Source organism: Streptomyces sp. NPDC048481 (genome assembly GCF_043200075.1).
GTDB lineage: Bacteria > Actinomycetota > Actinomycetes > Streptomycetales > Streptomycetaceae > Streptomyces.
This window is the reverse complement of the sequence record NZ_JBICXC010000001.1, coordinates 689336-802616: the sequence shown is the minus strand read 5'-3', so window position 1 is coordinate 802616 and position 113281 is coordinate 689336. Positions and strand designations below refer to the sequence as shown.

At 72.4% G+C, this 113281-nt stretch carries 100 protein-coding genes, 1 tRNA gene and 1 pseudogene (2 of these 102 cut by a window edge); 56 read left to right on the top strand and 46 right to left on the bottom strand.

Translation table 11 applies throughout. The annotated features are described in order from the left end of the window. The 3 genes from ACGFSH_RS03360 to ACGFSH_RS03350 form a co-directional block, all read right to left on the bottom strand. Positions 1 to 1914: the beginning of an FG-GAP-like repeat-containing protein gene (locus tag ACGFSH_RS03360; RefSeq protein WP_393344476.1), read on the bottom strand. The gene continues 2442 nt to the left of window position 1, outside the view; only the first 1914 of its 4356 coding nucleotides appear in the window; the start codon lies at positions 1912 to 1914; its stop codon lies beyond the left edge, outside the window. A 486-nt stretch (positions 1915 to 2400) separates the two neighbouring features. Continuing rightward, on the bottom strand, positions 2401 to 2817 hold the full coding sequence (locus ACGFSH_RS03355; protein WP_393344474.1) for a hypothetical protein: 417 nt from the start codon (positions 2815 to 2817) through the stop codon (positions 2401 to 2403). Between the two features lie 10 nt (positions 2818 to 2827). Continuing rightward, positions 2828 to 5005, bottom strand: coding sequence for a bifunctional glycosyltransferase 87/phosphatase PAP2 family protein (locus ACGFSH_RS03350; RefSeq protein WP_393344472.1), 2178 nt, complete (start codon positions 5003 to 5005; stop codon positions 2828 to 2830). Positions 5006 to 5473: 468 nt separating this feature from the next. Between ACGFSH_RS03350 and ACGFSH_RS03345 the strand changes: the two genes are divergently transcribed. Next, positions 5474 to 6145, top strand: coding sequence for an O-methyltransferase (locus tag ACGFSH_RS03345; RefSeq protein WP_393344470.1), 672 nt, complete (start codon positions 5474 to 5476; stop codon positions 6143 to 6145). Positions 6146 to 6205: 60 nt separating this feature from the next. Here ACGFSH_RS03345 and ACGFSH_RS03340 read toward each other — a convergent pair whose 3' ends face one another. Continuing rightward, the gene (locus tag ACGFSH_RS03340; protein WP_109001377.1) at positions 6206 to 6592 is read right to left on the bottom strand and encodes a hypothetical protein; all 387 of its coding nucleotides are present in this window, start codon (positions 6590 to 6592) and stop codon (positions 6206 to 6208) included. A 117-nt stretch (positions 6593 to 6709) separates the two neighbouring features. Between ACGFSH_RS03340 and ACGFSH_RS03335 the strand changes: the two genes are divergently transcribed. Next, on the top strand, positions 6710 to 7132 hold the full coding sequence (locus tag ACGFSH_RS03335) for a DUF1992 domain-containing protein (protein WP_393344468.1): 423 nt from the start codon (positions 6710 to 6712) through the stop codon (positions 7130 to 7132). Positions 7133 to 7172: 40 nt separating this feature from the next. Here the strand turns inward: ACGFSH_RS03335 and ACGFSH_RS03330 are convergent, their stop codons facing one another. Together ACGFSH_RS03330 and ACGFSH_RS03325 are read right to left on the bottom strand one after the other, a co-directional pair. Then, on the bottom strand, positions 7173 to 8009 hold the full coding sequence (locus tag ACGFSH_RS03330; RefSeq protein WP_393344467.1) for a hypothetical protein: 837 nt from the start codon (positions 8007 to 8009) through the stop codon (positions 7173 to 7175). Positions 8010 to 8014: 5 nt separating this feature from the next. Then, positions 8015 to 8665, bottom strand: a complete 651-nt coding sequence (locus tag ACGFSH_RS03325; protein WP_393344465.1) for a hypothetical protein — start codon at positions 8663 to 8665, stop codon at positions 8015 to 8017. 192 nt (positions 8666 to 8857) lie between these two features. On the opposite strand from ACGFSH_RS03325, the gene ACGFSH_RS03320 reads away from it, so the two are divergent. Beyond that, positions 8858 to 9367 carry a GNAT family N-acetyltransferase gene (locus tag ACGFSH_RS03320; protein WP_393344463.1) on the top strand — a complete coding sequence of 170 codons (510 nt, stop codon included), beginning with the start codon at positions 8858 to 8860 and terminating at the stop codon, positions 9365 to 9367. On the opposite strand, the gene ACGFSH_RS03315 is transcribed toward ACGFSH_RS03320, so the two are convergent. Further along, positions 9360 to 11399 carry an MDR family MFS transporter gene (locus ACGFSH_RS03315; protein WP_393344461.1) on the bottom strand — a complete coding sequence of 680 codons (2040 nt, stop codon included), beginning with the start codon at positions 11397 to 11399 and terminating at the stop codon, positions 9360 to 9362. The genes ACGFSH_RS03320 and ACGFSH_RS03315 overlap by 8 nt on opposite strands. Positions 11400 to 11571: 172 nt before the next feature. Here ACGFSH_RS03315 and ACGFSH_RS03310 point away from each other — a divergent pair, with 172 nt between their 5' ends. Further along, positions 11572 to 12918 (top strand): peptidoglycan-binding protein, encoded by a 1347-nt coding sequence (locus tag ACGFSH_RS03310; RefSeq protein WP_393344459.1) that lies wholly within the window; start codon positions 11572 to 11574, stop codon positions 12916 to 12918. 105 nt (positions 12919 to 13023) lie between these two features. Here ACGFSH_RS03310 and ACGFSH_RS03305 read toward each other — a convergent pair whose 3' ends face one another. Continuing rightward, positions 13024 to 13677 carry an HAD-IA family hydrolase gene (locus tag ACGFSH_RS03305; protein WP_393345462.1) on the bottom strand — a complete coding sequence of 218 codons (654 nt, stop codon included), beginning with the start codon at positions 13675 to 13677 and terminating at the stop codon, positions 13024 to 13026. A 257-nt stretch (positions 13678 to 13934) separates the two neighbouring features. Further along, positions 13935 to 14516 (bottom strand): TMEM165/GDT1 family protein, encoded by a 582-nt coding sequence (locus tag ACGFSH_RS03300; protein WP_393344457.1) that lies wholly within the window; start codon positions 14514 to 14516, stop codon positions 13935 to 13937. Between the two features lie 412 nt (positions 14517 to 14928). Here ACGFSH_RS03300 and ACGFSH_RS03295 point away from each other — a divergent pair, with 412 nt between their 5' ends. The 4 genes from ACGFSH_RS03295 (at position 14929) to ACGFSH_RS03280 (ending at position 19023) form a co-directional block, all read left to right on the top strand. Next, positions 14929 to 15573 (top strand): HNH endonuclease family protein, encoded by a 645-nt coding sequence (locus tag ACGFSH_RS03295; RefSeq protein WP_393344455.1) that lies wholly within the window; start codon positions 14929 to 14931, stop codon positions 15571 to 15573. Between the two features lie 88 nt (positions 15574 to 15661). Then, positions 15662 to 17293: an alkaline phosphatase D family protein gene (locus tag ACGFSH_RS03290; RefSeq protein ID WP_393344453.1), complete on the top strand. Its 1632-nt coding sequence runs from the start codon at positions 15662 to 15664 to the stop codon at positions 17291 to 17293. 458 nt (positions 17294 to 17751) lie between these two features. Next, positions 17752 to 18207: a DoxX family protein gene (locus ACGFSH_RS03285; RefSeq protein ID WP_393344451.1), complete on the top strand. Its 456-nt coding sequence runs from the start codon at positions 17752 to 17754 to the stop codon at positions 18205 to 18207. Between the two features lie 204 nt (positions 18208 to 18411). Next, positions 18412 to 19023, top strand: a complete 612-nt coding sequence (locus ACGFSH_RS03280; protein ID WP_393344449.1) for a DedA family protein — start codon at positions 18412 to 18414, stop codon at positions 19021 to 19023. 79 nt (positions 19024 to 19102) lie between these two features. Here the strand turns inward: ACGFSH_RS03280 and ACGFSH_RS03275 are convergent, their stop codons facing one another. Both ACGFSH_RS03275 and ACGFSH_RS03270 read right to left on the bottom strand, forming a co-directional pair. Beyond that, entirely contained in the window at positions 19103 to 19333 is a 231-nt protein-coding gene (locus ACGFSH_RS03275; RefSeq protein ID WP_393344446.1) for a DUF2277 domain-containing protein, read from the bottom strand. Positions 19334 to 19454: 121 nt separating this feature from the next. Then, positions 19455 to 20051: a GNAT family N-acetyltransferase gene (locus ACGFSH_RS03270; protein ID WP_393344444.1), complete on the bottom strand. Its 597-nt coding sequence runs from the start codon at positions 20049 to 20051 to the stop codon at positions 19455 to 19457. 120 nt (positions 20052 to 20171) lie between these two features. On the opposite strand from ACGFSH_RS03270, the gene ACGFSH_RS03265 reads away from it, so the two are divergent. The 3 genes from ACGFSH_RS03265 to ACGFSH_RS03255 all read left to right on the top strand — a co-directional run bounded on the left by ACGFSH_RS03265 (position 20172) and on the right by ACGFSH_RS03255 (position 21936). Continuing rightward, the gene (locus ACGFSH_RS03265) at positions 20172 to 20588 is read left to right on the top strand and encodes a thiol-disulfide oxidoreductase DCC family protein (RefSeq protein WP_393344442.1); all 417 of its coding nucleotides are present in this window, start codon (positions 20172 to 20174) and stop codon (positions 20586 to 20588) included. Further along, positions 20558 to 21466, top strand: a complete 909-nt coding sequence (locus ACGFSH_RS03260) for a serine hydrolase domain-containing protein (protein WP_393344441.1) — start codon at positions 20558 to 20560, stop codon at positions 21464 to 21466. Before ACGFSH_RS03265 ends, ACGFSH_RS03260 begins: the two co-directional genes overlap by 31 nt. Before the next feature lie 125 nt (positions 21467 to 21591). Continuing rightward, positions 21592 to 21936: a hypothetical protein gene (locus ACGFSH_RS03255; protein WP_393344439.1), complete on the top strand. Its 345-nt coding sequence runs from the start codon at positions 21592 to 21594 to the stop codon at positions 21934 to 21936. 133 nt (positions 21937 to 22069) lie between these two features. Here ACGFSH_RS03255 and ACGFSH_RS03250 read toward each other — a convergent pair. Further along, positions 22070 to 22141: transfer RNA gene (locus ACGFSH_RS03250), tRNA-Val, on the bottom strand. 166 nt (positions 22142 to 22307) lie between these two features. Here ACGFSH_RS03250 and ACGFSH_RS03245 point away from each other — a divergent pair. From ACGFSH_RS03245 to ACGFSH_RS03235, 3 genes are all read left to right on the top strand, one after another. After that, complete coding sequence (locus tag ACGFSH_RS03245) at positions 22308 to 23081, top strand: DUF4097 family beta strand repeat-containing protein (RefSeq protein WP_393344437.1); 774 nt, start codon at positions 22308 to 22310, stop codon at positions 23079 to 23081. A gap of 73 nt (positions 23082 to 23154) precedes the next feature. Continuing rightward, the gene (locus tag ACGFSH_RS03240) at positions 23155 to 24528 is read left to right on the top strand and encodes a hypothetical protein (protein ID WP_393344435.1); all 1374 of its coding nucleotides are present in this window, start codon (positions 23155 to 23157) and stop codon (positions 24526 to 24528) included. A 142-nt stretch (positions 24529 to 24670) separates the two neighbouring features. Continuing rightward, a complete protein-coding gene (locus ACGFSH_RS03235) occupies positions 24671 to 25252 on the top strand; it encodes a DUF4383 domain-containing protein (RefSeq protein ID WP_393344433.1) in 582 nt (193 codons plus the stop codon). Here the strand turns inward: ACGFSH_RS03235 and ACGFSH_RS03230 are convergent. The 3 genes from ACGFSH_RS03230 to ACGFSH_RS03220 form a co-directional block, all read right to left on the bottom strand. After that, positions 25240 to 26409 (bottom strand): amidase domain-containing protein, encoded by a 1170-nt coding sequence (locus ACGFSH_RS03230; RefSeq protein ID WP_393344431.1) that lies wholly within the window; start codon positions 26407 to 26409, stop codon positions 25240 to 25242. The genes ACGFSH_RS03235 and ACGFSH_RS03230 overlap by 13 nt on opposite strands. Before the next feature lie 123 nt (positions 26410 to 26532). Continuing rightward, the gene (locus ACGFSH_RS03225; protein WP_393344429.1) at positions 26533 to 27816 is read right to left on the bottom strand and encodes a hypothetical protein; all 1284 of its coding nucleotides are present in this window, start codon (positions 27814 to 27816) and stop codon (positions 26533 to 26535) included. A 49-nt stretch (positions 27817 to 27865) separates the two neighbouring features. Then, the gene (locus ACGFSH_RS03220) at positions 27866 to 30070 is read right to left on the bottom strand and encodes a transglycosylase domain-containing protein (protein ID WP_393344427.1); all 2205 of its coding nucleotides are present in this window, start codon (positions 30068 to 30070) and stop codon (positions 27866 to 27868) included. 285 nt (positions 30071 to 30355) lie between these two features. Here ACGFSH_RS03220 and ACGFSH_RS03215 point away from each other — a divergent pair, with 285 nt between their 5' ends. Beyond that, positions 30356 to 30595, top strand: a complete 240-nt coding sequence (locus tag ACGFSH_RS03215) for a zinc ribbon domain-containing protein (protein WP_393344425.1) — start codon at positions 30356 to 30358, stop codon at positions 30593 to 30595. A 238-nt stretch (positions 30596 to 30833) separates the two neighbouring features. Here ACGFSH_RS03215 and ACGFSH_RS03210 read toward each other — a convergent pair whose 3' ends face one another. Genes ACGFSH_RS03210 through ACGFSH_RS03200 form a run of 3 tightly spaced genes read right to left on the bottom strand, consistent with a single transcriptional unit; the run spans position 30834 to position 35352 of the window. Then, on the bottom strand, positions 30834 to 31643 hold the full coding sequence (locus tag ACGFSH_RS03210; RefSeq protein WP_393344423.1) for an HAD family hydrolase: 810 nt from the start codon (positions 31641 to 31643) through the stop codon (positions 30834 to 30836). Then, a complete protein-coding gene (locus ACGFSH_RS03205; protein ID WP_393344421.1) occupies positions 31643 to 34162 on the bottom strand; it encodes a phosphoribosyltransferase in 2520 nt (839 codons plus the stop codon). Before ACGFSH_RS03205 ends, ACGFSH_RS03210 begins: the two co-directional genes overlap by 1 nt. Positions 34163 to 34188: 26 nt before the next feature. Then, entirely contained in the window at positions 34189 to 35352 is a 1164-nt protein-coding gene (locus tag ACGFSH_RS03200) for an HpcH/HpaI aldolase/citrate lyase family protein (RefSeq protein WP_393344419.1), read from the bottom strand. 209 nt (positions 35353 to 35561) lie between these two features. Here ACGFSH_RS03200 and ACGFSH_RS03195 point away from each other — a divergent pair, with 209 nt between their 5' ends. Further along, positions 35562 to 36320, top strand: coding sequence for a TerD family protein (locus ACGFSH_RS03195; protein WP_393344417.1), 759 nt, complete (start codon positions 35562 to 35564; stop codon positions 36318 to 36320). Between the two features lie 64 nt (positions 36321 to 36384). On the opposite strand, the gene ACGFSH_RS03190 is transcribed toward ACGFSH_RS03195, so the two are convergent. The 6 genes from ACGFSH_RS03190 to ACGFSH_RS03165 all read right to left on the bottom strand — a co-directional run bounded on the left by ACGFSH_RS03190 (position 36385) and on the right by ACGFSH_RS03165 (position 41072). Then, positions 36385 to 37122, bottom strand: a complete 738-nt coding sequence (locus tag ACGFSH_RS03190; RefSeq protein ID WP_393345460.1) for a Tellurium resistance — start codon at positions 37120 to 37122, stop codon at positions 36385 to 36387. Positions 37123 to 37240: 118 nt separating this feature from the next. Continuing rightward, positions 37241 to 38389: a DUF475 domain-containing protein gene (locus ACGFSH_RS03185; RefSeq protein WP_393344415.1), complete on the bottom strand. Its 1149-nt coding sequence runs from the start codon at positions 38387 to 38389 to the stop codon at positions 37241 to 37243. 201 nt (positions 38390 to 38590) lie between these two features. After that, positions 38591 to 39166 carry a TerD family protein gene (locus ACGFSH_RS03180; RefSeq protein WP_329409429.1) on the bottom strand — a complete coding sequence of 192 codons (576 nt, stop codon included), beginning with the start codon at positions 39164 to 39166 and terminating at the stop codon, positions 38591 to 38593. A 127-nt stretch (positions 39167 to 39293) separates the two neighbouring features. After that, complete coding sequence (locus tag ACGFSH_RS03175; protein WP_393344413.1) at positions 39294 to 39869, bottom strand: calcium homeostasis/redox stress adaptation protein; 576 nt, start codon at positions 39867 to 39869, stop codon at positions 39294 to 39296. A gap of 171 nt (positions 39870 to 40040) precedes the next feature. Further along, a complete protein-coding gene (locus ACGFSH_RS03170; protein ID WP_393344411.1) occupies positions 40041 to 40499 on the bottom strand; it encodes a peroxiredoxin in 459 nt (152 codons plus the stop codon). Between the two features lie 135 nt (positions 40500 to 40634). Next, a complete protein-coding gene (locus tag ACGFSH_RS03165) occupies positions 40635 to 41072 on the bottom strand; it encodes a DUF3052 domain-containing protein (RefSeq protein WP_057583034.1) in 438 nt (145 codons plus the stop codon). A gap of 417 nt (positions 41073 to 41489) precedes the next feature. Between ACGFSH_RS03165 and aceE the strand changes: the two genes are divergently transcribed. Then, on the top strand, positions 41490 to 44237 hold the full coding sequence (aceE, locus tag ACGFSH_RS03160) for a pyruvate dehydrogenase (acetyl-transferring), homodimeric type (protein ID WP_393344409.1): 2748 nt from the start codon (positions 41490 to 41492) through the stop codon (positions 44235 to 44237). Positions 44238 to 44318: 81 nt separating this feature from the next. Beyond that, a complete protein-coding gene (locus tag ACGFSH_RS03155) occupies positions 44319 to 45104 on the top strand; it encodes a potassium channel family protein (protein WP_393344407.1) in 786 nt (261 codons plus the stop codon). 148 nt (positions 45105 to 45252) lie between these two features. Here the strand turns inward: ACGFSH_RS03155 and ACGFSH_RS03150 are convergent, their stop codons facing one another. After that, positions 45253 to 45558 carry a small hydrophobic protein gene (locus tag ACGFSH_RS03150; protein WP_393344405.1) on the bottom strand — a complete coding sequence of 102 codons (306 nt, stop codon included), beginning with the start codon at positions 45556 to 45558 and terminating at the stop codon, positions 45253 to 45255. Positions 45559 to 45826: 268 nt separating this feature from the next. Then, positions 45827 to 47446 (bottom strand): DHA2 family efflux MFS transporter permease subunit, encoded by a 1620-nt coding sequence (locus ACGFSH_RS03145; RefSeq protein WP_393344403.1) that lies wholly within the window; start codon positions 47444 to 47446, stop codon positions 45827 to 45829. A gap of 66 nt (positions 47447 to 47512) precedes the next feature. On the opposite strand from ACGFSH_RS03145, the gene ACGFSH_RS03140 reads away from it, so the two are divergent. From ACGFSH_RS03140 to ACGFSH_RS03130, 3 genes are all read left to right on the top strand, one after another. Beyond that, a complete protein-coding gene (locus ACGFSH_RS03140; protein WP_393344401.1) occupies positions 47513 to 48187 on the top strand; it encodes a TetR family transcriptional regulator in 675 nt (224 codons plus the stop codon). A gap of 92 nt (positions 48188 to 48279) precedes the next feature. Then, positions 48280 to 49497, top strand: a complete 1218-nt coding sequence (locus ACGFSH_RS03135; RefSeq protein WP_393344398.1) for an alpha/beta hydrolase — start codon at positions 48280 to 48282, stop codon at positions 49495 to 49497. Positions 49498 to 49565: 68 nt separating this feature from the next. After that, a complete protein-coding gene (locus ACGFSH_RS03130) occupies positions 49566 to 50411 on the top strand; it encodes a DUF4429 domain-containing protein (protein ID WP_393344396.1) in 846 nt (281 codons plus the stop codon). A 39-nt stretch (positions 50412 to 50450) separates the two neighbouring features. On the opposite strand, the gene ACGFSH_RS03125 is transcribed toward ACGFSH_RS03130, so the two are convergent. Both ACGFSH_RS03125 and ACGFSH_RS03120 read right to left on the bottom strand, forming a co-directional pair. Continuing rightward, positions 50451 to 51467, bottom strand: coding sequence for an aldo/keto reductase (locus ACGFSH_RS03125; protein WP_393344394.1), 1017 nt, complete (start codon positions 51465 to 51467; stop codon positions 50451 to 50453). After that, positions 51464 to 52003: a MerR family transcriptional regulator gene (locus ACGFSH_RS03120; protein ID WP_393344392.1), complete on the bottom strand. Its 540-nt coding sequence runs from the start codon at positions 52001 to 52003 to the stop codon at positions 51464 to 51466. The genes ACGFSH_RS03125 and ACGFSH_RS03120 overlap by 4 nt, the downstream gene beginning before the upstream one ends. A 96-nt stretch (positions 52004 to 52099) precedes the next feature. On the opposite strand from ACGFSH_RS03120, the gene ACGFSH_RS03115 reads away from it, so the two are divergent. Both ACGFSH_RS03115 and ACGFSH_RS03110 read left to right on the top strand, forming a co-directional pair. Continuing rightward, complete coding sequence (locus ACGFSH_RS03115) at positions 52100 to 52582, top strand: GNAT family N-acetyltransferase (protein WP_393344390.1); 483 nt, start codon at positions 52100 to 52102, stop codon at positions 52580 to 52582. Between the two features lie 19 nt (positions 52583 to 52601). Continuing rightward, a complete protein-coding gene (locus ACGFSH_RS03110) occupies positions 52602 to 53420 on the top strand; it encodes a serine hydrolase domain-containing protein (protein WP_393344388.1) in 819 nt (272 codons plus the stop codon). Here ACGFSH_RS03110 and ACGFSH_RS03105 read toward each other — a convergent pair. Then, the gene (locus ACGFSH_RS03105) at positions 53417 to 54085 is read right to left on the bottom strand and encodes a pirin family protein (RefSeq protein ID WP_393345458.1); all 669 of its coding nucleotides are present in this window, start codon (positions 54083 to 54085) and stop codon (positions 53417 to 53419) included. The genes ACGFSH_RS03110 and ACGFSH_RS03105 overlap by 4 nt on opposite strands. A 149-nt stretch (positions 54086 to 54234) precedes the next feature. Here ACGFSH_RS03105 and fasR point away from each other — a divergent pair, with 149 nt between their 5' ends. The 5 genes from fasR (at position 54235) to ACGFSH_RS03080 (ending at position 59141) form a co-directional block, all read left to right on the top strand. After that, positions 54235 to 55437 carry a fatty acid biosynthesis transcriptional regulator FasR gene (gene fasR / locus ACGFSH_RS03100; RefSeq protein WP_109001419.1) on the top strand — a complete coding sequence of 401 codons (1203 nt, stop codon included), beginning with the start codon at positions 54235 to 54237 and terminating at the stop codon, positions 55435 to 55437. An 89-nt stretch (positions 55438 to 55526) separates the two neighbouring features. Next, positions 55527 to 56444 (top strand): ACP S-malonyltransferase, encoded by a 918-nt coding sequence (locus tag ACGFSH_RS03095; protein ID WP_393344386.1) that lies wholly within the window; start codon positions 55527 to 55529, stop codon positions 56442 to 56444. Positions 56445 to 56453: 9 nt separating this feature from the next. After that, a complete protein-coding gene (locus ACGFSH_RS03090; RefSeq protein ID WP_393344384.1) occupies positions 56454 to 57449 on the top strand; it encodes a ketoacyl-ACP synthase III in 996 nt (331 codons plus the stop codon). A gap of 80 nt (positions 57450 to 57529) precedes the next feature. Next, positions 57530 to 57778 carry an acyl carrier protein gene (locus ACGFSH_RS03085; protein WP_019067091.1) on the top strand — a complete coding sequence of 83 codons (249 nt, stop codon included), beginning with the start codon at positions 57530 to 57532 and terminating at the stop codon, positions 57776 to 57778. An 82-nt stretch (positions 57779 to 57860) separates the two neighbouring features. Further along, complete coding sequence (locus ACGFSH_RS03080) at positions 57861 to 59141, top strand: beta-ketoacyl-[acyl-carrier-protein] synthase family protein (RefSeq protein ID WP_393344382.1); 1281 nt, start codon at positions 57861 to 57863, stop codon at positions 59139 to 59141. A 104-nt stretch (positions 59142 to 59245) separates the two neighbouring features. Here ACGFSH_RS03080 and ACGFSH_RS03075 read toward each other — a convergent pair whose 3' ends face one another. Then, the gene (locus ACGFSH_RS03075) at positions 59246 to 59740 is read right to left on the bottom strand and encodes a DUF3145 domain-containing protein (RefSeq protein ID WP_393344380.1); all 495 of its coding nucleotides are present in this window, start codon (positions 59738 to 59740) and stop codon (positions 59246 to 59248) included. 266 nt (positions 59741 to 60006) lie between these two features. On the opposite strand from ACGFSH_RS03075, the gene ACGFSH_RS03070 reads away from it, so the two are divergent. The 3 genes from ACGFSH_RS03070 (at position 60007) to ACGFSH_RS03060 (ending at position 63546) form a co-directional block, all read left to right on the top strand. Further along, positions 60007 to 60909, top strand: a complete 903-nt coding sequence (locus tag ACGFSH_RS03070) for an SGNH/GDSL hydrolase family protein (RefSeq protein ID WP_393344378.1) — start codon at positions 60007 to 60009, stop codon at positions 60907 to 60909. Positions 60910 to 60924: 15 nt separating this feature from the next. After that, complete coding sequence (locus tag ACGFSH_RS03065; RefSeq protein ID WP_393344376.1) at positions 60925 to 61902, top strand: aldose epimerase family protein; 978 nt, start codon at positions 60925 to 60927, stop codon at positions 61900 to 61902. 378 nt (positions 61903 to 62280) lie between these two features. Continuing rightward, the gene (locus tag ACGFSH_RS03060; RefSeq protein WP_393344374.1) at positions 62281 to 63546 is read left to right on the top strand and encodes a pyroglutamyl peptidase; all 1266 of its coding nucleotides are present in this window, start codon (positions 62281 to 62283) and stop codon (positions 63544 to 63546) included. Positions 63547 to 63623: 77 nt separating this feature from the next. On the opposite strand, the gene ACGFSH_RS03055 is transcribed toward ACGFSH_RS03060, so the two are convergent. After that, the gene (locus ACGFSH_RS03055) at positions 63624 to 64490 is read right to left on the bottom strand and encodes an EI24 domain-containing protein (protein ID WP_393344372.1); all 867 of its coding nucleotides are present in this window, start codon (positions 64488 to 64490) and stop codon (positions 63624 to 63626) included. Between the two features lie 372 nt (positions 64491 to 64862). Between ACGFSH_RS03055 and ACGFSH_RS03050 the strand changes: the two genes are divergently transcribed. Next, the gene (locus ACGFSH_RS03050; RefSeq protein WP_393344370.1) at positions 64863 to 66038 is read left to right on the top strand and encodes a serine hydrolase domain-containing protein; all 1176 of its coding nucleotides are present in this window, start codon (positions 64863 to 64865) and stop codon (positions 66036 to 66038) included. 85 nt (positions 66039 to 66123) lie between these two features. Here the strand turns inward: ACGFSH_RS03050 and ACGFSH_RS03045 are convergent, their stop codons facing one another. Beyond that, complete coding sequence (locus ACGFSH_RS03045; protein WP_393344368.1) at positions 66124 to 67143, bottom strand: NADP-dependent oxidoreductase; 1020 nt, start codon at positions 67141 to 67143, stop codon at positions 66124 to 66126. A 116-nt stretch (positions 67144 to 67259) separates the two neighbouring features. On the opposite strand from ACGFSH_RS03045, the gene ACGFSH_RS03040 reads away from it, so the two are divergent. Beyond that, positions 67260 to 67754, top strand: a complete 495-nt coding sequence (locus tag ACGFSH_RS03040) for a MarR family winged helix-turn-helix transcriptional regulator (RefSeq protein WP_393344366.1) — start codon at positions 67260 to 67262, stop codon at positions 67752 to 67754. Positions 67755 to 67885: 131 nt separating this feature from the next. Here the strand turns inward: ACGFSH_RS03040 and ACGFSH_RS03035 are convergent, their stop codons facing one another. Both ACGFSH_RS03035 and ACGFSH_RS03030 read right to left on the bottom strand, forming a co-directional pair. Continuing rightward, positions 67886 to 68698, bottom strand: coding sequence for a GntR family transcriptional regulator (locus tag ACGFSH_RS03035; protein ID WP_393344364.1), 813 nt, complete (start codon positions 68696 to 68698; stop codon positions 67886 to 67888). Beyond that, a complete protein-coding gene (locus ACGFSH_RS03030; RefSeq protein WP_393344362.1) occupies positions 68695 to 69237 on the bottom strand; it encodes a GntR family transcriptional regulator in 543 nt (180 codons plus the stop codon). Before ACGFSH_RS03030 ends, ACGFSH_RS03035 begins: the two co-directional genes overlap by 4 nt. Positions 69238 to 69410: 173 nt before the next feature. Here ACGFSH_RS03030 and ACGFSH_RS03025 point away from each other — a divergent pair. Next, positions 69411 to 69776 (top strand): annotated as a pseudogene (locus tag ACGFSH_RS03025) (ATP-binding protein); the annotation flags it as partial. 57 nt (positions 69777 to 69833) lie between these two features. Here ACGFSH_RS03025 and yjfF read toward each other — a convergent pair. From yjfF to ACGFSH_RS02995, 6 genes are all read right to left on the bottom strand, one after another. Beyond that, complete coding sequence (yjfF, locus tag ACGFSH_RS03020; protein WP_393344360.1) at positions 69834 to 70865, bottom strand: galactofuranose ABC transporter, permease protein YjfF; 1032 nt, start codon at positions 70863 to 70865, stop codon at positions 69834 to 69836. Further along, entirely contained in the window at positions 70865 to 71986 is a 1122-nt protein-coding gene (locus ACGFSH_RS03015; RefSeq protein ID WP_393344358.1) for an ABC transporter permease, read from the bottom strand. Before ACGFSH_RS03015 ends, yjfF begins: the two co-directional genes overlap by 1 nt. Beyond that, positions 71983 to 73521: a sugar ABC transporter ATP-binding protein gene (locus tag ACGFSH_RS03010; RefSeq protein ID WP_393344356.1), complete on the bottom strand. Its 1539-nt coding sequence runs from the start codon at positions 73519 to 73521 to the stop codon at positions 71983 to 71985. Before ACGFSH_RS03010 ends, ACGFSH_RS03015 begins: the two co-directional genes overlap by 4 nt. Positions 73522 to 73617: 96 nt before the next feature. Then, positions 73618 to 74625 carry an ABC transporter substrate-binding protein gene (locus ACGFSH_RS03005; RefSeq protein WP_393344354.1) on the bottom strand — a complete coding sequence of 336 codons (1008 nt, stop codon included), beginning with the start codon at positions 74623 to 74625 and terminating at the stop codon, positions 73618 to 73620. Between the two features lie 134 nt (positions 74626 to 74759). Continuing rightward, a complete protein-coding gene (locus ACGFSH_RS03000) occupies positions 74760 to 75806 on the bottom strand; it encodes a LacI family DNA-binding transcriptional regulator (RefSeq protein WP_393344352.1) in 1047 nt (348 codons plus the stop codon). Positions 75807 to 76472: 666 nt separating this feature from the next. Further along, complete coding sequence (locus tag ACGFSH_RS02995) at positions 76473 to 77411, bottom strand: hypothetical protein (RefSeq protein ID WP_393344350.1); 939 nt, start codon at positions 77409 to 77411, stop codon at positions 76473 to 76475. Positions 77412 to 77666: 255 nt separating this feature from the next. Here ACGFSH_RS02995 and ACGFSH_RS02990 point away from each other — a divergent pair, with 255 nt between their 5' ends. From ACGFSH_RS02990 to ACGFSH_RS02955, 8 genes are all read left to right on the top strand, one after another. Beyond that, positions 77667 to 78824: a mandelate racemase/muconate lactonizing enzyme family protein gene (locus ACGFSH_RS02990; protein ID WP_393344348.1), complete on the top strand. Its 1158-nt coding sequence runs from the start codon at positions 77667 to 77669 to the stop codon at positions 78822 to 78824. Next, positions 78821 to 79825, top strand: a complete 1005-nt coding sequence (locus tag ACGFSH_RS02985; RefSeq protein WP_393344346.1) for a zinc-binding dehydrogenase — start codon at positions 78821 to 78823, stop codon at positions 79823 to 79825. The genes ACGFSH_RS02990 and ACGFSH_RS02985 overlap by 4 nt, the downstream gene beginning before the upstream one ends. A gap of 122 nt (positions 79826 to 79947) precedes the next feature. Next, entirely contained in the window at positions 79948 to 80919 is a 972-nt protein-coding gene (locus ACGFSH_RS02980; RefSeq protein WP_393344344.1) for a hypothetical protein, read from the top strand. Between the two features lie 141 nt (positions 80920 to 81060). Further along, a complete protein-coding gene (gene chvE, locus ACGFSH_RS02975) occupies positions 81061 to 82167 on the top strand; it encodes a multiple monosaccharide ABC transporter substrate-binding protein (protein WP_393344342.1) in 1107 nt (368 codons plus the stop codon). A 32-nt stretch (positions 82168 to 82199) separates the two neighbouring features. Beyond that, on the top strand, positions 82200 to 83750 hold the full coding sequence (gene mmsA, locus ACGFSH_RS02970; protein ID WP_393344340.1) for a multiple monosaccharide ABC transporter ATP-binding protein: 1551 nt from the start codon (positions 82200 to 82202) through the stop codon (positions 83748 to 83750). After that, entirely contained in the window at positions 83747 to 84994 is a 1248-nt protein-coding gene (gene mmsB, locus ACGFSH_RS02965; RefSeq protein ID WP_393344338.1) for a multiple monosaccharide ABC transporter permease, read from the top strand. Before mmsA ends, mmsB begins: the two co-directional genes overlap by 4 nt. Positions 84995 to 85139: 145 nt before the next feature. After that, the gene (locus ACGFSH_RS02960) at positions 85140 to 86186 is read left to right on the top strand and encodes an aldose epimerase family protein (RefSeq protein WP_393345456.1); all 1047 of its coding nucleotides are present in this window, start codon (positions 85140 to 85142) and stop codon (positions 86184 to 86186) included. Between the two features lie 203 nt (positions 86187 to 86389). Next, positions 86390 to 88132, top strand: a complete 1743-nt coding sequence (locus ACGFSH_RS02955) for a pyridoxal phosphate-dependent aminotransferase (RefSeq protein WP_393344336.1) — start codon at positions 86390 to 86392, stop codon at positions 88130 to 88132. 180 nt (positions 88133 to 88312) lie between these two features. On the opposite strand, the gene ACGFSH_RS02950 is transcribed toward ACGFSH_RS02955, so the two are convergent. From ACGFSH_RS02950 to ACGFSH_RS02940, 3 genes are all read right to left on the bottom strand, one after another. Then, positions 88313 to 88963: a DUF4360 domain-containing protein gene (locus ACGFSH_RS02950; protein WP_393344334.1), complete on the bottom strand. Its 651-nt coding sequence runs from the start codon at positions 88961 to 88963 to the stop codon at positions 88313 to 88315. A gap of 206 nt (positions 88964 to 89169) precedes the next feature. After that, positions 89170 to 89631, bottom strand: coding sequence for an RrF2 family transcriptional regulator (locus tag ACGFSH_RS02945; RefSeq protein WP_393344332.1), 462 nt, complete (start codon positions 89629 to 89631; stop codon positions 89170 to 89172). Positions 89632 to 89741: 110 nt separating this feature from the next. After that, on the bottom strand, positions 89742 to 91256 hold the full coding sequence (locus tag ACGFSH_RS02940) for an alpha-N-arabinofuranosidase (protein WP_393344330.1): 1515 nt from the start codon (positions 91254 to 91256) through the stop codon (positions 89742 to 89744). 261 nt (positions 91257 to 91517) lie between these two features. On the opposite strand from ACGFSH_RS02940, the gene ACGFSH_RS02935 reads away from it, so the two are divergent. From ACGFSH_RS02935 to ACGFSH_RS02925, 3 genes are read left to right on the top strand one after another with little or no spacing between them, the layout of a single operon-like run. Next, positions 91518 to 92165: a toxin-antitoxin system, toxin component family protein gene (locus ACGFSH_RS02935; protein ID WP_393344328.1), complete on the top strand. Its 648-nt coding sequence runs from the start codon at positions 91518 to 91520 to the stop codon at positions 92163 to 92165. Further along, positions 92162 to 93517 carry an MAB_1171c family putative transporter gene (locus tag ACGFSH_RS02930; RefSeq protein ID WP_393344326.1) on the top strand — a complete coding sequence of 452 codons (1356 nt, stop codon included), beginning with the start codon at positions 92162 to 92164 and terminating at the stop codon, positions 93515 to 93517. The genes ACGFSH_RS02935 and ACGFSH_RS02930 overlap by 4 nt, the downstream gene beginning before the upstream one ends. Further along, complete coding sequence (locus tag ACGFSH_RS02925) at positions 93510 to 94940, top strand: NAD(P)/FAD-dependent oxidoreductase (protein ID WP_393344324.1); 1431 nt, start codon at positions 93510 to 93512, stop codon at positions 94938 to 94940. The genes ACGFSH_RS02930 and ACGFSH_RS02925 overlap by 8 nt, the downstream gene beginning before the upstream one ends. A 94-nt stretch (positions 94941 to 95034) precedes the next feature. Here the strand turns inward: ACGFSH_RS02925 and ACGFSH_RS02920 are convergent, their stop codons facing one another. Together ACGFSH_RS02920 and ACGFSH_RS02915 are read right to left on the bottom strand one after the other, a co-directional pair. Beyond that, positions 95035 to 95886 carry an SMP-30/gluconolactonase/LRE family protein gene (locus ACGFSH_RS02920; RefSeq protein WP_393344322.1) on the bottom strand — a complete coding sequence of 284 codons (852 nt, stop codon included), beginning with the start codon at positions 95884 to 95886 and terminating at the stop codon, positions 95035 to 95037. Then, positions 95883 to 96656, bottom strand: coding sequence for an IclR family transcriptional regulator (locus tag ACGFSH_RS02915; RefSeq protein ID WP_393344320.1), 774 nt, complete (start codon positions 96654 to 96656; stop codon positions 95883 to 95885). The genes ACGFSH_RS02920 and ACGFSH_RS02915 overlap by 4 nt, the downstream gene beginning before the upstream one ends. A 152-nt stretch (positions 96657 to 96808) precedes the next feature. Between ACGFSH_RS02915 and ACGFSH_RS02910 the strand changes: the two genes are divergently transcribed. Then, on the top strand, positions 96809 to 97408 hold the full coding sequence (locus tag ACGFSH_RS02910; protein WP_393344318.1) for a hypothetical protein: 600 nt from the start codon (positions 96809 to 96811) through the stop codon (positions 97406 to 97408). A 44-nt stretch (positions 97409 to 97452) separates the two neighbouring features. Here the strand turns inward: ACGFSH_RS02910 and ACGFSH_RS02905 are convergent, their stop codons facing one another. Further along, the gene (locus ACGFSH_RS02905) at positions 97453 to 98331 is read right to left on the bottom strand and encodes a RimK family alpha-L-glutamate ligase (RefSeq protein WP_393344316.1); all 879 of its coding nucleotides are present in this window, start codon (positions 98329 to 98331) and stop codon (positions 97453 to 97455) included. A gap of 157 nt (positions 98332 to 98488) precedes the next feature. On the opposite strand from ACGFSH_RS02905, the gene ACGFSH_RS02900 reads away from it, so the two are divergent. From ACGFSH_RS02900 to ACGFSH_RS02855, 10 genes are all read left to right on the top strand, one after another. Then, positions 98489 to 100000, top strand: coding sequence for an acyl-CoA synthetase (locus tag ACGFSH_RS02900; RefSeq protein ID WP_393344314.1), 1512 nt, complete (start codon positions 98489 to 98491; stop codon positions 99998 to 100000). After that, complete coding sequence (locus ACGFSH_RS02895) at positions 99997 to 101526, top strand: carboxyl transferase domain-containing protein (protein WP_393344312.1); 1530 nt, start codon at positions 99997 to 99999, stop codon at positions 101524 to 101526. Before ACGFSH_RS02900 ends, ACGFSH_RS02895 begins: the two co-directional genes overlap by 4 nt. A 52-nt stretch (positions 101527 to 101578) precedes the next feature. Continuing rightward, positions 101579 to 101902: a CU044_2847 family protein gene (locus ACGFSH_RS02890; protein WP_393344310.1), complete on the top strand. Its 324-nt coding sequence runs from the start codon at positions 101579 to 101581 to the stop codon at positions 101900 to 101902. After that, complete coding sequence (locus tag ACGFSH_RS02885; RefSeq protein ID WP_393344308.1) at positions 101899 to 103614, top strand: trypsin-like peptidase domain-containing protein; 1716 nt, start codon at positions 101899 to 101901, stop codon at positions 103612 to 103614. The genes ACGFSH_RS02890 and ACGFSH_RS02885 overlap by 4 nt, the downstream gene beginning before the upstream one ends. A gap of 36 nt (positions 103615 to 103650) precedes the next feature. Then, on the top strand, positions 103651 to 104682 hold the full coding sequence (locus ACGFSH_RS02880; protein ID WP_393344306.1) for an AAA family ATPase: 1032 nt from the start codon (positions 103651 to 103653) through the stop codon (positions 104680 to 104682). Further along, entirely contained in the window at positions 104672 to 108055 is a 3384-nt protein-coding gene (locus ACGFSH_RS02875; protein WP_393344304.1) for an SAV_2336 N-terminal domain-related protein, read from the top strand. Before ACGFSH_RS02880 ends, ACGFSH_RS02875 begins: the two co-directional genes overlap by 11 nt. A gap of 125 nt (positions 108056 to 108180) precedes the next feature. Beyond that, complete coding sequence (locus tag ACGFSH_RS02870) at positions 108181 to 109659, top strand: FAD-binding protein (protein ID WP_393344302.1); 1479 nt, start codon at positions 108181 to 108183, stop codon at positions 109657 to 109659. Between the two features lie 158 nt (positions 109660 to 109817). Next, complete coding sequence (locus tag ACGFSH_RS02865) at positions 109818 to 110855, top strand: rod shape-determining protein (RefSeq protein WP_109001465.1); 1038 nt, start codon at positions 109818 to 109820, stop codon at positions 110853 to 110855. Between the two features lie 414 nt (positions 110856 to 111269). Next, entirely contained in the window at positions 111270 to 112328 is a 1059-nt protein-coding gene (locus ACGFSH_RS02860; protein WP_393344299.1) for a glycoside hydrolase family 5 protein, read from the top strand. Positions 112329 to 112525: 197 nt separating this feature from the next. Beyond that, positions 112526 to 113281: the 5' portion of an LLM class flavin-dependent oxidoreductase gene (locus ACGFSH_RS02855; protein WP_393344297.1), read on the top strand. 126 nt of this gene lie beyond the right edge of the window; only the first 756 of its 882 coding nucleotides appear in the window; the start codon lies at positions 112526 to 112528; its stop codon lies off the right edge, out of view.

Sequence of the window (113281 nt, the reverse complement as noted above, 5' to 3'; positions counted from 1 at the left end):
GACGACGTCCGTGACGCCGTTGGGGGCCAGGAGGAACGTGCCCTCGGACCGCGCGGGACCGGTCTGCGCCGGCCAGCCCTGGTCACCGTCGGGGAAGGCGTCGCCCTGGGACGTGATGACCGGCGGCTTGCTCGGGCGGGTGCGGTCGAGGGTGAACTTGCAGGTGGGGCTCCAGTCCGAGTACGCCCCGTCCGGGTCCTTGGCGCGCACCTTCCAGGTGTACGCGCCCGTGGGCGTACTCGCGGCGGGCAGGACCAGCGTGGCCACCCTCCCCTTCAGCGCGGGTACCGAGGTGTCGACGACCGCGGCCGAGGTGCCGGTTCTGAAGACCTGGAACTGGGCGGTGAGGTTGCCGCCGTCGGGGTCTTCGATCTTCGCGTGAACGCTGATGGCGGTGTTGCCCACGGTCCCGCCCGCGGTGCAGCTGGTGCGCGGGTTGGTGCCCAGACCGGCGGGAGTCCTGGGCGGGTTGTTGTACTTGATCTCGAGGGTGGCGGTCTTCGGGTCGAACCGCTTCCAGCCGAAGGTGTCCGCCTCGTTGCTCGCGTAGAGGCCGAGCGTCACGCTGGCTTCGCGCTTGCCTGCCGCTCTGCTCACCGCGTCGGTCGCGTCGAACTCGAGGTTGCCGGCGGCGCAGTCCTTGCTCCACCCCTTCGAGTCGTTCACCGTCGACAGCGCGGAGCCGATCTGGCCGGGCTGGTTGTTCCAGGTGGTCTTCTTCGAGATGTCGCCGACCTCGAACAGCTGGACCGGTCGGGCCTGGCACGACCACGACCAGGTGTTGCGCACCCGGAAGGTGGCGCTCTTGATGTGCGCGCCGACGACGTCACCGGTGTCGAGTTGGAAGAAGGAGCGTGAAATCCGGTTCTGTCCCCCGGTCTCCGCCTCGTATCCGACGCGTACGTCGCCCTTGGCGTCCCAGTAGGAGTTGTCGGGGTAGGCCTGATAGACGCGGGTCCAGTGCTGCCATTCGCCCCAGGCCCAGCTGGGGTCGATGTAGACGGGGTAGGTCGTCGTCGCGCCTGTCAGGAGCTTCTGGTCCGGGGTGATGGTGAGAGCGTCGCCGCTGACCTCGGCCTGCATCTGCGCTTCCTGTGCGCCGGCGCCGGGTTCGAAGACGTTCCCGGCCGAAGGATCGTCGGCGGGGCCGGCGGCCGTCCTGCCGGCGGTGGCGGCCGCCTTGGTCTGCGACGCGGGGGCGGCGGGCGGCCGCGAGTCCCACATCGAGGGCGCGGGGCTCGTGAAGACGGTCTGTCCCGCGGGATCCGTGGCCGCGAGCATGCCGGTGTCGGCGTCCTCGGCCACGTCCAGGCCGACCGTGCTCATCGAGAATTTCAGCGCTGCCAGTTCCGGGTTGCCGGCGGCCTCGGCGGTCTTGACGACGAGGAGTTGGGAGAAACCTTCCACCTCCGCCTTCAGCTGGAGGTCGACGCCCGGCAGCACTTCGGCGTACGTGGCCACGTTGGCGTCGAGGGTCGGTTTGGGCAGCGTCTTGGGCCAGGCGAGCGAGAGGGTGCGCCCGTCCTTGATTCCCGTCAGCATCGGGCCCGTGCCGCCACCGGAGAACTTGACCGAGACCGACGTCGCCTTCGGCTGTACGGATCCGTCGGCGGCGAAGGCGAGGGTCGGGTCGGCGGCGACCCACGCGCCGCCACGCCACAGTCGCACCACGGTGCCGTGCCGCTTCACCGAGAACGATCCGTCCGGCAGTGCCCAGGTGTCGCTCGCCTCCGTGCGCGCGGAGATCAGTTCGACGGGCTGGTTGGAGGCCCGGGCGTCCTGGAGTGCCTTGTCCTCCTCGCTCATCGACCCGTCGGCGACAGGGTCGGCCGGGGACGGAGCCGTCGCGACCGAGGGCGTGGACTTGGCCCCGGAAGAGGCCGCCGCGGCCTGCTGTGCGGGTAGCGCCACCATGCCGAGCAGCACTGCGAGGGTGACGGCCCCTGTGGCCCCGGCCGCGGTCCCGTGGCGACTGCCTCGTCTCCCTCGCGTGCCGCGTCCCGGACGTCTGAACACGGCCGACGCACCCCGCACGAACCCCACAGAACCCCGCCCCCAGAGTCACATGATCTTCAAAAAATATCAGCGCATTCAAACCTTCCTCTCACATTGGGTCAAGGATTTATCACCTAGCGCAGCCGCACCCTCTGGCTCATCTGGCCGGAAACACCCCCTCATTGACGACATGCCAGACGAAGCACGGCGTGCACGTATGGCCTGCTCGGCCGGCTGTGGTGCGATCGGTCGCCGTAGGTCCGCGGCATTTCGTACGCGATCATCGGCCGAGCGTCTGTGGCTGAAACGATCACTCTCCGCCGTCGCCGGGCAGGTCGGACGCCCCGTCCCCGCCCAGACTCAGGGCACCCGGCACCCGGCACCCGGCACAGCACGCACCCGCACTCACACCCGCGCCGCCGCCGTCTCCGCCCCCGCCCCGTCGGTCGAATCTCCCCGGCGGTGGAGCCAACGCCCTCGGAGTGCTGCTCCCGTCGTCCAGGCCGTCATGAGCAGGCCGGCGGCGGTGGCGAGGGTGAGGGAGGCCACCGTCGGGTTGATCCAGGCCGGGACCAGGTCGTACGAGGCGTTGCACTTGTTGTGCAGGGGGAACCATCGGGTCGACTCGGTGAGGTGGCCGGCGCGGTAGGCGCTGTCGAAGGGCTGGCCTTTGTAGAGGGCGCAGGTCTCCCCGACGTCCAGGCCGCCGACCAGTGCTCCCCGGAGCCAGGTCAGGAACGCCGCGGCGCAGGACAGCGTCGAGAGCAGCAGCCAGCGCAGGGGGCGCTGCCGTCGGCTGCCGACGCCCCGTTCATCGCTCACCGCTCGTCGCTCACCTTCTGGGTCTGCTGTCCTGTTCGGTCAGCTCGCTGTCGGGTTCCTCATGGGTGGCGCCGATGCTCGTGGTGGTGCCGCCTCCGCTCACGGCGGCCGTTTTCGGTGCCGGTGTTCTGGAGGGTGACGGCTTCGGGGGCGTCTGTGGTTCCGCGGGGGTCCGGGTTGTCGTCCTCGTTGCCGGGTTGGCGGTGTGGGGGCGGGGACCCATCAGGACGTATGACAGGGCGAAGCCCGCGCCTACCACCGCCGCGCCGCCCACCGCGTCCAGGACCCAGTGGTTGCCGGTGGCGACGATGGCCGAGACGGTGAAGAGAGGGTGCAGCAGGCCCAGGGACTTCGTCCACCGGTTGCGGGCGACGATCGCGATGACCAGGCCGCACCACAGGGACCAGCCGAAGTGCAGGGAGGGCATCGCCGCGTACTGGTTGGTGAGCGAGGTGAGCGTGCCGTAGTCCGGCTTGGAGAAGTCCTGGACGCCGTGGACGGTGTCGATGACGCCCAGGTTGGGCAGCAGGCGCGGCGGGGCCAGCGGGTAGAGCCAGAAGCCGACGAGGGCGAGCAGGGTCGCGAAGCCCAGGGACGAGCGGGCCCAGCGGTAGTCGACCGGGCGGCGCCAGTACAGGACGCCGAGGACGGTCAGCGGGACGACGAAGTGCAGGGAGCTGTAGTAGAAGTCGAAGAAGTCGCGCAGCCAGGTGACGCCCACCGCCCAGTGGTTGACGGACCGTTCGACATCGATGTGCAGGAGCCGTTCGAGGTCGAGGACGTCATGGCCGTGGGCCTCCGCCCGGGCCCGGCCGCCGGAGTTGGTGCCGCCCGTCGCCGCGAGCCGCACCTGCTGGTACGCCGCGTACGTCACGCGCAGCAGCAGTAGCTCCAGCAGCAGGTTGGGGCGGGTGAGCACGCGTTTGAGGAACGGCAGCAGCGGCACGTGCTTCCAGCGGGCGGGGACCGGTTCGGCACACTCCGTGGGGATCGGCGCGCGGTAGTGGGGGGAGGTCCGCGGCAGGAACGGGACGACGGTCGCCGCGGCTAGCGCGAGGAGCAGCACGGCGTTGTCGCGCAGCGGGTAGAGGACCTCCATGTGCGGCAGCATCATCGTGGCCGGGAGGGTCGTCACCAGGACGACGGCCACCGGCCAGACGTAGCGGTCGGACGCGCGCCTGCCGACCCGGCCCACGACGGTCGGCAGCACCCACAGCAGTTGGTGCTGCCAGGTCGTGGGCGAGACGACGATCGCCGCGCAGCCGGTGACGGCGACCGCGAGCAGCAGCTGGCCGTCCCGGGCGTAACGGACCGCCCGGCGCACGCCGAGGGCGGCGACGGCCGCGCCCAGCGACAGGAACAGGCCGATCTCCAGCGGGCCGGTGAGGCCGAGGCGCAGCAGGGCGCCGTGCAGGGACTGGTTGGCGAGCGCGTCGGCCTCGCCGCCGAGCCCGGCGCCCGCCAGGTGGTGCACCCAGTACACGTACGAATCGTGCGGCATCGCCGCCCAGGCGAGCGCCGTCCCGGCGGCGAAGGTCGCGCCGGCGGCCGCCGCGGTCCGGCGGCGGCCGGTGAACCACAGCAGGGCGGTGAAGAGGAGCACCGTGGGCTGGAGGGCGGCGGCCACGCCGATCAGGACGCCGGCGGCCCGCCGGTCCCGTACGACGAGGCAGCCGAGCAGGACGAGGAGGACGGGGAGGATGCTGGTCTGGCCCAGCCAGAACGTGTTGCGCACGGGCAGGGAGAGCATCAGCAGACTGGCGGCTACGGGCGCGGCCAGCAGCTCCGTCCGTCGGCCGGCCGGCCGGGGCAGGGAGCGGGCCAGGACCACGGCGAGCGCGGCCACCAGCAGCAGGGTGCCGAAGGTCCAGCCCCAGCCGAGGGCTTGTTCGGCCGCCTTGGTGAATGGCTTGAGGACGAGCCCGGTGAAGGGGGTGCCGGTGAAGCGGGTCGACGCGTAGAGCGAGCCGTTGACGTGCAGTACGCCGTCGGGTCCGGCCCAGGTCTCCAGGTCCGTCAGCCGTTCCGCGCGCGGGGTGCCGAGGAGGGCGGCGACCTGGCGTACGGCGAGGGCCGTCGCCAGGAGCCACAGGCCGAGGCGGGCCGCGCGCAGGCGCGCTCTCGTCGTGTCGAGCGCCGTGTCCCCGAAGGTCTCCGCCGTCGCCCCGCTGTGCTCCGCATTCGCCACGCTTCGTCGGCCTCCGCCTCGTTCGTGTCACGCGTTCGGTGCGCCGGGACCGCCGTACACAGCCGTGGACACAGCTCGGCGCCGTCCCCTGGCACAGACGCGGGCGAGCCGTGCTTCACCTGACGTCCGCCCGCCTTTTGTCCGGAAGACGATAGTCCGTACCGGGAGGGACCGCTTCCACGAGGGGCGGGATCCGGCGCGCGGTCCCGGCGCGATCCACGCCCGCACCTCGCGCCCCGCACCCCGTACCCCGCGTCGCGATCGCCTTCCCTCCCTGACGGGGGTGACGGCGTGCCTTCCGGGTTCCTCTGGCCTCCTGGGCCGAATGGCTGAATCGGGCCCCGCGGGGCCGTGCGGCGCGGCCGGAAGGAACCGGTGGCGCGGCCTTGCCGTTGACATGAGTAGTTAGCATCCCTAACTAGAGATGCCGGCAGAACGACAGGACCGACAGGACACGAGAGGCAGAACATGAGCGAGTCGCAGGCCTGGGACGCCGTCGACGCCTACTTCACCGACCGCCTGGCCCCGGACGACGAGATCACGGCCGCCGCTCTGCGGGAGAGCGACGCCGCCGGTCTGCCGGCGATCAGCGTCACGGCGAACCAGGGCAAGCTGCTCCAGCTGCTCGCCGAGATCCAGGGGGCCCGGTCGATCCTGGAGATCGGCACGCTCGGCGGCTACAGCACGATCTGGCTGGCCCGCGCACTGCCCGCCGACGGGCGCCTGGTCTCGCTGGAGTACGACCCCCGGCACGCGGAGGTCGCCACCCGCAACATCGCCCGCGCCGGTCTCGACAAGCTGGTCGAGGTGCGGGTCGGCGCGGCCCTGGAATCGCTGCCGCTGCTGGCCGACGAGAACCCTCCCCCGTTCGACCTCGTGTTCATCGACGCCGACAAGACCAACAACGCCTCCTACATGGAGTGGGCGCTGAGGCTCACGAGCGCGGGCAGTCTGATCGTCCTCGACAACGTCGTGCGGGGCGGCCGGGTGGTGGACGCGGACAGCGACGCCGCGGACGTCCTCGGCACCCGCGCCGCGATCGAGCTGATCGCGACGCACCCGAGGCTCAGCGGCACCGCGATCCAGACGGTGGGGACCAAGGGCTACGACGGTTTCGCGCTGGCCCGCGTCCTGGCATAGCCCCGCGCACGGGTTCGCCGGGGCTCAGGTTTCGTCCCGGACTCAGGCCTCGTCCCGGACTCAGGCCTCGTGGTAGAAGCCGACGTTGACGCTGCGCGGACCGGTGCGGTCGTACACGATGATCTCGCCGGAGCCCGCCAGCGGCAGCGTTCCGCCGTACACGAGCGACTGGGTGTACTGCCCGATCACCAGGCGCACCTCGGAGGACGGCTCGTCCTGCGAGCCGCGCAGCCACGAGACCTGCCAGGCGCCGTCGGGCCCGCACAGGAACTCCAGGTGGACGCGGGAGACGAACAGCCAGTCCTCGGGCGTGGCGAGACGGCACACGGACTTGTCCCTGCCCACCCGCAGCACGGCGCCCGGGTCGCTGGGCGAGTCGGCCATGAGCATGCCGGCCGTGGCGCCCTCTTCCGTCCCGGAGACGGTGGCCATGGTCAGTTCGAGCACGTGCGCTCCCCTTGAGATTTCTTCGGCATGCCTGTCGGCGTCCTGGGTCCCGAATGTGTTTGTGCAGCGGCCGCATGATAAATCGCCCGGGCACATCGCGTCCGGCACAATGGACGCATGACCGAGCGAAAGCCACCGGGCGTTCCGTTCGAGTCCTGGGTCGACAAGCAGATCCGGGACGCGGAACAGCGCGGCGAGTTCGATCAACTGCCTGGCGCGGGCAAGCCGTTGCCCGCGGAACTGGAAACGCCGTACGACGAACTGTGGTGGATCAGGCGGAAGATGGCCCGCGAGGGCCTGTCCGTGCTGCCACCGACCCTCGCCCTGCGCAAGGAGGCGGAGGACGCGCTCGCGGCGGCGTACGCGGCGCCCTCGGAGCGGATCGTCCGGAAGATCGTCACGGACGTCAACGTCAAGCTGCGGGACATGATGTTCAAGCCGCCGCCCGGACCCCCGCTGGGCATGAAGCCGTACGACGTGGAAGCGGTCGTACGGGAATGGCGGGAGCGCCGGGCGGCGGCTGAGGGTACGGCGGGTTGACGGTCGGCCGAACGGGCCGGGACCGGGCGGCCGGCCGGTTTCAGAGGTGCAGGAGTCGCTCGGTCAGTTCGCGGTAGTCCCGCAGGGCCAGGCGGAGTTGTTCGGTGTCGACGGCGGTCGCGGCCGACGCGGCCTTGTCCTTGCCGCCGCCCTCCGGCTGGTGCCAGGCACCGCGCAGGGTGCGGCGTCGCCGGTCGACGACGTCCGTGAGGCGGGCGGCGAGTTCCTCCAGCACCTCGTCCGCCTCCGCCACGGCGTCGCGCGGACCGTCGACGAAGCCGACGACCGCCTGGCGCATGCGGGCGGAGATCCGGTCGCACTCCTCCTCCGGGAACAGGGACGCACGTCCGTCGTCCGCGCTCTCGTGCCCGCCGGACGTCCCCGCGTGGGGCGTCCGCTCGACGGAGGAGGACGGGCCGGTGGTGGGGGCCGTGATCGGAGGGACCGCGGCTCCGGAGGCTGACGTGCGCCCGGCCTCGCCCCGCTCGCCGGTCCCGGTGGGGGAGCCGAGCCCGGTTCCGGTGCCGGCGCCGGTGCCGGTGCCGGTGCCGGTTCGGCCGTTCGTGACCGTTTCGGGGCTGAGCGGCACGGGCTTCGCACCCGTCGGAGCGGCGGCGCCCGCCGTGCCCGCCGTGCTTGCGGCGCCCGTGTGGCCGGTGGCGGCCGTCGGGTCCGGCGCGGTGCGTCCGTGGTGCGCCGGGCCCGGCTCGGCCGTCGTGCCGTCGCCGCGGTGGCCGGTCGTCGACCGGTCCTTGTCGAGCGGCAGGACGACCTCTCCGGGCAGGACGGCCCGGCCGGTTCGCGCGGACTTGGCACGGTCGTCGGCCGGGCGGCGGTCCTCGCCGCTCACGCCCCTGTCGGGTGTCAGGTCGGACATGACGGTCAGCCCTCCTTCGTCTGGTGCCGGTGGAAGCCCAGCTGCGGGCGGTGTCCGGAGCGGTCCCGGGTCGCCGGTTCCTGGGCGCGGTGGCGGTCGGAGTCACGGCCGGACGTCGAGATCAGGTCGTCGAACAGGGCGCGCGCCTCCACCAGGGCGGAGCGCATGTCCTCCGTGTCGGGCGCGCCGCCGTCGGAGGTCCGGACGACGCGGTGGACGCGCCGGTAGCCCTGGACGTGGTTCGCGTGGTGGACGGAGAGGGCGGCGACCTGCTCCTCGTACTGGTCGCCGGCCGGGAAGCCGCGGGCGCCGGCCACCTCGGCGAGCAGACGGTCGGCCTCGACGACGGCCTCGCGGGGCGAGTCGACGAACCGCTCCTGCGCCGCCGTCCAGCGGGCTTCGAAGCGCTCGCGCTCGGCGGGCTCCAGCGGCCGCTCGCGCAGTCCGCCGTGCCGTTCGACGAGAGCGTCCAGTTCACGCTCGGCGGCCTTGACGTCTCCGTCGTGGCGGGCCACGGCCCGGTCGTACTCGGGTCCGAATCGGCGCTTCAGACCGTGTCCGCCGTGCGAGCCGCGGGCCCTCACGACCAGGACGGCCGCGACGGCGACGAGGGCCGCCACGACCACGATCAGAGCGATGATCACTCCTGTGGACATGCCTTGCCTTCCGGTGTGTCGGCCCCACGGGCCGGTTCTTCCATCGGGTTGCCGCAACCGCATGGCGTAAACGGCGGGCACGGCCGCCCGCCGCCGGTCCGACAGGCCGATGCCGACCCGACGGAGCGGCGGTCCGGGCGGCCCCGGATATCGGGTTGCCGGGCGGGCGGGCCGTCGTCGCAGAATGAGCGGATGACCTGGACCGTCGCCCCGGAACCGTTCGACTCCCCCGTCGCCGCAGCACTGTGGCGGGACTACTACACCGAAGTCAGCGACCGCTGGTATCTGCTCCACGAGGGCCGCCGCACCGACCCGGCCGAGCTGGAGCGGGAGATCGCCGCCCAGAGCTGGGACGAACTCACGCCGCCGCGGGGGCAGTTGGTCGTCGGACGGTATGACGGCGAGCCGGGCGGCTGTGCCGGCGTGCGGCTGCTCGCGGACGGAACCGCCGAGCCGAACGGAACCGCCGAGCTGAAGCGGGTGTTCGTGCGGGAGGGGCTGCGCGGCAAGGGCGGTGCGGCGCTGCTCGTCCGGGCCGCCGAGGACGCCGCCCGCGCGCTCGGCGCCACGCGGATGGTGCTGGACACGCGCGGTGACCTGGTCGAGGCGCGTGCCCTGTACGCCGGACTCGGTTACGAGGAGACCGACGCGCACAACGACGAGCCGTACGCCGACCACTGGTTCGCGCGGCGGCTCACCTGATCCGGGGCGCCGGCCGTGCGTCGTGCGGCTGTTCCCGGTCCGAGCCGCACAGTTCGCCGTTGAGTTCCTTGACCAGCTGGACGAGGTCGGTGGGCCGGTCCGGGCCCCACCAGTCGCCGAGCAGCTCGGCCAGCGACTCCTCGCGGACCGCGCCGAGCCGTTCGGCGACCTCGCGGCCGTCGGCGGTCAGGACCATGCCGAGGCCGTCGCGCACGGCGAGGCGGCGCTCCTCGACCTGCCGGGCCGCCTCGATGATCACCGGCAGCGGGACGGTGCTGCGTTCGGCCAGCATCGACGGCTCGACGCTGCCGTACCGGTTGATGCGCAGCAGCAGCCAGCTCGCGGCGGGGAGGAGGTCGTAGCCGGCCCGCGCGGTGATCTTCCGGTAGACCTCGCGGCGGCCCTCGTGGGTGCCGAGGACGGACAGCGCCCGGCACACCTCCTCGTACGAGGAGCGTTCCACGGGGTTGCTGGCGAGGGTTTCGGTCACGTCCGGCGCGGTGACCGAGCCGCGCAGCGGGTCCTCCCGCAGGAACCAGGCCAGGACGAAGCCCAGGAACGCGACCGGCGCCGCGTACAGGAAGACGTCGGTGATGGACGCGGCGTACGCGTGCAGGACGCGCGGGCGCAGGTCGGACGGCAGGGCGGCGATGCCCCGCGGATCGGATTCCAGTGTGCCCGCCGAGACGCCGGGCGGGAGCCGGACGCCGCGGAAGGCGTCCGCGAGCTTGTCGGCCAGGCGGCTCGCGAAGACGGTGCCGAAGATGGCGACGCCGAAGGAGGCCCCGATGGAGCGGAAGAACGTCGCGCCCGAGGTGGCGACGCCGAGGTCCTCGTACGCGACGGCGTTCTGCACGATCAGCACCAGCACCTGCATGACCAGTCCGAGACCGAGGCCGAACACGAAGAAGCAGAGGCTCATCTCGGTCGTGGAGCTGTGCTCGTCGAGCCGGTGCAGCAGGAGCAGGCCGACGGTGGTGACGGCGGTGCCCGCGACCGGGAACACCTTCCAGCGGCCGGTGCGGCTGACGATCTGCCCGGAACCCGTGGACGACAGCAGCATGCCCGCCACCATGGGCAGCATGTGCACGCCGGACATGGTCGGCGAGACGCCCTGCACCACTTGCAGGAACGTCGGCAGGTAGGTCATCGCGCCGAACATCGCGAAACCGACGATGAAACTGATGACGGCGGAGAGCGTGAAGGTGCGGATGGCGAACAGCTTGAGCGGCAGGACGGGTTCGGCCGCCCGCCGTTCGACGGCGACGAACGCCACGGCCAGCAGCACCCCGAGGACCGCCAGCCCGATGATCTGCGGCGAGGCCCACTCCCAGGTGGTGCCGCCGAGGGAGGCCACCAGCACCAGACAGGTGGCCACGGAGGCGATGAGGAAGGTGCCGAGGTAGTCGATCACGTGCCGGGTCGACTTGCGCGGGATGTGGAGCACCGCCGCGATCACGACGAGTGCGACGACGCCGACGGGCAGGTTGACGTAGAAGACCCACCGCCAGCTGAGGTGTTCGGTGAACAGGCCGCCGAGCAGCGGGCCCAGGACGCTGGTCGCGCCGAACACCGCGCCGAACAGGCCCTGGTAGCGACCGCGGTCGCGCGGCGGGACGATGTCGCCGACGATCGCCATCGACAGCACCATCAGACCGCCGCCGCCCAGTCCCTGGAGGGCCCGGAAGGCGATCAGCTCGGGCATGTTCTGCGCCATTCCGCACAGCGCCGATCCGATGAGGAAGATGACGATCGCGATCTGGAACAGCCTCTTGCGCCCGTACTGGTCGCCCAGTTTGCCCCAGAGCGGGGTCGCGGCCGTCGACGCGAGCATGTACGCGGTGACCACCCACGACAGGTGCTCCATACCACCGAGGTCGCTGACGATCGTCGGCAGGGCGGTCGACACGATCGTCTGGTCGAGGGCGGCGAGGAGCATGCCCAGCAGCAGGGCGCCGATCGAGACGAGGACGTTTCCGGACACGTGTTCCTGACGTGGATCCGCCGTCCTGCTGTGCGCGTCCAAGGCCATGGATGCCTCCTGAGGCTCTGGTGACCCTCTCCATCGTGATCGGTGTGACCCGTTATGGCCTCTTGTAGTCCTCCTGAATTCTGACGGAATCCGACATTCCGGGGGCCACGAGCGATCGCTTGTGGAGAGGATCTGCATAATCTCTGAAGTTTGGACGGGGAGGAACGAACACGTGAGCGATCCGACGGGACAGCAGGGGCCGGCGGGGCGGCAGGGACTGCCGTGCCCGGAGTGCGGAGCGCTCCGGGCGGCCGACAACACCCCGTCCTGCGCCTGCGCCCGGCGCGCCTCCGAGGCCCTGCGCGACACACGCACGGCGGAGGCGGCAGCGGCGGAGGACTTCGACCCGCTGCGGATACGGCCGTACGTGGAACTGGACGACTCGGACTCACCCCCCGGACCGGGCACGGCCGCAACACATACGGGCACGGGGGCAGGTACGGGCACGGGCACAGGTACGGGCGCGGGCGTCCAGTCGGGCCCGCCTGCCGGCCCGCGGACCGACACCCACACTCACACCGGCACCGGCACCGGCACCGGCACCGGCAGCAGCCCGGCTTCGGCCCCCGGCGCGAACCACGCCGGCGCGACCGGCGGCCACGGAGGCGGCTCCGGGGGCGGCCACGCAGGCGGTTTCGGGCAGGGCGCGGGAACGGGTGCGGCTTCCGGCGCCGACGTCACCATGCCGCTGCGGGCGGTGCCCGCCGACGCGACCGTGCGGCTGCCCGCCGTCGCTCACGGCGGTTCCGGGTTCGACGCGACGACGGCACTGCCCGCACCGCTGACCGCGCCGGGCGACGCGCCACTCGGCGCACCGCTGAACGCGCCCGCCGCCGGCGACCTGAGCCTGTTCGACACAGTGGACGTCGGCGCCGGGGACCCGGAGGGCGACGAACCGCGCGGCTCGCGCCGCCGGCGCACCCTGCTGATCGCCACGGCCGCCGCCGCGGTGGGCGTGGTGGCGGCCGCCGGGTTCGCGACCGGGCTGTTCTCCTACGAGAAGCCCACGCGCGACCGGGCCGTCTCCGAGGATGTGCGGGCCGCCGTGCCCGACACCTCGACCGAGACGGCGTCCGGCTCGCCGTCGGCGAGCCCTTCCGCTTCCGCGTCGCCCTCCGAGGCCTCGGCGTCGCCCTCCGAGAGCGCGAGCCCCTCGCCCTCCCCGTCGGCGGCGAGCGCCTCGCCCTCGGCCTCCGCGTCCGCCGACGTCCCCAGCCCCACGCCGACCGCCGGCACGAGCGCCTCGCTGGCGCCCGGCAAGGGGGGCGACCCCGCGCCGGACGCCCCGGCCGACACCGCCGTCCTGCGGCGCGGCGACAAGGGCGCCGAGGTGACCGAACTCCAGCTGCGGTTGCGTCAGCTGTACCTCTACAACGGGCAGGCCGACGGCACGTTCAGCGGGGAGGTCGAGGACGCCCTGCGCAACTACCAGTGGTCCCGGGGGACGACGTCGGACGGCCTGGGCGTCTACGGCCCGGCGACCCGCAAGGCCCTCGAGTCGGAGACGGACACTCCCTGAAACGCGGTCCCGCGAGCCGGGGCACCGCGAGCCGGGGCACCGCGAGCCGGGGCACCGCGAGCCGCTCGCCCGGCCCCCGGTCGGCTCGTGCGGCGGACGGCGCCGTCAGGCAGCGCCGATGTCGATGCGGACGCCGTCCGCGAGTCGCTCGACGCGCACCTGGCGCAGATCGCGCACGAGCACGTCCGGAGCGTGCGCCGCCGCGCGCGGGCCGACTCCGACGACGCGCATCCCGGCGGCGTGTCCGGCCGCGATGCCCGCCCCGGAGTCCTCGAACACGACGCAGTCCGCGGGGGCGATCCCCAGTTCGGCGGCGCCCTTGAGGAAGCCCTCGGGGTCCGGCTTGCTCGCGCCGACCGACTCGGCGGTGATCCGCACGTCGGGCAGCTCCAGCCCGGCCGCGGCCATCCGGGCCGTGGACAGCGCGACGTCCGCCGAGGTGACCAGGGCGTGCGGGACACCCCGCAGCGAGGCGAGGAACTCCGGCGCACCGGGCACCGGGACGACGCCGTCCATGTCGGCGGTCTCCTCGGCCAGCATGCGCGCGTTGTCCGCGTGGTTCAGGCGCGTGGGGCGGCCGGGCAGCAGCACCGCCATCGAGGCGTGGCCCTGCCGGCCGTGGACGACCTTCATGACCTCGTCCCCGTCGAGCCCGTGCGCGTCGGCCCAGCGCCGCCAGATCCGTTCGACGACGGCGTCGGAGTTCACGAGCGTGCCGTCCATGTCGAGCAGGAGGGCGCGGGCGGTCAGGGCCGGCATCAGCAGCTCCAGGTGCGTAGGGGACAAGGCGGCCCCGCCCGCCGGTCAGGGAAAACGAGCGGGAGCCACTTTGTTTTCCCACGGTACAAAACAATGCGGCCCCGACGCCACCCCGGCGGGGACGCGCGGGAGCGCGGGAACGCTCGGACGACGTCCTCCCGGCACCCGCCCCGATGCCGGGCCTGACGTCCGCCCGGAGATGCCGGGCCGGCTGTCCGCCCCGATGACGGCCGCGGTCCCGGGCCCCGGTGTCCGGCTCAGCCGGTGACCGCCTCCCACAGGCTCCACACGCCGAGGGCCAGCATCAGCAGCGCCGCGATCTGCGTGATCAGCTTCAGCGGCACCCGCTTCATCAGCGCCTTTCCGCCGACGATGCCGAGTCCGGCCACCGCCCACAGCGCGAGGACCGCGCCGAGGCCGACGGAGAGCGGGTCGTCGTAGCGGGCGGCGAGGTTCGCCGTCATGATCTGGGTGAGGTCGCCGAACTCGGCCACCAGGATCAGCATGAAGCCCGCGCCCGCGACCTTCCAGAACGACTGGTCCTCGGGCCGCCGGATCTCCTCCTCGCCGTCGTCCTTCTTCAGCAGCAGGACGGCCGCGCCGCCCAGGAAGAGGACGCCGGTCAGGGCGTGCACGAGCTGCTGCGGCAGCAGCGTGAGGACGCTGCCCGCCGCGACGGCCAGCGCGACGTGCAGGGCGAAGGCCGCGGCGACCCCGGCGAAGACGTACGAGGCGCGGTAGCGGGTGCCCAGGACGAGGCCGGCCAGGGCGGTCTTGTCCGGCAGCTCGGCCAGGAAGACGACGCCGAAGACGACCGCCGTCACGGTGATGCTGATCAAGGTTCCTCAATCGGTCGGGGGGCCGCCCCACCGAGAGTCCGCTCGCTCCGCACCAGACGCCTCGGCAGGGCAGCGCACACGTCACCCGTGCCGTACGGCACGGGTGTGCACTGCTTGCCGAAGGTCTCGCTGGCCGGCCCGTACGACGGGTCTGCCTCCGGGCGCCGGCTCAGACGAGCTGAGCAGTGTGTCGACGGTCCGGCGAAGAGCTACTCCCCTTCTGCGTCCCCCAGTGTACGAGACGGCCGCGAGAAGGCTCGCACACCCGTTCCCGGAGATCGTTCCGTCGTACACCTTGTCGTGTCATGTTCGCGTCACTAGCTTCTAACCGGTCGCACATCTCCCCGCAATGCGCGAGCGCGAGCATCCCCCTGCCCGCACTTCAGCACCCTGCCTCACCAACGGAGTTCGCATGTCGAAGTTCTACGCGCGTGGACGGCTGAGCGTACTCGCCGCCCTCACCGGTCTCATAGCCTCGGTCGGGCTCTTCACCGCCCCGACCGCCTCCGCCGCCCTGCCCACCCCGGTCAGCGCCGCCACCGCCCGGACCTACCTGGCATCCCTCACCGTGAAGACCGAGAACCGCACCGGCTACAGCCGCGACCTCTTCCCCACCTGGATCACCATCAGCGGCACCTGCAACACGCGCGAGTACATCCTCAAGCGCGACGGCTCGAACGTCGTCACCGACTCCGCCTGCACCGCCACCAGCGGCACCTGGTACTCCCCCTACGACGGAGCCACCTGGACCGCCGCCTCCGACCTCGACATCGACCACCTGGTCCCGCTCGCCGAGGCCTGGGACTCCGGGGCGAGCGCCTGGACCACCGCCCGGCGCCAGTCCTTCGCCAACGACGTCACCCGCCCGCAGCTCCTCGCCGTCACGGACAACGTGAACCAGTCCAAGAGCGACCAGGACCCGGCCGAGTGGATGCCGTCCCTCACCTCGTACCGCTGCACCTACGTCCGCGCCTGGGTGCAGGTGAAGTACTACTACGGCCTCTCGGTCGACTCCGCCGAGAAGAGCGCGCTGACGGGCTACCTCGCCAACTGCTGACCGCGGCGGGCCGGGCCGCGGCCGCCGGGATCCTCCCGCGGACCTCCGTCGTTCCGTACCGTACGGGGCGACGGAGGAGGGTGATCGCATGGCCGAACTGCGGCTGGGTCCACTGCTGAGGTACGCCGACGGCTCGACGGCGACCGTCTGGGTCGAGACGAGCCGCCCGTGCACCGCCGAGGTGCGCTGCGCCGACGGCGCCGGCGGCAGAGCGGCGACCTTCCAGGTGGCGGGCCACCACTACGCCCTCGTCGAGGTCGGCGGACTCACCCCGGGCGCCGAGACCGCGTACGAGGTGTTCCTCGACGACGCCCCCGTGTGGCCGCCGCCCGGCTCGCGCTTCCCGCCCTCGCGGATCCGCACCCTCGCCGACGACGCCGACGAGGTGCGCGTCGCCTTCGGCTCCTGCCGCTGGGCGGCGCCCCCGGCCGGCGGCAAGGACCCCGTCGGCCCCGACGCCCTGGACAGCCTGGCCGTCCGACTCGCCGCCGACCCCACGGGCGAGCGGCCCGACGTGCTGCTCCTGCTGGGCGACCAGGTCTACGCCGACGAGGTCTCCGACGCGACCAAGGAGAGGATCGCCGCCCGCCGGGGACTCGACGACCCGCCCGGAGCCCAGATCGCCGACTACGAGGAGTACACCTGGCTCTACTACGAGTCCTGGCTCGACCCCGAGGTGCGCTGGCTGCTGTCCACCGTGCCCACCTGCATGGTCTTCGACGACCACGACGTCATCGACGACTGGAACACCTCCGCCTCCTGGCTGGCCGACATGCGGGACACGCCGTGGTGGCGCGAGCGGCTGATGAGCGGCCTGATGTCGTACTGGGTGCACCAGCACCTCGGCAACCTCCCCCCGGCCGAGCTGGCCGCCGACCCGCTCTACGCGGCCGTGCGCGAGACCGCCGACGGCACCGGCCTGCTGCGCGACTTCGCCGGACGCGCCGACACCGACCCCGCCTCCGTGCGCTGGAGCTACCGCCGCGACTTCGGGCGGGTGCGGCTGCTGATGGCCGACAGCCGGGCCGCCCGCGTCCTCGACGAGGACGCGCGCTCGATGCTCCACCCCGGCGAGGAGGCCTGGCTGCGCGAGCAGGCCCTGGACGGCCTCGGCTCCTACGACCATCTCCTGATCGGCACCTCCCTGCCCTGGCTGCTGCCGCACCTCGTGCACGACGCCGAGGAGTGGGACGCGGCCCTGTGCCGGGGCGAGCGCGGGGCGCGCTGGGCCCGGTTCGGGGAAAAGCTGCGGCGCGGGGCGGACCTGGAACACTGGGCGGCCTTCCCGGAGTCGTTCACGGCGCTCGCGGACCTGATCGCCGAGGTCGGCACGGGAAGCCGGGCGCCCGCGAGCGTGCTGGTGCTGTCCGGCGACGTCCACCACGCATACGCGGCCGAGCCGCACTGGCCCGACGGCGCCGGCCCGGATTCGCGGGTGCTTCAGCTCACCTGCTCCCCCGTGCACAACTCCGTCCCGACCTCGATGCGGGTGGGCTTCCGGTTCGGGTGGAGCGCGGCGGCCCGTGCACTCGGGCGCGGGCTGCGCAGACACGGCCGCTGCCCCCGGCCGCCCGTCAGCTGGCGCAGGACGGGCGGACCCTGGTTTGGCAACCAGCTCATGTCCCTGACGGTGCACGGCCGTTCGGCCCGCCTGAAGCTGGAGAAGGCCCGCGCGGACGGCAGTCTGACGGCCGTGACGGAGTCCGGCCTCACCCGGTGACCCGGGCGGGCCGGGGCCTTCGCTCCGGCCGGCCGGGAGGGACGGCCGACCGTGCCGTCACGGCCGACCATGCCGCTCCGGCGGCCGTCCGAGATGGCCGCAAATCTGATTAACAATCAGAAACCTTCTACTGCACGGCGATTGGGCCCCATAGCGGTCGGTCCGCTCCTCGACGTCGAGTCGGCGCCCGCCTCATGGCGACCGGCGTGCACCCTCTCCCGGGAGTGGATTCGGTCACGCTTTCGGACGAGGGCGGGGTGAACGGGAGCCGACCGACGTGCGACGACCAGGGGAAACGGGCCTTCGCGGAGACCCTGATCGTGGCTAGAAGTTGAACTTGCAAGCATCAATCGGCCCCGCATACCGTGAATCGCTGATTCGGTACCGCCTCCCCACCGACCGGCCCTCTCCCCGACACGGACCGGCCCGACCCGAGACCGAAGGAGCACCCCCCACCCATGTCCGCTCGCATCGACACCGCACAGCCCTACGCCATCGGCCTCTTCCGCATCGTCGTGGGCCTGCTGTTCGCCTGCCACGGCGCGGCCTCCCTGTTCGGCGTCCTCGGCGGCGCCGGCGGCAAGGGCGGCACCATCGACGCCGGCACCTGGCCCGGCTGGTACGCCGCCGCGATCCAGCTCGTCTGCGGCACCCTTGTCCTGCTGGGCCTGGGCACCCGGGCCGCCGCGTTCCTGGCCTCGGGCTCGATGGCCTACGCCTACTTCCACGTGCACCAGCCCCACGCCCTGTGGCCGATGCAGAACGGCGGCGAGGCCTCGGCGATGTTCTGCTGGGCGTTCCTGCTGCTGATCTTCACAGGCTCCGGCGCCCTCGGCCTGGACCGCCTCCTCTCGGGCCGTACCAGCCCGCCGCAGCGCGAGGCCGCGGCCCCCAAGGCCACCGTCTCCGCCTGACCCGCCGTCGTGAGGGGCTCCGCAAACGCCCCTCACCTGGGCCTCCCCCACCCGTGAACATGCTGTGCCGAACACACGCGCCCCCCGTGAATCCGCCGTCCCACCCCCGGCGTACCCTGTAGGGCTGTCATTGGCCGCACCTGCCGCTCCCCCGCGACACAGCGGCACGTCAGGCCGTCACGGGGGAGACACGGGGAGTACGCGGTGTTGGAGAGTGTGGGGGCGCTGCTCGGCAGCCCATGGATCTACGCGGTGGTGGGCCTGTCGGTCCTCCTCGACGTGTTCCTGCCGGTGCTGCCCAGCGGAGTGCTCGTCATCACGGCCGCGACGGCCGCGGCGGCGGGCTCGGGCGCGGCGACCGGCCAGGTTCCGCACGAGGTCCCGGACATCATGGTGCTGATCCTCTCCGCGACGACCGCCTCGGTGCTGGGCGACCTGGTCGCCTACCGGCTGGCCTGGCGCGGCGGCGAGCGCCTGGACCGGGCGATCTCCCGCTCGCGCCGGCTGACCAGCGCGCAGGAACGTCTCGGCGGCGCGCTGGCGCGGGGCGGCGGGGCCCTGGTCGTCCTGGCGCGGTTCGCCCCGGCCGGACGATCCGTCGTCTCCCTCATCGCGGGCGCCGCCCATCGCCGCCCGCGCGACTTCCTCCCCTGGTCCGCGCTGGCCGGGCTGTCCTGGGCGGGCTACAGCGTCGCCCTCGGCTACTTCGGGGCCCACTGGCTGGGCACCACCTGGGTGGCCACCGGGGTGTCGGTCCTCGCCCTGTTCGGCGCGGGCGCGGGCGCGGGGTTCCTGATGCGCCGCCGGCCCGTCTGACGGACCGCGCACGACGGCTCCCGCCCCGCCACGGGGTTGCGGCCCCGCGAGGGCACCGGGCAGGGCGTCGGGGCTGCCGTCACGCCGCCGTCGGGCGGTGCGACCCGCGTACCTCCAGGCCGTCCAGCAGTTCGGCGGTGGCCGCGGCCACCGCCTCGACCGCCGCGTCGAACACCTCCCGGTTGTGCGCGGCCGGCGCCCGGAACCCGGACACCTTGCGCACGTACTGGAGGGCCGCGGCGCGGATGTCGTCCTCGGTCGCCTCCTCGGGCAGCGCGGGCGGACGCAACGTCTTGATACTCCGGCACATACTCCGGCACATACTCCGAGTCTCCCTCCTGTGTGCCCCGGCCGCGTTCGCGGTCACCGCGCGGGGAGCGCGGCGGCCGACCGGGGGGTGTCTGCGGAACCGGCCGCACTGACCGTCGTCGTCATTCCCGACGTCGGGCCGGCCGGTCGTGCCGACCCGTCGCGGAGCCGGCGCCGGAACCCTCCGCGGGGCCGGCGCTCAGGTCGACGAACCAGTCGTTGGATCTGATCCAGTGCCCCTTCGGGTACTCGAAGTCCGCCTGACCGAGCAGCGTGAACCCCGCTTTGCGGCACACCCCGTTGGACGCGCGGTGGTCCACCCCGGGGAACGCGTGCAGGGCCCGGTGGCCGCCCGCCCGGCGGACGACCTCGACGAGAGCACGGGCCGCCGTCGCGGCGAGGCCTCTGCCCTGGAACTCGGGCAGGATCCCCCAGCCCGTCTCCCACACCGTCGCGCCCCGCCACTCGCGCTCCCAGTACCCGATCGAGCCGACGCTCTCCCCACCGACCGCGCTGTCCCCGCTGCCCGCGAGGCTGATCCGGTACATGCGGCCGGCGAACGGCTCGACGTACCTCCGCTGCCGGTCGGCGAGCTTCTCCTCGCTCTCCGGCCCGCCCAGGTGCTCGGTCATCTCGGGGCTGTTGGCCCGCCGCAGCAGCCAGAAATCGCCGTCCGACCAAGGGGTCAACCGCACGCGCTCCACGCCCGATCCGTCCATTCCCCCACACTAGAGGCAGGGTCTGACAGCGGCCCCGGACGGCAGTACGATCGCCGTCGCACGCACATCGGCGACGGGCGTCCGCGAGGGGCGTCGACGCAGGGGCGGAAGGAGAACGTGGTGGGACGACGAGCGACCGGACCCGCCCCCGGCTCCACGCCTCCCGTCCTCGCCTACGACGGGGACTGCGGTTTCTGCCAGTCCTCCGTCGACCGCATCCGTTCCCTCGCGGCGCCGACGCTGGAGGCGGTTCCCTGGCAGTTCCTGCCCGAGGAGTCGACCGCGCCTCATCGCGCACGACTGGACCGGGAGGTCCTGCTGCTGCGCGGCTCCACGGTCCTCGCGGGCGGGGCGGACGCGGTGGCCCGCTGGCTGGGCTCGTCGCCGTCCGCCGGATATCGCGTGGTGGGGGCGGTCCTGCGACTGCCCGGGGTCCGCGGCTGCGCGCGCGTGGTCTACCGCGGGGTGGCCCGCAACCGTCACCGGCTGCCCGGCGGAACGCCCGCGTGCGCCGTACGGCCCGCCGGCACGAGGTGAACCCCCTCGCGCGTCCCCGCGTCCCGGTCTGCGTCCTCACGTCCACGGCCGGGCCCGTGCTCACCGCCGGTCACGCGGTGGACCGGTACGTCGAGATCGGCTCGCTCACCAAGGTCGTCACCGGCACGGCGCTGGTGCGGATGGCCGCCGCGGGCATCCTCGCGCTCGACGACCCGGTCGAACGCTGGCTCCCCGAGGCCCCCGCGACCGGGATCAGCCTCCTCCACCTGGCCCGCCACACCTCCGGACTGCCCCGGCTGCCACCGGGCCCCCTGTCCCGCCGGGACCCGTACGCCGCGTTCGACGCCGCCGCCCTGCGGGCGCTCCTGCCGCGCCTCGACGCGCTCACCGTCGGTCCGCCCGGCGAGGCGGAGGAGTACTCCAACCTCGGGTACGCGGTGCTCGGCGCGGCCCTGCGCTCGGCCGCCTCCGGGGCGTCGTACGCGGAACTGGTGGACGAGCACGTGCTGCGCCCGCTGGGCGTCACCGAGGTGGCCGTGCGTCCGGACACGGAGCGCAGGCTGCTGGCGCCGCGGTGGCCGGGCGGCCGCCACCGGCCCTGGACGATGACCGGGGCGATCCTGCCCGCCGGCGGACTGTGGGCCACTCCCCGGGCGGCGGCCGACCTCGTCGTCCGGCTGCTGGTCGAGCGGCGGTTCGGCGAGCCCGCGCCGTCCTGGCAGGTGGCCGGTGGGCTGCGCTGGCACAACGGGGCGACCCGGCACGCCTCGCTGTTCACCGGGGCGACGGAGGACGGGAGTTGGGTCCTGGTCCACCGCCTCGGCGCGGACCCGGACGGCACCGACCGCCTCGGCGTGGAGACCCTCCGCGCGATCCGGGGCTCCGCCGCTCCGGCAGCCCCGCCCGGCGCGCCCTGACCGGCATCCGAGCCACCCGCCGATCTCGGCGATCCGCATCCCGCCCACAGTTCTGTCGAACACACGTTCACAGGAACACCCGGAGAAGCTCGCGACTCAAATTCGAACAGGCGTACCATTGCCGAGTGGCTACGACCTATGACTTTCCCAGCGACCTGCGCGCCGGTCAGGAGGAGCTGCATCAGGTCCGGGCCGAGTTGTCGGCCCTGCTGAAGCGGCTTCCCTGGTCGGTCGAGCCCTTGGACGGCTTCAGCGACGCGGCGGGCTGGCGCAAGACGGAGCGCCCCGCCTCCCCCGGCTGGACGGCCGACGAACAGGCCGAGGTCGAGAAGCTGCGCCGCCGCGAGCACGAGCTGGCGGTGTTCGTGACGTGCCACCGCTTCTGGGCGGAGGTCGCCGCCGCCGACCGGGTCGACGCCCGCATGAACCTCAAGCACGCCCACGAGACCCCGCGCCCGGACGCCGACTGACGTCGACCGACGTCGCATGACGTCCGGGTCGCCGGGGCGGCACCCTGCCGGACGAGCCGGGCACGGCCGCGGCCCCCCGGAAGATTCCGGGGGGCCGCGGCCGGCGACGCCTCGCGCGGGGCGTCGTCCTCGGTGGGCGCGGACGGTTTCGAACCGCCGACATCCTGCTTGTAAGGCAGGCGCTCTACCCCTGAGCTACGCACCCGAGACGAGTCGACAGCCTACATCGACCGGGGCCGTGCCCCGCAAACGCCTTCCGGGGGCCGGGGGGTTAACCCCACCCCGTGTCCGGGAGTGTGCCGGATCGTCCGGCCGGGCCGGTCTCCCTAGAGTCGTCCGTGCATCGTCAAGCAGCTCAGGGGGAGACCACCATGGCCCGTACGACCCTTTCCGCCCGCTCGGTCCTCGTCACCGCGGTCGTCGTGGCCCTCGCCGCCGGCGCCGTCGGCTGCGGCGCCTCCGCGGCCGACGACAAGCACCCGGACCACCGTTCGTTCGCCTTGCAGGGCGACACCCTGACGATCGACTCCGACGACTCGGCGCTGGAGATCGTCGCCACGGACGCGGCGAAGACGGGCGCGGTCGCGGTCACCCGGTGGTTCGAGGGATCCGTCACCGTCGGCTCCGACCCGAAGGTGACCTGGTCCATGAAGGACGACCGGCTGACGCTGCGGATGCACTGCTCCGGTGTGATCGCCGACTGCTCCGCCAAGCACCGCGTCGAGGTGCCCCGGGGCATCGCCGTGAAGGTCGAGGACGACGACGGCAGCGTCCGCGCGCAGGGGTTCCGCGAGGCGCTCAGCGTGCGCGCCCAGGACGGCTCGGTGCATGTCACCGACTCCAGCGGGCCGCTGGACCTGCGCACCGAGGACGGCTCCGTGCGCGCCGAGGTCGCCTCCCGCTCGGTGCGCACGCGCACCGAGGACGGCTCGGTCCGCCTCGACCTGAGCGCCGTGCCGGACCGGGTGGACTCCGTCAGCGAGGACGGGTCCGTGACGATCGCGCTGCCCGCGGCCTCCTACCGGGTCTCCACGAAGACCGACGACGGCGGGGTGGACGTGTCGGTGCCGCGCGACGCGTCCAGCGCCCACGTGGTGAGCGCACGCACCGCCGACGGCAAAGTCACGGTGCGGAACGCGAACTAACGGGCCCGTGTGTTCGTCCTAAACGGTGGGAGAATGACACCGGGCAGGGCGGATCACAGCACGGGAGAGGGATGTGACGGCGACAGCATCGCAGCGGGATTCGCCGTCGAAGCCGCGCGCACGCACCCGCGCCCCGGGAGACGTCCTCACCCTCGTCGCGCTCCCGCTCGTGCTCGCCCTCGCGCTGCCCGCCGCGTTCGCCGGCGGCGGCACCCGGCGCTGGTTCGGCGGCCGCGCCGAAGGCCAGCGGGCCGAGGCCCAGGCCGCGAAGGACGCGGCGGCGACCGCGTTCTACGAGCTGGACAGCGCCCAGCGCGACCTGCGGATCTCCATCGAGACGATCAGGGCCGTCGACGACACCCCGGCGGCCCGTCGCGCGGTGTCCGACTTCGAGGCCGTCGGCAGGCGCATCGACGAGGTCAGCACCCAGTACATCGACGCCGTCGACGCCCACGACCTCGACCGGGACGACCTGGAGGCCGCCGCGGCCTCCCAGGCGCGCGCGCAGCTGACCCGCGCCAAGGACGAGCTGGTGCGGGTCAAGCGGGAGCTGGACCGCTTCACCGAGGGGCTCGGTCCGCTGCTCGGCAAGGCGGAGACCCAGCTCGCCCGGCTCGCGCCCGCCGTGGAGCGGGCCCGGCAGGCGCTGCTGGGCGCGTCGGACGCGCTGGACGCGGTGCGGGCGAGCGGGCTGCGGGCGGACGACCTCGCGGCACGGCTGGCGGCGCTGGCGCCCGAGCTGACGAAGCTGAACGAGGGCGCGGGCCGGCACGGGGTGGCGCTCACCCTGGAGCGGGCGGAGCGGGTCTCGCGGGAGGCCGAGGCGGTCCGCGCGGAGGCCGGGCGGCTGCCCGAGCGGGCAGCCGAGACCGACCACCGGCTGGTGTCGCTGCGCACCCGCGCGCAGGCGCTGACGACCCGCTCGGAGCAGGTGGAGCCGATCCTGAGCGAGCTGCGGCGGCGCTTCTCGGCCGCGTGTTGGCAGGACCTCCAGCATGTGCCCGACCAGGCCGGGGAGCACGTGCGGCAGGCCGAGGCCAAGCTGAAGGAGGCGCAGGCGGCGCGCGACGCCCAGCGGTGGCCGGACGCCACCTCGCTGCTGTCGACGGCGCGGGCCCTGCTGAACACCACCGACGAGGCGGTGTCGGCCGCCGGTGACCGGCTGGCCAGGCTGAACGCCGTCCAGAAGGATCCACAGGCCGAGATCGACCGGACCAGGTTCGCGATCCGGGACGCCCAGCGGCTGGCCATGGCGGGCCGCAACACGCCCGATCCGCGGCACGCGCGTCCGCTGGACGACGCGGTGGCGCGGCTGGAGCGGGCGATCGGCGCGCTGGAGGGCCGCCACCCCGACTACTGGCACTTCCTGACGGAGACGGAGGCCGTCCGGCGGGAGGCGGCCGACGTGGTGGCCCGTATTCGCGAGGAGCGCGGCGCCGGACACTGACGGCCGCAAGGGCCGGACGGCGCATCGTCGCCGCGGGTCGTCCCGCTGCGTTGCCCGTCGCGCTCGACGGGCGGATATTGAGTGGGGTACGGCCTCGTCGGCATGTTCCACGCCGGCTTGTCTCACCCTCCGGGAGGCGGAGATGGCGACACACGCGGTGCGTTCCGAGTCGAGGCGGCGTATCCGGTTCGACGACCATCTGCCGCTCGACCACCGGCTCAACCTGGTCTACCGGATCGGCGCCGGGCTGATGGGCCTGGGTCTGCTCGTCTTCGGGATCTTCGGCATCATCGACAAGATCGGCTTCTTCGACACCGGCGGGGACGAGGTGTGGAGCCTCAACACCAACGGCGCGCTCAGCTGGCTGTCGGTGGCCGTGGGGCTGCTGCTCTTCGTGGGGATGGTGATCGGCGGGAACTTCGCGTCCACGCTGAACATGACCCTCGGCGTCCTGTTCATCCTCAGCGGATTCCTGAACATGGCCCTGTTGCAGACGGACTACAACTTCCTGGCCTTCGAGATCCAGAACTGCATGCTCAGCTTCGTGATCGGGATCCTGCTGATGGTCTTCGGGATGTACGGCAGGGTGGGGTCCGCCCTGCCGCACGACAACCCCTACTGGCGGTCCCGCCACCCCGATGCCGCGCAGCAGCAGGACCGCCACCGGGAGCTCCGGGAGAACTGGCCTCCGTCGTCGCCCCCGTCGTCGGATCAGGTGCGGTAGGCGTAGAAGTACGCGGTCGGGTACGACGAGACGAGGCTCGACACCGACCGGCGCAGGGTGTTGTTCGAGTGGTACGTCACGTACGGCACGCCGTTGCTCTTGGCGGTGACGATCATCGTGTGGTCCTTGGACCCGTCGCGGTCGAAGTCCATCTGGAGGACGTCGCCGACCTCCAGCTGGTAGACGTTGGCGAGCGGGGTGGTGCGCTTGGAGTTCTGCGCGAACCAGGACCACTCGTTGACGCCGACGAACGAGTCCGACTGGATGTCGGCGTTGCCGAACCACTTGGTGTAGTCGTACACGTAGCCCGGGACGTGCTTCCAGCCGCCGGCCTTCAGGGACTGGCTGACGAAGTTGGTGCAGTCGCCGCCGGCCGTGTGGTTGTTGAAGTCCGGGTAGTCCTTGTTGTACGTGTACACGTACTTCTCGGCGTACGCCGCCATCCCCTTGTAGTCGTAGGCGGTGCCGGTCTTCGGGACGGCGGCCGGGTTGCGGGTGGTGGCGGCCCGCGGGGCGTTCGGCATGGTGTCGTCGGTGGTCGCCGTCTTGACCGAGACCGGCTTGGACAGCGTGTTCACCGCGAGACCGCCCTGGTCGGTGTCGCGGATCGTGGTGAGCTGCCAGTTGCCGTGGCGGTCGGCCTTGAACGTCAGCTCGTGCGTGGCCTGGAACCCGGTCGACCTGGGCGCGCTGCCGCGGGCCTGCGCGTACGTCAGGGTCGTGGTCTCGGTGACGTCCGCCTTGGCCGTGCGGCCCGTGACGCGGGTGGCGTTCAGGGTGACGGTGGTGGAGGCCTTGCTGTACTTCTCACCGGCCTTGGCCAGCTTGTTCTTGCGCTGTCCGAGCGAGGACAGGGTCGCGTCCTCGGTGCGGGCCGTGCCGGAGGACAGCTTGACGTCGCCGGAGAAGGCGTGGGTCAGCGGCTTGGACCGGCCGCCCTGGGCGCCGGTGACCAGCGCGTCCGTGCGGTCGGTGAAGACCGCGTCGGCGAGCCGCTGGAAGGTGGCCTTGGTCTGCGCGTCGACCGTGGGGTCGTCGACGACCGCGGCGCCCGCGGACCAGTTGGGCAGCAGGGCGACTCCGGCGACGACCGAGGTCGCGGCTGCCCCGAGTATCGTGACGCGGCGGCGCGTGCCGCTCAATTTCCTTGACTTCACTGGTGTTTCCCCTCTTGCCCCGGCGAAGGGATGCCGGGAGGGCATCTTTGCACGGGGTGTGTGGCTCGTGTGAAGGGGGGAGCGGTTGAGGTTTGGTCACGTCGCCGCCGCCCCCGGGGTGGGTCACTTCACGACTGTCGACCAGTCGGGATTCTGTGCCGGATCCAGGCTGCGCAGCCGTTCCAGCGTGGCGGGCGACTGGACGTCCATCCAGTCGGAAAGCTCTTTGAAGGACACGCACTTGACGTCCTTCTTGACGCACACGTTCTTGATGACCTCGTCGACGGCCTTCATGTAGATGCCGCCGTTCCACTCCTCGAAGTGGTTGCCGATGAACAGCGGGGCCCGGCTGCCGTAGTAGACCCGGTTGAAGCCCGCCATGTAGGCGTCGAGCGTCTGCTGCTCCCACTGCGGGTACTTGGCGGGGTCGCCCGAGGGTTCGCCGTCGGACTGGTTGGCCAGGAAGTTGAAGTCCATGGACAGGCCCTGGTACTTGCCGCCGTCGTACGGGAGGGCCTGGAGCGGGAAGTCCCACAGGCCGTCCTTCTTCGCGGGCCAGATCTGGAAGTCGCCCGAGGAACTGGCGTCATAGCGCCAGCCGTAGGCCTTGGCGGCCTTCAGGAGGTTCGCCTGGCCCTCCAGGCAGGGCGCCCGGCCGCCGGCGACCTCCTTCTTGAAGTCGAAGGGCAGCGGCGGGATGTCCTTGTAACCGGTGTTGGTCTTCCAGTTCTCCACGAACTTGAAGAACTGGTCGATCTCGGACTTCCACTCGTCGACGCTCCAGAAGCCGCCGCCCTTGGCTCCGCAGAAGTGGCCGTTGAAGTGGGTGCCGATCTCGTTGCCCTCTTTCCACGCCTCGCCGAGCTGCTCCAGCGTGGTGCGGATGTGTTCGTCGGTCGGGAAGCTGATCGCGGCCGAGCCGACCGGGTGCTGGGGCGGGGAGTACAGGTCCTTCTTGCTCTTGGGCAGCAGGTAGATGCCCGTGAGGAAGAAGGTCATGTCGGCGTTGTACTGCTCGCCCATCTTGCGGTAGTGCTCGAAGAGGCCGTCGTCGCCCTGTAGCGCGCCGTCCCAGGAGAACACCACGAACTGGGGCGGCTTCTCACCGGGCTTGAGCGGGACGGGCTTGAGCTGTCCCGTCTGCGGGCCCGTGTACGAGGTGGAACCGTCCCCCAGGACATGCGTCTTGCCGTCCCACTTCGGCTCCTTGCCGGTCCCCGCCGACGCCTTCTTGCTGTCCCCCGCGGACGCGGTCGGCTGGGTGTTGGAGGTGCGGTTGAGCACCAGGTACCCGCCCACCAGGGACGCGACGACGAGGAGCGCGGCCAGCGTCAGGAACCCCGGGTGCGTGGCGGCGGGGCGGCGCGTTGCCACGGCCTTGCGGCGGCGGCCCGACGGTGACTTCATGTGCGGATCATTCTCCGGGGTTCGGGGGCGCGGGTGCCCGGGTCGGTGGTCAGCCGAGCGGGCTCATGGCACCTGACCAGATGCCGTACGGAACGTTGTCGTCGGTCGTGCCGGCGATGCCCTTCAGGGGAAGCGGTTCGAGACTCTTGCCGAGGTCGATGCGGTAGACGACGACCGCCGTGGAGACGGTCTTGGCCGTGCCGACGTACCAGGCGGCGGTGTCGTTCTGGGTGGTGCCCGCCTTGCCGGTGACCTGGCCGAGCGACCCGGTGCGGCCGGACTGCGCCTGCGAGGCGGGCACGTCGTCCGGGTGGGCGGTGCGGAAGGAGTCCGCGAGGGCGGAGTTGACCTCCTCGGCCGCGTCGGCGCCGAACGCCCGGCTCGCGGCGGGCGCCTCCAGGACGAGCTTCGTGCCGTTCTTGGTGATCAGGCGCACCGAGTAGGGCTCGGTGTGCTTGCCGCCGGCCGCGAAGGTGGAGTAGCCGCTCGCCATGCGGATCGCGCTGGGCGTGGCGCTGCCCGTGGACAGTGCGGGCACCTGGGCGCCGAAGCTGGACGGCAGCAGCCCGGAGCGCTCCGCGGTGGAGCGCACCACGTCGAGGCCGGTGTCCATGCCGAGCTGCATGAAGGGCGTGTTGACGGAGAGCGCCAGCGCGCGGTGCAGGGAGATCCGCCCGTACGACTTGCCGCCGTCGTTCTTGGCGGCAGCCTTGCGGCCGCTGCGGTCCCAGTACGGTCCCTCGGGCGTGGTGACGGGCACCAGGTTGTCGCCGTTGTAGAGCGTCTGCCCGGTGACGGTCTCGGTGTCGCCGTCGCGGGTCTTGTGGACGCCGTGCTCCAGGCCGGCCGCGTAGACGAACGGCTGGAAGGCCGAGCCGGCGGGGACGGTGGTGGCGTTGGACTCGTTGAAGCCCTGCGTGCGGTGGTCGGGGCCGCCGTAGACGGCGAGGATCCGTCCGTCGGAGGCCACCGAGGAGGCGCCGAAGTGGGCGTCCTTGGCGTTCTTCGGGTCGTCCCTCAGGGCCTTCTTGCGGGCCTTGGTGACGGCGGCGGTGAGCTGGGCCTCACGGTTCTTGTCGAACGTCGTGTAGATCTGGTAGCCGCCGAGGTCGTAGTCCTTGTCGGAGATGTGCCCGGCCTTCTTGGCGTACTGGGAGGCCAGCTCCACCAGGTAGTCGCTCTGCTGGCCGGTGTCGTACAGCGGGTTGGACTTGAGCGGCTCGGGGAACTTGGTGTACTTGGCGCGCTCGGCCTTGGACAGCTTGCCGATGTCGACCATCCGGTCAAGGGTCCACGACCAGCGCTCGACGGCCCGGGCGCGGTTGGCGGGGCCGAGGGTGGGGTCGTAGAGGCCGGCGCCCTTGAGCAGGGAGGCGAGGAAGGCCGCCTCGCTGGCGTTCAGCTCGCTGACGTCCTTGCCGTAGTAGGCCTGGGCGGCTCGCTGGATGCCGTAGGTGCCGCGGCCGAACCAGCTGGTGTTGAGGTAGCCCTCGAGGATGTCGTCCTTGCTCATCTGGTTGTCGAGCTTGAGGGCGATCATCGCCTCGGTGAACTTGCGGCTCACCGTCTGGTTCTGGTTGAGGTAGACGTTCTTGACGTACTGCTGGGTGATCGTCGAGCCGCCCTGGGTGTCGCCCTGGCCGAGCGTGCGGAACAGGGCGCGGCTGATGCCCTTGAAGGAGATGCCGGGGTCGCTGTAGAAACTGGCGTTCTCGGCGGCGAGCACCGCCCAGCGGACGTCCTCGGGGATGTCCTTCAGCGGCATGGCCTGGCGCTGGACCCAGCCGGTGCGGGCCATCGGCGTGCCGTCGGCCCAGAAGTACACGTTGTCCTGCTGGGTGGCGTACGTGTTGAGGTTGTCCGGGACGTCGGTGGCCGCGTAGGCCACGACGAGGAACATGCCGCTGAGTCCTATGGACGCGAGGACGCCGCCGAGGCTCTGGCGCCAGGAGGGTATCCAGCGCCGCCAGTCGGTGCGGCCGGGGCGCGGGTACAGCGGGCGCAGTTTGCGGGCGTACGGTGTGAGACGAGCCACATACGGCGTCAGAGCGGCGACGAGCGGGGCCAGTCGAGGCCCCAGAACAGCCCAGACACGGACAAAGGGGGAGAGTCGAGGGGCTTTGCGCCTGTTCTTGGAAGAACGCGCTTTCTCGTCGGCGCCCTCATCGGACATGTCCGGCACCGCCGGAATATCCGATACCCGCAGTTGCATGGTCTCGTCCGGCTTGAAAGAGTCGGGGACCTTCAACTGCATGGTGGCATCCGGCTCTTGGGGCTCCTCCCCCTGCCCCGTACGGGTCACTACGCGTCTCCCTCCGCATTTCGTGTTGCTCGCGGGCAGACGTACAGACTTACGAGGGCCTGACATGGTTGCCGTTGACGCGGCCGCAATCCTCGAACCCTCCCGACCTCGGGGTTCAACACGGCGCTCTCAAATTACCAGCGCCCTTCGCAAATTCTCCACATAAGAAATCGACAGAAGTGAACAGAGGTCAAACTGCTGACGCCCCCACCGAGCATAGGGCCTTAGTCTGACGGCATGCCTCGCTATGAGTACCGCTGCCGGACCTGCGGCGACACCTTCGAACTGAGCCGTCCCATGGCGCAGTCCGCCGATCCCGCCGCCTGCCCGGCCGGACACGACGACACAGTGAAGCTTCTCTCGACGGTCGCGGTGGGCGGCACCCGGTCCGCCCCCGCACCCGCGCCCGGCGCGGGCGGCGGAGGCGGGGGCGGCGGAGGCGGGGGCGGCTGCTGCGGAGGCGGCTGCTGCGGCTGACCCGCTCCCGGCGAGGCCCGGAGCGGGCGGCCGTTAGCCGGTCGGCCCGGCCCCAGGGCCTGTCGTTTGGACCACCGCGCAGACGCGGGGGCCGGCACGCACGTCTGCGGCGTTGTCGTCAGTTGTCGACGCTCCGCGTCGACGCCCTCCTCCGCCTTGCAGCCGCACGCACCAGCCCCCGCTCACCGGCATCGACAAGCCCCGCCGGCACCCTGCACGCTGATCCAGACGACAGGCCCTAGCCGAGCCGTGAGCCCTTGAGGAACTCCCGCAGGATGCGCTCGCCGGCCAGCACGCCCCGCTCGGGCAGTGCGGTGATCTGCGGAGCCGTCCAGGCCGCGTCGGCCAGCTCGCCGTGCCCCGGACGCCAGCCCCGGTCGGCGGCCAGCAGCAGGTCGGCGTCGAGCAGCGAGTCCCCGGCCGCCAGCGTCAGTTCGGCGCCGGCACGGCGGACCACCTCGTGCACGGCCGCGCTCTTGGTCAGCGGCTTGGGCACCGCGTAGATCTTGCGGCCCTGCAAGGACACCGTCCAGCCGCGGTTCTCCGCCCAGGCCCCCAGCTCCTTCACCCACTCCTCGGGCAGCAGCTCGCGCTCCACGACCAGATAGGCGAAGAGGTCCTCGGCGATCCGCTGCTTGCGCAGCCAGAGCGGGTCGGCGGTCCTCGTCAGGTGCTCCTGCACCTCGGCGAGCGGCGCGCACTCGGCGGCCAGCCGTGCCAGCACCGACGCGTGCCAGTCCTGGTCGGTCGCCCCGTCCACGAGGAGATGGCCGCCGTTGGCGCAGATCGCGTACTTCGGCGGCGGGCCCGGCAGGTTGATGCGCTGGTACTGCTTGCGCGTGCGGGTGGTCGTCGGGACGAACACGGCCGTGTCGCCGAGGTCGGTCAGCAGCTGCGCGGCCGTCTCCGTCATGAACGACAGCGGCCTCGCCTCGTGCACCTCCACGCACAGCAGCCGCGGCGCGCGGGCGTCCGGCATGGTCAGCGACAGGGCGGCCGCCGAGTAGATGAGCGTCCGGTCGAGGTCGCTCGCCACCAGAACCGGCATCAGACCGTCACCGCCCGGCCGTCGGCGCCGGTCGCGCCGCGGGTGAACCGCGGGTGGATGAGGCCCACGCAGGTGTACGGCAGGTCGCCGACCTCCTCGACCGGCACGCCCCGCTGCTCCGCGAGCAGGCGCACATGGTCCAGGTCGGGGCCCGCCCCGGCCCGCGCCAGGATCTTCCACGGCACGCGGCGCAGCAGCACCCGGGTGGTCTCGCCGACGCCCGGCTTGACCAGGTTCACGTCGTGGATGCCGTACTCCTCGCTGATCCGCTCGACCGCCGCCCAGCCCTCCCAGCTCGGTGTGCGGTCGCCGGCCAGCAGTTCCTTCACCGCGCCGTCGACGGCGTCGGCCACCTCCGGGAAGCGGGCGGCGACGGCGTCCAGGAAGTCCGCCGAGACGTCCGCGCCGGCCAGCTCGCGGTAGAACTTCGCGCCGTGGAAGTCGTCCGGTCCGACCAGGTCGGCCCGCAGCACGGTCCGCGAGACGAGCCCCGACACGGTCGAGTTGAGGCACGCGGACGGGATGAGGAAGTCGTCGCGGGTGCCGTAGGTGCGCACGCACGAGCCGGGGTCGGCCAGCACCGCGATCTCCGGGTCGAAACCGGCCGCGCCACCGCCCGCCTCGAACTCCTCGACCGCCGCGGCCAGTTCCCGGGTGATCGCGCCCTTGCCGGTCCAGCCGTCCACGAAGACGACGTCCCGCGGGTCGTGGTGCGCGGCCAGCCAGCGCAGCGCGTTGGCGTCGATGCCCCGGCCGCGCACGATCGACACGGCGTAGTGCGGCAGGTCGAGTCCGTGCCGGAATTGCGCCCAGCGGCGCATCAGCACGCCGACGGGGGTGCCGGCCCGGGCCAGCGAGACCAGGACAGGCCTGGGCGACCGCTCGGCGATCACGGTGTCCGTGACGACGCCCACGGCCTGCGCGATCCGCGCCGCGGAGGTCTCCAGGGCGGCGTGGAAGAGCTGCTGGTACTGCTCGCTGGGCTGGTACTCGACGGGCAGCGACTCGGCGTAGTGGGCGCCGCCGGCCTGGATGGCCTCCTCGCGCTCCTCGGTCGGCGCCTCCAGCGTGACGTCCGAGAGGTCCTGGAGCAGCCAGCCGACCTCCTCGGGCGCGTACGAGGAGAAGGCGGGGCCGCGGAGGGGCTCGGGCAGCATGGCGGGTCTCTCTTCAGACGGGGCGGCTGCGTACAGCGGCTCGGGGACGTACGAGGGGACGACCGCGAGGACGACGTGCGGTGTGTGCGCGGCGAGCCGGGCCAGGAGGCCGTCGGGGGCGTGCAGCTCCGGGGTGTCGGCCACGGAGTCCACGACGGCGACGACGGCGTCGAAGCCGTTGCCCGCGACGTTGTAGGCGTAGCGCTCGCCGGGGCCGTCGGCCGGGTCGTCGTGGGCCGGGAAGACGATGCGGCTGCGTATCGCGTAGCCGGGGTCGTCGACCGCGAGCACCGGCGAGCGGGTGGTGGTCGAGTAGCGGACCTCGGCGGGGACGCTCTCCTCCAGCTGCCGGGCGAGGCGCAGGGGGGCGTACATCAGCTCCTCGAAGCCCAGGACGAGGACGCGGGAGGCGTCCTTCGGTATCGCCTCGGCGAGCCTCGCGGCCATCGCGGGCAGGGCGGTCTCCAGGCGGCTGCGGTGGCGCGGGGTGAAGCCGTGCCGGCCGCCGTCGGGAAGGCCGCGGGGCCAGAGCAGGTCGACGCGGGTGACGTGGCCGGGCGCGGGCCGGGCGCGGCCGGACCCGGCGTCGGCGCCCGGCTCCCCCGCGGACGGCCGGTCACCGCCCGCGTCGCCCTCGTACCGGGCGACCAGCTCCCGGCCCTTCGCCAGCACGTCCTCGGGCAGGCGGGCGGTGCCGGAGGCGGTGGCGATCAGGTCCACCCGGGCGCCGATCTCGCGGGCGAACGCGGCGAGCCGGCCCGCGTCGTCCGCCGAGCGCATGTCGACGAGGGCGACGACGACGTAGCGCCGGCGCGGATAGCGCTCGTGCAGGGCCCGGATCGTGTTCAGGACCGTGTTGCCGGTGGAGAACTCGTCGTCGACGAGGACCAGCGGGCCGTCCCCGACCAGCAGCGTCGGGTCCTCGGGGAGCAGCAGATGGGAGGTGGCGTGGGAGTGGGACTCCTCGAAGCCGCCCGCCGTGACGACGCCCGTGACGGGACGGCGGGTGGAGTGCAGGTAGGGGGCGGAGCCGAGGCCGTCGGCGACGCAGTGGCCGAGGCCGGTGGCGGTCTCCGCGTAGCCGAGGACGACCGCGCGGGCCGCCTCCCGGTCGCCCAGGAGCTCGCGGACCCGGCGGCCCAGCGCGAAGCCGTGTCCGTGCACGACGGACGGGGACTGCGGGATGTGCTTGCCGAGCACGTGGGAGACCAGCAGATGCGCACGCTTGGGGTTGCGGCGCAGCGCCAGTCCCAGCAGGTCGGTCAGCGTGTCGTCGCCGACGAGCTCGACACCGAGCCGCTCCGCGACCCAGGTCCCGGACCAGATCGCGTCGTCGGGCCCGTTGTTCACTGCGTTGTTCATGCGTCCCTTGTGGATGAGGTGGGTGGTCAGCCGGGTATGCCGGCGGCGAGCAGGTCGACGAAGCTGACGTCCTCGTGGGCGACGCCGAAGACCTCCGCGCGGAGCATGGTGCGCTCGGCCCAGGCGCGGTGCGGTTTCACCTCGTTCATCTTGTTCGTGTACTGCGACCGCAGTACACCCCCACCGCCGCGTTCCGGCCGCAGGATGTCCGCCGCGTCGCTGTACTCCTCGTGACTGACCACGGACAGCGCGTGCACGGCCGGCACGTGCGAGGGATGGATGCAGGTCTTGCCGAGCAGACCGTTGGCGTGGTCGAGGGAGATCTCACGCAGCAGCCCGTCCATCGCGTGCTCGATCAGTCTCTCGCGCAGCTCGACGGCCTGCCCCTCCAGGAAGGGGCTGTGCCGCAGCATCGGCTTGAACATGCGCTCGGGGACCCGGAAGTACTCCCAGACCGGCCCGGTCACGGTGAACCCGGTGCCGTCGGCGCGGCCCAGCATGTTCACGACGTCGCCGATCACGGAGGCGACGATCTGGACGTCGTAGGCGGTCATGTCGGGCGCTCTGCGCAGCCCGTACGAGGAGCAGAAGTCGGTCACGCCCAGGCGCAGGGCGAGGACCCGGCTGCGGTACTTCTCCACGGCGCGGGCGATGCCCTCGAGGACGTCCACGCGCGACTCGCGGTACATCAGCTCCGGCGTCTCCAGCACGGGCATGCCGAACAGCCGGTGCCCGCTCGCCGCCTCGGCGCCCGCCAGGGCCTCCAGGAAGGGGATGCCGCGCTCCTCGGTGAACTTCGGGAAGACGAATCCGCTGAGCAGGGCGGCGGTGTCCCCCAGGCGCCGGACGAGGTCCGGGATCTGCTCGGGGGTGCGTACCCGGATGAAGAGCAGCGGCAGGTCCGCGCCGCGGGAGGCGAGGTCGGCGAACTGCCGGACGAGGTTCTCCTCGCCGGCCTCGACGTCCTCGTCGCCGATGGAGTCCTCCAGGCACAGCACCATCGACACGACGCCGCGCCCGGTCTGCTTGACGATGTCGTCCGCCAGCCGGGGCCGTGTGGCCGGGCTGTAGAGCGTGGCGCCCAGGGCGGCGGAGAGCAGCCTGGCCGGGGAGCCGGCGTCGAAGACGCACGGCTCCCGGTGGAAGAGGCGATGCCGCACCTCAGGGGCGAGGTGCCCGAAATGACGCATGAAGCTCCCCCATGATGCAAGGTGAGGCGATGGATTCGGCAAGAGGTGGCCGGTAATAGTACGTAGGGATCCGTGTCCCGGGTTCCCACCGGTGATGAATTTCAGGTAACCCGGGCACGCACAGTCGCGCACACACCCGTACGGTCGCGTGCGGGGCACCCGGGTACCCCGCATTGTCGTGAGCAGGCCCGAGAAGGCAGGATGACCGCATGACGCACGCGATGCTGAAGGGGTCGAACGTCCCGCTGAAAGCCACCACGGTACGCGCCGTGCTGCGCTGGACCCCCGGGCAGGGGGTCCCGGACGTCGACGTCTCGGCGCTGCTCCTCGGGCTCGACGGCCGTGTGCGCTCCGACGAGGACTTCGTCTTCTACAACCAGCCCCGCCATCCGTCGGGGAAGGTGTGGCGGCTCGGCAAGAAGCGCGTCGCCGAGGGCCTCACCGACACCATCCAGACGGATCTCTCCGGTGTCGAGTCCGGCGTCGGCCAGATCCTGCTGGTCGCTTCGGCGGACGGCGTCACGTTCGACCGCGTACGTTCCCTCAGCATCCTGCTGTACGACGCGGCGGCCGACGTCGAGCCCCTGGCCACCTTCGACATCCGGCCCGAGACGGGCGAGGAGACGGCCCTGATCTGCGGCGAGCTGTACCGGCGCGGGGAGGGCTGGAAGTTCCGCGCGCTGGGCGAGGGCTACTCCAACGGCCTCAAGGGCCTGGCCACCGACTTCGGGATCTCGGTGGACGAGTCGGAGGAGGCCGCCGCCGACCCGACGCCGGCCCAGGCCCAGCAGACGCCGCAGACGCCGCCGACCACCGCCCAGCCGCTGCCGCCGGAGCGCCCGGCCGCGGCCGTGCCCCAGCAGCAGCCGTCCTACGGCTATCCGGCGAGTCTGCCGACGTACGGCTACGGCTATCCGGACGGCGCCTTCCGGCTGCCCCCGCAGGGCCCGCAGTTCATCGGCCGGTGAGCCGCCGGGGCGGCGTGCGGCCCGCCCGCCTCGGCGCGGGCCGGGGAGCCGGCGCTTGCGGGCGTCACCTGTCGGCCTTCGCCTTGTAGCCCCGCCCCCACTGGAGCCCCCAGCCGTAGAGCCGGTCCAGCTCGCCCTGGAAGCCGTAGACGAAGCGCACCTCGCGCCGCACGATCAGCTCTTCCTTGACGTTCTCGATCATCACCACCGCGCACGAGCGGGCCTGCGGATGCCGCTCGTCGAGGCCGATCTCGATACGCGGCCCGTTGCTCGGGTAGAGGGTGACGATCGCGTGCGTGCGGTCGAACGCCGGCGTCTGGTCGTAGATGTAGACGAAGACGAGGAGGCGCTTGATCTGCTCGCGGTGGTCGAGGTTGACGTACATCGTCTCGCCGGACGCCGACCCGAAGCGGTCGTCGCCGCTCAGCTTCACGTACGGCGGCGCGTTGACGTCCCCCAGCAGGCCGCCCAGCGGCTGGACGACGCCCTTGGTGCCGTCGGCCAGCTCGTACAGGCAGCCGAGGTCGAGGTCGACGTTGACCATGCTCTGGCTGTGCCCGACGACCTCCGGGGGCCGCAGCGCCTTGAACGGATGGCGCAGCAGGCTCTCGCGCTGCGGCCCGCCGATGTCGGAGGTGCGCATCCGCCAGGCCAGGTTCACCCGCAGGTTGCCGGTGGCGGCGCCCTGTTTGGTGAGGGACACCGTGTGATGCCGTTTGGTCAGCTCTATCGCGTTGGTGGCCGCGCTGCCCGAGTCGAAGTCGGCCGCCCTGCTGCCCAGGATCCCGTCGAAGAAGCCCATTCCCGCCCCCACATCCACGTCCACGGCGTTCGCCGGGACACAACCGACGGGGCGGCCGCGTGCAGGACAGTGTCCGCAACGGCCGCCCCGTTCAGAGCGTTCCTCATCGGGCGGGCGGTCACACCCCGGACGAGACCTCAGTCTTCTCGTCCGTGCCCTGGGCTTTTCCCTCTGCCGCTGCCAGCGCCTTGTTGCGGCGCACGGAGGACCAGAAGGACCAGGCGATCAGGACGACGCCGACGAGGCCGGTGATGACCTCGTTGATCTGGTACTGGATGGTGACCATGAGGATGACGGCGAGGGCGCCGATCGCGTAGTGGGCGCCGTGCTCCAGGTAGACGTAGTCGTCGAGGGTGCCCTGGCGGACCAGGTACACGGTGAGCGACCGGACGTACATGGCGCCGACGCCGAGGCCGAGGGCCATCAGGACGATGTCGTTGGTGATGGCGAAGGCGCCGATCACGCCGTCGAAGGAGAAGGACGCGTCCAGGACCTCGAGGTAGAGGAACATGAAGAAGGCGGCCTGGCCGGCGAGGACGACGGGCGAGCGCTTCTTCCCGCTGCGCGCGGCCTCTTCCTCCTCCTCGTGCTCGCGCTCCTCCTCTTCCTCGAGCTTGTCCTCGAAGTAGCCGGAGAGACCGCCGACGACCATGTACGTGATGAGACCGGCGATGCCGGAGATCAGGACCGTCTGCGCCTTGTCGACGTGCGCGCCGCCGTGCTGGTGGGCGTGGGTGGCGAAGGTGAAGGCGGTGATCAGCAGGACGATCAGCGCGATGCAGACCGACAGCATGTCGACCTTGCCCAGCTTGGCGAGCGGACGCTCGATCCAGCGCAGCCACTGGATGTCCCGGTCCTCGAAGATGAAGTCCAGGAAGATCATCAGCAGGAACATGCCGCCGAAGGCGGCGATCGACGGGTGGGCGTCGGTGACGAGCTGCTGGTACTTGTCCTTGTCGTTCAGCGCCAGGTCCACCGCGTCGATCGGACCGATCTTGGCGCTGATGGCGACGATGACGACGGGGAAGACCAGCCGCATGCCGAAGACGGCGATCAGGACGCCGACCGTGAGGAAGATCTTCTGCCAGAAGGCGTTCATCTTCTTCAGGATCCCGGCGTTGACCACCGCGTTGTCGAACGACAGCGAGATCTCCAGGATGCAGAGGATCGCCACGATGCCGAGCGCCTCCCACCCCCCGTAGAAGCCCGCCGCCACGAGGCCGAGCGCGGTGATCGCGAACGACCAGCCGAAGGTTTTCAGAAGCACTGGCTACCCAATCGTGTATTGGGGGTCCTCCCGGACGGTGTCCGGGGGGAGGGCCTCCCCGCGCCGTACTCGGCTTTACGAAACGTTGACTTTGAGGTGCTGAGTCTAAGGGTCGACCGTTACGTGCGGCACAGGAGGTCCCGTACCGGCCGGTAGCCGGGGCGCCGCACCGTCCCGAGCACTCAGGAGCGCTCCTGGGCCCTAGGAGACGTTCACCCCGAAGTCGAGAGCGATGCCCCGCAGTCCGGACGCGTACCCCTGTCCCACGGCTCTGAACTTCCACTCGCCCTGGTAGCGGTAGAGCTCGCCGAAGATCATGGCGGTCTCCGTGCTCGCGTCCTCGCTGAGGTCGTAGCGGGCGAGTTCCTGGCCGTCGGCCTGGTTGACGACGCGGATGAAGGCGTTGGCCACCTGGCCGAAGGTCTGCCCCCGCTCGTCGGCCATGTGGATGGAGACCGGGAAGACGATCTTGTCGCACTGCGGCGGCACCTTGGGGAGGTTCACCAGGAGCGACTCGTCGTCGCCCTCGCCCTCGCCGGTGAGGTTGTCGCCGGTGTGCTCGACCGAGCCGTCCGGGCTGGTGAGCTGGTTGTAGAAGACGAACCACTCGTCCCCCATCACCCTCCCGTTGGTGCACAGCAGGGCGCTGGCGTCCAGGTCGAAGGGGGCTCCGGTGGTGGAGCGCGCGTCCCAGCCGAGTCCGACCATCACCTGAGTGAGGTTCGGCGCGGCCTTGGACAGGGAGACGTTGCCTCCCTTGGCGAGCGTGACGCCCATGTTGCTGGTCCTCCCCTAGGTGGTGCCCGGTGCTGTGCTGCCTCTTGGATGTCCTGCGCGTCCGGCGCCGACCGTAAACGGTGCGGCGCCGGACGGAGCGGACGGTCGGGTGGTTCGGCCCTGCGGCTCAGACGTTGACGCCGAAGTCCTGCGCGATGCCGCGCAGGCCCGACGCGTAGCCCTGGCCGATGGCGCGGAACTTCCACTCGGCGCCGTGCCGGTACAGCTCGCCGAAGACCATGGCGGTCTCCGTCGACGCGTCCTCGCTGAGGTCGTAGCGGGCGATCTCGGCGCCGCCGGCCTGGTTCACGACGCGGATGAACGCGTTGCGGACCTGCCCGAAGGACTGCTGGCGGTTCTCGGCGTCGTAGATGGAGACCGGGAAGACGATCTTCTCGACGTCGGCCGGGACGGCGGCGAGGTTCACCTTGATCGCCTCGTCGTCGCCCTCGCCCTCACCGGTGGTGTTGTCACCGGTGTGCTCGACCGAGCCGTCGGGGCTCTTGAGGTTGTTGAAGAAGACGAAGTTGGCGTCGCTGCCGACCTTGCCCGAGCTGTTCAGCAGCAGCGCGCTGGCGTCCAGGTCGAAGTCCGTGCCGGTCGTGGTGCGCACGTCCCACCCCAGACCGACGATGACCGCGGTCAGGCCCGGGGCCTCCTTGGTCAGCGAAACGTTGCCGCCCTTGCTGAGGCTGACTCCCACGAGTCCTCCATTGGTGTCCTGGGGCGGGGGCCCCGTCGTGCGTTGGATATCGGATCAACGAGTCGATCCTAGTGACGGGTTCCCGCACTACGCAGGCCCCGCACCCGAAGAATCCCAGGGTGTCGGGATCCGCGCGCCGCGACCCGGGCGCGCGGGCCCCGCCCGGCGCTGTCAGAGGGTGTCGAGCGCCTTCACGTACGCGCCCAGGTCACGGGCGTCCGGCAGCGCGTTGACGACCGTCCAGCGCACGACGCCCTCCTTGTCGATGACGAAGGTGCCGCGCACCGCGCAGCCCTTGTCCTCGGCGAACACGCCGTAGGCGCGGGAGACCTCGCCGTGCGGCCAGAAGTCGCTGAGCAGCGGATACTCCAGCCCCTCCTGCTCGGCGAAGACGCGCAGGGTGTGGATGGAGTCGTTGGAGACGGCCAGCACCTCGGTCTGGCGGTCGGCGAACTTCGGCAGGTTGTCGCGCACCTCGCACAGCTCGCCCGTGCACACGCCGGTGAACGCGAAGGGATAGAAGAGCAGGATCACGTTCTTGCTCCCCCGGAAGTCGGAGAGCCTCACGTCCCGGCCGTGGTTGTCCTTGAGCTCGAAGTCGGGGGCCTTGTCGCCGACCTGGATCGCCATCGCCTGGATGTCCCTTCATGGGCTGTCTGGGTGAGACCAGCCTACGCAGCGATCACCGGGAGCGACGGACGGGCCGGGTCGCTGGGACCCGGCCCGTCCGGACGCGGTCACTTCTGGGACGTCACTCCTCGGACGTCACTTCTTGGACTTGGCCGCCTTGGGCGTCACCAGCCGGCTGCCGCTCCAGTCCTTGCCCACGCTGACGCTCTTGCTGGCCGACAGACCCGCAGTCGTCGCGGCTTCGGAGATGTCGCTCGGCTCCACGTATCCCGTACGGCCGGTCTTCGGCGTCAGGAGGAGGATCGACCCGCCTTCTTCGATGTACGTGGTGGCGTCCACCAGCGCATCCGTCAGGTCTCCGTCATCGTCGCGGAACCAGAGCACTACGGCGTCGGCGACGTCGTCGTAGTCCTCGTCCACCAGATCGCTGCCGATGACTTCCTCGATGGACTCGCGGAGCTCCTGGTCGACGTCGTCGTCGTAGCCGATCTCCTGGACCACCTGCTCGGGCTGGAAACCCAGCCTGACGGCAGGGCTGGTCCGCTCCTCCGCGTGGTCCGCGGTCGCGCTCACGGGTTGCCTCCTGATCATGATGTGGGAATGTCTCAGCCACGCGCGTGCGCGAAGCATTGGCCGTAGTCCACACGGGCGGGACGGATCGCGCAAGTACCCGGCGGTTCGGACCGCCGAAACGGTGACGATCCTGGCCGTGTCGACGCAACTTCAGGCACTCGATGCGGACGAATGGTGATGCACACCACACCTATCTGCCCTGTTTGCGTATTTGAGAACCATCCAAGGGTACGAGATTCGAACGGGTGCCGGTTACCTCGGGGTAGAGATGACGTTTGCGGCCCCTAGGTACACGATGGGGGGCGGTGCAGCTACCGGAGAAGCAGCTTGACGCCGGCGAGAGCCCCCGGCGAGTGAAAACACCCCCGCACTGCCCCATACAGCCCCACACAGCCCCTCTGACAGGTAAGGAACAGCGTGGCTTCCGGATCCGATCGCAACCCGATCATCATTGGCGGCCTTCCGAGTCAGGTTCCTGACTTCGATCCCGAGGAAACCCAGGAGTGGCTCGACTCCCTCGACGCCGCGATCGACGAGCGCGGCCGGGAGCGGGCCCGCTACCTCATGCTGCGCCTGATCGAGCGGGCCCGCGAGAAGCGCGTGGCCGTGCCCGAGATGCGCAGCACGGACTACGTCAACACCATCCCCACCAGGGCCGAGCCGTTCTTCCCGGGCAACGAGGAGATCGAGCGCAAGATCCTCAACGCGACCCGCTGGAACGCGGCCGTGATGGTGTCCAGGGCCCAGCGCCCGGGCATCGGCGTGGGCGGTCACATCGCCACCTTCGCCTCCTCGGCGTCCCTGTACGACGTCGGCTTCAACCACTTCTTCCGCGGCAAGGACGAGGGCGACGGCGGCGACCAGGTCTTCTTCCAGGGCCACGCCTCGCCGGGCATCTACGCGCGCGCGTTCCTGCTCGACCGGCTCAGCGAGGAGAACCTCGACGCGTTCCGCCAGGAGAAGTCGAAGGCGCCGCACGGGTTGTCCTCGTACCCCCATCCGCGGCTGATGCCGGACTTCTGGGAGTTCCCGACGGTGTCGATGGGCCTCGGCCCGATCGGCGCGATCTACCAGGCGCGGATGAACCGCTACATGCACGCGCGCGGGATCGCCGACACGTCGAAGTCCCACGTGTGGGCGTTCCTCGGCGACGGCGAGATGGACGAGCCGGAGTCGCTCGGCCAGCTCACCATCGCCGCCCGCGAGGGCCTGGACAACCTGACCTTCGTCGTCAACTGCAACCTCCAGCGGCTCGACGGCCCGGTGCGCGGCAACGGCAAGGTGATCCAGGAACTGGAGTCGGTCTTCCGCGGCGCCGGCTGGAACGTGATCAAGCTGATCTGGGACCGCTCCTGGGACCCGCTGCTGGCCCAGGACCGCGACGGCATCCTCGTCAACCGGATGAACACCACTCCGGACGGCCAGTTCCAGACGTACGCCACCGAGTCCGGCTCCTACATCCGCGACCACTTCTTCGGCGACGACCAGCGGCTGCGCGCGATGGTCGAGGGCATGACCGACGACCAGATCCTGCACCTGGGCCGCGGCGGTCACGACCACAAGAAGATCTACGCGGCCTTCAAGGCGGCCGTGGAGCACACCGGCCAGCCGACGGTCATCCTGGCCAAGACGGTCAAGGGCTGGACGCTGGGCCCGAACTTCGAGGGCCGCAACGCCACGCACCAGATGAAGAAGCTGACGGTCGCCGACCTCAAGGGCTTCCGGGACCGGCTGCACCTGCCGATCTCCGACAAGGAGCTGGACAGCGGCCTCCCGCCGTACTTCCACCCCGGCCGGAACTCGGAAGAGATCCAGTACATGCACGACCGCCGCAAGGGCCTCGGCGGCTATGTGCCGACCCGTGTCGTGCGCTCGAAGCCGCTCGCACTGCCGGACGACAAGACGTACGCGACCGTGAAGAAGGGTTCGGGTCAGCAGTCGATCGCCACGACCATGGCGTTCGTACGGCTGCTCAAGGACCTCATGCGGGACAAGGAACTCGGCAAGCGGTTCGTGCTGATCGCGCCGGACGAGTACCGCACGTTCGGCATGGACTCCTTCTTCCCGAGTGCGAAGATCTACAACCCGCTCGGCCAGCAGTACGAGTCGGTGGACCGTGAGCTGCTGCTCGCCTACAAGGAGTCGCCCACGGGGCAGATGCTGCACGACGGCATCTCGGAGGCCGGCTGCACGGCGTCGCTGATCGCCGCGGGCTCGGCGTACGCCACCCACGGCGAGCCGCTGATCCCGGTCTACGTCTTCTACTCGATGTTCGGTTTCCAGCGCACCGGTGACCAGTTCTGGCAGATGTCGGACCAGCTGGCGCGCGGTTTCGTCCTGGGCGCGACCGCCGGCCGTACGACGCTGACCGGCGAGGGCCTTCAGCACGCGGACGGCCACTCGCAGCTGCTGGCCTCGACGAACCCGGGCTGCGTCGCCTACGACCCGGCCTACGGGTTCGAGATCGCGCACATCGTGCAGGACGGGCTGCGCAGGATGTACGGCAGCTCGCCCGGGCACCCGCACGGCGAGGACGTCTTCTATTACCTGACCGTCTACAACGAGCCCATCCAGCACCCGGCCGAGCCGGAGAACGTGGACGCCGAGGGCATCGTCAAGGGCATCCACCGGTTCAGCGAGGGCGTCTCGGGCTCGATTCCGGCGCAGATCATCGCCTCCGGCGTGGCGGTGCCGTGGGCCGTCGAGGCGCAGAGAATCCTCGCCGAGGAATGGGACGTCCGGGCGGACGTCTGGTCGGCGACCTCCTGGAACGAGCTGCGGCGCGAGGCCGTCGAGGTCGAGCGGCACAACCTGCTGCACCCGGAGGAGGAGCAGCGCGTGCCGTACGTGACGCGCAAGCTGGCCGGGGCCGAGGGGCCGTTCGTGGCCGTCTCGGACTGGATGCGGTCGGTGCCGGACCAGATCGCCCGCTGGGTGCCCGGCCGGTACCAGTCGCTGGGGGCGGACGGCTTCGGCTTCGCCGACACCCGCGGCGCGGCCCGCCGGTTCTTCCACATCGACGCGCAGTCGGTGGTCGTCGGCGTGCTCACCGAACTGGCCAAGGAGGGCCGGATCGACCGGTCGCTGCTCAAGCAGGCCATCGACCGCTACCAGCTGCTGGACGCGTCGGCGGCGGACCCGGGGGTCGCCGGGGGCGACGCGTAGCGGCCACCGGCGGTGAGCCGCGCGTGAGGGGCGGTGGGGCTTGCGGCCCCCCGCCCCTTACGCGTTCTTTACGATGCGGACATGCGCAAGGCGACGGCCCGGAGCCGGTGTGAGTGGCAGGACCGGTGGGAGCAGTGGACACAGCGGCCGTTGCTGTCCCTCACCGTGGTGTTCGCCGTCGCGTACGCCGTACCGATCGTGGACGCCTCGGCCGGGCACGCGCTGACGCGGGCGTGCACCGCGGTCGAGTGGTCGGTGTGGGGGGCGTTCGCCCTGGACTACCTGGTCAGGCTGGCGCTGACTCCCGAGCGGCGCGCGTTCGTGCGCACACACTGGCTGGACCTGTGCGCGGTGATCCTGCCGGTGCTCCAGCCGTTGCGGCTGCTGCGGCTGGTCTCGACGCTGCTGCTGGTGGGGCGGAGGGCCCGGATGGCCTCGCAGATCCGAATGACGACGTACGTCGTGGGGGCCGTCGTCGGGCTGCTGATGTTCGGTTCGCTCGCCGTGCTGTCGGTCGAGCGGGATTCGCCGGACGGGAACATCCGCACACTGGGTGACGCCCTGTGGTGGTCGTTCACGACGATGACGACCGTGGGGTACGGAGACCACTCGCCGACCACCGGTCTGGGGCGGATCATCGCCGTCGGGCTGATGCTCTCCGGGATCGCGCTGCTCGGTGTGGTGACCGCGAACATCGCGGCGTGGTTCATCGAGCGGTTCGAGAAGGACGACATCGAGGAACGCGCCCGTACGGAGGCGATCCTGGCGCTGACGGAGGAGGTGCGCGCGCTGCGGCGAGAGGTCGCGGCGCTGCGGGACGACGCCTGCGGGGCGTCGTCGGTGGCCACCCGAGGACCGTCCGGGTGAAGCGGCCGGGTGAAGCGACCGGACAGACACGGAGGCGGCGGCCGGGCCGCGCGACGCGGCCCGCGGGGGCGGTTGAACGGGCAGAGGCGCCGGGCGGGGTGCGGCCGCAGCTCGCGGCGGGCCGCCGCCGGTCAGTGCGGTCGGCGGGTCAGAGCAGTCCGTTGCCCGATCCGGTGGCGCCCGCCAGCCAGATGATCGCGAGCAGTGTGTCGATGGCGCCGAGCACGACGGCGACCAGGGCCGGTACCGGGCGGGAGCCCGCCCAGGTGCGGCCCATGGCCAGCCAGCCGCAGACGATCGCCGCGGGGCCGAGGACGATCCCCAGCGTGAAGAATCCGGCGACCGCGCAGACGAGGCCGATGATGCCGAGCGTCGCGCGATCCGGCCCGGACTGTGACCCCGTGCGGCCACTCGAGCGGGGGTACCTGCGGGCGCCGTTTCCGAGACCGGCCATCGTCAACTCCCTGGAATCCGGGGCGGTTCGATGGTCGGGTACCCCCGACACGCGGACTATGCGCCGTGGTTGCCGGGCTGTCGGCGCGCTGTCCCCCTCCGGCAGCGCGCCGCGGCCCTGGCAGCCCTGCCATCCGGAGGGCTTGACTAACTGTGACCTGCGGCGCGTGCCGGATGCGAGGAACCTTTAGCCTTGTCACCCTGATGAGGGAAATTCGTTGAGATCCCGTCAGGTCCGCGGGCCGGGCGGGAGCCTCCGGGGCGGGGCCTCAGATGTGGCCCACCCCGGCTCCCGCGTCCGCGTTCTGCCCGCGCTTGGTGAACAGCGCCACGACGACGGCGACCACCGCGACCCCGCACGCCACCAGGGACGCGAGGCTCATGCCGGAGATGAACGTGTCGTGGGCGACGTCGGCGATCTTCGCGGCGATCGCCGGGGGCGTGCCCGGGGCCACCGGGGCCGCGCCGACCTGGACCGCCTCCGACGCCTGGCCGAGCCGGTCGGGGGTGAGCGCGGGCAGGCCCGCTTCCTTCCAGTTCACCGGCAGGTCGCTGTCGACCTTGGAGGCCATCACGGCGCCCAGCACGGCCGTGCCGAGGCTGCCGCCGATCTGCATGGCCGCCTGCTGGAGACCACCGGCCACGCCGGACAGCTCCATGGGCGCGTTGCCGACGATCACCTCGGTGGCCCCGACCATGACCGGCGCGAGGCCGAGGCCCAGCAGGGCGAACCAGACCGACATGACGCCGCTGCCGGTGTCCGTCTCCAGCGTGGACATGCCGTACATGGCGACGGCGGTGGCCACCATGCCGCCGGCCAGCGGGATGCGGGGGCCGAGCTTGGTGATCAGCGCGCCCGCGAGCGGGGAGCCGACGATCATCATGCCGGTGAGCGGGAGGAGGTGCAGGCCCGCGTCGATGGGGCTCATGCCGTGCACGTTCTGGAGGTAGAACGTCACGAAGAACAGGCCGCCCAGGAACGCGACGGCCATCAGGACCATGAGGATCACGCCCGCCGACAGCGGGACCGAGCGGAACAGCGCCAGCGGGATCAGCGGCTCCCGGACCTTCGTCTCCCAGAAGGCGAACGCGGCGAAGAGCACCGCGGAGCCGAGCACGAACGCCCAGGTCGCCCCGTCGCCCCAGCCCCAGGCCGGCGCCTTGATGAGGGCCCACACCAGGCAGAACATCGCGCCGGAGAGCAGGGCGATGCCGAGCAGGTCGAACGAGCGCGGGGCGTTCTCGGCGCGGTGGTCGCGCAGGATGAGCACACCCAGGACCAGGGCGAGGGCGCCGACCGGCACGTTGATGAAGAACACGGACTGCCAGCTGACGTGCTCGACGAGGACGCCGCCGAGGATCGGGCCGCCCGCGGTGGACGCGCCGATGACCATGCCCCACAGGCCGATGGCCATGTTGAGCTTCTCCGCCGGGAAGGTCGCGCGCAGCAGACCGAGCGCGGCCGGCATCAGCAGGGCGCCGAACAGGCCCTGGAAGACCCGGAAGACGACCACCAGCGCGATGCTGTCGGACAGGCCGATCGCGCCCGAGGCGGCGGCGAAGCCGACGACGCCTATGAGGAAGGTCTGGCGGTGGCCGAAGCGGTCGCCGAGCTTGCCCGCGGTGATCAGGGAGACGGCCAGCGCCAGGAAGTAGGCGTTGGTGATCCACTGGACCTCGGCGAAGGTGGCGCCCAGGTCGCTGGCGATGGCCGGGTTGGCGATGGCCACGATGGTGCCGTCGAGGGCCACCATCATGACGCCGACGGCGACGGTGAGCAGGGTGAGCCACGGGTGGCCGCGCAGCCCTTCGGCGGGCGGCCCCTGGGTCGGGTCCGCCGGCGTCCCGCCCCCCGGGCCGGTCGAGTCGATCGCGGTCTGACTAGTCATGTGTTCGAGGCTAGTGACAGTCGCTGACAATTGACAAACGAGTTCACAAGTCGGTAACTGACACGTATGGACACCCTGCGCGAACGCAAGAAGCGGCGCACCCGGGACGCGCTGCTGCGGGCAGCCGCGGAGCTGTTCACGTCCCAGGGTTACGAGGGGACGACCGTCGACGAGATCGCCGAGGCCGTCGACGTCTCCCAGCGCACCTTCTTCCGCTACTTCGCCGGCAAGGACGAGGCGGCGCTCGGCCTGGTGGAGATGACGGTGGCCCGGTTCGTCGAGGCGGTCCGCGACCGCCCGCCGGGCGAGGCGCCGATGCGGGCGCTGCGCGGTGCCGTGGTCGAGGGCTGGTACGCGATCAACGAGGTGGTCGAGTCCGTGGTCCCGGTGGAGCTGTATCTGCGCATGTACCGGGTGATCGAGGAGACGCCGGTGCTGCTCGCCGCGCATCTGAGACGCTCGGCGGAGATCGAGGAGGATCTGGCGCGGGTGATCGCCGAGCGCGAGGGGCTCGACGTCGACGCCGATCCGCGGCCCCGGCTGGCGGTGGCCGTGTTCAGCGGGGCGATGCGGGCGGCGGAGCGCCGGTGGTCCGCGGGCGGGGAGCTGGACCCGGAGGCGATCCGGCTGCTCACGGCGCGGTGTCTCGACGGGCTGGGACCGGCGCTGCTGGGCGACTGGCGGGAGCCGGAACGGGCCGCGGCGTCCGGGAGCGGGTCCGGGAGGCTCGCGCAGGCCTGAAGGGGGTCATGACCACTAGACCCCCGGTTGAAACGTGATCCGTGTCACTTGATCCACCCGAGACCCTCTCGTTCTCCTAGTGTGTCCTTACAGTGACTTCCTTCGACACCTCCCCTCAGCTCAACGTCTGGCGCGCGCTGGCCGCCCTGGCCGTGGTGTTCGTGATGCTGACGACCACCGGCTGGACCGCTCTGCACCAGCACCGGGACGCCACCGCCCTGCAGAACTCGCGCACGGCGTGGGAGCACGGCCGGATCGACGGCCGGCGGCTGCCGGACCCCGCCTCGGCCCCCGCCCGGCTCGCCCGCTTCTTCGCCGCGTTGACCGCTCCGCAGCGCACCGCGCTCGCGCACGACTACGCGCTCGCGGTGGGCAACATGAACGGCGCCCCCGTGGAGTTGCGCTACCGCGCCAACCGCGTCGCCCTCCAGGAGCAGATCCGGCTGGAGCGCAGGCGGCTGCACGACAGGCGGCTCACCCCGGCCGGGCAGCAGCTGGCCGACCGCCGTATGCGCCGCTACCAGGCACTGAGCACCGCGGACCGGCAGATCCTCGCCTTCGACCCGGAGGGCTCCGGCCGGGCCGCCGAGGTGTTCGGCAGGCTCGACGACGCCGAGCGGATCTCCGTGATCGTGCCCGGCGTCGACACCGACCTGCTCACCTTCCAGCGCACCAACCGCAAGTACTCCGCGCCCGTCGGCATGGCGCAGGCCCTGTACGCGGCCGAGCACGAGGCGAGCCCGTCGAAGCGCACGGCCGTGATCGCCTGGGCCGACTACACCTCGCCCGACGGTCTGGGCATCGACTCGGCCACCGCGATGCGCGCCAGGAACGGTGCCGTCCGGCTGAACGCCCTGCTCGGCGCCCTGCCCGGCCGCACGCCGGTGTCGCTGTTCTGCCACAGTTACGGCTCGGTGGTGTGCGGGGTCGCCGCGCGCTCCACGCCGGGCCGGGTCAGCGACATCGCGGTGGCCGGCAGCCCCGGGATGCGCGTGGACAAGGCGGCCGAGCTGGGCACCGACGCCCGCGTGTGGGCGATGCGCGACGCCGACGACTGGATCCAGGACGTGCCGCACCTGGAGGTCGGCGGCCTCGGGCACGGCGAGGACCCGATGGCCCGGGAGTTCGGCGCGCGCGTGCTGTCGGCGCGGGAGGCACGCGGCCACGGAGGCTACTTCGAACCGGGCACGGACAGCCTGCGCAACTTCGCCGAGATCGGCACCGGCGCGTTCCGCTCGGTGGAGTGCGCCCACGATGATGACGCCTGCACGGCGGGTTTGACCGACACGACAGAGGCTGGACGCGCGTAGAGACGCAGGAATTGCGGGTGCGCGCGGGGAGGGGACGAAGAATGGGTGTCACGCATACGATGAGCCGCATGGGTGACGTACTGGCCGGATTTCATGCCGCCTGGGAGTTCGAGTCCGATTCCGTCCTCATCCGCTACGAACGGGGGCTGCGCACACCCAAGCTGCTCTCCGCGCTCGGGGAACGCCGGATACCGCTCTCGGCCCTGTCCGGCGTGACGCTGACGCCCGGCAAGCGCGGGACGGTCGTCCTGCGCGCGGAGCCCCGCCCGGGAGCCGACCCGCTGATGGAGGCGGCCGACGGCCAGCTCAAGGAGGGCAGCGACCCCTACCGGCTGGTGCTGCCCGCCGAGCGCGCGACCCTCGCCGAGTACTACGCCGACGAGCTGAAGTCGCAGCTGACCGCCTCCGGGCCGGCCGAACGGTTCCTGGTGGACGCGCCCGAGACCCCGCTGTCGTTCAAGGCGTACGACGGGAAGGCCTCGTTCGACGGGCGGACGGTGCGCTTCAGGTGGTTCTGGACGGGGGCGTCGTCCGCCAAGTGGAAGGCCGGCGACCAGAGCTTCGCCGTCTCCGAGCTGAGCGGCGTCGAGTGGCGCTCGCCGGAGGTGTTCGAGGGACACCTGCGGCTGGTCAACGGGCATGACTCGCCGGTGCAGCCCGACCAGGATCCGGCGACCGTCGTCTTCGGGCTCGGCTACGGGCCCGTCCACGAGTCGCTGCCGTTCGCCGCGGCCGTGCTGGCGGCGGTCCGCGGGCGGGGGGCCTCGGCGGCCGTCCCGGCCACGACCGTGCCGCGCCGCGATCCGGCCGACATCGCCGACCGGATCCGCCACCTCGGCGAGTTGCACCAGGCCGGACTGGTCACCGACGAGGAGTTCTCCGTCAAGAAGGCCGAGCTGCTGGCCGAGCTGTAGGCCCACCCGCCTCCGGATCAGCGCCCGGACGCGCGCCGGTCACTCGCGGCCGGCGGAGGCGAACCGCATGTCCGCGTACCGGTCGCCGGCCACCTTCGCCGCGATCGGCTCCAGCAGCGCCAGCTCCGCCTCGCTCAGCACGATCGCCGTCGCCGCCGTGTTCTCCTCCACCCGGGCCGGCCTGCGGGTGCCCGGGATCGGGATCACCGGCAGACCGTGCACCGCGCCGCGCTGCTGGACCCAGGCCAGGGCGATCTGGCCGAGCGAGGCGCCGTGGGCCTCGGCCACCGTGCGGACCGGCTCCAGCAGGGCCGCGTTGGCGGCGGCGTTCTCGCCGTTGAAGCGGGGCTGCTGACGGCGGAAGTCGTCGGCGGTGAGGTCCGTCGCGGCGTCGGCGAACGAGCCGGTGAGGAAGCCCCGGCCGAGCGGCGAGTAGGCGACGAGGCTCACCCCCAGCTCGCGGGCCGCCGGCACGACCTGCGCCTCGATGTCGCGGCTGAACAGCGACCACTCCGACTGGACCGCGGCGATGGGGTGGACGCCCTGCGCCGCGTGCAGCTCGGCGGCCGTCACCTCGCTCAGGCCCAGCTGCTTGACCTTGCCCTCGCGCACCAGCTCGGCCATCACGCCGACGGTGTCCTCGATCGGCACGTTCACATCACGGCGGTGCATGTAGTACAGGTCGATGACGTCGACGTCCAGGCGCCGCAGGCTCGCCTCGACGGCCTCGCGGATGTAGGGCGCGTCGTTGCGGATGATCCGCCGCGAGGGGTCCTCCGGGGGTATCGCCAGGGCGAACTTGGTCGCAATCACGACCTCGTCGCGGTGCGCCTTGAAGAACGGGGCGAGGAACTTCTCGTTCTCGCCCGCGCCGTACGCGTCGGCCGTGTCGTAGAGCGTGACGCCCAGCTCCAGGGCCCGTTCCAGCGCGGCGCGGGACGCGTCGGCGTCCGTGGGACCGTAGGCGAAGCTCATGCCCATGCAGCCGAGGCCCTGGACGCCGACCTCGGGTCCGTTCTCTCCGAGTCGTGCCGTGGGGATCGTGCTGGACGTCATCGGGCGGTCCTTTCCGCTTCGTGGAGCCGGGGTTCGTGGAGCTGGGAATCGGGGAGCTGGGCGTCGTGGGACCGGGTGCGGATGGCGTCCCCGTAGAACGTGATCTTCCGGTCGAGCACGGCGAGCGTGTCCTGGAGTTCGGCGATCCGGGCCCGCACGTCGCGCCGGGTGTTCTCCAGCAGCTCGTGGCGTTCGCCGAACGTGTGCGCGCCCTCGCGGACCAGTTCGGCGTACCGCACCATGTCGGCGACCGGCATGCCGGTGAGCCGCAGCTTCCCGACGAGGTCGAGCCAGTCCAGGTCGCGGTTGCTGTAGCGGCGCTGACCGGTGTGCGAGCGGTCGACGTGGGGCATCAGCCCGATCCGCTCGTACCAGCGCAGCGTGTGGGCCGTCAGGCCGGTGAAGGCGACCACCTCGCTGATCGTGTAGCTGTCCTGGCCGTCCGGCCGCGGGTGCCGCGGTGGGGGCGCGGCGCAGACGTCTGCGGGGTCCTGGTTCTGTTCGATGGTCACGGGCGTGGTCTGCAACACCGTCATGACCACCACGCTATGACCTTGGAGTGCGCTCCAAGCAAGCGGATCCGGTGAGAAAACCGGGGGACTCGGCCTGATCGCATTGGTTAGCGTGCGGGAATGAGTCCTGTACGCCGTGCCCTGCCCGAGGACGCCGCCGAAGTGCTGCGGCTGCGTCAGGTGATGATCGACTCGCTGTCCCCCGCCGACGGGTCCGGCGGCGGGCCCGTCGACTGGCACGCCGAGTCGCTGCCCACGCTGCGCGAGCGGCTGTCCGAGCCGGACGGCGACTTCGCCGCCTTCGTCGTCGACCACCCCGAGCGGCCGGGGGCCCTGGCCGCGCTGGTCGTCGGGACGATCGAGTACCGCATCGGGCGGGCCGGCAACCCGCGCGGGACGATCGGCTACGTCTTCTCCGTCGCCACCGACCCGGACGCGCGCCGCCGGGGGTACGCACGCGCGGGCATGGACGCGCTGCTGGCGTGGTTCCGGGCGCGGGGCGCGGTCCGGGTGCAGCTCACCGCGTCCCCGGACGCGGCTCCGCTGTACGCGTCGCTGGGCTTTAGGCCCAAGCCGGACCCCTTGATGGAGCTGCCGCTGTGAGCCGCATAGGGTCGTGGGCATGTCGTTGAAGAGTCTCGCGCTGATCGAGAACTGGCCGGTTCCCTCCGCCGCCGCGGGCGTCGTGCGGGCCGACGGCACGGTGGCGGGCGTCCACGGCCCCGTGGGCCGGCGTTTCCCGCTGGCCTCGGTCACCAAGCCGCTCGCCGCCTACGCGGCGCTCGTCGCGTACGAGGAGGGCGCGGTGGAGCTGGACGAGCCCGCGGGGCCGCCCGGTTCCACGGTCCGCCACCTCCTCGCGCACACCTCCGGTCTCGCCTTCGACGAGCACCGCACGACGGCGGCGCCGGGTGAGCGACGGCTGTACTCCAACGCCGGGTTCGAGCAGCTGGGCGACCACATCGCGAAGGCGACGGACATCCCGTTCGCGGAGTACCTGCGGCAGGCGGTCCTGGAGCCGCTGGGGATGACGGCGACGACCCTCGACGGCTCCCCCGCCAAGGACGGCGTCTCGACGGTCGAGGATCTGCTGCGGTTCGCGGCCGAGTTGCAGGCGCCCGCGCTGCTGGATCCGCGGACGATGGCGGCGGCCATGTCCGTGCAGTTCCCGGGAACGAAGGGCGTGCTGCCCGGGTACGGGCACCACAACCCCAACGACTGGGGACTGGGCTTCGAGATCCGTGACGCCAAGTCGCCGCACTGGACCGGGAGTTCGTCGTCCCCGCGCACGTTCGGCCACTTCGGGCAGTCCGGCACGTTCCTGTGGGTGGACCCCGACGCGGGGGCGGCCGCGGTCGCGCTGGCGGACCGGGCGTTCGGACCGTGGGCGGTCGAGGCCTGGCCGCCGTTCACGGACGCGGTGCTGGCGGAGCTCCGCTAACCGGCAGGCTCCTGACCTGTCAGCTCCCACAGCAGCAGCTCCGCCGCCGTCGTCCCCACCGCCTCCAGGTCCTTCGCGTCCGTGAGGCGGGCCGCGTCCCCGGGCGCCAGTTCCTCGTCGCCGAGGCGGACCTCGCCGCGGACGACGTGGACGTAGACGAGCGGGGCGTCCGGCACCGCCGTGCGCTCCCCCGCGTCCAGCCGCCGGACGTGCAGCATCGCGCCGGCCCGCGGGACGGCGTACGGAGTGGAGTCGGCGATGCCGCGGACGATCTCGTAGGACGGGTCGCCGCCGGGTTCCGCCGGGGCCAGCCACATCTGGACGAAGGTCAGGGGCGCGCCGCCGTCGTTGCGCTCCACGTGCCGTACGCCGCCCGCCGAGCTGAGCCGCTGCACGTCGCCGGGGCGCACGCGGGTCTCGTGACCGGTCGAGTCGCGGTGGGTCAGCTCGCCCTCGACGACCCAGGTGACGATCTCCGTGTGGCTGTGGGGGTGCTCGTCGAACCCGGCGCCCGGGTCGAGGCGCTCCTCGTTGCAGGCGAGCAGCGGGCCGAAGCGGAGGTTGCCGGGGTCGTAGTGGGGGCCGAAGGAGAACGCGTGCCACGACTCGATGCCGGCGGCCGGGTCCCCGCCTCGGTAGCGCTCACCGGCGCGCCGTAGGTCCATCACGGGGTCCACCGTAGACCCGCCGCGCCCTCGCGCGCGGGGCCCCGGCGCGGCGGGCCGCCCCTCAGCCGGGCGCGGGCCGGGGCGCGGGCGGGGCGCAGACGACCCACCGGCACGAACACGTGCGGCGATAAGGCAGTCTTGTCCATGTGCCCGAACCAGAAACGAGTCGCCCCCAGCCCGCGGTCGCCGTCCATTCCCACCCCGCCACGCTGAAGCGGCTGGAGAAGTCCTCCGGAAGTCTCGCCGCCCAGGCCATCGCGCGGATGGACGAGACACTGCCCTGGTACCGGGCGATGCCCCCGGAGAACCGTTCCTGGATCGGACTGGTCGCCCAGGCGGGCATCGCCGCCTTCACGGAGTGGTTCCGGCGCCCCGACGCCCCCCAGGCGATCTCCACCGACGTGTTCGGCACGGCGCCGCGCGAGCTGACCCGGGCGATCACGCTGCGGCAGACCGTCGAGATGGTGCGGACCACGATCGAGGTCATGGAGTCCGCGATCGACGAGGTCGCGGCCCCCGGCGACGAGAACGTGCTGCGCGAGGCGCTCCTCGTGTACGCCCGGGAGATCGCCTTCGCCACCGCCCAGGTGTACGCCCAGGCCGCCGAGGCACGCGGCGCCTGGGACGCGCGGCTGGAGTCGCTCGTGGTGAACGCCGTGCTGAGCGGCGAGGCGGACGAGGGGGCCGTGAGCCGGGCCGCCGCGCTCGGCTGGAACGCGCCGGAACATGTGTGCGTCGTCCTGGGCACCGCCCCGGACGGTGACTCGGAGCTGACCGTGGAGGCCATCCGGCGGGCCTCGCGGCATTCCAAGCTCCAGGTGCTGACCGGAGTGCTCGGCACCCGGCTGGTGGTGATCGCCGGCGGCAGCGACAACCCGCTCGCCGTCGCGAAGTCGCTGATCGGGCCGTTCGCCGCGGGACCCGTCGTGGCCGGACCCGTCGTCCCCGACCTGCTGGCCGCGACCCGGTCCGCACAGGCCGCCGCGGCCGGTCTGAAGGCCTGTTCCGCCTGGCAGGACGCACCGCGGCCGGTGCTGGCGGACGATCTGCTGCCGGAGCGCGCCATCGCCGGTGATCCCGGTGCGCGCGAGCAGTTGGTGGAGGAGATCTACAGACCGCTGGAGGAGGCCGGGTCCGCGCTCCTGGAGACGCTCTCGGTCTATCTCGAACAGGCGTCCAGTCTCGAAGGGGCCGCGCGGATGCTCTTCGTCCACCCGAACACCGTGCGCTACCGGCTCCGACGTGTGACTGACGTCACCGGTTGGTCGCCGTCGGATGTACGCTCCGCGTTCACGCTCCGGATCGCGCTGATCCTGGGGCGTCTGGCCGACGGAGATCCTCAGACCTAGCCTTTTGTCGGGGGTCCACAAAACCCCCTGCGGTTCTTCGTCCCTGTCCCCACGGGCGGCTTCGGCCGTCCCCAAGAGAGAGTGTGAGAGTGCTCGTACTCGTCGCTCCCGGCCAGGGCGCCCAGACGCCCGGCTTCCTGACCCCCTGGCTCGAACTGCCCGGCGCCGCCGCCCGCGTCGCCGCGTGGTCCGACGCCATCGGCCTGGACCTCGCCCACTACGGCACACAGGCCGACGCGGACGAGATCCGTGACACCTCGGTGGCCCAGCCGCTGCTGGTCGCCGCCGGCATCCTGTCCGCCACGGCGCTCGGCGACGCGTCGCCGGCCGCGGTCGCGGGCCACAGCGTCGGCGAGTTCACCGCCGCCGCCCTGGCCGGCGTCCTCGACGACACCGTCGCGCTGAGTCTCGTGCGCAAGCGCGGCCTGGCCATGGCCGACGCCGCCGCGGTCACCGAGACCGGCATGTCCGCGCTGCTCGGCGGGGACCCCGAGGTCTCCGTCGCGCACCTGGAGAGGCTGGGGCTCACCCCGGCCAACATCAACGGCGCGGGCCAGATCGTCGCCGCGGGCACGCTGGAGCAGCTCGCCGCGCTGGCCGAGGACAAGCCCGAGGGCGTCCGCAAGGTCGTCCCGCTGAAGGTGGCCGGCGCCTTCCACACCCGGCACATGGCGCCCGCCGTCGAGACCCTGGCCAAGGCGGCCGCGGAGCTCACCCCGGCCGACCCCACGGTCCGCTACGTCTCCAACAAGGACGGGCAGGCCGTCGCGACCGGGGCCGAGATCCTGGACCGGCTGGTCGGCCAGGTCGCCAACCCGGTCCGCTGGGACCTGTGCATGGAGACCTTCAAGGAGCTGGGCGTGACCGCGCTCGTCGAGGTCTCCCCCGGCGGCACCCTGGTCGGCCTCGCCAAGCGCGCCCTGCCCGGCGTGAAGACGCTGGCGCTGAAGACCCCCGACGACCTCGACGCCGCTCGCGAGCTCATCGCCGAGCACGGCGTCGCCTGAGGAGCCCTGATGGCGAAGATCAAGCCCAGCAAGGGCTCCCCGTACGCGCGCATCCTCGGCGTCGGCGGCTACCGGCCCACCCGGGTCGTGCCCAACGAGGTCATCCTGGAGACGATCGACTCGTCCGACGAGTGGATCCGTTCCCGCTCCGGCATCGAGACCCGGCACTGGGCGAACGACGAGGAGACCGTCGCCGCCATGTCGATCGAGGCGTCCGGCAAGGCGATCGCCGACGCCGGGATCTCCGCCGCGCAGATCGGCGCGGTGGTCGTGTCGACCGTCTCGCACTTCAAGCAGACTCCGGCCGTGGCCACCGAGATCGCCGACAAGCTCGGCACGGACAAGGCGGCCGCGTTCGACATCTCGGCCGGCTGCGCGGGCTTCGGCTACGGCCTGACCCTCGCCAAGGGCATGGTGGTCGAGGGTTCCGCCGAGTACGTGCTCGTCATCGGCGTCGAGCGGCTGTCCGACCTGACCGACCTGGAGGACCGCGCCACGGCCTTCCTGTTCGGCGACGGCGCGGGCGCGGTCGTCGTCGGCCCTTCCGAGGAGCCGGCGATCGGCCCGACGGTCTGGGGCTCCGAGGGCGACAAGTCGGAGACCATCAAGCAGACCGTGCCGTGGACGGAGTACGACTCCACGGGCAAGTTCCCCGCGATCACGCAGGAGGGCCAGGCGGTCTTCCGCTGGGCCGTGTTCGAGATGGCGAAGGTCGCCAAGGAGGCGCTGGACGCCGCCGGCGTCAGCGCCGACGAACTCGACGTCTTCATCCCGCACCAGGCCAACGAGCGCATCATCGACTCGATGGTGAAGACTCTCAAGCTGCCGCAGTCCGTCACGGTCGCCCGTGACGTGCGCACCACCGGCAACACCTCGGCCGCCTCGATCCCGCTCGCGATGGAGCGGCTTCTGGCGACCGGCCAGGCGAAGAGCGGCGACACCGCGCTCGTCATCGGATTCGGGGCGGGTCTCGTGTACGCCGCCACTGTCGTTACCCTCCCCTAGGCACTCCGTGCCGGATCACTCGGTCCGGTGCGGGAAACACCCACTGCCACACCTGTGGATATCTACGAAGGAGCGCCAACATGGCCGCCACTCAGGAAGAGATCGTCGCCGGTCTCGCCGACATCGTGAACGAGATCGCCGGCATCCCGGTTGAGGACGTCCAGCTGGACAAGTCCTTCACCGACGACCTGGACGTCGACTCGCTGTCCATGGTCGAGGTCGTCGTCGCCGCCGAAGAGCGCTTCGACGTCAAGATCCCGGACGAGGACGTCAAGAACCTCAAGACGGTCGGCGACGCGACCGACTACATCCTCAAGAACCAGGGCTGACCCACCCCGGTCCCCTGGACCGGACTGCCCCGCCACCCGGCGGTGGCGCCGCTGAATCCTCGTAACGTTGGAGAAAGAATCCGTGATCCCGACCAATCGCACCGTGGTCGTCACCGGTATCGGCGCAACCACACCGCTGGGTGGCGACGCAGCCTCTACCTGGGAGGGTCTTGTCGCCGGCAAGTCCGGTGTCCGGGCCCTGGAGGAGGAGTGGGCGGCCGACCAGGCCGTCCGCATCGCGGCCCGTGTCGCCGTGGAGCCTCTTGAGGTCATCCCGCGGCCGCAGGCCCGCAAGCTGGACCGTTCCGCGCAGTTCGCGCTGATCGCGGCCCAGGAGGCCTGGAAGGACGCCGGCTTCTCCGGCAAGGCCGGCGAGGAGGGCAGCGAGGGCGACGTCGAGGCCGACCGCCTGGGCGCCGTCATCGCCTCCGGCATCGGCGGCGTCACCACCCTCCTCGACCAGTACGACGTCCTCAAGGACAAGGGCGTGCGCCGGGTCTCCCCGCACACCGTCCCCATGTTGATGCCCAACAGCCCCTCCGCCAACGTCGGCCTGCTGGTCGGCGCCCGCGCGGGCGTGCACACGCCGGTCTCGGCGTGCGCGTCGGGCGCGGAGGCCATCGGCTACGCCATCGAGATGATCCGCACCGGCCGCGCCGACGTGGTCGTCGCCGGCGGCACCGAGGCCGCGATCCACCCGCTGCCCATCGCCGCGTTCGGCAACATGATGGCGATGTCCAAGAACAACGAGAACCCGCAGGGCGCCTCGCGTCCCTACGACACCGCCCGCGACGGCTTCGTCATGGGCGAGGGCGCCGGCGTCATCGTCCTGGAGTCCGCCGAGCACGCGGCCGCGCGCGGGGCCCGCGTGTACGCCGAGGCCGTCGGCCAGGGCATCTCGGCCGACGCCCACGACATCGTGCAGCCGGAGCCGGAGGGCCGCGGCATCTCGCACGCCCTGCAGAACCTGCTGGACAACACCGACCTGGACCCGGCGGAGATCGTGCACATCAACGCGCACGCCACCTCGACGCCGGCCGGCGACGTCGCGGAACTGAAGGCGCTGCGCAAGGTCTTCGGCGACGACGCCGACCACATGGCGGTCTCGGCGACGAAGTCGATGACCGGTCATCTGCTGGGCGGCGCGGGCGGCGTCGAGTCCGTCGCGACGATCCTCGCGCTGTACCACCGGGTCGCTCCGCCGACCATCAACGTCGAGAACATCGACCCCGAGGCCGAGGCGAACGCGGACGTCGTCCGCGGCGAGGCGCGCAAGCTGCCCGTCGAGGGCCGTATCGCCGCGCTGAACGACTCGTTCGGGTTCGGCGGGCACAACGTGGTCCTGGCGTTCCGCTCGGTCTGAGACGTGCCCGTACGCCGTCGCGTGAACACCTGAAGGGCCCCGCCTCCACGAGGCGGGGCCCTTCGGGCTCTGCGCGGTCCGCGTGGCCGCGCCCGGCGCGGTCCTCAGACGACCTGGTGCAGCCAGCGCACCGGGGCGCCCTCGCCCGCGTGGCGGAAGGGCTCCAGTTCGTCGTCCCACGGCTTGCCGAGGAGCTTGCAGAGTTCGCCCTCCAGCTCCGTCTCGCCGCGCCCGCTGCGCAGCAGTGCGGCCCGCAAGCGGTCCTCGGGGATGAGGATGTCACCGTGGATTCCGGTGACGGCGTGGTAGATGCCGAGGTCGGGGGTGCAGCTGTAGCGCTCGCCCTCGGCGGTGGCGCACGGCTCGGCGGTGACCTCGAAGCGCAGCATCTGCCAGCCTCTCAGCGCCGACGCCAGCTTGGACGCGGTGCCGACCTCGCCCTTCCAGGAGAACTCCGAGCGCCAGGTGCCGGGCGCGGCGGGCTGCCGGATCCAGTCGAGGTTGACGCGCGTGCCGAGCACCCCGGCGACGGCCCACTCGACGTGCGGGCACAGCGCGCGCGGCGCGGAGTGCACGTACAGAACTCCACGTGTCGTCACCGGGACCTCCGGGCAGAGCGGGACAGTCTTGCTGGCTGGCAACGGCGGCGGTGGCAGGCAGCCGCGTTGATGGCGAGGCTACCGTGCGGCGGCGCAAGGAGTGTGACGTACCGTCTGTCCTGGTGCCCTGAAACCTCCGCCTTTCACCCGGCAGGACGCCTGTACGGGTGGGAAGCGTTCCATCGTGCGGGTGTGATTCGCCCGGGAACTCCCGTGCGTTGTCCTAGGGGGGAGCGTTGTTCGAAGAGCGAGGGGAACACCAGCGGATGCGGAAGCGACACCGGCACGCGCGGGCCGTGCTCGCGGGCACGACGGCGGCCGTCCTGGGCCTGGCGGGCTGTGACGCCCTGGGCGGCGGTGACGGCTCGGGTCCGTCGGGCGCGCGGGCCGGCCACGCGAAGCCCTCCGCGTCGCCGGCCCCCCTGTGGGACTCCAGCCCGTCGTCGCTGGCGGCGGTGGGCGACTCCATCACGCGCGGCTTCGACGCCTGTACGGTGCTCGCGGACTGTCCGCAGGTGTCCTGGGCGACCGGCGACAGCGCCGACGTGAAGAGTCTCGCGGTGCGGCTGCTGGGCCCGGCGAAGGCGGCCACGCACAGCTGGAACCACGCGGCGACCGGGGCGCGGATGGCCGACGTGCCGGCCCAGATGGCCCAGGCCGTGCTGCACAAGCCGCAGTTGGTGACGGTGATGGCGGGCGCGAACGACGCGTGCCGCGCGTCCACGGCGGCGATGACGCCGGTGCCCGACTTCCGCGCGCAGTTCACGGACGCGCTGCGCACGCTGCGCCGGGCGCTGCCGAGGACGCAGGTGTACGTGTCGAGCGTGCCGAACCTGAAACGGCTGTGGTCGCAGGGGCGGACGAACGCGCTGGGCAAGCAGATCTGGAAGCTGGGCATCTGCCCGTCCATGCTGGGCGACGCGGACGCGCTGGACTCGGCGGCGACCTCGCGGCGGGACACCGTGCAGAAGCGGGTGGAGGCCTACAACACGGTGCTGAAGGAGGTCTGCGCGAAGGACGCGCGGTGCCGCTTCGACGGCGGCGCGGTGTACGACTTCCGGTTCGGCACCGACCAGCTGAGCCACTGGGACTGGTTCCATCCCAGCAAGGACGGCCAGGCGCGGCTCGCTGAGCTGGCCTATCGGGGAGTCACCGGGAAGACCTCGTGACCTAAAGTTCCGCCCATGAGCGAACACTTCGGAACACTTTCCGACGGCACTCCCGTGCACCGCTGGACCCTGGAGCGGGCGGGCACGCGGGTGCGCGTTCTGTCGTACGGCGGGATCGTGCAGTGCGTGGAGGTCCCGGACCGGGACGGGCGCACGGCGGACGTGGTGCTCGGGTTCGCGGACCTGGAGGGCTATCTCTCCCATCCGGAGCCCTATCTCGGCGCGCTGGTCGGACGGTACGCCAACCGGATCGCGCACGCCCGCTTCCCGCTGGACGGCGTGACCTACGCCCTGGAGCCCAACGCCGCGCCCAACTCCCTGCACGGCGGGCCGGGCGGGTTCGACAAGCGGGTGTGGGACGTGGAGCCGGTCGAGCACGGGCTGCGGCTGCGCCGGGTCGCCGCGCACGGCGAGGAGGGCTTCCCGGGGCGGCTGGATGTCTCGGCCACGTACACGCTGGACGCGTCGGGGGCGCTGCGGTTCGCCTACCGGGCCGTCACCGACGCGCCCACGGTGGTGAACCTGACCCACCACGGCTACTTCAACCTCGGCGGGCCCGGCAGCGGCACGGCGGGCGACCACGAACTGCGGCTGGCCGCCTCCCGGTACACGCCGGTCGACGCGGACCAGATCCCGACGGGCGAACTCGCGCCGGTGGCCGGGAGCCGCTTCGACTTCCGCACGGGCCGCAAGGTCGGCGCCGGCTACGACCACAACTTCGTGCTCGACAAGGGCGTCACCGACGCGCCGGCGGAGGTCGCCGAACTGCACGACCCGGCGACCGGGCGGGTGCTGACCGTGTCCACGACCGAACCGGGGCTCCAGCTCTACACCGCCGACCACCTGGGCGAGCCGTTCGTGCCCGGCGAGGGCGTCGCGCTGGAGACCCAGCACTTCCCGGACTCCCCCAACAAGCCGCGCTTCCCGAGCACCGTGCTGCGCCCCGGCGAGGTCTACCGGTCGGAGACGGTCTACGGCTTCTCGGTCCGCTAGCGGGCGGCGGGACGGCGGTCCGCGGCGGGTCGCCGCGCTCCGCGGCCGGAGGGGGATGTTGCCCCGGCCCAGGGGTCAGGTCCCGGGCCGGGGCTGTTCGGGGGGCGGCGGCCGCACGGGGTCGGGCGGCCGTGCCTACCCCACGGTAATCCTCGCGGTGATCCCGCGGCCGGTGTTCGAGCGGCCCGCCCGGATTTCGTACGAACCTTTCACAAAGGACCATCGACGGTCCGCCTCGAGGCCCCCGCGACGCCTTCGCCGCCGCGCGCGGGGGCGCACGGCCGGGGAGGCTCCATGGCGTGAGCGGCCCGCGGCACGGGATACTTCCGTCGTCCCACCCCACGCTTCCCCCACAGCGACGGAAGGACCCCGACTCCCGTGCACCGCATACGCGTTCGTGCAGGCATCCTCGGTCTGGCCCTGGTGGCCGGGCTCTCCTCCCCCGTCGCGGCGGCCGCGGCCGGGCCGGCCTCCGCCGCTCCCACCGTCGAGGAACAGCGGCTGGCGCAGGCCGTCCCGCAGGAGATCCTCGCCCGGTCCGGGTTCGGCACGGCGGCCCCGCGGTTCGCCCGGCTGCTGGCCGCCTCGACGTCCTACGCGTCCGCCCGGCGGGTCGTCGCCCGGGAGGGCTCGGCCCTGTGGCGCCGGGCGGTGGACCGGGCGCAGGGGCGGGGGCCGGCCGGCGGCGACCTCAGCCGCGACGACGACCGGCCGCTGTACTGGGCGCGGCTCGACATGACGAGCCGGCTGCGCGTCTGGAAGCCCCCGTTCGCGGTGACGGAACGCCGGCGAGCGGCCCTCGCGGACTCCTTGGAGCGCACGTCCCGCGGCCAGGCCGACATCCGGTTCCCCCGGCGCGCCGAGGGCCTCAAGCGGGTGCTGGTGACCGGCTTCGACCCGTTCACCCTGGACCGGGACATCCGCATCTCCAACCCCTCCGGGGCGGCGGCGCTCGCCCTGGACGGCACGGTGATCCGGACGGCGGACGGGCCCGCTCGCGTGGAGGCCGCCGTGTTCCCGGTGCGGTGGCGGGACTTCGCGCGGGGCGCCGTGGAGCGCGCCCTGCGGCCGCAGCTGCCCCGCGTCGACCTGTTCGCGACCGTCAGCCAGGGCCGTGCCGGCCGCTTCGACGTGGAGCGCGTCAACGGGGCCTGGCGGGGCGGTTTCCCCGACAACGAGAACATCGGCCGGACGGAGACGATCCCGGTCGCCGACCCCGCCTCGCAGCCGCAGTGGACAACAACGACCCTCCCGTACGCGGCGATCACGGCGGCGGACACCGGCCGTTTCCCGGTGTACGACCACACGGAGGTCACCGAGATCCCGGCGGGCGGCGCCGGTCCCGTCGTGCGGCCCGACGGGCCCACGCCCGGTTCGACGGCGCGGGCCGGGGGCGGCGGGGACTACCTGTCCAACGAGATCGCGTACCGGGCGACCCTGCTGCGCGACTGGCTGGGACTGCACGACAGCCTGCCGGGCGGCCATGTGCACACGCCCGTGCTGCGGTTCGCGGCCGGCAACGCCGACCCGGCGACCGGGACGGTGACCGACGCGGAGTTCGTGCGCGACCGGCTGGACATCGTCGCCCAGGTGCGGGCGATCCTGGGGGCGGCGCTGGGCGCCACGGAGCGGGCGCGAGGCTGACGCCGGTCCGCCGGAGCCGGACCGCGGGTGTCACCCGGGGGGCGGGGCCTTCGTGCCACGGACGGCGGGGGCCTCCCTCACCAGGCGGTGTTCTCCTCGCCGGCCCCGCGAGCCGTGCCGGCCCTGCCTGCCGGTTCCGCCCCGCCGTCCGGGTCCGCCGTGCCGTCCGGGTCCGTGCCGTCCGTGGCGCCCTCGGAGATCTCCTCGCCGAGCAGCTCACGGGCCAGCAGGGTGGCGCCCGCGACCGCGCCGGGCATCAGGAACACGGCGACGAAGGGCACCAGGAAGGCCAGGCCCAGGGGGGTGCCGAAGCCCCACACCAGCATCCGGCGGCCGCGCAGCAGGGCGAGCCGGGCGCGCAGGTCGATGTCACGGCGCTGGAGGGCGACGGCGACGAGTTCCTCGGTGAGGAAGAAGCCGGTGACGAAGAAGCCGATCACGGGGACGACCGTCTGCCCGACGACCGGGACGAACCCGAGGGCGAACAGCAGCACCGCCCAGACCAGTGCGCGCGCGAGGACGCGCAGGCTGTCGCGGGCGGAGACCCACAGCTCGCGCCAGAGCGGCAGCCCCGACTCGGGAGCGATGCCGTCCGGCGAGACGTCCCGGTCGACCCGCTCGGAGAGGCTCTCGTAGAAGGGCTGGCCGATGAGCAGGGTGACCGCGGTGAACGTGAGGACGGCGAGCAGCAGGCCGAGGGCGAACAGCACGGCGGTGAGGAAGCCGCGGAACAGGCCGAGCCAGGGGTTCGGCCAGCCGTCGGCGAACGGCGTGGACCAGCCCACGAAGTCCTCGCCCCACACCCCGAGCGCCACCAGCGCCGCCGCGTAGAGGACGAGCGTCAGCAGTCCGGGGACCAGTCCGAACCCGTACTGCCTGCCGTGCCGGGCCACCCACCGCTGGCCCTTCAGGAGGTACCTGAACCCCACCCCGAGATCGCGCATGGCCGAACTCTATCGGTCGTGCACATTTCAGGACGGCGCGGCCGCCGCCGGGGCCTCGTGGGCCATCCGGGGCATCGGTGACACCGACGCCCTCTTCCCGCAGTTGAGTCGATCGGGCACACCCTGCCGTACCGATCTCCGCAAGCAATGATCCGGGCAAGTCCAGGAGGTGGCCGTGCGTACACCGAGCGCCTGCCCGGCCCGTTCCGGCCGCCGTCCGCGCCGCCGCCGCCGTCCACCCGCGCACGGCCGGTTCCACGGACCGCGGTGTCGTCCTCGCGCCGCCGCCCCGGCGCGGATCGCCCCGGCTCGGGTCGCACAGGCGTTGATCACCATGGCACAGGCAAGCAGCGGGCTGGTTGAGGAGAGCGGATGACTCGTTTGGCTCGGACGGCGCAGGAGATCCACGGCACGGTCGCCGACGGATACGAGGCGGTACGGGAGGAGTTCGCCGCGTTCGTGGCGGAGGAACAGCCCGACTACGAGGGCCAGTTGTGCGCGTATGTGCACGGCCGGCGGGTCGTCGACCTGTGGGCGTCCGGCGACGGCGCCGGCCCCGACTCCCTCTACGGCGTGTACTCCTCGACCAAGGGCGCGGCGCATCTGGTGGTCGCGCTCCTCGTCCAGGACGGCACGCTGGAGTTGGACCGCAAGGTCACCTACTACTGGCCGGAGTTCGCCGCCGAGGGCAAGGGCGCGCTGACCCTGCGCGACCTGCTGGCCCACCGGGCCGGCGTGGTCGGCACGGACGGCGGGTTCTCCCCGCGCGAGCTGGCCGACGACCGTCAGCTCGCCGAACGTCTCGCCGACCAGCGGCCGTTCTGGCGGCCGGGCAGCGCCTTCGGCTACCACGCGCTGGTCATCGGGGCGCTCAGCGGCGAGGTCGTCCGGCGGGCCACGGGCCGCACGCTCCAGGAGGTTCACGAGGAGCGGGTGCGGTCCCCCTACGGGCTGGACTTCTTCCTGGGGCTGCCGGCCCGGCACGAGCCGCGCTTTCGCAGCGCGCAGCGGATGGCGCCGACGGCCGGGCAGCGGGCGCGGCTGGACCGCGCGGCCGACGGGCCGCACACGCTGACCGCCGTCGCCTTCAACCGTCACGCCGCCGAGCCGACGGATCTGGAGCTGCTGCCGAACGATCCGCTGGTGCGGGCCAGGGGGCCCGCCTCCGTGGGCGGGGTCGCGTCGGCGCGCGGGCTGGCCGGGCTGTACGCGGCGGCGATCAGCGAGACCGGCGGGAAGGCGCCGCTGCTGAAGGAGGACACGGCGGCGGAGTTCGGTCAGCTGCACTCCGTGGGCCACGACGTGGTGGCGCGCACGCACAAGGCGTACGGGCTGGGCTTCCAGGCCACCGCGGACACCTGGCACCCGTTCCTGGGCGTGGGCGCGTTCGGGCACAGCGGGGCGGGCGGCTGTCAGGCCTTCGCCGACCCGCGCAGCGGACTCGCCTACGGGTACACACGCCGGCGGTGCGCCTTCCCGGGCGGGGCGGCCCCGGAGAACGACCGGCTGGCGCGAGCCGTGCACCGGGCGGCGCTGGCCACGGGCTGAGCGACGGCGAAGGCCGCGCCCTCGCGCGCAACGTGCGCGGGGGCGCGACCTTCGGGCGGGCGGCCTTCGGGCGGGCGGCCGGCGGTCAGAGCTTGACGATCATCTTTCCGGTGTTGTCGCCGCGCAGGACCCCGAGGAACGCCTCCAGGTTGTTCTCGATGCCCTCGACGACCGTCTCGCGGTACTTCAGCTCACCGGAGCGGACCCAGGCGCCGACCTCCTGGACGAACTGCGGCTGAAGGTCGTAGTGGTCGCCGACCAGCAGGCCCTCGATGCGGCCGCGGGTCTGGATGAGGCGGGCCAGGTTCTTCGGGCCGGGGGCGGGCTCGGTGTTGTTGTAGACCGAGATCATGCCGCAGATCGCGATGCGGCCCTTCTCGTTGAGGGAGCCGATGGCGGCCTCCAGGTGGTCCCCGCCGACGTTGTCGAAGTAGACGTCGATCCCGTCGGGGGCGGCGTTGCGCAGCTGCTCGGCGACAGGGCCGTTCTTGTAGTTGAAGGCGGCGTCGAAGCCGTACTCCTCGACGAGGAGCTTGACCTTGTCGTCGGAGCCCGCCGAGCCGATGACCCGGGAGGCGCCCTTGAGCCTGGCGATCTGGCCGACCTGGCTGCCGACGGCGCCGGCCGCGCCCGACACGAAGACGGCGTCGCCCTCCTTGAAGGCGGCCGTGCGCAGGAGGCCCGCGTAGGCGGTGAGGCCGGTCATGCCGAGGACGCCGAGGTAGGTGGAGAGCGGCGCGGCCTCGGGGTCCACCTTGACGGCCTGTCCGGCGTCGAAGGTGGCGTACTCGCGCCAGCCGCCGAAGTGCAGGACGTGGTCGCCGACCGAGACGCCCTCGGCCTCGGACGCGACGACCTCGCCGACCGCCCCGCCCTGCATGGCCTTGCCCAGCTCGAAGGGGGCGACGTAGGACTTGGCGCTGCTCATGCGGCCGCGCATGTACGGGTCCACGGAGACGTACGCGTTGCGCACCAGCACCTCACCCGGGCCGGGGCGGCGGATCTGCGCCTCGGCGAGTTCGAAGTCCTCGGGCTTCGGCCAGCCGACGGGGCGGCTGAGCAGACGCCATTCGCGGCTGGTGGTGGGGAGGGCCGAGTCGGTCATGGGGGGCTGCCTTTCCATGTGCTTCACGTGCTTCGCCGGAAGAAAATGCTTCACTACCTGAAACAACCATGCTCCTGAATATTTCAGGATGTCAAGTAAACGGGTACCCTGGATCCATGTCCGCCTCACATCCGTCCGCGCAGACGGCCCCCCGGCCGGCCGGCCCCACCGGTCCGGCCGCCCTTCCCGACGCCCTGACCCTGGAGGTCGTCGAGCTGATCGGCGAGGTCGTGGCCCGTTTCTACGAGGACTACGAGGACGCCGCCGCCGACCACTCGCTCACCGGCGCGCAGGCCAGGCTGCTGAGCCTGCTCTCGCTGGAGCCGCTGCCGATGCGCAAGCTGGCACAGAAGCTGAAGTGCGAGCCGTCGAACGTGACCGGCATCGTCGACCGGCTGGAGTCGCGCGGTCTGGTCGAACGGCGCCCCGACCCGGCCGACCGCCGGGTGAAGCTGGCGGCGGCCACCGAGGAGGGCCGGCGGATCGCACGGGGGCTGCGCGAGTCGCTGCGGTTCGCCCGCGAGCCGCTGGCGGGGCTGACCGAGGAGGAGCGGCTGGTGCTGCGCGCCCTGCTGCACCGCATGCTCGCGGCCGACGGCGACCGGCCGTAGACCTCAGCGCGGGGCGCGGCCCCGCGCCGCCCGCCGGACGCGGACACCGCCACCGCCACCGCCACCGCCACCGCCACCGCCGAGGATGAGGACGAGGCCGGGCGCGGGGACACCGGCCGGGCGGGGCGCCTTCACGCCCCGTTCCCGTTCCCGTCGCCGTCCCTGTCCTGCGCCGTGAAGTCGTACCGCAGCTCGTAGAGGTGGCCCGCCTTCACCATCACCGTCACCTCGACGGGCCGGTCGTCGTCGCCGGTGACGACGCGCAGCGTGCGCAGCACCGGCATGCTGCTGGTCAGGCGCAGCACCCGGTACTGGTCCTGGGTGGGGACGCGCGCGGAGACGCGGTCGGTGCTGCGCCGGGGCGGGTGGCCCTGGGCGGCCAGCAGGGCGGGGGCTCCGCCCCGGATCCTGCGCCGCTCGGCCAGGGGCGTGCCCCGGGCGATGTCCGGCGGGTAATAGGCCTCGACCAGCTCGGCGGGCTCGTCGTCGACGAGGAGGATCTGCCGGCGCAGCACGGCGGTGCCGTCCGGCGGCAGGCCGAGGGCGGCGCGGACGTCGGCGGGCGGGCGCGTCTCGATGACGTCGAGCAGTTCGGTGCGGGCGTGCGTGCCGTGCTTGGCCGCCTCCGTGAGCCAGCGGTAGGGCTCCCCGGGGGCGTTCGGCGCCATCAGGGAGGCGGGTGCCACGGTGCGCTGGCGGTGTTCGCGGACGGTGACGGCCGCCCCCGCCCGGCCGACCACCAGGCGTTCGTCCTTGAGGAGCCGAAGGGCCTTCTGCACGGTCGCGCCGGACGCCTCGAAGCGTTCCCTGAGCTGGGCGGTGCTGGGCAGGTTGGAGCCGGGGGCGAGGTCACCGCTCATGATGTCGTCGCGCAGATCGGCCGCGATGCGCTCGTGCAGGGAGCGGCGGTCGACGGCGTCCGGGTCTGCCTTGGGCACGGTCATCCGATCCTGATCTGGTAGCGCAGCCTCTGCCGTAGGGCAGGCATCACCATACGGTCGACCTGGATCGGACGGTCGTCGCGGTCCAGGGTGAGCCGTACCAGCCGCAGGACCGGTTCGCCGGGGGCGGTGCCCAGGGCCTCGCGTTCCGCCTCGTCGGGCAGGCCGGCCGTGACGTCCTCCCGGACGAGGGCGCCGACGTGGCCGAGTTCGGCGAGCAGGGTGAGGGCGCCGCCGGGGATCCTGGCGGCGCCGGCGAGGCGGGTGCCGGCGGCTATCGCGAGCGGGTAGTAGGTGTCGGTCAGCTCGCTGGGCTCGTCGTCGAGCAGGATCAGGCGCCGGCGTACCACGACGGGTTCACCGGCGGGGACGCCGAGCAGTTCCGCCACCTCGGCGGGCGCGGGCGTCTCGCCCGCGTGCAGGATGCGCTGGGCGCCGCGCCGCCCCCGCGCCGCGGCCTCGGCCGCCCAGGCGTCGCCATGCCCGGCGAGCCGGGGCGTCAGATACGGCAACGACGTGCTGACCCAATCGCTCCCACCCACGACGTCCTCCTGTACGGCCGACCGCTCTTCCGACCCTGCCGTCCTACACGGTAGGCGACCCGCCGTACGCGCCGACCGCCACCCCACAGCCACCCTCAGCCACCCCGCACCACCTTGTTGCCTTTCGCGAACAACAGTAAGGTGCTGCCGCAGGACGCCCCTGAACCACGGAGGTGGCCCCCGTGCCCTCGTCACGGCAACGTCGTTTCCCCCGCTCGCGCGCCTCGGTACGGGACGCCCGCGCCTTCGTCCGCCAGGCCCTCACGGACTGGGACCGCCTCGACCGGCTGGACGACGTCACCCTGTGCGTGTCGGAGCTCGCCACCAACGCCCTGCTGCACGGAGTGCCGCCGGGCAGGCAGTACTGCGTGACGCTCACGCTCGACGGCTCGCTGCTGCGGCTGGCCGTGCGCGACACCGGCGACCACCCCGCTCCCGCCGCGCCCCCGGCCGAGGACGCGTGCTCGGGCCGGGGGCTGCACCTCGCCCGGGAGGTGTCGGACGACCTGGGGGTCACCGGGCATCCCGTGGGCAAGACGGTGTGGGTGGTGTTCAAGACGGACGCCGGCTGCCGACGCGCTGACGCGGTGTGCGGCTCAGGTCTTCTTGCGGGTCGTCATGAAGCGCTGGACCAGGATGAACGCGCACAGCAGCACACCGGTGGCGATCTTCGTCCACCAGGAGCTGAGCGTTCCCTCGAACTGGATGATGCTCTTGATCAGGCCGAGGACGAGGACGCCGAACAGGGTGCCCAGGACGTAGCCGGAGCCGCCCGTCAGCAGGGTGCCGCCGATGACGACCGCGGCGATCGCGTCCAGTTCCATGCCGGTGGCGTGCAGCGGGTCGCCGGACTGGATGTAGAGCGTGAAGAGGAGCCCCGCGAGCGCCGAGCAGAACCCGCTCACCGTGTACACGGCGATCTTGGTGCCGCCCTGCGGCAGTCCCATCAGCATGGCCGAGTTCTCGTTGCCGCCGATGGCGTAGACCCGGCGTCCGAAGCGCGTGTAGTGCAGGACGTAGAACGCCACGGCGAGGACGACGAGGGAGACGATCGCGCCGATCGACAGGAACCCCACCCCCAGTGAGGCCTGCGCCTGGGCCAGGCTGCTGACCGTGGAGTCGCCGATGGAGATCGACTCCTTGGAGATGACCAGGCACAGACCGCGGAAGAGGAAGAGGCCCGCGAGGGTCACGATGAACGGCTGGATCTCGAAGTTGTGGATCACGTAGCCCATGAGGAAGCCGCCGAAGGCGCCCACGGCCAGCGCCATGGGGACCACGACGAGCAGGGGCAGGCCCTGGCGCTCCACCAGCCAGGCCGTGAACATCGTCGTGAAGCCGATCATCGAGCCGACGGAGAGGTCGATGCCGCCCGACAGGATGACGAAGGTGACGCCGACGGCGGCGACCAGCAGATAGCCGTTGTCGATGAACAGGTTCAGGAAGACCTGCGGTTCACCGAACCCGTAGTACTGGTACCGGGCCAGGCCGCCGCCGTACATCAGCAGGAAGAGCAGGGCCGTCACGGCGACGGGCAGCCGCCGGTCGCCGAGCAGCCGGGCGGCCCGGGACGGGGGCGTGGCGGTACGGCTGTCGGAGGCCGTGGGGCTCTGGGTGGTCGCGCTCATCACGACACCTCCATCTTGGGGGCGGCCTCGGTCGCCGCGGCGGGGTCGGCGGCGGCCGCGGCCGGCTTGGCGCCGCCCTTCGCCGCGAACCGGGCGGCGAACTTCGCGCCGAAGACCTTGGCGCGGAACTTCGGGGACTGGAGCAGGCAGACGACGATGACGACGGCGGCCTTGAAGACCAGGTTGGTCTGGGTGGGCACGCCGATGGTGTAGATCGTGGTGGTCAGGGTCTGGATGACGAGGGCGCCCACCACCGTGCCGCCGATGGAGAAGCGGCCGCCCAGCAGCGAGGTGCCGCCGATCACCACGGCGAGGATCGCGTCCAGTTCGATCCACAGGCCGGCGTTGTTGCCGTCGGCGGCCGAGGTGTTGGAGCTGATCATCAGTCCGGCGATGCCCGCGCACAGCGCGCAGAACATGTAGACCATGATCTTGATGCGCCGGGACCTGATGCCGACCAGGCGGCTGGCCTCGGCGTTGCCGCCGACCGCCTCGACCAGCAGGCCGAGGGCCGTGCGCCGGGTCAGCGCCACGGTGACGGCGACCACGACGGCCACCACGAAGATGGAGAACGGCAGGGTCAGCCAGTAGCCGCCGCCGATCAGCTTGTACGGCTCACTGTTGATGGTGATGATCTGGCCGTCGGTGATCAGCTGGGCGACGCCGCGCCCGGCGACCATGATGATCAGGGTCGCGATGATCGGCTGGATGCCCATCCGGGCCACCAGGAAGCCGTTCCACAGTCCGCAGACGACCGCGGCCAGCAGGCCGAGGCCCATCGCGAGCAGCACCCCGGACAGCGCGCCCTGGTCGTGCTGGTCGCTGATGTACGAGCAGGCCAGCGCGCCGGTGATGGCGACCACCGCGCCCACGGAGAGGTCGATGCCGCCGGTCGCGATGACCAGGGTCATGCCGACCGCCACCAGGATGAGCGGCGAGCCGAACAGCACGATCGAGACGAGGCTGCCGTAGAGGTGGCCGTCGGCCATCCGGACGGAGAAGAAGTCCGGGGTGAAGGGGACGTTGACGAGCAGCAGGAGCACGAGCACCGCCACCGGCCAGAACAGGTGGTGGCGGGTCAGCGCCCGCCACCGGGAAGAGGTGGTCGAGGACGTGGTCACTGGTGCTCTCCGCTCGCGATGGTCTCCAGGATCCGGCTCGTGGTGATCTCGGGCCCGTTGGCGATCTGCGCCACCAGCCGGCGGTCGCGCAGCACTCCGATGGTGTGGCTGAGCCGGAGCACCTCCTCCAGCTCGGCCGCGATGTACAGCACGGACATGCCCTCCTCGGAGAGGGAGACGACGAGCTTCTGGATCTCCGCCTTGGCGCCGATGTCGATGCCGCGGGTCGGCTCGTCGAGGATCAGCAGCTTGGGCTGGGTGATCAGCCAGCGGGCCAACAGCACCTTCTGCTGGTTGCCGCCGCTGAGCTGGCCGACCCGCGCCTCGGGGTTGGCGGGGCGGATGTCGAGCGCCTTGATGTACTTGGCGACGAGTTCGTCGCGCTGGGCGGCCGGGATGGGCCGGGTCCAGCCGCGCGAGGCCTGGAGGGCCAGGATGATGTTCTCGCGCACCGTCAGGTCGGGCACCAGGCCCTCGCTCTTGCGGTTCTCGGAGCAGAACGCGACCCCCGCGCCGATGGCGTCGTTGGGGGCGCTCATCGAGACCTGCCGGCCGCCGATCGTGACCTTGCCGGTGTCCGGCTGGTCGGCGCCGAAGAGCAGCCGGGCGAGTTCGGTGCGGCCCGATCCGAGCAGGCCGGCGAGCCCGATCACCTCGCCCGTCCTGATCTTCAGGTCGAACGGCTCGATGCCGCCGGTCCTGCCGAGGCCCTCGGCGTGCACGAGGGTGTCGCCGGCGTCGGAGCGCAGCTGGTGCTCGTGGAGTTCGTCGAGCTGGCCCATGGCCTTGCCGAGCATGAGCTGGACGAGGCCGACCTGGTCGAGGTCGGCGACCATGTGCTCGCCGACCAGCGTGCCGTTGCGCAGCACGGTCATCCGGTCGCAGACCTCGTAGATCTGGTCGAGGAAGTGCGAGACGAACAGGATCGCGACGCCTTCGTCCTTCAGCCGCCGCATCAGGGCGAAGAGCTGGAGCACCTCGTCGCGGTCGAGGCTGGAGGTCGGCTCGTCGAGGACGAGCACCTTGGTGCCCGGCCCCTCGCCGCCCGTGTCGCCGGTGTTCAACGACCGCACGATGGCGACCAGTTGCTGCACGGCCAGCGGGTACGAGGACAGGGGGGCGCTGACGTCGATGTCCAGCCCGAGCCGGTCCACCAGCTCGGCGGCCTCGCGGCGCAGCCGCTTCCACTGGATGCGGCCCATGCGGGTCGGTTCACGGCCGATGAAGATGTTCTCCGCCACCGACAGGTTCGGGCAGAGGTTGACCTCCTGGTAGACCGTGCTGATGCCGGCCTGCTGGGCCTGCAACGGGCTGGCGATCCGCACGGACTCGCCGTCCAGGGTGATCGTGCCGCCGTCCAGGGAGTAGACGCCGGTGAGCACCTTGATGAGCGTGGACTTGCCCGCCCCGTTCTCGCCCATCAGGGCGTGGATCTCGCCGGGGAAGAGCCGGAAGTCGACGCCCGACAGAGCCCGTACCCCCGGAAACTCCTTGACTATGCCCGCCATTTCCAGGACGGGCCGCGGCTCTGCCATGGCAGCGCTCCTCATGAGATTGGTTCAGGCCCGCAGGGAGCCCCGGGACCGATGGCGCTCGGTCGGCCGCGGGCTCCCCGCCGGTGGGTGCGTCGGTCAGTACTTGCGGCTCGGGAGCGCGGCCTTGGCCTGGTCCTGCATGAAGTCGCCCTCCTTGGTCTTGATCCAGCGCTCGACCTTCTCGCCGTTCTTGACCTTCTTCACGGTGTCCATCAGCTGGGGGCCGAGGAGGGGGTTGCACTCGACGATGGCGTTGATCTTGCCCTCGGACATGGCCACGAAGCCGTCCTTCACGCCGTCGATCGAGACGATCAGGATGTCCTTGCCGGGCTTCTTGCCCGCCGCCTCGATGGACTGGATGGCGCCGATGGCCATGTCGTCGTTGTGCGCGAACAGGACGTTGACGTCCGGGTTGGACTGGAGGAAGGCCGCCATGACCTGCTTGCCGCCGGCGCGGGTGAAGTCACCGGTCTGGCTGACGACGATCTTCCAGTCGTCCTTGTGGTCGGCGTCCATGACCTCCTTGAAGCCCTTGGCGCGCTCGATCGCCGGGGCGGCGCCGGTGGTGCCCTCCAGCTGGGCGATCTTCACCGGGCCCTTGTGACCGGCCTTCTCCAGGACCTTCTCCAGGATCTTGCCGGCGCGGCGGCCCTCGTCCGTGAAGTCGGAGCCGACCAGCGTGACGTAGAGGGAGTCGTCGGACGTCTCCACCGAGCGGTCGGTGAGGACGACCGGGATCTTCGCGGCCTTGGCCTCCTTGAGGACCGCGTCCCAGCCGGTGACGACGACCGGCGAGAAGGCGATGACGTCGACCTTCTGCGCGATGTAGCTGCGGATCGCGGAGATCTGGTTCTCCTGCTTCTGCTGCGCGTCGGAGAACTTGAGGTTGTAGCCCGCCTCCTTGGCCGCCTCCTTCACCGAGGTGGTGTTGGCGCTGCGCCAGCCGCTCTCCGAGCCGACCTGGGAGAAGCCGAGGCTGATCGTCTTGCTGCCGCCCGAGGAGGAGGAGCCGGAGGAGTCGTCGTCCTTCTTGGCGCAGGCCGTCAGGCCGCCCGCCGCCGCCACGCCGACCGCCACGGTGAGGAAGTTCCTTCTGCTGAGCATGTTCTTCTCCTTTGAAGAGCCGGCCCGGGGACGGACCTGCTGGTACTTGAGGGACCGGCTGTACTGCGTCCAGCCTGTCGATCATTGTTCGGGATTTCGGTCAGACTGCCGGAGCGGTCCGGCCGGGGGATTCGTCAGTGGGGCGTGCCGTCCGGCTGGGCGGCGTAGGGGAAGGTGCTGGCACGGACGACGAGCTGGGGCTCGATCGCCACCCTCGGGGCGGTGGCGGGCGGCCGGCCCTCGATCAGGTCCAGCAGGAGCGCGATGCCCTGCCTGCCCACCGCCGAGAAGTCCTGCCGGACGGTGGTCAGCGGCGGGGCGAAGAACTCGGCCTCGGGGATGTCGTCGAAGCCGACCACCGCCACGTCCTGGGGAGTGCGCACCCCCGCCTCGCGCAGGGCCCGCAACACCCCCAGCGCCATCTGGTCGTTGGCGACGAAGACCGCGGTCAGCCCGCGGCCCACCCAGCCGGCCAGTTCCTGGCCCGCACGGTAGCCCGAGAGCGGACTCCAGTCGCCGCGCAGCATCATGGGCGGCTCGACGCCCGCGGATTCGAGGGTGTCGCGCCAGCCGGCGGCCCGGTCGGCCGCCTCCTGCCACTCCTCGGGCCCGGCGAGATGCCAGACCGTGCGGTGGCCGGCGGCCAGCAGATGCCCGGTGGCCAGCCGCGCCCCGAGATGCTGGTCCACGCAGACCCCGGCGATGTCCGCACCGGGTCCGCCGCCCACGACCACCACGGGGAACGGGTGACGTAGTTCGGAGAGGGCGTCCACCGCCGAGCGCTGCGGAGCGATGGCGACCACGCCCTCGACCCCGCCGTCGCCGAGGTGGTCCAGGGCCTCGGTGAGGCTGTCCATGGTCAGTCGGCGCAGACTGACCGTCGAGACGAGGTAGCCCTCGGCCCGTGCCGCCTCCTCCAGCGCGAACAGCGTGCTGGCCGGCCCGTGCAGGGTCGTGTCGGAGGCGACCACGCCCAGCGTCCGGGTCCGCCGGGTCGCCAGCGCCCGTGCGGAGAAGTTGCGGCGATAGCCCATCTCCTCGATCGCACGCAGCACACGGGCCCGGGTCGTCTCCCGCACGTTGGGGTGGTCCCCCAGCACACGGGACACGGTCTGGTGGGACACGCCGGCCCGGCGCGCCACGTCGGCCATGGTGGGCGGCCGAAGCCTGGTGTGTGCCACGGGCGCCCCTCCTTCTCGGCTCTCGTTCGTCGACATGGCCTGCGCTGCGGGCGGACGGTTCCGCGCCGCGGACGTCACTCCGGGATCCCGGCGAGCCCAACGGCACCGGCGGAAAAGGCGAGTCGGCGTGATGTCGGCACGACGCTCTCTCCTCCCCGTCGGCGGTGGGCCGTGACTGGTGAATGCGGAGGTCATTGTGAGCGCTAACAATTCACGGCGGTCAAGAGGGTTGCAGCCATACGTCGTCACGGTTCCATAACGTGCCGTAGCGCGCGCAGGCATAACCCCAGGCCAGAGCCATGAGAGAGGTCTATACCGGCGGCTCCGCCCAGCGCGCCGGCGACGGCCCGCCCACCCGCCGGAGCGCGTGTTCCGCGCACGGCCGGGGCAGGGTCCGGCCGCCGGGACGGCGATCACATCGCGCTGGACGAACCGTCCACACGGGCCGGCATCCACGCGTCCACGCCCGTCGCGACACCGGATCCGGACATGCGAAGACCCGCGATCCGGCCAACGGGACGGCGGGCACACCGGATTGGACGAACCGTCCACGCGAGGACGCCGGACGGTCGCCCTCTCACGCGAGGCGCCCCGGCCCCCCGCGACGGGCGCAGGGACCCGCGGACCGACAGGCCCATGGACGCACGGGCCGACAGGCCTGTCGCCCTACGAGCACCACCACAGGAAGCGGGTGCAGGTCTGCGACGGGGAGGGCTGCGGGGAGGCGTCCGTCGCCGTCGGCCGGGGGGTGGGGCTGGAGCCGTGGCCGGCCCCGTCCGACGGGTCCGCCGCACCGGAGCCCGGCCCGGAGGAACCGGGGACCTGGCCCGACTGAGCCTGCTTGTCGGGCTCCGGACCGGCCGTCCCGTCCGTCGCGGAGGGCGACGCGGACGCCGACGGCGAGGCGGAGGCGTCGGCAGAGGGCGAGGGACTGGCGGAGCCGGGGGCCGTCCGGTCGTCCAGCGGCTGCGCGGACACGCTGGGCTCGGGCGTCGAACCGTCCAGCTCGGTGGACTCGCCCCCGGCCGCCGCCGGGTTGGCCGGCGAGGAGAACCCCGGTGCGTCGATGCCGAGTTCGGCGAGGCTGAGGCCGCCCGCCGCCAGGGCGAAGCCGACGCCGATCAGCACCACGCGCTTACGGCGGCGACGGTGCGCGGAGGCCTTGCGGTCGCGCCGGCTCGCGTCCGGCGCGGCAGGGGCCCCGCCGGGCCCCCGTCCCCCGTCGTGCCCACGGTCGCGACGGCGTGCGGCCCGGCCCCGCGGCTCGTCGCCCTCGCTTGCGTCGGCGTCCCCGCCGATGACCTCGCCGTCGTCGTGACCGCCGTCGTCGGGACGGACGTCGCCGTCGTCGTGGCCGTGGTGTCCGGCGGGGGCGTCACGGGTGTCGCGTCCGGCCGCCGGCTCGCCGGGACCGTACGCGTCCTGTTCCGGCGCGTACGGTCCGGGCGCGTACGGCTGCGGGTCGTAGGGCTGCCGGCCGTACGGCTGCGGCTCCGGCTCGTACGTGCTCGGCTGATACGCGCGTAGCTGCTCGGCGGGCGCGCCGCATCCCGGGCAGGCGAGGGCGCCGTTGAGGTGCCGTCGGCACGGGTGGCAGTAGTCCATGACGCGGAGAGACTAAGTTCCCGGACGATCACGTTTCCGGCCGGACCTGTGAAAGTTGTGTGGGAAACCGGCCATACGGCGCGTCGGATCGAGTGACCTGCCCCACATGGCGTCGCCTCAAAAGTCGAAAGCGTCGGCGAAACTATCGAAACCGTTACCTGTTCGACCCATTGACACTCCACTCACGCCGTCTTTACTGTCTGGTCAGCATTTCGAACGTGTGACGAAATCTCGAACAGCCGAAGGGTAACTTCCGTGCGCATCACCGGAATCAGCACGCACGTCGTCGGGACGCCGTGGCGGAACCTGACCTACGTCCTGGTGCACACCGACGAGGGCATCACGGGTGTCGGGGAGACCCGCATGCTGGGTCACACCGACGCGCTGCTCGGGTACCTGAAGGAGGCCGAGACCAATCACATTCTCGGGTCCGACCCCTTCGCTGTCGAGGACCTCGCCCGCCGGATGAAGTACGGCGACTACGGGCGCGCGGGCGAGATCGTGATGTCGGGCATCGCCGTCGTCGAGATGGCCTGCTGGGACATCAAGGGCAAGGCGCTCGGCGTGCCGGTCTGGCAGCTGCTCGGCGGCAAGGTCACGGACAAGGTCAAGGCCTACGCCAACGGGTGGTACACCACCGAGCGGACCCCGGAGGCCTACCACAAGGCCGCCAAGGGCGTCATGGAGCGCGGCTACAAGGCCCTCAAGATCGACCCCTTCGGCACCGGTCACTTCGAGCTGGACCACCAGCAGTCCCTGTACGCCGTCTCCCTCATCGAGGCGGTGCGCGACGCCATCGGGCCGGACGCCGAGCTGATGCTGGAGATGCACGGCCGCTTCTCCCCCGCCACCGCCGTGCGGCTGGCCAACGAGCTGGCGCCCTTCAAGCCCGCGTGGCTGGAGGAGCCGTGCCCGCCGGAGAACCTGAAGGCCCTGGAGAAGGTCGCCGCCAAGGTCGACATCCCGGTCGCCACCGGTGAGCGCATCCACGACCGCATCGAGTTCCGCGAGCTCTTCGAGAGCCAGGCCGTCGACATCATCCAGCCGGACGTCGGCCACATCGGCGGCATCTGGGAGACGCGCAAGCTGGCCGCGACCGCCGAGACCCACTACATGCTCGTGGCCCCGCACAACGTCGGCGGCCCGGTCCTGACCGCAGCCTCGCTCCAGGTCGGCTTCACCGCCCCGAACTTCAAGATCCTCGAGCACTTCAACGACTTCGCGGACGCGGACATCAAGAAGGTCGTCACGGGCGCGCCCGAAGTGATCGACGGCTACTTCCACCTCTCCGACAAGCCCGGCCTCGGCGTCGAGCTGGACGTGGACGCGGCCGCCGAGTTCCCGCAGCAGCAGGCCCGTTTCGACCTGTGGGCCGAGGGCTGGGAGCAGCGCAAGCCCAAGGGCAGCAAGTGAGCAGCGCTGTCGTCGTCGACGGGCCGGGCAAGCACCGGCTCGTCTCGCACGAACCGCGTCGGCCGGAGGCCGGCGAGGCGCTGGTACGTGTTCACGCCACGGGCATCTGCGGCAGCGACCGCGAGGTGTACCAGGGCAACCGGCCCGAGGGGTACGTCCGTTACCCGGTGACCCCCGGCCACGAGTGGTCCGGGACGGTGGAGGCGGTCGGCGCCGGGGTTCCCGCGTCGCTCGTCGGCCGCAAGGTGGTGGGCGAGGGCTTCCGCAACTGCCAGGTCTGCGACCGCTGCCACGCGGGCGAGACGACGCTGTGCACGGAAGGGTACGAGGAGACCGGCTTCACCCAGCCGGGCGCGATGGCCGCCACCCTCACCCTCCCGGCCCGGCTGCTGCACATGCTCCCCGACGACGCGGACCTCACGGCCGCCGCCCTGCTGGAGCCCGCCGCCTGCATCGCGGCCGCCGCCCTCAAGGCTCACGTCCTGCCGGGCGAGAAGGCGGCCGTCGTCGGCACGGGGACGCTGGGCATGTTCGCCGTGCAGTTCCTGAAGGCCGGCTCGCCCGCCGAGCTGCTGGTGGTGGGCACGCGCCGGGACCGGGAGGAGCTGGCCGCGCAGTTCGGCGCCACCGGCTTCCGCACCAGCGAACAGGCGCTCCCGGACGACTTCGACGTCGTCATCGAGACGGCCGGGTCCGCGTCCGCCGCGCGGACCGCCGCGTCGCTGCTCAGGCGCGGCGGCCGGCTGGTGCTGACCGGCATCCCGGCGCCCGGCGCCGCCGGTCTCGACCCGACGGACCTCGTCGTGCGGCAGCTGGACGTGCGCAGCGTCTTCGGGGCGCCGCCGGACGCCTGGTCGCACACCGTCCGGGTGTTCGGGGCGGGACTGCTGGATCCGCTGCCGCTGGTCACGCACGAGCTTGCGCTGGCCGACTTCTCCGAGGCCATCGAACTGGTGGGGTCCGGCGATCCGAAGGTGGGCAAGGTGCTGCTCAGGCCGTAGGCCCCGACGAGCCGTACGCCGGCGCGGGGACGACCTGACGGTCCCCGTGCCGGCGTACACCCAAGCCCTGTACGACCTGAGCCGCGAACCCTGACCGAAATATCGAACACGAAGGACGGCATGTGACCACCGACGCTTCCACCCCGGCAGCCCGCCGACCCGGTGAGCAGGCGCTCACCGCTCTCGGCCTGGGCGCGCCCGCCCTCGATCCCGACGACGCCTCTCCCCATGAGTTCCCGGGCGGCGGCCGCTGGCGCACCGAGGTCCCTTCGTGCGAGGGTCCCGAGGCGCTGGCGGTCATCCTCAAGGAGGCCTCGCGCCTCGACGTGCCGATCCACCGCATCAGCCAGGGCAGCGGCGTGTGGATGCTGACCGACGCCGAGATCATCGAGATGGTCGACGCCACCGGTGAGCGCGACATCGAGCTGTGCCTGTTCACCGGCCCGCGCGGCACCTGGGACATCGGCGGCTCGACCCGCACCGACTCCCGGGGCGGCGGACTGCGCGCCCGCGGTCACGACGCCGTCGCCGGATGCGTCGAGGACGCGGTGCGGGCGACGGAGCTGGGCGTGAAGTGCCTGCTCGTCGCCGACGAGGGCGTGCTGTGGACGCTGCACCGGGCGCGGAGCGCCGGCCTCATCCCGGCCGACACCACGCTGAAGGTGTCCGCGCTCATCGGCCCCGTGAACCCGGCCGCGTACGCGGTCCACGAACGGCTCGGCGCGGACTCGGTCAACGTGCCCAGCGACCTGACGCTCGATCACCTCACTGAGATCCGGCGGGTGTCGGCCGCTCCGATGGACATGTACATCGAGGCCCCCGACGATCTCGGCGGCTACATCCGCATGTACGAGGTCGCCGAGCTGATCCGGCGCGGCGCACCGCTGTACCTGAAGTTCGGCCTGTCCAAGGCGCCGGGGATCTACCCCTACGGGCACCACATGCGCGATCTCGCGCTCTCCACCGCACGCGAGCGCGTGCGCCGCGGACGGCTCGCCCTGGACCTGCTCGCGCGCCACGGAGCCGACGGCGACATGGCTCCGCTCGGCTCGCGACTGCCCGGCGAACTGAACAGGTTCGACGTGTCGTCATAACGTTCCGGAAACCTCGCTTCACAGAAGCCGACACAGGCGCGCAGAATCCCACACATCGCTTCTCGGTCTTTCCGGCGCTCGCTCCGGAAGCTCCTTCGCAGCGCGAGACCGAGCACTGCACACACATCAAGGATGATGATCATGCGTAACCGCAGAGCCGCCCTCGCCGCCATAGCCGGAGCCGCGTCCCTCGCCCTGACCCTGACCGCCTGCGGGCAGTCCGGTGAGGGCGGCAGCAAGGAGGACAAGGGCGACGCCAAGGGCGGGACCATCGGCATCGCGATGCCGACCAAGTCCTCCGAGCGCTGGATCACCGACGGCGCGAACGTCGAGAAGGACCTCAAGGCCAAGGGCTACAAGACCAAGCTGGTCTTCGGCGAGGACGACCCCGAGCAGCAGGTCTCGCAGATCGAGAACCTGATCACCCAGGGCGTCAAGGCGCTGATCGTCGCGGCCATCGACAACAAGTCGCTGAACAGCGTGCTCCAGCAGGCCGCCGACGCGAAGATCCCGGTCATCTCCTACGACCGCCTGATCCTCGGCACGAAGAACGTCGACTACTACGCGTCCTTCGACAACGAGAAGGTCGGCAAGCTCCAGGCCGGCTACATCGTCGACAAGCTGGGCCTGGCGTCCGGCAAGGGCCCGTTCAACATCGAGCTGTTCGCCGGCTCCAACGACGACAACAACACCAAGTACTTCTTCAACGGCGCGATGAGCGTGCTCCAGCCGTACATCGACAGCAAGAAGCTCGTCGTCAAGTCCGGCCAGACCAAGATGAACCAGGTCACCACCCTGCGCTGGGACGGCGCCACCGCCCAGAAGCGCATGGAGGACATCCTCACCTCGTCGTACAAGAGCGGCCGGGTCGACGCCGTCCTCTCGCCCTACGACGGCATCTCCATCGGCATCATCGCCGCGCTGAAGTCCGACGGCTACGGCTCCGCCGCCAAGCCCCTGCCGGTCATCAGCGGCCAGGACGCCGAACTGGCCTCCGTGAAGTCGATCATCGCCGGCCAGCAGTCGATGACGGTCTACAAGGACCTGCGCAAGCTCGCCCAGGTCGCCACGGACATGGTCGACGCCACCCTGAACGGCAAGAAGCCCGAGATCAACGACACCAAGTCGTACGACAACGGCACCAAGGTCGTCCCCGCCTACCTGCTCCAGCCGGTGAGCGTCGACAAGACGAACTACGAGAAGGAGCTCGTGCAGGGCGGCTACTACACGGCGGACCAGCTCAAGTAAGCGTCGAACCTTACGGATTGGAAGGCACGACCATGGCGGGACCCGTCCTGGAAATGCGCTCGATCGTCAAGACCTTTCCCGGCGTCAAAGCGCTGTCGGACGTCACACTGACTGTCCGTCAGGGCGAGGTCCATGCCATCTGCGGTGAGAACGGCGCCGGGAAGTCCACCTTGATGAAGGTGCTCTCCGGCGTCCATCCCCACGGCAGCTACGAGGGCGACATCCTCTTCGAGGGAGAGATCGTCCAGTTCAAGGACATCCGGGCGAGCGAGCAGCACGGCATCGTCATCATCCACCAGGAGCTGGCGCTGTCGCCGTACCTCTCACTGGCGGAGAACATCTTCCTCGGCAACGAACACGCCAAGAGCGGGTTCATCGACTGGCGGGAGACCCTGCGGCACGCCACGGAGCTGCTGCGCCGGGTCGGTCTCGACGACCACCCGGAGACCCGCGTCGCCGACATCGGCGTGGGCAAGCAGCAGCTCGTGGAGATCGCCAAGGCGCTGTCGAAGAAGGTCAAGCTGCTCATCCTCGATGAGCCGACGGCGGCCCTGAACGACGAGGACAGCGGCAAACTCCTGGATCTCATCCTGGAGTTGAAGAAGCAGGGCATCACCTCGATCATCATCTCCCACAAGCTCAACGAGATCCGCAAGGTCGCGGACTCGGTGACGATCATCCGCGACGGGCACTCCATCGAGACGCTCGACGTGAAGTCGGCGGAGACGACCGAGGACCGGATCATCAGCGGCATGGTCGGCCGCGACCTCGACCACCGCTTCCCCGAGCGCACCCCGCACGAGCCGGAGGCGGGCGCGGCCCCGGCCCTGGAGATCCGGGACTGGACCGTGCACCACCCGATCGACCAGCAGCGCAAGGTGGTCGACGACGTGTCGATCCAGGTGCGCCGCGGGGAGATCGTCGGCATCGCGGGACTCATGGGCGCGGGCCGCACCGAGCTGGCCATGAGCGTCTTCGGGCGCAGCTACGGCCGGCACGCGGGCGGCACGGTCCTCAAGGACGGCGAGGAGATCCGCACCAGGACGGTCGCCGAGGCGATCGGGCACGGGATCGCCTACGTCACCGAGGACCGCAAGCACTACGGCCTCAACCTCATCGACACCATCAACCGCAACATCTCGCTGACGGCCCTGAACAAGGTCGCCAAGCGGGGCGTGGTCGACGAGCACGAGGAGCGGCAGGTCTCCGAGGGCTACCGCAAGTCCATGAACATCAAGGCCCCGACCGTCTTCGAGCCGGTGGGCAAGCTGTCCGGCGGCAACCAGCAGAAGGTCGTCCTCAGCAAGTGGATCTTCGCGGGTCCCGACGTGCTGATCCTGGACGAGCCCACGCGCGGTATCGACGTCGGCGCCAAGTTCGAGATCTACACGGTCATCGACCAGCTGGCCGCCCAGGGCAAGGCGGTCGTCTTCATCTCCTCCGAGCTGCCCGAACTGCTCGGCATGTGCGACCGCATCTACACGATGGCCGCCGGACGGCTCACGGGCGAGTTCCCGCGGGCCGAGGCCACGCAGGAAGTGCTGATGCGCCAGATGACGAAGGACAAAGAGGTATCGCGATGAGCACGGACGTGACGGACAAGAGCCCGGCGGCCGCGCCGCCCGGGAAGAGCGGGGGCTCCGCCTCCGGCGGCGGGCTGCTGCAACTGGTGCTGGACGGCCTGCGCCGCAACATGCGCCAGTACGGCATGCTGATCGCGCTCGGCCTGCTCGTGATCCTGTTCCAGGTGTGGACCGGCGGTGACCTGCTGCTTCCCCGCAACGTCTCCAACCTGGTCCTTCAGAACAGCTACATCCTGATCCTCGCGATCGGCATGATGCTGGTGATCATCGCGGGCCACATCGACCTGTCGGTCGGTTCGGTGACGGCCTTCGTGGGCGCCTTCGCCGCCGTCCTCACGGTGCAGCACGACGTGGCGTGGCCCGTCGCGCTGGTGCTGTGCCTGGTGGTGGGCGCGGTGGCCGGCGCGGTGCAGGGCTTCCTGATCGCCTATCTCGGCATACCCTCCTTCATCGTCACCCTCGCGGGCATGCTGCTCTTCCGCGGTCTGACGGAGATCCTGCTGGAGGGCCAGACGCTCGGCCCGTTCCCCGAGGGCCTTCAGAAGATGGGCAACGGCTTCCTGCCGGCGGTCGGCCCGGACACCAACTACCACAACATCACGCTGCTGCTGGGCTTCGCCCTGCTCGCCTTCGTGGTCCTCCAGGAGGTCCGCGACCGCAAGCGTCAGCAGGAGTTCTCGCTCGACGTGGTGCCGATCAACCTCTTCCTGCTCAAGCTCGTCGCCATCGCCGCCGCGATCCTCACGGTCACGATGCTGCTCGCCAGCTACAAGGGCGCGCCGATCATCCTGATCATCCTCGGGGTGCTGGTCGTGGGCTACGGCTACATCATGCGCAACGCCGTCTTCGGCCGGCACATCTACGCCATCGGCGGCAACCTGCCGGCGGCCAAGCTCTCCGGGGTCAAGGACAAGAAGGTCACCTTCTTCGTCTTCCTGAACATGGGCGTGCTCGCGGCCCTGGCCGGTCTGGTGGTCGCCGCCCGGCTGAACGCGGCCTCGCCGAAGGCCGGTCTGAGCTTCGAACTGGAGGCGATCGCCTCGTCGTTCATCGGCGGCGCGTCCATGAGCGGCGGCGTCGGCACCGTGCTCGGCGCGATCATCGGCGGTCTCGTCCTCGGTGTGCTGAACAACGGCATGAACCTCCTGAGCGTCGGCACCGACTGGCAGCAGGTCATCAAGGGCCTCGCCCTGCTGATCGCGGTCGGGTTCGACGTCTGGAACAAGCGCAAGTCCGGTTCCTGAACCGGTAGCGGGCCCCGCCGGAAGGCGGGGCCCGCTCTGTTTCGCGGGAGCCGGACCCGGACCCGTCCGGGACCTGGACCGGCGCGACGAGCGGGACGAGCGGGACGGCAATGGAGGGCGCAAGACGGTGGAGACGGTGAAAACGGTGAGGACGTACTTCGGAAGGCTGGCCGACGGCGCCGAGGTCTCCAGCTGGTCGCTGGAGAACGGCGGAACCCGGCTGACGGTGCTCGACTACGGCGGGATCGTGCAGTCCCTGGAGGTCCCCGACCGGCACGGCCGGTACGCGAACGTCTCCCTCGGGTTCGGCTCCGTCGAGGACTACGTCGCCGGCAGCCCGTACTTCGGGGCGCTGATCGGCCGGTTCGGCAACCGCATCGCCGAGGGCCGCTTCACCCTGGACGGCGAGGCCCACCGGCTGCCCCTCAACGACGGGGCGCACAGCCTGCACGGCGGGACCGAGGGCTTCGACCGGCGCGTCTGGGACGTCGAGCCGTTCACCGAGGGCCCGGACGTCGGTCTGCGCCTGCGGCTGACCAGCCCGGACGGCGACATGGGCTACCCGGGCACGCTCCGGGCGCACGTGACGTACACCCTCACCGCCGACGGGGACTGGCGCATCGACTACGAGGCCACCACCGACCGGGCCACCGTCGTCAACCTGACCAGTCACGTCTACTGGAACCTCGCCGGCGAGGGCAGCGGCCCGGTGCACGATCACGAGCTGGAGATCGCCGCCTCCCGCTATCTCCCCGTGGACGCGGGGCTGATCCCCACCGGCGAGCCCGCCGACGTCGCCGGCACCCCCTTCGACTTCCGCACGGCCAAGCCGGTCGGCCGGGACCTGCGCGCCGCCCACGGGCAGCTGCTGCCCAGCAAGGGCGTCGACCACAACTACGTCCTCGACAAGGGCCGCACGGCCCGGCCCGAGCCGGTCGCCGTGCTGCGCGACCCCGCCTCCGGCCGCACGCTGACGATCGCGACCACCGAGCCGGGATTGCAGTTCTACTCGGGCAACTTCCTCGACGGCAGCCTCGTCGGCTCCGGCGGGCGCACCTACCGCCAGGGCGACGCGCTCTGCCTGGAGACCCAGCACTTCCCCGACTCGCCGAACCGGCCGGAGTTCCCGAGCACCGTGCTGCGGCCGGGCGAGGTGTACCGGACGACGACCGTCCACTCGTTCGGCGTCTGACCCACGGCCCCGCCGGCCCCGTCACCTCCGGCGGCCGACCAGGGTTCTTCACAGTTAAACCACAATTTCTCACCGATTCCTCAGCGGTTGAACAGCCTCCCCGACACCTCCGTATGTAAGAGCGGCCCGCGCTCCCCCGCGCGGGCCACCCAGTGACGACGGGCCCGGTCGTCCCCGCCGGGCCCGCCCCATACGGAGGTTCCATGGCCGACAACGTCTCCTCGTTGTTCCGCAACGCGGCGCACAGCCCGTCGATGGCGGCGCTGACACGCGAGGGCGGCGAGGGAGTCGGCCCGGTGGACTTCTGTATCCCGTGCAACCCGTACTTCCCCACCCCGGCCATGATGGACACCATGGCCGCCCGGCTGCGCGACATCATCACGTACTACCCGAGCAGCGCCGACACCATCACCGCCGAACTGTGCAACCTGCTCCAACTCCCGCCGCAGGCGGTGGCCATGGGCAACGGCTCCACCGAGCTGATCACCTGGATCGACCATCTGCTGGTGCGCGAGTCCCTCGCCGTGCCGGTGCCCACCTTCGGCCGCTGGACCGACCAGCCGATGGAGACCGGCAAGCGGGTCGACATGTTCCCGCTCCAGGAGTCCAGCGGCTTCGCCCTGGACCTCGCCCAGTACGCCGAGTTCATCCGCACCCGGGGCACCCGGGCCGCCGTCATCTGCAACCCGAACAACCCCGACGGCGGCTTCCTTCACAAGCACGCGCTCGTGCAGTTCATGGACGCGATGGCCGACCTGGACCTGATCATCATCGACGAGTCGTTCCTGGAGTTCGCGGACGCCGAGCAGGAACCCAGCGTCGTGCAGGAGGCGATGATCCGGCCCAACGTCATCGTGCTGCGCAGCCTCGGCAAGAACTTCGGCCTGCACGGCATCCGCTTCGGCTACATGGTCGCCAACCCGTCGCTGGCCGGCCGGGTCCGCTCGATGCTGCCGAAGTGGAACCTCAACGCCTTCGCCGAGTACGTGGTGTTCATGCTGAAGGAGCACGGTCCCGAGTACGCGCAGAGCCTGCTCCAGGTGCGCCGGGACCGTCTCGACATGGCGAGCCAGCTCTCCGCGCTGCCGGGGCTGACCGTCTACCCCTCCCAGGGGAACTTCCTCTTCGTGCGCCTTCCCGTCGGCGCCGAGGGCACCGTGGTCCGCGACCGGCTGCTCGCCGAGCACCGCATCCTGGTCCGCGAGTGCGGCAACAAGATCGGTTCGTCGAGCCGCTTCCTGAGACTCGTGGTGCGCCCCCAGGTCGACGTGCGTCGCCTGGTGTCCGGCCTGGAGCAGGTGCTCTACGGGACCAGGAGGGGAGCCGCCGTGCCCGAGCTGAACGCCGCAGTCGGCTACAGCTCGGGCACGGCGGCCGTGGACCGGCTGGTCACCAACGGCGCGGGCACGCCGGGCCTGGCCGCCCAGGCCATGGCCGCGGAGCCACGGCCGGTCGCGGCCCCCCAGCCCGCGGCCGTCGCCGCGGCGATGCCCGCCCCCGCGATGCCGCAGCCGGCGCCGTCCGACGGCGCCGGGATGCCGATGCCTGCGGCGGCCCAGATCTTCCCCCAGTCCGCGCCCGCCCCGACCCCCACCCCGCCCCCGGCGCCCGCCCCCACACCGTTCCCCACGCCCACGCCCGCCCCCGCCCCGGCCCCGCCGATGGCACCGGCAGCGGCCATGGCGCCGGCGGCGATGTCCCCGGCGGCCATGTCGCCCGCGGCGATGACACCCGCCATGGCTCCCCCGATGTCCCCGGCCATGGCTCCGCCCATGGCCCCCGCGCCGGTCCCGCCGATGGGACCGACCCCGCCCGGCGTCCCGGCCCGCGGCGGACTCACCGCGGCCCAGGTCCGCGGCACCAACGGCCTCACCCCGGCGCCCGCCACCGGCTGGCCCAACGCCCAGAGCTGGCCCAACGCGGCGGGCATGGGCCAGGCGGGCTAGCGTCCGGGGCGGCAGGACGGCAGGCCGCCGGGCTTTATGCGCCCGGCGGGCGCGCGGTTCAATGAACCGGTGCGCCCGGTCAGGCATCTGAGGGCTCGTCAGTGCGCCGAAACCGCCCGCTCATGACGGAGTGGGCGGCCCCGGCCCGGCCCGCGTACGCCTGCTCGGCCCGCTTGCTTCCTACTTGCCCGGGCACTCCTTCCAGGCCATGTGGTAGACGGTGCTGATGTCGCCGTCCGTGGAGTCCATCGTCATGAAGCTGACCTTGGACGCGGACGACGAGCCCGCGTTGACGCGCAGTTCGGTGTTGATGTTGAAGTTGCGCTGGACCCCGCAGGGCGCGTAGACGAGGTTCGCCCAGTCGGTGGTGTCCGTCGCCTGCCAGTTGTCGTTGAGCGCGCCGTTGAAGGTGTGGTTCTTGAACACCGTCTGCGACGAGCCCTGGAAGTAGTAGGAGGCCCGCTGCACGCCGCTGGCCCCGGCCTGGAGCGAGGCGAAGCCGCGGTAGTCCGCGCTGGCGATGGCGTAGGTGAAGCCCGAGGGGACGTGCACGATCAGGCTCAGCTGGCAGTTCTTGCGGAACGCGGTCGGGTCGGAGTTGCCGCCGACCTGCGCGAGGTACTCGCTGTAGGTCACCGTGAAGGCGGTGTTGTCCTCGGAGACGGCGACCGCCGCCGAACCCGGGCGGCAGCCCGAGCCGTTCACCGTGGCCACATTGATGACGATCTTGTCCGGGGGCGGGTCGACGAACCCCGAGGACGGGTTGTGCGCGGGTATCGCGGCGGTGACGAGAGCGGCGACAGCGCCGCCCAGGAGCAGCCCACTGGCCATGGTCTCCCCTTCATTGGGATCGGTGGGGGGTGGATGCGACCGGTCCGCACGGCAACCATGTGAAGGATCAATGAAGTTACTGTGAAGAACCGGGGCGATCGCATCGTAGGGAGACCGCTGGGGCGCGCCCAGGTGGAACTCAGGCCATTCACCCCGGCCGGTTCACACCCGGTGGATCCGCGCCCGCCGGCGCACCCGCCCCACCGTCACGGGTTCTCCCAGGCCGCGGGCTCCTCCGACAGCTCCTTCACCGGGGCCGGCAGCGCATCCGCCGCGATGTCCGCAATCGTGACGCCCTCCAGGATGCGGCGCACGTTGGCCCGCAGCGCGATCCACAGCGGCAGCAGGGGCTGCGCCGAACCCGTGTACGTCAGGCCCGTCGGGCGTTCGCCGCGCACCGAGACGATCGGGCCGTCCACCGCCCGGATCACGTCCGCGACCGTGATCGCCGCGGGGTCGCGGGCCAACCGGTAACCGCCACCACCGCCGCGCCGGCTGTCGACGATCCCGCCGCGCCGCAGATCGCCCAGGATGCCTTCCAGGAACTTGTGCGGGATGTCCTGCTCGGCGGCGATCGACTCCGCCTTCACGGGGTCGCCGCCGCCTCGCCGCACGGCGAGTTCCAGCACCGCCCGCACCGCGTAGTCCGCCCTCGCCGAGATCCTCATGCCCCCATTGTGCGGTCGGCCGGCGGGCGGCCCCGCCGGGGAAGGCCGGTCGGTCACGGAGGCCGGTGACCGGCGAGCGGCGGTCGCCGGCCTTCGTGGAGACGGACGGTCTAGGCCAGGCGGATCACGTTCCAGGACAGGGGCTCCAGCGTCGCCGTCAGCGTGCCGTCCGTCAGCGTCGTGCCCTCTGCCGCGTGCGGGGCGACCCGCTCGGGGTCGGCGAGCGTGTTGCGGGCGTCCGGGTCGGCGTCCGCGAGCACGCTGTGCTCCACGACCGAGGTCAGGCCGAGGCCGTTGAGACGGATCTCCAGCGGAAGCGCCCCGGCGCGGTCGCGGTTGACGGCGAAGACGGTGACCGACCCGTCCTCGGCGCGGACCGCGGTCGCGTGCAGCAGGTCGGCGTCGCCGTACTTGCGGGTCCGGTAGGTCGGCGAGTCGACCCGGACGTCGAGGACCCGGCCGCGTCCGTGGCGGGCGGCCTGGGCGAAGGGGAAGAACGTCGTCTGCCGCCAGGCCGGGCCGCCGGGCTCGGTCATGATCGGCGCGATGACGTTGACGAGCTGGGCCAGGCAGGCCACGGCGACCCGGTCGGCGTGCCGCAGCAGCGCGATGATCAGGGAGCCGAAGACGACGGCGTCGGTGACGCTGTAGGAGTCCTCCAGCAGCCGCGGGGCCTGCGGCCAGTCGGTGCGGTCGATGCCCTTGGCGTGCTCCTCCCACTCGGGCAGGTACCAGACGTTCCACTCGTCGAAGGAGAGGCTGATCCGCTTCTTCGACTTCAGCCGCGCGCCGACGTGGTCGGCGGTCGCCACCACGTTCTCGATGAAGGACTCCATGTCGACGGCGGAGGCGAGGAAGGAGTCGACGTCGCCGTCCTCGGGCCAGTAGTAGGCGTGCAGCGAGATGTGGTCGACGAGGTCGTACGTCTCCTGGAGGACCGTGGCCTCCCACTCGGCGAACGTCGGCATGGACTGGCTGGAGGAACCGCAGACGACGAGTTCCACACCGGGGTCGAGCTGGCGCATGGCCCGGGCGGTCTCGGCGGCGAGCCGGCCGTACTCCTGCGCCGTCTTGTGGCCGGTCTGCCAGGGGCCGTCCATCTCGTTGCCCAGGCACCACAGCCGGATGCCGAAGGGGTCCTTGTCGCCGTGGCTCACGCGGAGGTCGGACAGGGCGGTGCCCTCGGCGTGGTTGGCGTACTCCTGGAGCGCGAGGGCCTCGGCGACGCCGCGCGTGCCGAGGTTGACGGCCATCATGGGCTCGGCCTGCGGGCCGATCTTCCTGAGGAAGCCGATGAACTCGGAGAGCCCGAAGCGGTTCGTCTCCGTGGAGTGCCAGGCCAGGTCGAGGCGGTGGGGCCGGTCGGCCACGGGACCGACGGAGTCCTCCCACCGGTAGCCGGACACGAAGTTGCCGCCCGGGTAGCGCACCGCCGTGACGCCGAGTTCCCGGACGAGGTCCAGGACGTCCGTGCGCAGGCCGTCGTCGTCGGCCGCCGGGTGGCCGGGCTCGAAGACCCCCGTGTAGACGCAGCGGCCGAGGTGTTCGACGAAGGAGCCGAAGAGACGGGGGTTCACCTCGCCCGTGGTGAAGGAGGGGTCGAGGGTGAAACGAGCGGTGCTCATCGTGGCCTTTCGGTCTTGGTCGCCGCGCTCCCGCCGCTGTCCGTGCTCCTGCCGGCCCGTGAGCGGGGTTCGGTATCCCGGATCATGCTCGCGTCTTCGAACGGGACCGTAAAATCCGGCGCCCGCGTCCGTCAATGGTTTCGACGCGATCCATGACAGCGCTTTCCCGCACCGCGCCCGACCGCCTTTTCCGTGACGTGAGCACAACCGGCCGCGTAGGCTCGAACGGGCTGCCGCCGGGCGGTTCGGAAGGGGGAGCGGATGGACAGCGCGGGCGCGCGCGGAAGGGCGGCACGGATCGTCTCCGCGCTGCGGCGCACGCGGACCGGCCCGGCCATGCGCGAGCTGACCGCCGATCTCTGCGCCGCGCTGCGGGCGCGTCCCCGCCGGCCCTGCGGGGTGCGGGAGGTGTGCCGGGCGCTGTGCGAGGAGATGTCCGCACGGCGCGGCGACCGGCCCGTCGAGGTGCGGTTCGAGCAGTTCCCCGACGAGATCGAGGTCACCGGCCTGTGGGTCGAGTTCCAGGAGTTCGACCTGGTGATCGTGGAGGAACGGGCCGAGGCCGTGCAGCAGTTGGTCATCCTCGGCCATGAGCTGTGGCATCTGCACGCCGGGCACCGCCACCACCATCACGGCGTCGGCACGGTCGCCGCGGGCGTGCTCGCCGACCGCTCCGGCTGGGACTCCATCGCGCTGACCGTCGCCGCCCGCAACGGCTCCCGCGAGGACGACGAGGCCGAGGCCGACGACTTCGGCCACCGGCTCGCGGCCCGCTTCCGGCGCTATCTGTCCGACGCCGCAGGACCCGGGTCCTGCGGCCCGGGACCGTCCGCCGCCGGACCGGGCGCGGAGACGTCCGCCGTCCAGCGCACCCTGGGCTACCGGGGACGCCGGGGCGCCGCGCGGTGAACCACGGGCTCTACATCTCCTTCTGGCTGCCCACCGCCGTCCTCGGCGCGGCCCTCGCCATCAAGCTGCCCAGCATCCTCAAACTCTGGCGGGACCCGCTGCTCCGCGCCGTCGGCGGTCTGCTGGTGTTCGCCTGCGCCGTGTTCGTCTTCGCCGCCCCGAAGACGATTCGCTGGACCAACCGGGTCACCGGCGTGCCGAACATCGCCGCGCCCTGGGTGTACTCCCTCCTCACCGCGCTGTCCGCGTCCTGGCTGCTGCTGATCATCGCCTGGCGCAACGGCCGCACCGAGCGGTCGGTCCAGACCCGGCGCGCCACGCGCTGGGTGGTCTCCGTCTACGCGGGCGTGGTGGTCGCCCTGTGGGTGCTCTTCGCGCTGGCCGACGTGCCCGTGGAACGGATCCGGGACCTCGACACCTACTACGCCAACACCCCCTACATGCGCGAGGAGATCCTGCTCTACCTGCTCGCGCACACGGTGGCCTGCTCGGTGACCGCCCGCCTGGTGTGGAACTGGAGCCGCACCGAGGGCCTCGACGCGTGGCTGCGCTGGGGGCTGCGCTTCCTGGGAGCCGGCTATGTGACCAACCTGGTGTTCAGCGCGGCCAAGCTGTCGGCCGTCGCGGCCCGTTGGACCGGGCACGACCTGGACTGGCTGAACACCGGCATCGCGCCGTCGGCGGCCTGCATCGCCGCCACGCTGGTCGCGGTCGGCTTCATCGTTCCGCACGCCGGCCAGTACCTCCAGGAGCGCTGGCGGGTCCGGCGCCGGCACCGGAGCCTGAAGCCGCTGTCCCGGCTGGTGCGGACCGTGACCGGCGGACGCGAGCCGTTCGACCTGCGCGCCACCCCCGAACTGCGGCTGATCCGCCGCGAGACGTTCATCCGCGACGCGCTGCTGCAACTGGCCCGTCATCTGGACGACGACCTGCGCGCCCGGTCCTACGACGCCGCCGTCGCCCTCGGCTTCGAACGCGGCCGCGCGCAGGCCCTCGCCGCGGGCGTCGCGCTGCTGGACGCCGTGGAGGCGAGGGAGCGGTCGCGGCGCGGGCCGCAGGCTCCGCAGGCGGGCACGCCCCGGCCGGGGATCTCCCGGCCGGGGACCCCCACGGCCCCGAACTCGCCGCGCACCGACGCGCGCACGGCGTCCGCCGGCGCCTCCCCGGCCGCCGTCTCCCCGGCGGCCGGTTCCCCCACGGCTTCCGCGGCGCCGTCCTCCTCCGGTCCGGACACCACCTACCTCCTGCGGGAGATCCAGGCCGTGTCCCGTGTCCTTCGCCACCCCCTCGACCTCCAGGCGGTCCGCGCCCACGTGGCCGCCCCGGCAGAGAGCATGTCCACGCATGAGTGAGCCGTCCAACCCCGCCAGAACCGCCGTAGTGCTGGGGGGATCCCACGCGGGCATGCTCGCCGCGCGCGCCCTGAGCGGCTTCGCCGACCGGGTCGTCGTGATCGAGCGGGACGTCCTGCCCGACGGACCCGCCCCCCGCAGGGGGCTGCCGCAGGCCCGCCACGCCCACATGCTGTGGTCGGGCGGGGTGCGGGCGGTGGAGGAGCTGCTGCCGGGGGTCACCGGCGCCCTGCTGGACGCAGGCGCGCGCCGGTCGCCGGTCACGACGGACATGGTCGTCCTGGGCCCGCGCGGCTGGTTCCGCCGCTGGCCCGAGTCCCACCACGTGATCCTGGCCGGCCGCGATCTGCTCGACGCGACCGTCCGCGACCTCGTCCTCGCCGACGAGCGCGTCGACGTGCTCACGGGGACCGAGGCGACGGGCCTGGTCGGCGACGCCAAAGCCGTCACGGGGGTGCGGGTGCGCGCGCGGGGCGGCGCGGACGACCGGGACGACCCGCAGGGCCGGGAGCGGATCGTTTCCGCGGCTCTGGTCGTCGACGCGACCGGGCGGGGTTCGCGGGCGGCGGGATGGCTCCAGGACCTCGGCCTGCCCGCCGTGGAGCGGCGCGAGGTGGACTCCGGGCTGGCCTACGCGAGCCGGCTCTACCTGGCCCCCGAGCGGGCCCGGTCCGGGTTTCCGATCGTCAACGTGCAGCCGGACCCACGGGACGGCCGTCCGGGCCGGGCGGGGTTTCTGCTGCCCATCGAGGACGGCCGCTGGATCGTGACCCTCAACGGCACCCGGGGCGGCGAACCGAGCGCCGACAACGACGACTTCGTGCGCTTCGCCCGCGAGGAGCTGCGCCACCCGGTCATCGGGGAACTGCTGGAGCGGGCCGAACCGCTCTCCGACGTGTCCTTCACCCGGGCCACCGTCAACCGCCGCAGCCACTACGAGCGGATGGCGGTCTGGCCGGAGAACTTCGCCGTCCTCGGGGACGCGCTGGCCGCCTACAACCCGCTCTACGGCCACGGCCTCGCGGTCGCCGCCCAGAGCGCGGTCGCGCTGCGGGACGCCGTCCGGCGGCACGGCTGGGGCTCGGCGGGACTGTCCCGTCGCGTCCAGCGGGCGGTGGCCCGCCCGGCCGGCGCCGCCTGGGACCTCGCGGTCGGCCAGGACGTGTTCTACCCGGGGGCGACGGAGAACGGCCCCACGCTCCGCGACCGGATGCTGGCCGCGTACGTGGGGCGCCTGATGCTCACGGCCACCGGCAGCGGCCGGATCGCCCGGCGGGTGACCGACGTGACGTCGCTGGAACGGGGCCCGCAGGTCCTCCTGACCCCGACGGTCCTGCTGGCCGCCACCGCCGGACCCCTCAAACGCCCCCTGCCCGGCCCGCCCCTGACCCCCTCCGAACGCGAACGAGCGGGCCTGCGCTAGCGGTTGGACGTGGGTCCGCCCGTAGTCGCCGGCGGCCGGGCGGGCGGACGTCGGCAGTCGGCCGAGCGGGGCCGCCGCGACCGTCGGGCGTCGGTCAGCCGGTGAAGGCGGGCTGGGGGAGGCCCTTGCCCGCGTTCGGGATCACCAGGAGCGAGCCGGCGACCGGGTGCGGGGCCGTCAGCCCGACGCGGGCCGTGGTGACGTACAGGTCGGTCAGGCCGGCGCCGCCGAAGGCGCACGCGGTGACCCTCGGGGTGGGCAGGGTGATCACCCGGTCCAGTTCGCCGTCCGGGGTGTAGCGGCGCACCGCTCCCCCGTCCCACAGGGCCACCCACACGCAGCCGTCCGCGTCCACGGTGAGGCCGTCGGGGAAGCCCGCGCCGTCCTCGAGGGAGACGAGGGGGCGACGGCCGCTCACCCGCCCGTCCGCGGAGCAGTCGAAGACGTCGACGCGGCGCGTCGGCGAGTCGATGTAGTACATCAGGGTGCCGTCGGGGCTCCAGCCGGTGCCGTTGCTCACCGCCACGTCGTCGAGGATCGGCTCGGCCGAGCCGTCGCCGGTGAGCCGGGACAGCGTGCCGCCGCCCGGCGCCTCGTCGTAGCGCATCGTGCCGGCCCAGAGGGAGCCGTCGGGCGCGACCGCGGCGTCGTTGGCGCGACGGCCGGGCACCGGCTCGTGCCGCAGCCAGCGGAAGGCGCCGTCGGGATCGAGCAGGCCGACCCCGTCGCGGAGGTTGAGGACGAGCCCGCCGCCCGCCCGGGGCTTGGCCGCGCCCACGTGCTGGTCCGTCGCCCGGACCGTGCGGCCGCCGGTGACGGGGTCGTAGGTGTGCACCCGGGAGCCGAGGATGTCGATCCAGAGCAGCCGGCCGGTGGCCGGGTCCCAGGTCGGCCCCTCGCCGAGGGTCGCCTCGGCCCGCACGGCCACCTCGTACGACGTCGTCATGCCATGCTCCGGTATCCCAGCAGTTCGGACAGTTCGGCCGCGCCCTTCGCGGCGAGCTGCTCCAGCTCCACGCGGCGCTCGTCGGTCCAGCGGATCATGGGCACGGAGATGGAGAGCGCGGCCACCACCTGTCCCGTGCGGTCGCGCACCGGCGCCGCCACACAGCTGACGTCCGGGTTGGACTCGCGGCTCTCGACCGCGACGCCCCGCTCCCGGATCTCGGTCAGCGCCTCGCGCAGCGCACCGGGCTCGGTGATGCTGTTCGGGGTCATCCGCACGAGGTCGGCGTCGTCGGGGATGCGTGCGCTCAGTTCCGCATCGGACAGCGAGGCCAGCAGCATCTTGCCCACGGAGGTGCAGTGGGCCGGGAGCCGCCGGCCCGCGGCCGACACCATCCGGACCGCGTGCGTGGAGTCCACCTTGGCGATGTAGATGACGTCGGTGCCCTCCAGGATCGCCACGTGGACCGTCTCGTCACACGTTTCGGCGACGGTGCGGGCGACCTGCTGACCCTCGGCGGCGAGGTCGAGCTGCTCGGCGTAGCGGCTGCCGAGCTGGTACGGACGCACTCCGAGGCGGTACCGTCCGGGTTGTCCGGGGACGGGCACGATGTACGACCGCGCGGAGAGCGTGGTCACCAGTTCGTGCACGGTGGTGCGCGGAAGCTGGAGCTTGCGCACGATGTCGGGGGCGGAGAGCGAACCGTCCCCGTCGAGGAAGAGCTCGAGAATGTCGAGAGCTCGGGTCACGGCAGGTACGAGGCGTCCCACGACCGGCCCCCTCCCTTGGTCTGTAAACGGTGCCTGTGTTCGAGATATCAACAGGCGATCGGCATGACGAACACAGGCTGTCATACGCCGTTGCGCCGGGCAATGGCCGGGAAACGCACGGTGGCCCCGGACGGTACCCGCGGTGGGCCAGGATGGGACCCATGCCGACCCAGAAACGCCTCGCCGGCTCGTTCACGGCGCTCGATTTCCAGCTGGTCCTGCTGCGCCGCATGGCCGACCACAACCCGGATCTGGTGGAGGACGCCCGCCACGACCTGGGCGTCTCCCTGACGCAGATGAGGGAGGCCAACAAACGCTGGCAGGCGATGGTCCACTCCCCGCACACCAGAGGAACGCTCGCCCGCTACCGCTCCGTCCTCGGCGAACCCGAGTCCAGAGCCGCCCGCCGGGTCGGCGACCTCGACTGCGAGGCCTGGCTGTGGCCGGTCTCGCTCTGGCCCGACCTGCGCTTCGAGGTGCTGCTCGCCCCGACCGGCGCCGTCTGGAACGAGTGGCTGGTGCGCGCCCCGGGGGCCCGGCCGCCGTCCCTGAGGACCCTCGACGACCTCGCGCCCTGGTCCTGCACGGTCGACGAGGCCGCCCTCGCCTTCGCCCCGGCCCGCCCCCTGGAGGGCACGGCCCCCAACCGCTGGGGGCTGGCGTTCACCGCTCCGGACGGCCGGGGCGTGCGCCGGGAGGTGGTCGCCGAGTTCACCTGGGGGCTGCTCCAGCGCACCGCGACGAGGGACTGAGACCGGGAGGACGCGGCCGGTGGCGGGCGGGGGCGCGCCCCCGGTCAGCGGGCCTCGGCCGCGGCCGTCAGGATCGCCGCGACGACCTTCGGGGTCGATTCCGGGTGCAGGAACAGGAAGAGGTTCGGCTCGACCAGTTCCAGCTCCATCACCCGCGGCCGCCCGTCGTCGCCGTCCACGAGGTCGACGCGGGCGTAGAGCAGCTCCGGCGCGTCGGGGACGGCGGCCAGGGCGCGTTCGGCGACGGCCAGTTCGGCCGGGGTCGGCGTCCAGGGCTCCAGCCCGGGATGGGCGACCTTCTCCGCGTCGAAGGCGGTGTCCGGGGCCAGCACGGCCCGCTTGCGGCTGGCGTGCAGGAGACGGCCGCCGAAGAACTGAAGGGCGCGCTCCCCGCCGGTGTCGATGGCGCGCAGATACGGCTGCACCATCGCCGTCAGCCCCTCGGCGTGCATCCGTGCGAGATGGCCCAGGGCCCGCTCGTGCCCCTCGGGGGTGTAGCGGGCGGCATACCGGGCGCCGGCGCCCGAGGCGGGCTTGATCACGTACTCGCCGGCGTCGGGCAGCTCGGCCGGCTCGCCGGGCGCGAGGTAACGCGTCGGCACGGTCGGCACGCCGGCCGCCGCCAGCTCCCCGAGGTAGCGCTTGTCCGTGTTCCAGCGCACCACGCCGACCGGGTTGGCCAGCCGCGTGACGGAGGCGACCTTGTGCGCCCACGCCGTGAATTCGTCCGCACGCCAGCTGTAGTCCCAGGTGGAGCGGATGACGACGAGGTCGTAGAGGGCCCAGTCCACGTCGGCGTCGTCCCAGAAGACGACGTCCGCCTCCGCGCCGGCCTCGCGCAGCGCCTCCCGCAGCACCGGGAGATCGGCGTCCTTCCCGGCCTGCGGCCGCGGGTCGTAGGTGGCTAGCGCGACACGGGCCACGACGGGGCTCCTTCTTCGTACGACTGTCCGATCACCGGAAGGCTAACAAGGCGGTCGCACAGTGATCCGGATCAAACCCGTGCTCGGCCCGATCGCCCGCGCGGCGGGGTAGGAAGGTCCTGTCGTGCTCGTTCCGCCGTCCGCAAGGAGTGCCCGCGTGACCCCTCTCTTCCCGGCCCTGACGGACGGTCCGTCCGCCCGCCCCGCCCTGCGGTTCGGGGCGCGCTCCCTTACGTACGCCCAGCTCGCGGCCGCAGCCGGCGCCGTCGCCGGGCGGGTGCGGGGCGCGGGCAGGGTCGCGGTGTGGGCGCCCCCGTCGCTGGAGACCGCCGTCGCGGTGGTGGGCGTGCTGCTGGCCGGGGCCGCCGCGGTGCCGCTGAATCCCAAGTCGGGCGACAAGGAGCTGGCGCACATCCTGAGCGACAGCGCACCCGCCCTGGTGCTCGCGGCCCCGGACGCGGAACTGCCCGCCTCGCTGCGCGAGCTGCGGCGCGTGGACGTCGCGGTCGAGGCCGGGACGGAGGCCTACGGCGGCGACGGCGCCGGCGACGGCGATTCCGCTGCCGGTGGGGGCGGGGGCGCTGGTGCGCGGGCCGGCGCGGCCGTCGTCGGCGGGGAGGAGCCCGCCCTCGTCGTGTACACCTCCGGCACCACCGGACCGCCCAAGGGTGCGGTCATCCCGCGGCGCGCGATCGCCGCCACGCTGGACGCGCTCGCCGACGCCTGGCGGTGGACCGAGGACGACGTCCTCGTGCACGGGCTGCCGCTGTTCCACGTCCACGGGCTGGTCCTGGGCGTCCTCGGGCCGCTGCGCCGGGGCGGGTCCGTGCGGCATCTCGGGCGGTTCGACACGCAGGGCGTGAGCCGGGAGCTGAGCGGCGGCGCGACCATGCTGTTCGGCGTGCCGACGATGTACCACCGCATCGCCGAGGCGCTGCCCGGCGACCCGGCGCTGGCCGAGGCGCTCGCCGGGGCCCGGCTGCTGGTGTCGGGGTCGGCGGCGCTGCCCGTGCACGACCACGAGCGGATCGCGGCGGCGACCGGACGGCGGGTCGTCGAGCGGTACGGCATGACGGAGACGCTGATGAACACCGCCGTGCGGGCCGACGGCGAGGCGCGGGCCGGGACCGTCGGACTGCCGCTGCCGGGCGTGGAGCTGCGGCTGGTGGAGGACGACGGGTCGGTCCTGGACGCCCTCGACGGGGAGAGCGTCGGGGAGATCCAGGTGCGCGGCGCGAACCTGTTCACCGAGTACCTCAACCGGCCGGACGCGACGGCCGCCGCCTTCACCGCCGACGGCTGGTTCCGCACCGGCGACGTGGCCGTGCGCGACCCCGACGGGTACGTCCGCATCGTGGGCCGCAGGGCCACCGACCTGATCAAGAGCGGCGGGTACAAGATCGGGGCCGGGGAGATCGAGAACGCGCTGCTGGAACATCCGGGGGTGCGGGAGGCCGCCGTCACCGGCGAGCCGGATGCCGACCTCGGGGAGCGGATCGTCGCGTGGGTCGTGCCCGCCGACCCCCAGTCACCGCCCGCGGAAGGGGAGTTGGCCGACCATGTGGCCCGGCGGCTCGCGCCGCACAAGCGGCCCCGTGTGGTGCGCTACCTGGACGCGCTGCCCCGCAACGACATGGGCAAGATCATGAAGCGGGCGCTGCCGGCATGACGACGAAACGTGTGAGCGCACGTGAGGTGATCGCCCTCGTCTCCGACGACTTCGTCCCGCTCCCGCACGAGGAGCGGCCGTCCGCTCCCGACGGCCCCCTGGGCTGGCCCGGCTACGACGCCGCCCGTGCCCGTGCGGCCGAGCGCACCGGCGAGCCGGAGTCCGTCGTGTGCGGTGCGGCGACCGTGGCGGGCGTCCGGGCGGTCCTGATCGCCTTCGAGTTCGGCTTCCTGGGCGGCTCGCTGGGCGAGCGCACCGGCGACCGGCTGGTCGCGGCGTACACGTACGCCCGTGAACACCGCCTGCCCGTCGTGCCGTTGGTCGCCACCGGCGGCAGCCGCATGCAGGAGGGCATGCTCGCGCTCACCCAGCTCCAGCGGGTGGCACGGGAGTCGGCGCTCACCCGGGAGGCGGGCCTGCCGCAGGTGGCGGTCCTGCGCGATCCCACGACGGGCGGCGGCTGGGCCACCCTGGGGGCGGGCGCCGACGTGGTGCTGGCTCTGCCGGGCGCCCAGGTCGGCTTCGCCGGCTCCCGGGTGCGCCCGCCGGACGCGGACCCGGCCGCCTACACGGCGGAGGCACAGGTCGCGGCGGGCGCGGCGGACGCGGTGGTGCCCGCGACGGAGCTGCGGGACGTACTGGGCCTGTGGCTGCGCCTCCTGACCGGCGGCGGTGCGCCGGCGGACGGCAGTCCACCGGTCGACGGCGGCTCGGGGGCCGGCGCCGGTTCGGCAGGCGACAGCGGCTCGACGAACGACGACGGCCGTTCCGCTGAGGCCGGTCCGGCGCCCCACGCTCACACCGGTTCGCCGCCCGGCAACGCCCCGGCCGGCGGTGGTGTCGTGCCGGCCCCCGTGCCCGGCGCTCTCGGGGAGGCCGGGCTGCCTCTCACCGGGTGGGACGCCGTGCGGCGGGCCCGCTCGGCGGGGCGGCCGCGGGCGGGGGCCTATCTGGACGCCTACTTCACGCGCCGGCTCGCGATCTACGGCGACCGGTGCGGCGGCGTCGACCCCGACGGGATGCTGTGCGGCTTCGGCCTCCACGAGGGCCGTACCGTCGCGTACGCCGCACAGACGGGTGCGGCGACCCGGCCGGCCGGATACCGGACGGCCGTGCGGCTGATCCGGCTGGCAGAGCGGCTCGGCATCCCCGTGCTCACGCTGGTGGACACGCCGGGCGCGGCCAACGACGCCGAGGCGGAGCGCCAGGGCGTGGGCGCGGCGATCGCGGAGCTGTTCGGCGTGGTCGCCGCCGCGCGCACGCCGGTCACGACACTGGTGATCGGCGAGGGCGGTTCGGGCGGTGCGCTGGCCCTGGCGGCGCCGGGCCGGACCTGGGCCACGCCGGACAGCTATTTCTCGGTGATCGCGCCGGAGGCGGCGGCGGCGATCCTCAAGCGGCCGCCCGCGCAGACCGAGGCGACCGCCGACCAACTGCGTCTTCGGCCGCAGGACTTGACCGAGCTGGGGGTGATCCGGGCCACGAACGCGCGGGGAACGCGGGACAAGGGTGAGCACCGTCCGTGACAATGGGTGCGCGCAGTGCCGCAGGAGACGGGAAGGGGCGACGGGGGACATCGTGGACGGACTGGTGGAGTTCAAGACCGACGACGGGGCCGTGGTGGCCGTCGAGGCGGTCGCGCAGGCGCGGCCGGGTTCGCGGCTCGTGGCCCGCGACGGGACGGTCCAGGCGGCCCGCACCTTCGAAGGGGCCCTGGAGGGCGTGCGGGCGGCCGCCGAGTCCGCGCTGCGCGTGTTCCGGGACGGAACCCTGCGGCCCGACGGCGTGGAGATCGAGTTCGGGGTGAAGCTGTCGGCCGAGACGGGCGCGATCATCGCCAAGGGCACGGCGGAGGGACACCTCGTCGTGAAGCTGACCTGGTCGCCGTCAGCGGGTTCGTGAACAGCGCCGCGTGGCACGCCCGGATCGAGGCCGGGGGCGAGGTGGCGGGCGCGGGCTTCCTCGTCACCCCGACCACGGTGCTGACCTGCGCCCACGTCGTGCACGGCGCGGCCGCCGGCGCCCTGGCGGTGACGTTCACCGAGCTGCCCGGGTTCCCCACGGTGGCGGCCAGGGTGGTCGCCGACGGCGGCTGGGGCGGCGGCGCGACCGACCTCGGCGATCTGGCCGTCCTGGAGCTGGCCCGCCCGGTGGCGGCCGCTCCGGCGGCGCTGGCCCCGGTGGACGCGGCCGACGGCCCCCGCGCGGACCGGCCCCGCAAGCTCGTCGTCTACGGCTTCCCGGTCGGTTTCGACGAGGGCACGCTGGCCGAGTACCGCATCACCGCACGTCAGTTGCTCAACGGCGAGTGGATCCAGCTGGAGGCCTGGCAGCCGGGCGGGCAGCCGCTCGCGCCCGGGTTCAGCGGCGCGGCGGTCGCCCTCGCCGACACCGGCGAGGTCGTCGGCATGGTCACGGCGGCCGCGGGCGACCGGGGTGTGCGCAACGGTCGGATGATGCCGACCGAGGTCATGGCCCGCCACTGGCCCGCGCTGGAGGGACTGGTGCCCACCTGCGACCACCGCAGCGCCGACCGGGCCCGGCTGCGCGAGCTGGTGGAGCGGGCGGTCCGCGAGGGCCTGGACGACGATCCGGGCCGGCGGGTGCGGCTCTACGAGGCGGCCCGGGGCCCGCTGGATCCGGACGCCCCCGAGGAAGGCTTCGACTCCCTGCGCGCGGCGGCCCTGTTCGTGCTGTGCGAGGTCGACGGCGACGACGCGGCCGCCACCGTCGCCCGCTTCACCGCCCATGTGGAGTCCCTGTTCGCGGCCCCCGTCGAGGTGGCCGCCGCGCCCGTCTGGTCGCCCATCCTCGTCGACCTGCGGCGCAGCGGCGCGGGCGACGGGCGCGTCCTGGTCGAGGTGAGCGCCTACAGCGACGGACGCCGCCATCCGGTCGGCTGCGACACCGTGCCGCAGGCCGGGGTGCGCGCCTACGTGCAGGACCGGATCGAGGCGGCCTTCCGTCATCTGACGCCCGGCTGCGACGAGTTGATCGCGTTCGCGCTGCCCCGGGAGTGGATCGACCTGCCGGTGGACCGGTGGGCGAGCGCCCCCGACGACGAGACGCCGCTCGGCTGCGTGTATCCGCTCGTGGTCACCGACCAGGCCCGCCGCCGGGCGGGGATGCGCCATCAGCTGGCCCGGGCGTGGAAGCGGCTGGACTCCGCTCCGGGCGCGCGGGTGCACCGGGTCGAGTGCGACGGCCCCGAGGAGCCCCGCCGGCTGCGGATGCGGCTGCGGCGGGACGACGCCTGTCTGGCCGGGTTCGGCTCCGGCCCGGGCGCGTCCCGCACCCGCCCCCACTTCGACACCACGGTCAGCGCGCCCGCCCCGGTGGTCGTCTGGTCCCGCGAGGGCTGCGGAGCCGGGCCCGACGAGGACTGCGCGGGCGGGGACGGCTGTGCGGGCAAGGCGTTCCTGGACGAGCTGGACGCCTGTGTGTCGCAGGTGCCGCCCGCCGAACTCCCGCGCCTGGTGCTGACGTTGCGCGAGGAGGCCGACGCGGAGGACGGCCACTGGGCGCACGACATCCAGCTGCTGTGGGACGACCCGCGCGTCTTCGCCGACCCGCACGGTGAACCGCCCGCCCACACCCGCTCCCCCGTGGCCTGAGCCGCCGCATCGAGTCACGCCGAGTTTCGGAGAACCATGTCCCACTGGTCCGTCTACACCGGGAACAGCGCGCCGCACGACGGCATCGACCGGCTGCCCGAGCCGCCGCCCTGGCGCGCGTTCGACGGCGCGCCCCTCGTGCCGTCGCCCCGGGACGCCGACGACGAGGCGGCCGTCTCGCCCGACCGCGTCCACCGCGCCCGCGCGTACGTGGCCACGGCGGAGAGCGTCCAGCTCGTCAACGCAGCGCTCGTGCTGCGCCGTCCGCTGCTGGTCACCGGGCCGCCCGGCACGGGCAAGTCGTCCCTGGCCTACGCGGTCGCCCGTGAGCTGGGGCTCGGCCCGGTGCTGCGCTGGAACATCACCAGCCGGTCCACTCTGGCCGACGGCCTCTACCAGTACGACCCGCTGTCCCGGCTGTACGCGGCCCGGCAGGCGGCGTGGCGCGAGCACGGGGAGGACGCCACCCGCGGCGGGGTCGAGGACCATCTGCGGCTCGGTCCCCTGGGCACCGCCCTGCTGCCCTACTCCCGGCCCCGCGCCCTGCTCGTCGACGAGATCGACAAGAGCGACCTGGACCTGCCGAACGACCTGCTGAACGTGCTGGAGGAGGGGCAGTACGAGATCCCCGAGCTGATGCGCGCGGCGCGGCTCTCCCCTGCGGACGCCACAGCCGAGGTGCTGGCCGACGGCTCGGACGTGCCGGTCGCCGTGGCCCGCGGCCGGGTCCGCTGCCGGGCCTTCCCGTTCGTCGTCCTGACCAGCAACGGCGAGCGCGAGTTCCCGCCCGCGTTCCTGCGCCGCTGCGTCCGGCTGAAGCTGCGCCGCCCCGACCGCGAGCAGCTCACCCACATCGTCCGGGCCCATCTCGACACCCCGCCCGGCGAGGCCGAGCACCTCATCGACCGGTTCCTGGCCCGCGCCTCCGACGGCGAACTCGCCACCGACCAGTTGCTGAACGCCCTCTACCTCACGGGCGTCACCGGCCTGGACGTGGCGTCCCGCGACGCGCTGGCCGAGCAGTTGATGCCCTATCTCGGCGCCACGGCGGACGGCGATGGCTTCTGAGGCGGCGGCGGGCGGCGACCGGTCCGCCCTCGAACGGCTGACGCGGCTGCTGACGGCGGCCTCGGACACCACGCCCACCCCGTGCGAACTCGCCGAACTGCTGTGGCTGGCAAGCCGGTTACCCGCCCCGGACCACGCGGACGGCGCGGCGGATCCAGCAAAGGGTGCGGGCGGACCGGACACGGCGGACGCGCGCACCGGGCCGTCCGCGCGGGCGGCGGCGAATGACGCTGCCGGGCCGTCGGCGGGGGAGCCGTCCACCGGATCCGCGCCGGCGGCCGACGCCCCCGGCCCGCCGGACCCCGCGCCCGCCCCGGCCCCCCGCGTCCCGCTGCGTCTGCCCTCCCCCTCCCCCGCCCCCCGGTCCCCCGGCGAGCCGGGCTCCACCGGCGGCCCGACGCTGCTCGCCCCCGCGCCGCCGATGCTGCCGCGCCCGCTCGCGTTGCAGCGCGCCCTGCGCCCGCTGAAGCGGACGGTGCCCTCGGCGCGCGCCCGTCTCCTGGACGAGCGGGCCACGGCCGACCGCATCGCCCGCCTCGGCGCCCACCCGGACGTCTGGCTGCCCGTCCTGCGCCCCGCGCGCGACCGCTGGCTGCGTCTGAGCCTCGTCCACGACACGGGCCCGACGATGCCGGTCTGGCGGCCGCTGGTGCGTGAACTGCACGCCGTGCTGGCCCAGTCGGGCGTCTTCCGCACGGTCTGCCTGCACCCGGCGACGCCCGACGGGCGGGCCCGGCAGGTGCCCGACGCGGCCGACGGGCGGACGGTCACCCTGGTCGTCAGCGACTGCATGGGCCCGCAGTGGCGGCCCGGCCCGGCGGGCGAGCGCTGGCACGCCGTCCTGCGGCACTGGGCCGCCCGGATGCCGCTGGCCGTCGTCCAGCCGCTGCCCGAGCGGCTGTGGCCCACGACGGCCCTGCCGGCCGAGCCCGGACTGCTGGCCTCCGCCGGCCCGGCGGCCCCGCTCGGCGCCCTGCGGTTCACCCCGTACGACCCCGAGGCCGGACCGCCGCCCGGCGCGGCCCTCCCCCTGCCCGTCCTGGAACCGGGCGCCCCCTGGCTGGCCAACTGGGCGGCGCTGGTGGCCGCGCCGGGCGGCGCCCGCGTCCCCGGCGCGGCGGCCTGGCTGACGGCGGCCCCCGCCCCGTCCGCCGCACAGGAGGCCCCGGGCCCGGCCGCGCTGCCCGCCCAGGACCTGGTCCTGCGGTTTCGCGCCACCGCCTCCCCGGAGGCGTTCCGGCTGGCCGGTCATCTGGCCCTCGCCGTGCCCTCCGTCCCGGTCATGCGGCTCGTGCAGCGCGCCGTGACCCGCGACCCGCGCCCGCAGCACCTGGCCGAGGTGATCCTCAGCGGCATGCTCACCACCGCCCCCGGCCCGCCCGGCTCGTACGACTTCCGGCCCGGCGTGCGGGAGTTGCTCCTGCGCACCCTGCCGCGCACCACCCGCGGCCGCTCCCGCGAACTCCTGGACCGGGTCGGCGGACTGATCGACGAACGGGCCGGCCTCACCACCGGCGAGTTCCGCGCCGAGCCCGCCGGTCCCGGCGCCGCCGCCCGCCCCGGCTCCGGCGCGGCGGCCCCGGCCTTCGCGACGGTGGCCGAGGAGACGGTGCGCCGGCTGGGCGGGGACGCCTCCCCGGACGCCGGGTCCCGCGGCCCCGACGGGGCGGCGACCGCGCCGGCCGCCCGGCCGGTGCTGCGCTTCGAGACGGACACCGACCTCGCCGCCCGCCCCGAGGCCCGCATCACCCTCGAACTCGCCGTCCACGAGGTCCTCGCCCGCGGGGCCCTGACACCCCAGCAGTACGACGTGGGCGTCCTCCCGAGCGGTTATCTCGTGAAGATCCGGCCCGGCGCCTACCTGCTGCCGGTCCTCGCCGCCGCCCTGCGCTGGCTCCCCGGCCCGCTCGCCGGACTGCCCGGACCGCCCCGGCTGCGCGTCACCTTCCAGGACGGCCCGCCCGCTCCCGAGCCCCCGCCCCCGCCCGTGCAGAGCGCCGCCCCCGTCCTGCTCACCGTGCCGCCCGCCCTCTACGACGACTTCGCCCTCAGCTCCGCCGCGGCCGGCCCGCACCGCTTCCGCCCCCTGTACGGCGACACCCCGGACGGTCCCCCGCTCGCCTGGTGCTGCCCGCTGCCCGCGCCGCGCGACGCCGACGAGGCACGGGACCTGGTGCGCGGGCCGCTGATCACCGCGGACCTGCGCCGGCTCGGCATCCCCGCGCCGGGCCGCACCGCGATCGTCCACGCCCGCGCCGACGGCCCGCTCACCCAGCTCAACCCCGCCGATCCGTACGAGGGCCGCCCGCCGCGTCCGGCGACCTACTACGAGGTCGACCTCGTCGCGCAGCACGCCGTCCACCGGATCGCCCTGCCCGGCTCCGGGAAGGGCGAGTTCACCGCCGTCGTCGACCTGACCTGGCGGGTGACCGACCCGGTGGCGTTCGTGCGGGCGGAGACCGCCGAAGTGGCCGAGCGGCTTCTCGCGCACGTGCGGGAGGCGGGGGGCCGCGTCACCCGTCACCACTCGGTGCGCCGGGCGGCCGGCGCGCAGCGCGCGCTCGACACGCAGCTCGGCGGCTGGCCGGTGCCGGGGCTGGCGGTGACCTGCGCGGTGGCGCTCACCCCGGACTACGCCCCGCCGCCCGAGACGCCCCCCGCCGGCTCCGCCCGGCCGCCGGCGGAACTCCTCGCCGACGCCGAGACGGTGCTGTTCGGCTTCGACGGCCCGCTGACCCGCCTGTTCACGGCGGCGGCCGCCCGCGACGCCGCGCTCGACCTGCTCTCCCTGGTGGCCGAGCACCGCGACCCCGAGGACGCCTTCGCGGGCCGTCCGCCGGGCGATCCGGGCGCGGCCGGCCGGGAGCTGTTCGTGCACCCGCTGGACGTGCTGCGGGCCTTCGCCCGCGACCCACTGGGCCCGCTCCTGCGGGACCGGCTGGCCGAACTGGAGCTGGCGGCGGTGCCGGACGCGCCCACGACGCACCACTCGGTCGTCCTCGTCCGCACCCTGCACGCCGCCGGCCGCCGGGTCGGGGTCGTGACGGACGTCTGCGAAGGGGCCGTCCGCCGCCATCTGGAGTTCCACCGGCTCGCGCTGCCCGCCGGGGTGCACGGCCGCGCCGACGACCTCGGCCTGCTGATGCCGAACCCGCAGGGCCTGCTGCGCGCCCTGCGCCCGCTCGGGACGCCCGCCGCGGGCGCCGTGCTCATCGGCTCCACGCTCGCCGAACTGACGGCCGCGCGGGCCGCGGGACTGCGCTTCGTCGGCCTGGCGCGCAACCCCACCACGGCCCGGAGCCTGGCGCGAGCGGGCGGCGACGTCACGGTCCCCTCCCTCACTCCGGTGCTGGAGGCGGCCCGCGCCCTGTGAAGCGTGCGCGGGCGGCCGTGCCCCGGCCGGTGCGCGCCACCGCGAGGCCGTACCGGGCGGACACGAACTGCCTTAGGCTGACGCGGATTTGAAGATTCAGTGGAGATCCGGAGAGGGAATCGCGTATGCCTCGCACACCGTCAAGACGCACCGTTCTGCGCGGACTCACGGTCACCGGAGCGACGGTGGTCGGCTTCGAAACCGCCGCCCGGAGCTGGGCCGCGTCCGCCGCGGACTCCGGCGCCGCCCTGGCCAGGGTCCCCCACCTGGACGGAACGCTCGTCACGGACGACGCCTCGCTCACCGCCGCCGCCGACGACTACGGGCACATCGTGCACCGCCGCCCCTCGGCCGTCCTGCGCCCGGGCTCGGTCCACGACGTCGTCGCCATGATCCGGTTCTGCAACGACCAGCGCCTGCCGGTCGCGCCCCGCGGCCAGGGCCACGCCCCCTTCGGCCAGGCACAGGCGCCGGGCGGCCTGGTCGTCGAGACCACGCCGCTGGCGGACATCGGCCCCGTGAACAGGGCCGCCGGGACGGTCACCGTCGGCGCCGGCGCCAAGTGGAGCGCGGTCGCCCGCGCCACGCTCGCCCACGGCCTCACCCCGCCCGTCTTCACCGACTACCTGGAACTCTCCGTGGGCGGCACCCTGTCCGTCGGCGGGCTGGGCGGCCAGGCCCACCGGGTCGGCGCCCAGGTCGACAACGTCGCCGAACTGCGGGTCGTCACCGGGGCGGGCGAGCTGGTGCGCTGCTCGCCCACCCGGCGCGCCGACCTGTTCCACGCCGTCCTGGCCGGACTCGGCCAGTGCGCCGTCATCGTCGAGGCCACCCTGCGCCTGGTGCCCGCGCCGCGGACCGTGCGCCGCTACCAGCTCGCCTACGGCGACCTGGAGACGTTCCTCGACGACCAGCGCGTCCTCGTCCGCGAGGGCCGCTTCGACTACGTCGAGGGCCAGGTCCACGCGGACGCGGCCGGCGCGTTCGGCGTGTACGTCATGGAGGCGGTCGCCTACGGCCCGCCCGTCGGGCCCGTCCCGGACGACGCGGCCCTGCTGCGCGGCCTGCGCCACGATCCGGCGTCCGCGCAGATCGCCGACCAGCCGTACTACGACTTCCTCGACCGGCTGGCCCCGGTGATCGCGGCCATGAAGGAGGCCGGGATCTGGACGTTCGCCCACCCCTGGCTCAACCTCATGCTGCCCGGCCGGTCCGCGGCCGCGCTCGGCGCGAAGGTCCTGGGCGGACTCACCCCGGCCGAAGCGGGCCCCGGCGCGGTCGTCCTGTTCTACCCGCTGCTGCGCGAGCGCCTCACCGCCCCGCTGCTGCGCACCTCCGACGACGACGTCTCGTACCTCTTCGACGTCCTGAGCGCGGCCCCCGCGGACGACACCGCCGCCGTCGACCGCCTGCTGGCCTTCAACCGCTCCGCCTACGAGGCCACGGCCGCGGCCGGCGGCACCCACTACCCCGTCGGCAGCATCCCCCTGACACCGGCCGACTGGCGTGCGCACTTCGGCCCGGCCTGGGCGGCGCTGGCGTCGGCCAAGTGCACCTATGACCCCCGCGGGATCCTGGCCCCGGGCCAGGGCGTCTTCGGCTGACGGGGCGACAGGACGGGTGCCGGGCGGGAAGATCCACCCGTTCGGCCGCACCCCGCCCGGCCCACCAGAAAAGGCGGGCCTCCCCGCGCCCCCGCACGATGCGTAGAAGGCCGACCGCCCGGCGGCCGCCACGGTCTGTGCTCTCGGGAGGACCCGCCATGACCGCCAGTCTGGAGCAGCTGCGCCGCTGCCACTTCGCCGTCGACCTGGGAGCGGCGCGGACGCGGGTGTACGTGAAGGGGGCCGGGCTCGTCGTCGACCAGCCGTCGGCCGCCGCCGTGAACACCCGCACCGGCGCGCTGATCGCGGTCGGCGAGTTCGCAGAGAAGATGACCGGGCGCACCCCCCACTACATCCGCGTGGTGCGCCCGGTCTCCGGTGGAACGGTCGTCGACATCGAGATGGCGCAGCGCATGCTGCGCCATCTCATCGGCGACAAGATCCGCCGCCAGCTTCGCCGCAAGCCGTTCCTGCGCGCCGCCGCGTGCACGCCGCACGACGCCGATCCGCTCGCCCAGCGCGCCGCGATCGAGACGCTGGTGGGGCTCGGTGCGCGGCGCGTGGAGCTCGTCGACACGCTCATCGCCGCCGCCGTCGGCTGCGGGCTGCCCGTCGAACGCCCCGAAGCCACGATGATCATGGTGTGCGGGGCCGCCGCGACCCAGGTCGCCGTTCTGTCCCTCGGCTCCATCGTGACCGCCGAGCGGATCCCGGTCGGCGGCGAGGCGGTGGACCACGCGATCGTCCAGCACCTGCGCCACGAACACGAGTTGATGCTGCCGAGCCAGTCGGTGCGGCCGCTTCAGCTCGCCCTGTCCGGCAACGGCCTCACCCCGCAGGGGCCCGCGTCCACCGAGATCCACGGGCGGGACGTCGCCACCGGCCTGGCCCGCTCCGTGCAGGTCGACACCGCGGCGGTCCGCGACGCCATCGAGACGCCGCTGACGGCGGTGCTGGACGGCATCGGCCGGGTGCTGCGCGAGTGCCCGCCCGACCTGGTGGCCGACCTCGCCGACCGCGGGATCATGATGGTCGGCGGTTCCGCGCTGCTGCCCGGCTTCGACCAGATGCTGCGCCAGGCGACCGGCATGCCGGTGCACATCGCCGAGCGTCCCGACATCTGCGCCGCCCAGGGCCTGGGTGCGATGCTGGAGGGCAAGATCGAGCCGCTGACCCTGGACCCGCTGGGCGCCTGACGCGGCGACCGGCGCCGGGGCCCGCCCCGACGCGCCATCCCCCGCACATCCAGGAGTCCGGCAGGTCCTCGTCGCGGCGTTCTCCCTGTCCTGCCTGCCGGGCGAACCGGCCGGCCTGCACCCCCGGAGCGGCCCCTCCCGGCCCCTCCCGGCCTCCCCCGTCCGGGCATCGCGGCAAGCGCGCCGACTCGCGCGCGCCCGCCCGGACTTCGGCGGCCGCTCCGGAACACGCGGCCTGGCACACCGCGACCTGCCCACCACCGCCGCCCCACGGCTTTACCCACGTAACACGCTCGACACCTTGACGAGCACCCGGCCGGGTGCCACGATTCCGGCGCCGCCATGTTTACGTAAACATCAGCCACCGCGGGGCCTCGATGTTTACGCAAACATCAGAGCCGAAAGGGCAAGTCGATGCGCACGTCCCCCACCAGAGCCTCCCTGTCCCCCCGCCTTCGCGCCGCTCTCGTCGCGGTCGCCGTCGCCGCGGTCAGCGCCACCACCCTGGCCGCCACCCCGGCCTCCGCCGCCGCGCCGGCCGCCGACACGACGCAGTTCAAGGGCGTCAACTGGGCCGACCCGCGCGACAACTTCGCCGACGACTACCTCCAGCTGTCGGGCCTGAAGACCACCGACGGCTACAAGCGGACCTACGCCAAGGCGACCCGGATCATCGCCGCGTTCCGCGCGAACCTCGGCGCCAACACCGTGCGGCTGCCGATCAACCCGTACACGGTCAACGGCGCCTACTGGAAGTCGTACCGCGCCGTCATCGACGCGGCCTCCGACCAGGGCTTCAAGGTCATCGTGTCCTACTGGGAGGGCACGGGCGCCCAGAAGGACGGCTTCATCGACGACGAGGCCGCGTACTGGCCGATGTGGAACACCGTCGTCAAGGCGTACAAGAACGACAAGCGCGTCTACTTCGAGCCGATGAACGAGCCGCACGGCTACACGGACGCCCAGTGGGCCGACATCGCCGCGAAGTGGCTGTCGACGTACGCGAAGGTGCCCCGCAACCGCGTGTTCGTCAGCGGCGCCGGCTACAACGACCACGTCACCTCGGTCTGCGCCGACCCACGCCTGAAGGGCACCTACCTCTCCCTGCACCACTACGGGTTCTGGAAGGACTACGCGACCTACGATCAGTGGGTGGCCGACCTGAAGGTGCGCATCGGCGACTGCGCGAACCGCACCGTCGCGGACGAGTTCGGCGCCCCGATGACGACCGGCCTGAACTACGACGTGAAGACGCCGGACGACAACTTCGTCAACTACGTCCAGGCCGTCACCGACACCTTCCGCGAGCTGAAGATGGGCTCCGTGTACTGGCCGGGCCTGCGCACCGACGACACGTACTCCCTCCAGAAGCTCGTCGGCCCCGCCGAACGCCCCTGGCTGGCCACCACCAACCAGTCCGGCGCCGACCGCCTCGCATGGGCCTGGGGCCGCGGCAAGCCCGTCAGGAACTGACCCCGCCCACACCCTGCCCCACTCCCCCCGCGCCCCCGTCCCGCTGCCCCACCCCCCACCCGCGCGGGCCCGCCGGCCCTGAATCCGGCGGGCCCGCGCGCCCGGCTGCCCTGGGGTTCCTGAGGGAACGGCCCCCGGTGCGGCCGACCTCGATACCCCGTTGATCGCCGCACGGTTCGCGGCATAGGTTCCGGCTCATGACGAATGCGACGAACGTACGGATCGGTGTCATGTACGACCGTGACTGGGCCCCCGAGGGACTCCCCGGGTTCGCCCGGCGGGCCGAGGCGCTCGGTGTGGACGACCTGTGGGTGGTCGAGGACCTCGGGTGGAACGGCGGGGTGTCCGCCGCGGCCGTGGCACTGGGAGCCACGGAACGTCTCACGGTCGGCATCGGCATCGCCCCGGCCCCGCTGCGCAGTCCCGCCCTGCTCGCGATGGAACTCGCCACCCTGGCAAGGGTGTTCCCCGGCCGTCTGGTGGCCGGGATCGGGCACGGGGTGCGGGAGTGGATGGAGTCGGCGGGCGTCGCCCCCCGGTCGCCGCTGGCCCTGCTGGACGAGACGATCACCTCCGTGCGCGCGCTGCTGCGCGGCGAGCGGGTCGAGCTGGACGGGCGCGAAGTGCGCCTGGACGGCGTGCGGCTGGTGCACCCGCCGGAGCAGGTACCCCCGGTGGTCGCGGGCGTCGTCCGGCCCCGGTCGCTCGAACTTTCCGGACGGGTCGCGGACGGCACGCTGATCGCCGAGGGCCACGGTCCGGGCGACCTGGAGAACGCCCGTGCTCTGACCGTCAAGGGCGGCGCCGGCCCCGGACACAGCCTCACCGTGCTGTCCTTCGCCTGCGTGGGCGACGACCCGGACGAGGTCGCCCGCCTCCTGCACCCGCACACCGAGGGCCACGGCGCATGGCTCGGCCGTCCCCAGGACGAGGTGTTCACCGTGTCCGGCACC

Excerpts from the sequence above, each read along its gene's own strand:
- ACGFSH_RS03345 (WP_393344470.1), top strand. The coding sequence starts at position 5,474 with ATGAGCGAGTCGCAGGCCTGGGACGCCGTCGACGCCTACTTCACCGAC.
- ACGFSH_RS03335 (WP_393344468.1), top strand. The coding sequence starts at position 6,710 with ATGACCGAGCGAAAGCCACCGGGCGTTCCGTTCGAGTCCTGGGTCGAC.
- ACGFSH_RS03330 (WP_393344467.1), bottom strand. The coding sequence starts at position 8,009 with ATGTCCGACCTGACACCCGACAGGGGCGTGAGCGGCGAGGACCGCCGC.
- ACGFSH_RS03325 (WP_393344465.1), bottom strand. The coding sequence starts at position 8,665 with ATGTCCACAGGAGTGATCATCGCTCTGATCGTGGTCGTGGCGGCCCTC.
- ACGFSH_RS03320 (WP_393344463.1), top strand. The coding sequence starts at position 8,858 with ATGACCTGGACCGTCGCCCCGGAACCGTTCGACTCCCCCGTCGCCGCA.
- ACGFSH_RS03315 (WP_393344461.1), bottom strand. The coding sequence starts at position 11,399 with ATGGCCTTGGACGCGCACAGCAGGACGGCGGATCCACGTCAGGAACAC.
- ACGFSH_RS03305 (WP_393345462.1), bottom strand. The coding sequence starts at position 13,677 with ATGCCGGCCCTGACCGCCCGCGCCCTCCTGCTCGACATGGACGGCACG.
- ACGFSH_RS03295 (WP_393344455.1), top strand. The coding sequence starts at position 14,929 with ATGTCGAAGTTCTACGCGCGTGGACGGCTGAGCGTACTCGCCGCCCTC.
- ACGFSH_RS03290 (WP_393344453.1), top strand. The coding sequence starts at position 15,662 with ATGGCCGAACTGCGGCTGGGTCCACTGCTGAGGTACGCCGACGGCTCG.
- ACGFSH_RS03285 (WP_393344451.1), top strand. The coding sequence starts at position 17,752 with ATGTCCGCTCGCATCGACACCGCACAGCCCTACGCCATCGGCCTCTTC.
- ACGFSH_RS03275 (WP_393344446.1), bottom strand. The coding sequence starts at position 19,333 with ATGTGCCGGAGTATCAAGACGTTGCGTCCGCCCGCGCTGCCCGAGGAG.
- ACGFSH_RS03270 (WP_393344444.1), bottom strand. The coding sequence starts at position 20,051 with ATGGACGGATCGGGCGTGGAGCGCGTGCGGTTGACCCCTTGGTCGGAC.
- ACGFSH_RS03245 (WP_393344437.1), top strand. The coding sequence starts at position 22,308 with ATGGCCCGTACGACCCTTTCCGCCCGCTCGGTCCTCGTCACCGCGGTC.
- ACGFSH_RS03235 (WP_393344433.1), top strand. The coding sequence starts at position 24,671 with ATGGCGACACACGCGGTGCGTTCCGAGTCGAGGCGGCGTATCCGGTTC.
- ACGFSH_RS03225 (WP_393344429.1), bottom strand. The coding sequence starts at position 27,816 with ATGAAGTCACCGTCGGGCCGCCGCCGCAAGGCCGTGGCAACGCGCCGC.
- ACGFSH_RS03220 (WP_393344427.1), bottom strand. The coding sequence starts at position 30,070 with ATGCAGTTGAAGGTCCCCGACTCTTTCAAGCCGGACGAGACCATGCAA.
- ACGFSH_RS03215 (WP_393344425.1), top strand. The coding sequence starts at position 30,356 with ATGCCTCGCTATGAGTACCGCTGCCGGACCTGCGGCGACACCTTCGAA.
- ACGFSH_RS03210 (WP_393344423.1), bottom strand. The coding sequence starts at position 31,643 with ATGCCGGTTCTGGTGGCGAGCGACCTCGACCGGACGCTCATCTACTCG.
- ACGFSH_RS03205 (WP_393344421.1), bottom strand. The coding sequence starts at position 34,162 with ATGAACAACGCAGTGAACAACGGGCCCGACGACGCGATCTGGTCCGGG.
- ACGFSH_RS03200 (WP_393344419.1), bottom strand. The coding sequence starts at position 35,352 with ATGCGTCATTTCGGGCACCTCGCCCCTGAGGTGCGGCATCGCCTCTTC.
- ACGFSH_RS03195 (WP_393344417.1), top strand. The coding sequence starts at position 35,562 with ATGACGCACGCGATGCTGAAGGGGTCGAACGTCCCGCTGAAAGCCACC.
- ACGFSH_RS03190 (WP_393345460.1), bottom strand. The coding sequence starts at position 37,122 with ATGGGCTTCTTCGACGGGATCCTGGGCAGCAGGGCGGCCGACTTCGAC.
- ACGFSH_RS03180 (WP_329409429.1), bottom strand. The coding sequence starts at position 39,166 with ATGGGCGTCACGCTCGCCAAGGGAGGCAACGTCTCCCTGTCCAAGGCC.
- ACGFSH_RS03170 (WP_393344411.1), bottom strand. The coding sequence starts at position 40,499 with ATGGCGATCCAGGTCGGCGACAAGGCCCCCGACTTCGAGCTCAAGGAC.
- ACGFSH_RS03155 (WP_393344407.1), top strand. The coding sequence starts at position 44,319 with ATGCGCAAGGCGACGGCCCGGAGCCGGTGTGAGTGGCAGGACCGGTGG.
- ACGFSH_RS03150 (WP_393344405.1), bottom strand. The coding sequence starts at position 45,558 with ATGGCCGGTCTCGGAAACGGCGCCCGCAGGTACCCCCGCTCGAGTGGC.
- ACGFSH_RS03145 (WP_393344403.1), bottom strand. The coding sequence starts at position 47,446 with ATGACTAGTCAGACCGCGATCGACTCGACCGGCCCGGGGGGCGGGACG.
- ACGFSH_RS03140 (WP_393344401.1), top strand. The coding sequence starts at position 47,513 with ATGGACACCCTGCGCGAACGCAAGAAGCGGCGCACCCGGGACGCGCTG.
- ACGFSH_RS03130 (WP_393344396.1), top strand. The coding sequence starts at position 49,566 with ATGGGTGACGTACTGGCCGGATTTCATGCCGCCTGGGAGTTCGAGTCC.
- ACGFSH_RS03125 (WP_393344394.1), bottom strand. The coding sequence starts at position 51,467 with ATGACGTCCAGCACGATCCCCACGGCACGACTCGGAGAGAACGGACCC.
- ACGFSH_RS03120 (WP_393344392.1), bottom strand. The coding sequence starts at position 52,003 with ATGACGGTGTTGCAGACCACGCCCGTGACCATCGAACAGAACCAGGAC.
- ACGFSH_RS03115 (WP_393344390.1), top strand. The coding sequence starts at position 52,100 with ATGAGTCCTGTACGCCGTGCCCTGCCCGAGGACGCCGCCGAAGTGCTG.
- ACGFSH_RS03110 (WP_393344388.1), top strand. The coding sequence starts at position 52,602 with ATGTCGTTGAAGAGTCTCGCGCTGATCGAGAACTGGCCGGTTCCCTCC.
- ACGFSH_RS03105 (WP_393345458.1), bottom strand. The coding sequence starts at position 54,085 with ATGGACCTACGGCGCGCCGGTGAGCGCTACCGAGGCGGGGACCCGGCC.
- ACGFSH_RS03090 (WP_393344384.1), top strand. The coding sequence starts at position 56,454 with ATGGCGAAGATCAAGCCCAGCAAGGGCTCCCCGTACGCGCGCATCCTC.
- ACGFSH_RS03085 (WP_019067091.1), top strand. The coding sequence starts at position 57,530 with ATGGCCGCCACTCAGGAAGAGATCGTCGCCGGTCTCGCCGACATCGTG.
- ACGFSH_RS03070 (WP_393344378.1), top strand. The coding sequence starts at position 60,007 with ATGCGGAAGCGACACCGGCACGCGCGGGCCGTGCTCGCGGGCACGACG.
- ACGFSH_RS03065 (WP_393344376.1), top strand. The coding sequence starts at position 60,925 with ATGAGCGAACACTTCGGAACACTTTCCGACGGCACTCCCGTGCACCGC.
- ACGFSH_RS03055 (WP_393344372.1), bottom strand. The coding sequence starts at position 64,490 with ATGCGCGATCTCGGGGTGGGGTTCAGGTACCTCCTGAAGGGCCAGCGG.
- ACGFSH_RS03050 (WP_393344370.1), top strand. The coding sequence starts at position 64,863 with ATGACTCGTTTGGCTCGGACGGCGCAGGAGATCCACGGCACGGTCGCC.
- ACGFSH_RS03045 (WP_393344368.1), bottom strand. The coding sequence starts at position 67,143 with ATGACCGACTCGGCCCTCCCCACCACCAGCCGCGAATGGCGTCTGCTC.
- ACGFSH_RS03040 (WP_393344366.1), top strand. The coding sequence starts at position 67,260 with ATGTCCGCCTCACATCCGTCCGCGCAGACGGCCCCCCGGCCGGCCGGC.
- ACGFSH_RS03035 (WP_393344364.1), bottom strand. The coding sequence starts at position 68,698 with ATGACCGTGCCCAAGGCAGACCCGGACGCCGTCGACCGCCGCTCCCTG.
- yjfF (WP_393344360.1), bottom strand. The coding sequence starts at position 70,865 with ATGAGCGCGACCACCCAGAGCCCCACGGCCTCCGACAGCCGTACCGCC.
- ACGFSH_RS03010 (WP_393344356.1), bottom strand. The coding sequence starts at position 73,521 with ATGGCAGAGCCGCGGCCCGTCCTGGAAATGGCGGGCATAGTCAAGGAG.
- ACGFSH_RS03005 (WP_393344354.1), bottom strand. The coding sequence starts at position 74,625 with ATGCTCAGCAGAAGGAACTTCCTCACCGTGGCGGTCGGCGTGGCGGCG.
- ACGFSH_RS02995 (WP_393344350.1), bottom strand. The coding sequence starts at position 77,411 with ATGGACTACTGCCACCCGTGCCGACGGCACCTCAACGGCGCCCTCGCC.
- chvE (WP_393344342.1), top strand. The coding sequence starts at position 81,061 with ATGCGTAACCGCAGAGCCGCCCTCGCCGCCATAGCCGGAGCCGCGTCC.
- mmsA (WP_393344340.1), top strand. The coding sequence starts at position 82,200 with ATGGCGGGACCCGTCCTGGAAATGCGCTCGATCGTCAAGACCTTTCCC.
- mmsB (WP_393344338.1), top strand. The coding sequence starts at position 83,747 with ATGAGCACGGACGTGACGGACAAGAGCCCGGCGGCCGCGCCGCCCGGG.
- ACGFSH_RS02955 (WP_393344336.1), top strand. The coding sequence starts at position 86,390 with ATGGCCGACAACGTCTCCTCGTTGTTCCGCAACGCGGCGCACAGCCCG.
- ACGFSH_RS02950 (WP_393344334.1), bottom strand. The coding sequence starts at position 88,963 with ATGGCCAGTGGGCTGCTCCTGGGCGGCGCTGTCGCCGCTCTCGTCACC.
- ACGFSH_RS02945 (WP_393344332.1), bottom strand. The coding sequence starts at position 89,631 with ATGAGGATCTCGGCGAGGGCGGACTACGCGGTGCGGGCGGTGCTGGAA.
- ACGFSH_RS02940 (WP_393344330.1), bottom strand. The coding sequence starts at position 91,256 with ATGAGCACCGCTCGTTTCACCCTCGACCCCTCCTTCACCACGGGCGAG.
- ACGFSH_RS02935 (WP_393344328.1), top strand. The coding sequence starts at position 91,518 with ATGGACAGCGCGGGCGCGCGCGGAAGGGCGGCACGGATCGTCTCCGCG.
- ACGFSH_RS02925 (WP_393344324.1), top strand. The coding sequence starts at position 93,510 with ATGAGTGAGCCGTCCAACCCCGCCAGAACCGCCGTAGTGCTGGGGGGA.
- ACGFSH_RS02920 (WP_393344322.1), bottom strand. The coding sequence starts at position 95,886 with ATGACGACGTCGTACGAGGTGGCCGTGCGGGCCGAGGCGACCCTCGGC.
- ACGFSH_RS02910 (WP_393344318.1), top strand. The coding sequence starts at position 96,809 with ATGGGACCCATGCCGACCCAGAAACGCCTCGCCGGCTCGTTCACGGCG.
- ACGFSH_RS02895 (WP_393344312.1), top strand. The coding sequence starts at position 99,997 with ATGACGACGAAACGTGTGAGCGCACGTGAGGTGATCGCCCTCGTCTCC.
- ACGFSH_RS02880 (WP_393344306.1), top strand. The coding sequence starts at position 103,651 with ATGTCCCACTGGTCCGTCTACACCGGGAACAGCGCGCCGCACGACGGC.
- ACGFSH_RS02875 (WP_393344304.1), top strand. The coding sequence starts at position 104,672 with ATGGCTTCTGAGGCGGCGGCGGGCGGCGACCGGTCCGCCCTCGAACGG.
- ACGFSH_RS02870 (WP_393344302.1), top strand. The coding sequence starts at position 108,181 with ATGCCTCGCACACCGTCAAGACGCACCGTTCTGCGCGGACTCACGGTC.
- ACGFSH_RS02865 (WP_109001465.1), top strand. The coding sequence starts at position 109,818 with ATGACCGCCAGTCTGGAGCAGCTGCGCCGCTGCCACTTCGCCGTCGAC.
- ACGFSH_RS02860 (WP_393344299.1), top strand. The coding sequence starts at position 111,270 with ATGCGCACGTCCCCCACCAGAGCCTCCCTGTCCCCCCGCCTTCGCGCC.